Annotated in this window: 128 protein-coding genes, 1 tRNA gene, 1 pseudogene and 1 riboswitch (2 of these 131 only partly in view); of the genes and pseudogenes, 46 read left to right on the top strand and 84 right to left on the bottom strand. The window is 66.2% G+C overall.

The features are described from left to right. Positions 1–1,492 carry the 3' portion of a TonB-dependent receptor plug domain-containing protein gene (locus KME82_RS11775; protein ID WP_215498667.1) on the top strand. The gene continues 1,040 nt to the left of window position 1, outside the view, so the window shows 1,492 of its 2,532 coding nt (coding positions 1,041–2,532); the start codon falls outside the window, past its left edge; its stop codon occupies positions 1,490–1,492. A 31-nt stretch (positions 1,493–1,523) separates the two neighbouring features. Further along, entirely contained in the window at positions 1,524–2,771 is a 1,248-nt protein-coding gene (locus KME82_RS11770; RefSeq protein WP_252255712.1) for a cytochrome-c peroxidase, read from the top strand. 15 nt (positions 2,772–2,786) lie between these two features. Here KME82_RS11770 and KME82_RS11765 read toward each other — a convergent pair whose 3' ends face one another. From KME82_RS11765 to KME82_RS11730, 8 genes are all read right to left on the bottom strand, one after another. After that, positions 2,787–3,458 carry an epoxyqueuosine reductase QueH gene (locus tag KME82_RS11765; RefSeq protein ID WP_215498666.1) on the bottom strand — a complete coding sequence of 224 codons (672 nt, stop codon included), beginning with the start codon at positions 3,456–3,458 and terminating at the stop codon, positions 2,787–2,789. Beyond that, positions 3,455–4,345 carry a 3-hydroxyisobutyrate dehydrogenase gene (gene mmsB / locus KME82_RS11760; protein WP_215498665.1) on the bottom strand — a complete coding sequence of 297 codons (891 nt, stop codon included), beginning with the start codon at positions 4,343–4,345 and terminating at the stop codon, positions 3,455–3,457. Before mmsB ends, KME82_RS11765 begins: the two co-directional genes overlap by 4 nt. Next, positions 4,342–5,517 (bottom strand): enoyl-CoA hydratase/isomerase family protein, encoded by a 1,176-nt coding sequence (locus tag KME82_RS11755; RefSeq protein WP_252255710.1) that lies wholly within the window; start codon positions 5,515–5,517, stop codon positions 4,342–4,344. Before KME82_RS11755 ends, mmsB begins: the two co-directional genes overlap by 4 nt. Next, positions 5,514–6,308, bottom strand: coding sequence for an enoyl-CoA hydratase (locus KME82_RS11750; RefSeq protein ID WP_215498663.1), 795 nt, complete (start codon positions 6,306–6,308; stop codon positions 5,514–5,516). Before KME82_RS11750 ends, KME82_RS11755 begins: the two co-directional genes overlap by 4 nt. Continuing rightward, positions 6,305–7,483 (bottom strand): acyl-CoA dehydrogenase family protein, encoded by a 1,179-nt coding sequence (locus KME82_RS11745; protein WP_215499051.1) that lies wholly within the window; start codon positions 7,481–7,483, stop codon positions 6,305–6,307. The genes KME82_RS11750 and KME82_RS11745 overlap by 4 nt, the downstream gene beginning before the upstream one ends. Before the next feature lie 11 nt (positions 7,484–7,494). Beyond that, positions 7,495–9,009: a CoA-acylating methylmalonate-semialdehyde dehydrogenase gene (locus KME82_RS11740; RefSeq protein WP_215499050.1), complete on the bottom strand. Its 1,515-nt coding sequence runs from the start codon at positions 9,007–9,009 to the stop codon at positions 7,495–7,497. A gap of 144 nt (positions 9,010–9,153) precedes the next feature. Next, positions 9,154–9,373, bottom strand: a riboswitch (cobalamin riboswitch). A gap of 343 nt (positions 9,374–9,716) precedes the next feature. Beyond that, the gene (locus KME82_RS11735) at positions 9,717–10,745 is read right to left on the bottom strand and encodes a hypothetical protein (RefSeq protein WP_252255708.1); all 1,029 of its coding nucleotides are present in this window, start codon (positions 10,743–10,745) and stop codon (positions 9,717–9,719) included. A gap of 669 nt (positions 10,746–11,414) precedes the next feature. Continuing rightward, positions 11,415–11,879: a hypothetical protein gene (locus KME82_RS11730; protein WP_215498662.1), complete on the bottom strand. Its 465-nt coding sequence runs from the start codon at positions 11,877–11,879 to the stop codon at positions 11,415–11,417. Between the two features lie 233 nt (positions 11,880–12,112). Between KME82_RS11730 and KME82_RS11725 the strand changes: the two genes are divergently transcribed. After that, a complete protein-coding gene (locus KME82_RS11725) occupies positions 12,113–12,754 on the top strand; it encodes an antitoxin Xre/MbcA/ParS toxin-binding domain-containing protein (protein WP_215498661.1) in 642 nt (213 codons plus the stop codon). A 34-nt stretch (positions 12,755–12,788) separates the two neighbouring features. Then, positions 12,789–13,265 (top strand): RES family NAD+ phosphorylase, encoded by a 477-nt coding sequence (locus KME82_RS11720; RefSeq protein ID WP_215498660.1) that lies wholly within the window; start codon positions 12,789–12,791, stop codon positions 13,263–13,265. A gap of 698 nt (positions 13,266–13,963) precedes the next feature. Here KME82_RS11720 and KME82_RS11715 read toward each other — a convergent pair. The 4 genes from KME82_RS11715 to KME82_RS11700 all read right to left on the bottom strand — a co-directional run bounded on the left by KME82_RS11715 (position 13,964) and on the right by KME82_RS11700 (position 17,353). Further along, a complete protein-coding gene (locus KME82_RS11715) occupies positions 13,964–14,575 on the bottom strand; it encodes a DUF4166 domain-containing protein (RefSeq protein ID WP_215498659.1) in 612 nt (203 codons plus the stop codon). Between the two features lie 79 nt (positions 14,576–14,654). Beyond that, positions 14,655–16,160 carry a TIGR01777 family oxidoreductase gene (locus tag KME82_RS11710; protein WP_215498658.1) on the bottom strand — a complete coding sequence of 502 codons (1,506 nt, stop codon included), beginning with the start codon at positions 16,158–16,160 and terminating at the stop codon, positions 14,655–14,657. A gap of 12 nt (positions 16,161–16,172) precedes the next feature. Continuing rightward, positions 16,173–16,619 (bottom strand): thiol-disulfide oxidoreductase DCC family protein, encoded by a 447-nt coding sequence (locus KME82_RS11705; RefSeq protein WP_215498657.1) that lies wholly within the window; start codon positions 16,617–16,619, stop codon positions 16,173–16,175. Positions 16,620–16,684: 65 nt separating this feature from the next. Then, on the bottom strand, positions 16,685–17,353 hold the full coding sequence (locus KME82_RS11700) for a GbsR/MarR family transcriptional regulator (protein ID WP_215498656.1): 669 nt from the start codon (positions 17,351–17,353) through the stop codon (positions 16,685–16,687). A 364-nt stretch (positions 17,354–17,717) separates the two neighbouring features. Between KME82_RS11700 and lexA the strand changes: the two genes are divergently transcribed. From lexA to KME82_RS11680, 4 genes are read left to right on the top strand one after another with little or no spacing between them, the layout of a single operon-like run. After that, positions 17,718–18,341 (top strand): transcriptional repressor LexA, encoded by a 624-nt coding sequence (lexA, locus tag KME82_RS11695; RefSeq protein WP_215498655.1) that lies wholly within the window; start codon positions 17,718–17,720, stop codon positions 18,339–18,341. 4 nt (positions 18,342–18,345) lie between these two features. Further along, positions 18,346–19,215 carry a translesion DNA synthesis-associated protein ImuA gene (gene imuA / locus KME82_RS11690; protein WP_215498654.1) on the top strand — a complete coding sequence of 290 codons (870 nt, stop codon included), beginning with the start codon at positions 18,346–18,348 and terminating at the stop codon, positions 19,213–19,215. 10 nt (positions 19,216–19,225) lie between these two features. After that, the gene (locus KME82_RS11685; protein WP_215498653.1) at positions 19,226–20,674 is read left to right on the top strand and encodes a Y-family DNA polymerase; all 1,449 of its coding nucleotides are present in this window, start codon (positions 19,226–19,228) and stop codon (positions 20,672–20,674) included. Between the two features lie 17 nt (positions 20,675–20,691). Further along, a complete protein-coding gene (locus tag KME82_RS11680) occupies positions 20,692–23,808 on the top strand; it encodes an error-prone DNA polymerase (protein ID WP_286673218.1) in 3,117 nt (1,038 codons plus the stop codon). A gap of 54 nt (positions 23,809–23,862) precedes the next feature. Here the strand turns inward: KME82_RS11680 and KME82_RS27110 are convergent, their stop codons facing one another. The 17 genes and pseudogenes from KME82_RS27110 to KME82_RS11595 form a co-directional block, all read right to left on the bottom strand. Beyond that, on the bottom strand, positions 23,863–24,186 hold the full coding sequence (locus tag KME82_RS27110) for a DUF4189 domain-containing protein (RefSeq protein ID WP_430538839.1): 324 nt from the start codon (positions 24,184–24,186) through the stop codon (positions 23,863–23,865). A gap of 301 nt (positions 24,187–24,487) precedes the next feature. After that, complete coding sequence (locus KME82_RS11670; RefSeq protein WP_215498650.1) at positions 24,488–25,000, bottom strand: DUF4189 domain-containing protein; 513 nt, start codon at positions 24,998–25,000, stop codon at positions 24,488–24,490. Between the two features lie 206 nt (positions 25,001–25,206). Further along, entirely contained in the window at positions 25,207–25,710 is a 504-nt protein-coding gene (locus tag KME82_RS11665) for a DUF4189 domain-containing protein (protein ID WP_215498649.1), read from the bottom strand. Positions 25,711–25,912: 202 nt separating this feature from the next. Beyond that, a complete protein-coding gene (locus KME82_RS11660; protein WP_215498648.1) occupies positions 25,913–26,419 on the bottom strand; it encodes a DUF4189 domain-containing protein in 507 nt (168 codons plus the stop codon). Between the two features lie 24 nt (positions 26,420–26,443). After that, positions 26,444–27,679 carry a type IV secretion system protein gene (locus KME82_RS11655; protein WP_215498647.1) on the bottom strand — a complete coding sequence of 412 codons (1,236 nt, stop codon included), beginning with the start codon at positions 27,677–27,679 and terminating at the stop codon, positions 26,444–26,446. Between the two features lie 110 nt (positions 27,680–27,789). After that, complete coding sequence (locus tag KME82_RS11650) at positions 27,790–28,536, bottom strand: hypothetical protein (protein WP_215498646.1); 747 nt, start codon at positions 28,534–28,536, stop codon at positions 27,790–27,792. A 112-nt stretch (positions 28,537–28,648) separates the two neighbouring features. Next, a complete protein-coding gene (locus KME82_RS11645) occupies positions 28,649–29,419 on the bottom strand; it encodes a hypothetical protein (RefSeq protein WP_215498645.1) in 771 nt (256 codons plus the stop codon). Positions 29,420–29,716: 297 nt separating this feature from the next. Beyond that, positions 29,717–32,176, bottom strand: a complete 2,460-nt coding sequence (locus KME82_RS11640) for a VirB4 family type IV secretion/conjugal transfer ATPase (protein ID WP_215498644.1) — start codon at positions 32,174–32,176, stop codon at positions 29,717–29,719. Positions 32,177–32,328: 152 nt separating this feature from the next. Next, positions 32,329–32,640, bottom strand: a complete 312-nt coding sequence (locus tag KME82_RS11635; RefSeq protein ID WP_215498643.1) for a type IV secretion system protein VirB3 — start codon at positions 32,638–32,640, stop codon at positions 32,329–32,331. Further along, entirely contained in the window at positions 32,633–33,019 is a 387-nt protein-coding gene (locus KME82_RS11630; protein ID WP_215498642.1) for a TrbC/VirB2 family protein, read from the bottom strand. Before KME82_RS11630 ends, KME82_RS11635 begins: the two co-directional genes overlap by 8 nt. 287 nt (positions 33,020–33,306) lie before the next feature. Continuing rightward, positions 33,307–34,197, bottom strand: a complete 891-nt coding sequence (locus tag KME82_RS11625) for a lytic transglycosylase domain-containing protein (RefSeq protein ID WP_215498641.1) — start codon at positions 34,195–34,197, stop codon at positions 33,307–33,309. Positions 34,198–34,364: 167 nt separating this feature from the next. Continuing rightward, on the bottom strand, positions 34,365–35,402 hold the full coding sequence (virB11, locus tag KME82_RS11620; protein ID WP_036103029.1) for a P-type DNA transfer ATPase VirB11: 1,038 nt from the start codon (positions 35,400–35,402) through the stop codon (positions 34,365–34,367). Positions 35,403–35,429: 27 nt separating this feature from the next. Next, on the bottom strand, positions 35,430–36,671 hold the full coding sequence (locus KME82_RS11615; RefSeq protein WP_215498640.1) for a TrbI/VirB10 family protein: 1,242 nt from the start codon (positions 36,669–36,671) through the stop codon (positions 35,430–35,432). Then, complete coding sequence (locus KME82_RS11610) at positions 36,668–37,435, bottom strand: TrbG/VirB9 family P-type conjugative transfer protein (protein WP_056114994.1); 768 nt, start codon at positions 37,433–37,435, stop codon at positions 36,668–36,670. The genes KME82_RS11615 and KME82_RS11610 overlap by 4 nt, the downstream gene beginning before the upstream one ends. After that, a complete protein-coding gene (locus KME82_RS11605) occupies positions 37,432–38,466 on the bottom strand; it encodes a virB8 family protein (RefSeq protein WP_215498639.1) in 1,035 nt (344 codons plus the stop codon). Before KME82_RS11605 ends, KME82_RS11610 begins: the two co-directional genes overlap by 4 nt. Positions 38,467–38,747: 281 nt before the next feature. After that, positions 38,748–39,140 (bottom strand): annotated as a pseudogene (locus KME82_RS11600) (hypothetical protein); the annotation flags it as partial. A 384-nt stretch (positions 39,141–39,524) separates the two neighbouring features. Next, positions 39,525–40,673: a pyridoxal phosphate-dependent aminotransferase gene (locus KME82_RS11595; RefSeq protein ID WP_215498638.1), complete on the bottom strand. Its 1,149-nt coding sequence runs from the start codon at positions 40,671–40,673 to the stop codon at positions 39,525–39,527. Between the two features lie 195 nt (positions 40,674–40,868). On the opposite strand from KME82_RS11595, the gene KME82_RS11590 reads away from it, so the two are divergent. From KME82_RS11590 to KME82_RS11530, 13 genes are all read left to right on the top strand, one after another. Further along, the gene (locus KME82_RS11590) at positions 40,869–41,342 is read left to right on the top strand and encodes a DUF3293 domain-containing protein (RefSeq protein ID WP_215498637.1); all 474 of its coding nucleotides are present in this window, start codon (positions 40,869–40,871) and stop codon (positions 41,340–41,342) included. Between the two features lie 106 nt (positions 41,343–41,448). Next, complete coding sequence (gene ccmA, locus KME82_RS11585) at positions 41,449–42,111, top strand: heme ABC exporter ATP-binding protein CcmA (protein WP_215498636.1); 663 nt, start codon at positions 41,449–41,451, stop codon at positions 42,109–42,111. Continuing rightward, positions 42,108–42,824 carry a heme exporter protein CcmB gene (gene ccmB / locus KME82_RS11580; RefSeq protein ID WP_215498635.1) on the top strand — a complete coding sequence of 239 codons (717 nt, stop codon included), beginning with the start codon at positions 42,108–42,110 and terminating at the stop codon, positions 42,822–42,824. The genes ccmA and ccmB overlap by 4 nt, the downstream gene beginning before the upstream one ends. Before the next feature lie 146 nt (positions 42,825–42,970). After that, positions 42,971–43,735 (top strand): heme ABC transporter permease CcmC, encoded by a 765-nt coding sequence (gene ccmC, locus KME82_RS11575; RefSeq protein ID WP_215498634.1) that lies wholly within the window; start codon positions 42,971–42,973, stop codon positions 43,733–43,735. Then, positions 43,735–43,899 (top strand): heme exporter protein CcmD, encoded by a 165-nt coding sequence (ccmD, locus tag KME82_RS11570; RefSeq protein ID WP_056115014.1) that lies wholly within the window; start codon positions 43,735–43,737, stop codon positions 43,897–43,899. Before ccmC ends, ccmD begins: the two co-directional genes overlap by 1 nt. Next, the gene (ccmE, locus tag KME82_RS11565; protein WP_215498633.1) at positions 43,896–44,363 is read left to right on the top strand and encodes a cytochrome c maturation protein CcmE; all 468 of its coding nucleotides are present in this window, start codon (positions 43,896–43,898) and stop codon (positions 44,361–44,363) included. Before ccmD ends, ccmE begins: the two co-directional genes overlap by 4 nt. Before the next feature lie 297 nt (positions 44,364–44,660). Beyond that, positions 44,661–46,715, top strand: coding sequence for a heme lyase CcmF/NrfE family subunit (locus KME82_RS11560; protein ID WP_215498632.1), 2,055 nt, complete (start codon positions 44,661–44,663; stop codon positions 46,713–46,715). Next, positions 46,712–47,257 (top strand): DsbE family thiol:disulfide interchange protein, encoded by a 546-nt coding sequence (locus KME82_RS11555; RefSeq protein ID WP_215498631.1) that lies wholly within the window; start codon positions 46,712–46,714, stop codon positions 47,255–47,257. Before KME82_RS11560 ends, KME82_RS11555 begins: the two co-directional genes overlap by 4 nt. A gap of 239 nt (positions 47,258–47,496) precedes the next feature. Further along, entirely contained in the window at positions 47,497–47,934 is a 438-nt protein-coding gene (locus tag KME82_RS26575) for a cytochrome c-type biogenesis protein (protein ID WP_252255706.1), read from the top strand. Between the two features lie 26 nt (positions 47,935–47,960). Further along, positions 47,961–48,980, top strand: coding sequence for a tetratricopeptide repeat protein (locus KME82_RS11545; protein WP_215499048.1), 1,020 nt, complete (start codon positions 47,961–47,963; stop codon positions 48,978–48,980). Between the two features lie 189 nt (positions 48,981–49,169). Further along, positions 49,170–50,315 carry a homoserine O-acetyltransferase MetX gene (metX, locus tag KME82_RS11540; protein WP_215498629.1) on the top strand — a complete coding sequence of 382 codons (1,146 nt, stop codon included), beginning with the start codon at positions 49,170–49,172 and terminating at the stop codon, positions 50,313–50,315. A gap of 64 nt (positions 50,316–50,379) precedes the next feature. After that, positions 50,380–50,976 carry a cysteine dioxygenase family protein gene (locus KME82_RS11535; RefSeq protein ID WP_252255704.1) on the top strand — a complete coding sequence of 199 codons (597 nt, stop codon included), beginning with the start codon at positions 50,380–50,382 and terminating at the stop codon, positions 50,974–50,976. Between the two features lie 732 nt (positions 50,977–51,708). Next, positions 51,709–52,161: a DUF2214 family protein gene (locus KME82_RS11530; protein ID WP_215498628.1), complete on the top strand. Its 453-nt coding sequence runs from the start codon at positions 51,709–51,711 to the stop codon at positions 52,159–52,161. A 271-nt stretch (positions 52,162–52,432) separates the two neighbouring features. Here KME82_RS11530 and KME82_RS11525 read toward each other — a convergent pair whose 3' ends face one another. Both KME82_RS11525 and KME82_RS11520 read right to left on the bottom strand, forming a co-directional pair. Beyond that, positions 52,433–52,807 (bottom strand): hypothetical protein, encoded by a 375-nt coding sequence (locus KME82_RS11525; RefSeq protein ID WP_215498627.1) that lies wholly within the window; start codon positions 52,805–52,807, stop codon positions 52,433–52,435. Between the two features lie 7 nt (positions 52,808–52,814). After that, positions 52,815–53,084, bottom strand: a complete 270-nt coding sequence (locus KME82_RS11520; RefSeq protein WP_036103055.1) for a hypothetical protein — start codon at positions 53,082–53,084, stop codon at positions 52,815–52,817. Positions 53,085–53,144: 60 nt separating this feature from the next. On the opposite strand from KME82_RS11520, the gene KME82_RS11515 reads away from it, so the two are divergent. Then, positions 53,145–53,927 (top strand): class I SAM-dependent methyltransferase, encoded by a 783-nt coding sequence (locus tag KME82_RS11515; protein ID WP_215498626.1) that lies wholly within the window; start codon positions 53,145–53,147, stop codon positions 53,925–53,927. A 71-nt stretch (positions 53,928–53,998) separates the two neighbouring features. After that, positions 53,999–54,499 carry a hypothetical protein gene (locus KME82_RS11510; RefSeq protein WP_215498625.1) on the top strand — a complete coding sequence of 167 codons (501 nt, stop codon included), beginning with the start codon at positions 53,999–54,001 and terminating at the stop codon, positions 54,497–54,499. Positions 54,500–54,727: 228 nt separating this feature from the next. Here the strand turns inward: KME82_RS11510 and KME82_RS11505 are convergent, their stop codons facing one another. The 8 genes from KME82_RS11505 to KME82_RS11470 all read right to left on the bottom strand — a co-directional run bounded on the left by KME82_RS11505 (position 54,728) and on the right by KME82_RS11470 (position 59,129). After that, on the bottom strand, positions 54,728–55,072 hold the full coding sequence (locus KME82_RS11505) for a hypothetical protein (RefSeq protein ID WP_215498624.1): 345 nt from the start codon (positions 55,070–55,072) through the stop codon (positions 54,728–54,730). Positions 55,073–55,135: 63 nt separating this feature from the next. Further along, positions 55,136–56,296 carry a hypothetical protein gene (locus tag KME82_RS11500; RefSeq protein WP_215498623.1) on the bottom strand — a complete coding sequence of 387 codons (1,161 nt, stop codon included), beginning with the start codon at positions 56,294–56,296 and terminating at the stop codon, positions 55,136–55,138. Then, positions 56,293–56,937, bottom strand: a complete 645-nt coding sequence (locus KME82_RS11495) for a hypothetical protein (RefSeq protein ID WP_215498622.1) — start codon at positions 56,935–56,937, stop codon at positions 56,293–56,295. The genes KME82_RS11500 and KME82_RS11495 overlap by 4 nt, the downstream gene beginning before the upstream one ends. Before the next feature lies 1 nt (position 56,938). Beyond that, entirely contained in the window at positions 56,939–57,766 is an 828-nt protein-coding gene (locus KME82_RS11490; protein ID WP_215498621.1) for a hypothetical protein, read from the bottom strand. Between the two features lie 65 nt (positions 57,767–57,831). Continuing rightward, positions 57,832–58,002 carry a hypothetical protein gene (locus KME82_RS11485; RefSeq protein ID WP_215498620.1) on the bottom strand — a complete coding sequence of 57 codons (171 nt, stop codon included), beginning with the start codon at positions 58,000–58,002 and terminating at the stop codon, positions 57,832–57,834. Positions 58,003–58,075: 73 nt separating this feature from the next. Beyond that, positions 58,076–58,285, bottom strand: a complete 210-nt coding sequence (locus KME82_RS11480) for a toxin-antitoxin system HicB family antitoxin (RefSeq protein WP_215498619.1) — start codon at positions 58,283–58,285, stop codon at positions 58,076–58,078. Continuing rightward, positions 58,282–58,959, bottom strand: coding sequence for a KilA-N domain-containing protein (locus tag KME82_RS11475; protein ID WP_215498618.1), 678 nt, complete (start codon positions 58,957–58,959; stop codon positions 58,282–58,284). Before KME82_RS11475 ends, KME82_RS11480 begins: the two co-directional genes overlap by 4 nt. Then, positions 58,956–59,129 carry a hypothetical protein gene (locus KME82_RS11470; protein WP_215498617.1) on the bottom strand — a complete coding sequence of 58 codons (174 nt, stop codon included), beginning with the start codon at positions 59,127–59,129 and terminating at the stop codon, positions 58,956–58,958. Before KME82_RS11470 ends, KME82_RS11475 begins: the two co-directional genes overlap by 4 nt. Before the next feature lie 114 nt (positions 59,130–59,243). Between KME82_RS11470 and KME82_RS11465 the strand changes: the two genes are divergently transcribed. After that, positions 59,244–59,633, top strand: coding sequence for an Arc family DNA-binding protein (locus tag KME82_RS11465; protein ID WP_215498616.1), 390 nt, complete (start codon positions 59,244–59,246; stop codon positions 59,631–59,633). A gap of 156 nt (positions 59,634–59,789) precedes the next feature. On the opposite strand, the gene KME82_RS11460 is transcribed toward KME82_RS11465, so the two are convergent. The 30 genes from KME82_RS11460 to KME82_RS11315 form a co-directional block, all read right to left on the bottom strand. Next, complete coding sequence (locus KME82_RS11460) at positions 59,790–61,787, bottom strand: hypothetical protein (RefSeq protein ID WP_215498615.1); 1,998 nt, start codon at positions 61,785–61,787, stop codon at positions 59,790–59,792. Then, positions 61,787–63,475 (bottom strand): D-Ala-D-Ala carboxypeptidase family metallohydrolase, encoded by a 1,689-nt coding sequence (locus tag KME82_RS11455; RefSeq protein WP_215498614.1) that lies wholly within the window; start codon positions 63,473–63,475, stop codon positions 61,787–61,789. Before KME82_RS11455 ends, KME82_RS11460 begins: the two co-directional genes overlap by 1 nt. A 13-nt stretch (positions 63,476–63,488) precedes the next feature. Beyond that, positions 63,489–64,184 (bottom strand): hypothetical protein, encoded by a 696-nt coding sequence (locus tag KME82_RS11450; protein WP_215498613.1) that lies wholly within the window; start codon positions 64,182–64,184, stop codon positions 63,489–63,491. Position 64,185: 1 nt separating this feature from the next. Then, positions 64,186–64,632, bottom strand: a complete 447-nt coding sequence (locus KME82_RS11445; RefSeq protein WP_215498612.1) for a GNAT family N-acetyltransferase — start codon at positions 64,630–64,632, stop codon at positions 64,186–64,188. Next, a complete protein-coding gene (locus tag KME82_RS11440) occupies positions 64,632–65,180 on the bottom strand; it encodes a DUF6445 family protein (protein WP_215498611.1) in 549 nt (182 codons plus the stop codon). Before KME82_RS11440 ends, KME82_RS11445 begins: the two co-directional genes overlap by 1 nt. Further along, entirely contained in the window at positions 65,177–66,583 is a 1,407-nt protein-coding gene (locus tag KME82_RS11435) for a packaged DNA stabilization protein (protein ID WP_215498610.1), read from the bottom strand. Before KME82_RS11435 ends, KME82_RS11440 begins: the two co-directional genes overlap by 4 nt. Next, positions 66,580–66,993 (bottom strand): hypothetical protein, encoded by a 414-nt coding sequence (locus KME82_RS11430; protein WP_215498609.1) that lies wholly within the window; start codon positions 66,991–66,993, stop codon positions 66,580–66,582. Before KME82_RS11430 ends, KME82_RS11435 begins: the two co-directional genes overlap by 4 nt. After that, entirely contained in the window at positions 66,994–67,293 is a 300-nt protein-coding gene (locus KME82_RS11425; RefSeq protein ID WP_215498608.1) for a hypothetical protein, read from the bottom strand. It abuts the gene before it with no gap. 65 nt (positions 67,294–67,358) lie between these two features. Beyond that, complete coding sequence (locus KME82_RS11420) at positions 67,359–68,588, bottom strand: P22 phage major capsid protein family protein (protein ID WP_215498607.1); 1,230 nt, start codon at positions 68,586–68,588, stop codon at positions 67,359–67,361. A 12-nt stretch (positions 68,589–68,600) separates the two neighbouring features. Next, entirely contained in the window at positions 68,601–69,458 is an 858-nt protein-coding gene (locus tag KME82_RS11415) for a hypothetical protein (RefSeq protein ID WP_215498606.1), read from the bottom strand. Between the two features lie 8 nt (positions 69,459–69,466). Then, a complete protein-coding gene (locus KME82_RS11410) occupies positions 69,467–71,602 on the bottom strand; it encodes a portal protein (protein WP_215498605.1) in 2,136 nt (711 codons plus the stop codon). Then, a complete protein-coding gene (locus tag KME82_RS11405; RefSeq protein ID WP_252255702.1) occupies positions 71,599–73,008 on the bottom strand; it encodes a terminase large subunit domain-containing protein in 1,410 nt (469 codons plus the stop codon). The genes KME82_RS11410 and KME82_RS11405 overlap by 4 nt, the downstream gene beginning before the upstream one ends. Continuing rightward, on the bottom strand, positions 73,005–73,757 hold the full coding sequence (locus KME82_RS11400) for a hypothetical protein (protein ID WP_215498604.1): 753 nt from the start codon (positions 73,755–73,757) through the stop codon (positions 73,005–73,007). Before KME82_RS11400 ends, KME82_RS11405 begins: the two co-directional genes overlap by 4 nt. 56 nt (positions 73,758–73,813) lie before the next feature. Continuing rightward, entirely contained in the window at positions 73,814–74,254 is a 441-nt protein-coding gene (locus KME82_RS11395) for a hypothetical protein (protein WP_215498603.1), read from the bottom strand. Continuing rightward, the gene (locus KME82_RS11390; protein WP_215498602.1) at positions 74,254–74,421 is read right to left on the bottom strand and encodes a hypothetical protein; all 168 of its coding nucleotides are present in this window, start codon (positions 74,419–74,421) and stop codon (positions 74,254–74,256) included. The genes KME82_RS11395 and KME82_RS11390 overlap by 1 nt, the downstream gene beginning before the upstream one ends. Before the next feature lie 22 nt (positions 74,422–74,443). Next, complete coding sequence (locus KME82_RS11385) at positions 74,444–74,806, bottom strand: hypothetical protein (protein ID WP_215498601.1); 363 nt, start codon at positions 74,804–74,806, stop codon at positions 74,444–74,446. After that, positions 74,803–75,171 carry a hypothetical protein gene (locus KME82_RS11380; protein WP_215498600.1) on the bottom strand — a complete coding sequence of 123 codons (369 nt, stop codon included), beginning with the start codon at positions 75,169–75,171 and terminating at the stop codon, positions 74,803–74,805. The genes KME82_RS11385 and KME82_RS11380 overlap by 4 nt, the downstream gene beginning before the upstream one ends. Then, positions 75,168–75,587, bottom strand: a complete 420-nt coding sequence (locus KME82_RS11375; RefSeq protein WP_215498599.1) for a M15 family metallopeptidase — start codon at positions 75,585–75,587, stop codon at positions 75,168–75,170. Before KME82_RS11375 ends, KME82_RS11380 begins: the two co-directional genes overlap by 4 nt. A gap of 647 nt (positions 75,588–76,234) precedes the next feature. Then, on the bottom strand, positions 76,235–76,789 hold the full coding sequence (locus tag KME82_RS11370; RefSeq protein ID WP_215498598.1) for a hypothetical protein: 555 nt from the start codon (positions 76,787–76,789) through the stop codon (positions 76,235–76,237). Next, positions 76,786–77,007: a hypothetical protein gene (locus KME82_RS11365; protein WP_215498597.1), complete on the bottom strand. Its 222-nt coding sequence runs from the start codon at positions 77,005–77,007 to the stop codon at positions 76,786–76,788. The genes KME82_RS11370 and KME82_RS11365 overlap by 4 nt, the downstream gene beginning before the upstream one ends. Beyond that, a complete protein-coding gene (locus tag KME82_RS11360; protein ID WP_215498596.1) occupies positions 77,004–77,465 on the bottom strand; it encodes a RusA family crossover junction endodeoxyribonuclease in 462 nt (153 codons plus the stop codon). The genes KME82_RS11365 and KME82_RS11360 overlap by 4 nt, the downstream gene beginning before the upstream one ends. Next, positions 77,462–77,731: a hypothetical protein gene (locus tag KME82_RS11355; RefSeq protein ID WP_215498595.1), complete on the bottom strand. Its 270-nt coding sequence runs from the start codon at positions 77,729–77,731 to the stop codon at positions 77,462–77,464. Before KME82_RS11355 ends, KME82_RS11360 begins: the two co-directional genes overlap by 4 nt. After that, the gene (locus KME82_RS11350) at positions 77,728–78,024 is read right to left on the bottom strand and encodes a hypothetical protein (protein WP_215498594.1); all 297 of its coding nucleotides are present in this window, start codon (positions 78,022–78,024) and stop codon (positions 77,728–77,730) included. Before KME82_RS11350 ends, KME82_RS11355 begins: the two co-directional genes overlap by 4 nt. Beyond that, positions 78,021–78,218, bottom strand: coding sequence for a hypothetical protein (locus KME82_RS11345; protein ID WP_215498593.1), 198 nt, complete (start codon positions 78,216–78,218; stop codon positions 78,021–78,023). The genes KME82_RS11350 and KME82_RS11345 overlap by 4 nt, the downstream gene beginning before the upstream one ends. A gap of 8 nt (positions 78,219–78,226) precedes the next feature. Beyond that, a complete protein-coding gene (locus tag KME82_RS11340) occupies positions 78,227–78,835 on the bottom strand; it encodes a hypothetical protein (RefSeq protein ID WP_215498592.1) in 609 nt (202 codons plus the stop codon). A gap of 25 nt (positions 78,836–78,860) precedes the next feature. Beyond that, positions 78,861–79,886 (bottom strand): YdaU family protein, encoded by a 1,026-nt coding sequence (locus tag KME82_RS11335; RefSeq protein WP_215498591.1) that lies wholly within the window; start codon positions 79,884–79,886, stop codon positions 78,861–78,863. Then, positions 79,883–80,485 carry a hypothetical protein gene (locus KME82_RS11330; RefSeq protein ID WP_252255700.1) on the bottom strand — a complete coding sequence of 201 codons (603 nt, stop codon included), beginning with the start codon at positions 80,483–80,485 and terminating at the stop codon, positions 79,883–79,885. The genes KME82_RS11335 and KME82_RS11330 overlap by 4 nt, the downstream gene beginning before the upstream one ends. After that, positions 80,482–80,661, bottom strand: coding sequence for a hypothetical protein (locus tag KME82_RS11325; protein WP_215498590.1), 180 nt, complete (start codon positions 80,659–80,661; stop codon positions 80,482–80,484). Before KME82_RS11325 ends, KME82_RS11330 begins: the two co-directional genes overlap by 4 nt. Next, positions 80,661–80,999: a hypothetical protein gene (locus KME82_RS11320; protein ID WP_215498589.1), complete on the bottom strand. Its 339-nt coding sequence runs from the start codon at positions 80,997–80,999 to the stop codon at positions 80,661–80,663. Before KME82_RS11320 ends, KME82_RS11325 begins: the two co-directional genes overlap by 1 nt. After that, on the bottom strand, positions 80,999–81,400 hold the full coding sequence (locus KME82_RS11315) for a hypothetical protein (protein ID WP_215498588.1): 402 nt from the start codon (positions 81,398–81,400) through the stop codon (positions 80,999–81,001). The genes KME82_RS11320 and KME82_RS11315 overlap by 1 nt, the downstream gene beginning before the upstream one ends. Before the next feature lie 70 nt (positions 81,401–81,470). On the opposite strand from KME82_RS11315, the gene KME82_RS11310 reads away from it, so the two are divergent. Then, on the top strand, positions 81,471–81,665 hold the full coding sequence (locus KME82_RS11310) for a hypothetical protein (protein ID WP_215498587.1): 195 nt from the start codon (positions 81,471–81,473) through the stop codon (positions 81,663–81,665). A 16-nt stretch (positions 81,666–81,681) separates the two neighbouring features. On the opposite strand, the gene KME82_RS11305 is transcribed toward KME82_RS11310, so the two are convergent. After that, positions 81,682–81,960: a helix-turn-helix domain-containing protein gene (locus tag KME82_RS11305; RefSeq protein WP_215498586.1), complete on the bottom strand. Its 279-nt coding sequence runs from the start codon at positions 81,958–81,960 to the stop codon at positions 81,682–81,684. Positions 81,961–82,077: 117 nt separating this feature from the next. On the opposite strand from KME82_RS11305, the gene KME82_RS11300 reads away from it, so the two are divergent. From KME82_RS11300 to KME82_RS11215, 18 genes are all read left to right on the top strand, one after another. Beyond that, positions 82,078–82,575 carry a hypothetical protein gene (locus tag KME82_RS11300; protein WP_215498585.1) on the top strand — a complete coding sequence of 166 codons (498 nt, stop codon included), beginning with the start codon at positions 82,078–82,080 and terminating at the stop codon, positions 82,573–82,575. Beyond that, positions 82,544–82,891, top strand: coding sequence for a hypothetical protein (locus KME82_RS11295; RefSeq protein ID WP_215498584.1), 348 nt, complete (start codon positions 82,544–82,546; stop codon positions 82,889–82,891). The genes KME82_RS11300 and KME82_RS11295 overlap by 32 nt, the downstream gene beginning before the upstream one ends. 187 nt (positions 82,892–83,078) lie before the next feature. Further along, complete coding sequence (locus KME82_RS11290; protein ID WP_215498583.1) at positions 83,079–83,474, top strand: hypothetical protein; 396 nt, start codon at positions 83,079–83,081, stop codon at positions 83,472–83,474. Further along, positions 83,471–83,668, top strand: a complete 198-nt coding sequence (locus tag KME82_RS11285; RefSeq protein ID WP_215498582.1) for a hypothetical protein — start codon at positions 83,471–83,473, stop codon at positions 83,666–83,668. Before KME82_RS11290 ends, KME82_RS11285 begins: the two co-directional genes overlap by 4 nt. Beyond that, the gene (locus KME82_RS11280; RefSeq protein WP_215498581.1) at positions 83,665–84,483 is read left to right on the top strand and encodes a hypothetical protein; all 819 of its coding nucleotides are present in this window, start codon (positions 83,665–83,667) and stop codon (positions 84,481–84,483) included. The genes KME82_RS11285 and KME82_RS11280 overlap by 4 nt, the downstream gene beginning before the upstream one ends. Beyond that, positions 84,480–84,704 (top strand): hypothetical protein, encoded by a 225-nt coding sequence (locus tag KME82_RS11275; protein ID WP_215498580.1) that lies wholly within the window; start codon positions 84,480–84,482, stop codon positions 84,702–84,704. Before KME82_RS11280 ends, KME82_RS11275 begins: the two co-directional genes overlap by 4 nt. Next, entirely contained in the window at positions 84,691–84,924 is a 234-nt protein-coding gene (locus KME82_RS11270) for a hypothetical protein (RefSeq protein ID WP_215498579.1), read from the top strand. Before KME82_RS11275 ends, KME82_RS11270 begins: the two co-directional genes overlap by 14 nt. Beyond that, positions 84,914–86,269 carry a DUF7666 domain-containing protein gene (locus tag KME82_RS11265; protein ID WP_215498578.1) on the top strand — a complete coding sequence of 452 codons (1,356 nt, stop codon included), beginning with the start codon at positions 84,914–84,916 and terminating at the stop codon, positions 86,267–86,269. The genes KME82_RS11270 and KME82_RS11265 overlap by 11 nt, the downstream gene beginning before the upstream one ends. Before the next feature lie 4 nt (positions 86,270–86,273). Beyond that, positions 86,274–87,218, top strand: a complete 945-nt coding sequence (locus KME82_RS11260) for a PD-(D/E)XK nuclease-like domain-containing protein (RefSeq protein WP_215498577.1) — start codon at positions 86,274–86,276, stop codon at positions 87,216–87,218. Between the two features lie 3 nt (positions 87,219–87,221). After that, positions 87,222–88,262 (top strand): hypothetical protein, encoded by a 1,041-nt coding sequence (locus KME82_RS11255; protein WP_215498576.1) that lies wholly within the window; start codon positions 87,222–87,224, stop codon positions 88,260–88,262. 30 nt (positions 88,263–88,292) lie between these two features. After that, positions 88,293–88,889, top strand: coding sequence for a hypothetical protein (locus tag KME82_RS11250; protein WP_215498575.1), 597 nt, complete (start codon positions 88,293–88,295; stop codon positions 88,887–88,889). A 103-nt stretch (positions 88,890–88,992) separates the two neighbouring features. After that, entirely contained in the window at positions 88,993–89,370 is a 378-nt protein-coding gene (locus KME82_RS11245) for a Gp49 family protein (RefSeq protein WP_215498574.1), read from the top strand. A 62-nt stretch (positions 89,371–89,432) separates the two neighbouring features. Beyond that, entirely contained in the window at positions 89,433–90,050 is a 618-nt protein-coding gene (locus KME82_RS11240) for a 3'-5' exonuclease (RefSeq protein WP_215498573.1), read from the top strand. Between the two features lie 157 nt (positions 90,051–90,207). Continuing rightward, entirely contained in the window at positions 90,208–90,918 is a 711-nt protein-coding gene (locus tag KME82_RS11235) for a hypothetical protein (RefSeq protein ID WP_215498572.1), read from the top strand. Further along, positions 90,915–91,571 (top strand): hypothetical protein, encoded by a 657-nt coding sequence (locus tag KME82_RS11230; protein ID WP_215498571.1) that lies wholly within the window; start codon positions 90,915–90,917, stop codon positions 91,569–91,571. The genes KME82_RS11235 and KME82_RS11230 overlap by 4 nt, the downstream gene beginning before the upstream one ends. Continuing rightward, positions 91,564–91,767: a hypothetical protein gene (locus KME82_RS11225; protein ID WP_215498570.1), complete on the top strand. Its 204-nt coding sequence runs from the start codon at positions 91,564–91,566 to the stop codon at positions 91,765–91,767. Before KME82_RS11230 ends, KME82_RS11225 begins: the two co-directional genes overlap by 8 nt. After that, positions 91,760–92,029 carry a hypothetical protein gene (locus tag KME82_RS11220; protein WP_215498569.1) on the top strand — a complete coding sequence of 90 codons (270 nt, stop codon included), beginning with the start codon at positions 91,760–91,762 and terminating at the stop codon, positions 92,027–92,029. Before KME82_RS11225 ends, KME82_RS11220 begins: the two co-directional genes overlap by 8 nt. Continuing rightward, the gene (locus KME82_RS11215; protein ID WP_215498568.1) at positions 92,026–92,274 is read left to right on the top strand and encodes a hypothetical protein; all 249 of its coding nucleotides are present in this window, start codon (positions 92,026–92,028) and stop codon (positions 92,272–92,274) included. The genes KME82_RS11220 and KME82_RS11215 overlap by 4 nt, the downstream gene beginning before the upstream one ends. On the opposite strand, the gene KME82_RS11210 is transcribed toward KME82_RS11215, so the two are convergent. From KME82_RS11210 to KME82_RS11195, 4 genes are all read right to left on the bottom strand, one after another. Next, on the bottom strand, positions 92,258–93,229 hold the full coding sequence (locus tag KME82_RS11210) for a tyrosine-type recombinase/integrase (RefSeq protein WP_215498567.1): 972 nt from the start codon (positions 93,227–93,229) through the stop codon (positions 92,258–92,260). The two genes, KME82_RS11215 and KME82_RS11210, sit on opposite strands and share 17 nt — an antisense overlap. Positions 93,230–93,381: 152 nt before the next feature. Beyond that, a tRNA-Leu gene (locus KME82_RS11205) sits at positions 93,382–93,468 on the bottom strand. Between the two features lie 53 nt (positions 93,469–93,521). After that, entirely contained in the window at positions 93,522–93,698 is a 177-nt protein-coding gene (locus KME82_RS11200; protein ID WP_215498566.1) for a hypothetical protein, read from the bottom strand. A gap of 44 nt (positions 93,699–93,742) precedes the next feature. Beyond that, a complete protein-coding gene (locus KME82_RS11195) occupies positions 93,743–94,090 on the bottom strand; it encodes a hypothetical protein (RefSeq protein ID WP_215498565.1) in 348 nt (115 codons plus the stop codon). A 208-nt stretch (positions 94,091–94,298) separates the two neighbouring features. Between KME82_RS11195 and KME82_RS11190 the strand changes: the two genes are divergently transcribed. Next, the gene (locus KME82_RS11190; RefSeq protein WP_215498564.1) at positions 94,299–95,117 is read left to right on the top strand and encodes an NRDE family protein; all 819 of its coding nucleotides are present in this window, start codon (positions 94,299–94,301) and stop codon (positions 95,115–95,117) included. Positions 95,118–95,172: 55 nt separating this feature from the next. Here KME82_RS11190 and KME82_RS11185 read toward each other — a convergent pair whose 3' ends face one another. From KME82_RS11185 to KME82_RS11145, 9 genes are all read right to left on the bottom strand, one after another. Next, a complete protein-coding gene (locus tag KME82_RS11185; RefSeq protein WP_215498563.1) occupies positions 95,173–95,700 on the bottom strand; it encodes a hypothetical protein in 528 nt (175 codons plus the stop codon). 954 nt (positions 95,701–96,654) lie between these two features. Further along, positions 96,655–97,059 carry a hypothetical protein gene (locus tag KME82_RS11180; protein ID WP_198339021.1) on the bottom strand — a complete coding sequence of 135 codons (405 nt, stop codon included), beginning with the start codon at positions 97,057–97,059 and terminating at the stop codon, positions 96,655–96,657. Positions 97,060–97,098: 39 nt separating this feature from the next. After that, positions 97,099–97,302 carry a PspC domain-containing protein gene (locus KME82_RS11175; RefSeq protein WP_215498562.1) on the bottom strand — a complete coding sequence of 68 codons (204 nt, stop codon included), beginning with the start codon at positions 97,300–97,302 and terminating at the stop codon, positions 97,099–97,101. A 49-nt stretch (positions 97,303–97,351) separates the two neighbouring features. Further along, positions 97,352–97,768: a DUF5329 domain-containing protein gene (locus KME82_RS11170; RefSeq protein WP_215498561.1), complete on the bottom strand. Its 417-nt coding sequence runs from the start codon at positions 97,766–97,768 to the stop codon at positions 97,352–97,354. 325 nt (positions 97,769–98,093) lie between these two features. Then, a complete protein-coding gene (locus KME82_RS11165) occupies positions 98,094–98,831 on the bottom strand; it encodes an SGNH/GDSL hydrolase family protein (RefSeq protein ID WP_345777983.1) in 738 nt (245 codons plus the stop codon). 285 nt (positions 98,832–99,116) lie between these two features. After that, entirely contained in the window at positions 99,117–100,187 is a 1,071-nt protein-coding gene (locus KME82_RS11160) for a class III poly(R)-hydroxyalkanoic acid synthase subunit PhaC (RefSeq protein ID WP_215498560.1), read from the bottom strand. A gap of 1 nt (position 100,188) precedes the next feature. Continuing rightward, a complete protein-coding gene (phaE, locus tag KME82_RS11155) occupies positions 100,189–101,424 on the bottom strand; it encodes a class III poly(R)-hydroxyalkanoic acid synthase subunit PhaE (RefSeq protein ID WP_215498559.1) in 1,236 nt (411 codons plus the stop codon). A 462-nt stretch (positions 101,425–101,886) separates the two neighbouring features. Next, on the bottom strand, positions 101,887–102,501 hold the full coding sequence (pssA, locus tag KME82_RS11150) for a CDP-diacylglycerol--serine O-phosphatidyltransferase (RefSeq protein ID WP_046656469.1): 615 nt from the start codon (positions 102,499–102,501) through the stop codon (positions 101,887–101,889). 326 nt (positions 102,502–102,827) lie between these two features. After that, complete coding sequence (locus KME82_RS11145) at positions 102,828–104,783, bottom strand: D-(-)-3-hydroxybutyrate oligomer hydrolase (RefSeq protein WP_215498558.1); 1,956 nt, start codon at positions 104,781–104,783, stop codon at positions 102,828–102,830. An 84-nt stretch (positions 104,784–104,867) separates the two neighbouring features. On the opposite strand from KME82_RS11145, the gene KME82_RS11140 reads away from it, so the two are divergent. After that, positions 104,868–105,230 (top strand): hypothetical protein, encoded by a 363-nt coding sequence (locus KME82_RS11140; RefSeq protein ID WP_215498557.1) that lies wholly within the window; start codon positions 104,868–104,870, stop codon positions 105,228–105,230. A 66-nt stretch (positions 105,231–105,296) separates the two neighbouring features. Continuing rightward, the gene (locus KME82_RS11135; protein ID WP_036103065.1) at positions 105,297–105,962 is read left to right on the top strand and encodes a response regulator transcription factor; all 666 of its coding nucleotides are present in this window, start codon (positions 105,297–105,299) and stop codon (positions 105,960–105,962) included. A gap of 399 nt (positions 105,963–106,361) precedes the next feature. Here KME82_RS11135 and KME82_RS11130 read toward each other — a convergent pair whose 3' ends face one another. Then, positions 106,362–107,366, bottom strand: the final stretch of a protein-coding gene (locus KME82_RS11130; RefSeq protein WP_215498556.1) for a hybrid sensor histidine kinase/response regulator. Its footprint extends 2,346 nt past the window's final position; 1,005 of the gene's 3,351 nt are visible here — the last part of the coding sequence; its start codon lies beyond the right edge, outside the window — the gene reads right to left on this strand; the stop codon is at positions 106,362–106,364.

Here is a 107,366-nt window from a genome sequence, read left to right as displayed (position 1 = left end):
CTATAGCCAGCTCGACAGCTCGCGCCGCAGCGAGGTCGATTACTGGAAATCCTGGGCGCGTTCCAGCCAGATGGACTGGGGTGTGACCACGCTCAGCGCCGAAGGCAGCTGGGGCAATATCGACCAGAGCGATCGCAGCATCGGCTACAAGCTGAGCCTGGAACGCGAGGCGCTGCGCTGGGGCCGCAGCGAGCACCGTGTGCAATACGGCCTGGAATACCGCGACCGCAAGGCCGAGTACCACCGCCTCAACGATCACTACAGCTGGCTGGACCCGGTCGCGACCAACACCTGCACCGATCGCCTCGGCGCGGTCGATACCAATGGCTGCTCGCTGTCGCCGGTGCTGGCGACCGGCAACGGCGTGGTCAAGGGACGCGGCCAATACTTCAGCCGCCGCGCCATCTATCGCGAAGGCTACTTCGGCGCGAGCAACCGCGAATGGAGCGTGTTCGCCCAGGACGACGTACGCCTGGGCCGCTGGAGCTTGCGTCCGGGCGTGCGCGTGGACGGCGACAGCCTGATGGGCAAGACCACGGTCGCGCCGCGACTGGCGATGTCCTGGGATGCGTTCGGCGATCGCGACACCTTGTTCACCGCCGGCCTCAACCGCTACTACGGCCGCAGTTTCTTCAGCTACAAACTGCGCGAAGGCCGCGAGAGCCTGCAACTGGAGCAACGCCGCACCAGCAATCTGATCTGGACCGACGTGCGTCAGTACCCGACCAATTACCGCTTCGATCAGCTGCGCATTCCCTACAGCGACGAGGTCTCCGCGGGCGTCAACCAGCGTTGGGCCGGGCTGGATCTCAACCTGAAGTACGTGCGCCGCGAGAACCGCGACGAAGTGCTGCGCGAATCGATCCCGAGCCTGGACACCAGCGGCCAGTACGCGACCCGCATCAGCCGCTACACCAATCGCGGCCAAAGCCGCAGCCAGACCTATACGCTCAGCGTCGGCCCGTCGACGCCGCTGCGCTGGGCCGGCAGCGTCACCAATGCGCAACTCGCGTTCGACTACACCGACGTGCGCCGCAACTACAACGACTACGAGACCGCCTACAGCGACGCCTTCGACGACACCGTGCGCTACGACGGCAAGATCATGCGGCGCTGGGACATCCCGGCGCGCGAGTTCAACCGGCCGTGGACCGCGCGCCTGGCCACGCAGACCCGATTGCCCGCAGCCGGCCTGTTGTGGAGCAACTTCCTGCGTTATCGCGGCGGTTATCGCGGGCTGCGCCAGAGCGGCAACGAAATCTATCAGGGCGAATCGATCGCGGTGATCGAGGAAATCGCGTACCCGAAAAGCTGGACCTGGGACACCAGCGTGGAATGGAGCCTGGACCTGCCGCATCGGCAGGAAACCTATGCGCGCATCGAAGTGCAGAACCTGACCAACCGCGCCAACCTGATCAGCAGCGCCAGCGCGACGGCCACTTATTACGAACCCGGCCGCTCGTACTGGCTGGAACTTGGGTATCGGTTCTGAGCATGATCGCGATCGCACACGGAAATCGGCCGTGCGCGCGTTGATGCGCTCGCTGCTTTCGCCAAGCGCGGATTCGCCGCCCTCGCCGGCGACGCGGCCGCGTCTGCGTTTCGCCGCCTTGGCCGCGCCGTGGCTGCTTGGCGCGGGCGTCATCAGCGCGGTGTCGTGGGCGACAGCGAGTTCGGCGCAGGACGTCGACGCCATGCGCGGCGCGCAATCGCCCAGCCTGGCCCAATGCCGCGAACGCATCGCGGTCAGCGGCGCGCAGATCGATCGCGACTGCCTGCGCCGCGTCTACAACCTGCCGATCGAACAATGGCCGCGGCCGCAGCTCGAACCCGGCGCGCTGTGGTCGGAATTCGCACCGCTGCCGAAAGCCGCGCCGTATCCGGCCGACAATCCGCCCAGCGCGGAAAAACTCGCGCTCGGGCGACGGCTGTTCGAAGATCCGCGCTTGTCGGGTTCCGGCCAGATCGCCTGCGCGAGCTGCCACGATCGCGAGCTGGGCTGGGGCGACGGCCGCAGCGTGCCGTTCGGCCACGATCGCCGCAGCGGCCGCCGCAACGCGATCTCGATCGCGATGAGCGGCCTGTCGCAGCCGCTGTTCTGGGACGGCCGCGCGCAGACCCTGGAAGCTCAGGCGCTGCATCCGATCATCGATCCGCGCGAAATGGCGGCCAAACCGTCGCTGGTGTTGAAGCGATTGCGCCGCGACGCCGATTACCCGAAGGCGTTCGCCGCCGCGTTCGGCTCATCGCGCATCGACATGGATCAGGTGAGCAAGGCGCTGGCCACGTTTCAACGCAGCCTGCTGCCGCGCGCCAATCGCTTCGACCGGTTCCTGGAAGGTCGCCGCGACCTGCTCGACGATCGCCAGCTGTGGGGCCTGCATCTGTTCCGCACCCGCGCCGGCTGCATGAACTGCCACAGCGGCGCGAGCCTGAGCGATCAGTCGTTCCACAACCTCGGCCTGCATTTCTACGGCCGCAAACTGCAGGACCTGGGGCGTTACGAGGTCACCGGCCTGGCCAGCGATACCGGCAAGTTCAAGACGCCGTCGCTGCGCAACGTGGCCAGGACCGGGCCGTGGATGCACAACGGCCGCTTCGCCAATCTGCGCGGGGTGATGAATCTTTACAACGCCGGCATGCCCAGGCCGCAGCCGACCGCGGCGCAAGTCGGCGATCCGCTGTTTCCGCAACCCGATCCGCTGCTCAAGCCGCTGGACCTGCATCGCGCTGAGCTCGATGCGATCGTGGCGTACCTGGAAACGCTGTAGCGCGCGGCGAACCGGTTACTTGGCCTCGGGTTCGTGGCCGCCGTCTTCGCCGTAGAACATGACCCCGAGCTTGATCCGCTCGCGGCCCTGCGCCTTGCGATGGCGGTTGGTGTCGCGCAGCGAGTACACGCAGCCGCAGTATTCCTGCTGGTAGAACTGCTCGCGCTTGCTAATCTCGATCATGCGCTGGCTGCCGCCGTCCTTGCGCCAGTTGTAGTCCCAGTAGCTCAACTGCGGATACGGCGCGACCGCGCGGCGGCCGGAGTCGTTGATCTGCTGCATGTTCTTCCAGCGCGAAATGCCCAGCGAGGTGGTCATCACCGGGAATCCGTGCTCGTGCGCGTACAGCGCGCTGCGTTCGAAGCGCATGTCGAAGCACATGGTGCAGCGGATGCCGCGCTCGGGTTCGTTCTCCATGCCCTTGGCGCGGGCAAACCAGTTGTCGGTGTCGTAGTCGGCATCGACGAAGGGCACGCCGTGTTTCTGCGCGAAGCGGATGTTTTCCTCCTTGCGCAGTTCGTACTCCTTCACCGGGTGGATGTTCGGGTTGTAGAAGAACACCGTGTAGTCGATCTGCGACTCGACGAAAGCCTCCATCAACTCGCCCGAACACGGCGCGCAGCACGAGTGCAGCAGCAGTTTGCCGCCCTCGCCCGGCAAGGTCAGGCGCTTGCGCTCGCCGCTCATGCGTCCGGCGCCACCAGCTTGACCACGCTGGAGAAATCCAGGCCGCCGTGGCCAGCGCGGCTGTTCATCGCGTACAGATTGCGCGCCAGTTCGCCCAGCGGAATCGATGCGCCGACGCCCATCGCGGCTTCGGCGGCCAAGCCGAGATCCTTGAGCATGAGGTCGTTGCCGAAACCGCCGCTGTAGCCGCGCGATGCCGGGGAATTTTCGAGCACTCCCGGCCACGGGTTGCACACCTCGGTCGCCCAACTGCGGCTGGTGCTGACCGCCATCATCTGCGACAGCACTTTCGCATCCAGGCCATGCGCGACGCCGAGCGCGAGCGCTTCGCCGGTCACCGCCATGATCACGCCCAACGCCATGTTGTTGCACAGCTTGGCGACTTGCCCGGCGCCGCTCGCGCCGACGTGGAAAATGTTCTTGCCCATCGCCTGCAGGATCGGCCGCGCGCGTTCCAGCGCATCGACGTCGCCGCCGACGATGAAGGTCAACGTACCGGCCGCCGCGCCCGCGGTGCCGCCGGAAACCGGCGCGTCGATCATCGCCACGCCCCGCTCCGCCGCGGCGGCCGCGACTTTCTGCGCCGACGCCGGCGCGATGGTGCTGCAATCGATGACCAGGGCGCCCGGTTCGATCGCCGCGAGAATGCCGGTGTCGCCGAGATACAGCCCTTCGACATGCCGGCTCGCCGGCAGCATCGAGATCACGATCTGCGCGCCGGCCACTGCGGCCGTCGCGCTGGCGGCCGCATGCGCGCCCGCGGCCACCGCACTGCCGACCGCGGCGACGCTCAGGTCGAACACCTGCACTTCGAAGCCGGCCTTGAGCAGGTTCGCGGCCATCGGGCCGCCCATGTTGCCAAGACCGATGAAAGCGATACGGGTCATGCCGGGTTCTCCACACTGCGCTCGAGGTCGGCCAGCGGATGCGCATCCCGTGGCCACGGCGCGACGAAGAACGGCGCGGCCCAGGCCGGCGAAGCGTCGGCCATCGTGGCCGGGTTCCACTTCGGATTGCGGTCCTTGTCGATCAACAAGGCGCGGATGCCTTCAGCGAAGTCGCCATGCGCGGCGCAATGCAGCGACACCAGGTATTCGAGCCGGAACGTGTCGGCCAACGACAGCGTCGCCGCGCGCTGTTGCAGTTCGTAACCCAGTCGCGCCGAGCCCGGCGCGCCCGCGACGAAGGTCTTGCGCGCGGTCTGCAGCCACGGATCGTCGTGATCGATCGCTTCGATGCGCGCGATGATGGTGTCCAGATCGTCGGCATCGCAAAGCTGTGCGATCAAGTCAGCGTGCTGTTGCAGTGGCCCGGCCGGTGCGGGCTGCGCTTGCGCCCGCAGCAGCTCGGTCAGCAGCTCACGGTCTCGATCGCCGTTGCCGCTCCACTGCGTCGCGGCCAAGGCCGTGAACACAGCGTCGTACCGCTCCTGCGGCACGAAGTGATCGGCCAGTCCCGCAAAAATCGCGTCGCCCGCATTCAGAGGCGCGCCGGTCAAGGCCAGGAACAGGCCGCTGCGTGCGGGCGCGCGCTGCAACAACCAACTGCCGCCGACATCCGGGTACAGGCCGACGGTGATTTCCGGAAATGCCAATCGCGAACGCTCGCTGACCACGCGATGACTGGCGCCGGCCATGAGACCGATGCCGCCGCCCATGACGATGCCGTGGCCCCAGCACAGCACCGGCTTGGGATAGGTGTGGATGCGATAGTCGAGGCGGTATTCGGTTGCGAAGAACGCGGTGGCCTGCCGGTTGTCGCGGATATCGCCGGAGCCGGCGGCCTGGTACTCGCGCATGCCGCGATACAGGCCGTGCAGATCGCCGCCGGCGCAGAACGCTTTCTCGCCCGCGCCCTGCAGCACCACCAGCGCGATCGCATCGTCGCGCGCCCACGCCGCCAGTTGCGCATCGAGCAGTTGCGCCATTTCCAGCGATAGACCGTTAAGCGTGGCCGGCGCGTTGAGCGTGGCGATGCCGATCCGTTTGCCGCTGACTGCACCGCGTTGTTCGAACAATACCGGCGCCTGCGCCGCTATTTCCAGGACCGAGGCGTTCATGCGTTCTTCCATTGCGGCGCGCGCTTTTCCAGGAACGCGGCCACGCCTTCGACCTGGTCGGAGCTGTCGAACAAGTCGACGAACGCCTCGCGCTCGCTGACCAGCGCGGTCGCATGCGATTGCGAACGCGTGGCCTGCACCAGCGTCTTGCACGCGGCCACGCTGGTCGGGCTCTGCTTCTCGGCGGCCTTGGCCCAGGCCAGCGCGCGCGCTTTCGATTCGCCCTTGCCGACCACCTCCTCGACCAGGCCGATGCGCAGCGCGGTCGTGGCATCGACGCGCTCGCCGAGCAGCATCATCCGCTTGGCCCAGCCTTCGCCGACCAGGCGCGCCAGGTTCTGGGTGCCTCCCGCGCACGGCAGCAGGCCGACGGTCGCTTCCGGCAAGGCCAGTTGCGCCTGTTCCTCGACGATGCGCAGATCGCAGGCCAGCGCGCACTCCAGGCCGCCGCCCATCGCGTAACCGTTGATCGCGGCGATCGACACGCCGCGGAACGCGCTGAGGGTTTCGAAGGCTTCGCCGAAGCGGCGCGCCGCGTCGCGCGCCAGGGCCTTGTCGCCGCTGGCGAACTGCTTGAGATCGGCGCCGGCGGAAAAGAACTTCTCGCCTTCGCCGGTGATCACCAGCGCGTATACGTCGCGCTGCGCGTCCAGATCGCGGACCAAGTCGCGCAGGGCGGCGAGGCTGTCGCGGGTCCAGGTGTTGGCCGGCGGGTTGCTCAGGGTCACGATGGCGGTGTGGCCGTCGATCTCCAGCGTCAACCCGGTGTAGGACTTCTCGGCAAGACTCATCGCAATTCCTCGTCGGTGTTGAGCAGATGGCGCGCGATGATCACGCGCATGATTTCGTTTGTGCCTTCCAAAATCTGGTGGACCCGGCAGTCGCGCAGCAGGCGTTCGATCGGGTATTCGCGGATGTAGCCGTAACCGCCGTGGATCTGCAGCGATTCGTTGCAGATCGCGAAGCCCGCATCGGTGGCGAAACGCTTGGCCATCGCGCACCACACGGTCGCGTCGTGACTGCCCGCGTCGACCTTGCGCGCGGCGGTATGCACCATCTGGCGCGAGGCGATCAGCTGCGTGGCCATGTCGGCGAGCTTGAACTGCAATGCCTGGAACTCGGCGAGTTTCTTGCCGAACTGGCGACGCTCGCCCATGTAGCGCCGCGCCGCGTCGAGCGCGCCCTGGGCCGCGCCGAGCGAACAACTGGCGATGTTCAAGCGCCCGCCGTCCAGGCTCTTCATCGCGATCTTGAAGCCGTCGCCTTCGCGGCCGAGCAGATTGCGCGCCGGCACCCGCACGTCGACGAAGCTGATGCCGCGGGTGGGCTGGCTGTTCCAGCCCATCTTCTCTTCCTTGCGCCCGTAGGTGATGCCGGCGCTGTCGGCGGCGACCGCGAACGCGCTGATGCCGCGCGCGCCCTCGCCGCCGGTGCGCGCCATCACCACCAGCACGTCGGTCGATCCGGCGCCGGAAATGAAGGCCTTCGCGCCGTTGAGCACGTAGTGATCGCCATCGCGCACCGCGCGCGTCTTCAGCGATGCCGCGTCCGACCCGGCGCCCGGCTCGGTCAGGCAATACGACGCCAGCCGTTGCCCGCTGGCCAGCGATGCGCCCCATTCGCCGCGCACCGCGTCGTTGGCGTGCGCGGTGAGCATCCACGTCGCCATGTTGTGGATGCTGATGAAGGCCGCCGTCGACGGATCGACCGCGGCCAGTTCCTCGAACACGATCGCCGCGTCCAGCCGGGTCAGGCCCGAGCCGCCGGCGGCTTCGTCCACGTACAGGCCGCAGAACCCCAGTTCGCCGGCCAGCGCGATCGCTTCGCGCGGGAACACGCACTGCGCATCCCAATGCGCGGCGTGCGGCGCCAGTTGCGCGAGCGCGAAATCGCGCGCCGCGTCGCGATAGGCGGCCTGTTCTTCGCTCAGTCCGGTCGGCGCGGCCGCGGTGGCCTGCCAGTGCATGACCGCGGCCATCACTTGAGACTGATCGTGGTGTTGACGCCGTGGCCCTGGGTCTCGTCGTCGAACCAGCGCGCGGTGACGGTCTTGGTCTGGGTGTAGAACATCACCGCCTGCTTGCCGTACGCGCCCAGATCGCCGAGCTTGGACGCGCGCGAACCGGTGAACGAGAACAGCGGTACCGGCACCGGGATAGGCAGGTTGATGCCGACCTGGCCGATGTCGATCTCTTCCTGGAACTTGCGCGCCGCCGCGCCGGACTGGGTGAAGATCGCGGTGCCGTTGCCGTTGGGATTGGCGTTGACCAGCGCGATCGCGTCGTCGAGCGTGTCGGCTTCGAGGATCACCAGTACCGGGCCGAAGATTTCCTCGTCGTAGATGCGCATGCCCGGCTTGACTCCGGAGAACACGGTCGGGCCGATGAAATTGCCTTGTTCGTACCCGGGCACCGACGGCTTGCGTCCGTCGAGTTCCAGGCGCGCGCCCTGCTCCACGCCCGAGGCGATCAAGGCTTCGACGCGCTCGCGCGCGGCGCAGGAAATCACCGGGCCGACATCGGTGCCCGGCTCGGTGCCGGCGTTGACTTTCAGCGTTTTGGCCTTCGCGACCAGATCGCCAATCCAGTGCCGCGCCTCGCCCACCATCACCGCGGTCGATGCGGCCATGCAGCGCTGCCCGGCCGCGCCGAACGCGGCGCCGGCCATGGCGTTGAGGGTCTGTTCCTTGTTCGCGTCGGCCAGCACGACGGCGTGGTTCTTCGCGCCCATCATGCACTGCACGCGCTTGCCGGCCAGCGAAGACCGTTGATAGACGTGGGTGCCGACCTTGGTCGAACCGACGAACGACACCGCACGGATGTCGGCGTGATCGCAGATCGCGTTGACCACGTCCTCGCCGCCGTGGACGACGTTGAGCACGCCCTTCGGAATGCCGGCCTGCAGCGCCAGTTCGACCAGGCGCATGGTCACCAGCGGGTCCTGTTCGGACGGCTTGAGCACGAAGGTGTTGCCGGTGGCGATCGCCATCGGGAACATCCACAGCGGGATCATCGCCGGGAAATTGAACGGGGTGATGCCGGCGCACACGCCGAGCGGCTGCAGCAAGGTGTAGGTGTCGACGCCGCCGGCGACGTTGTTGGCCAGTTCGCCCAGTTGCAGGTTGCCGATCGCGGCGGCGTGCTCGACCACTTCCAGGCCACGGAACACATCGCCTTCGGCGTCGGGCAGGGTCTTGCCTTGTTCGGCGGTCAGGATCGCGGCGAGCTCGCTCATGTGCTCGCGGATCAACTGCTGGTATTTGAGGAAGATGCGCGCGCGCGTGCCGATCGCGGTCTTGCGCCAGCTCTTGAACGCCTGCGCGGCCGCGGCGACCGCGGCGTCGACTTCCTCGCGCGTGGCCATCGGCACGCGCGCCAGCACGACCTGAGTGGCCGGGTTGACGACGTCGCGCCATTGGGTGGTGGTGGATTCGACGAATTCGCCGTCGATCAGAAGCTTGACCGTCGCGACCTCGGTCGCAACGCGATGCATTTCGTTCATGCTCGTTCTCCGTAACGCACACCCGCGGATAAGCGGATGTCGCGGAGACGCAAGACAAGGCGAGGCAACGGCGAACGCAGGCCGACTGCATCAGCTCGTCCGGTTGCCCGCCGCAACATCCGAGGAGGACATCGCATGCGATGCCCGCCACGGGCCGGTCTCCGGGCTTGCGAGCGATGCCATCGCATCACCCCGACACCTTCCCGCGCGAACGCAGTGGTGAAACGTCGGGTTTTCTCGCATACCGTTGCGGGGGCAGCGCCGGCCTTGGACGATCCCGTCCGCACCGGCTTCCCGTTTCACCCTGCGCGCCGGTATGGCTTGGCGGCAGGACACCTGTGGCGTGCGCAGTGTAGTGCGGGGGTACGGTGTGGACAAGCTGCGGGGGCGTATGTGGGGGGTGAGGTGCGTTGGCGTGCTGTGCGGTAAATGGGGTTGTCACAAGGACGAGCCGATGTGACCTCGGCGCCATTTTCAGGACGTCATTCCCGCGAAGGCGAGCTTCTCCTTACTTCAGCGAAGCCGAATATCCAGAGACTTCAGCGTCATCCTTCCAGAACGTCATTCCCGCGAAGGCGGGAATCCAGAGAGCTCAAACGTTCTCGCACGAAAGGCGCTGGATTCCCGCGTTCGCGGGAATGACGCTCTTGAAAGATCGTTAGTGTGGTTGTGTAGATACGACTTCGAAAAAGCACGCCCTACTTCGCGCAATCCGAAAGTTTCTTGTCCGCATACCAAACCGCGCGACGCGCCTGGTCGTACGCCATGTCGGCCGTGCGCGGCAGCAGTTGTTCGATCTGGATCGGATCGCCGCCGCGCGCCGCGGCGTACTCGGCGCGTTGCAGGTCGGCCAAGTGAGTCAGCACCGGCGCCACCAAGGTCTTCAAGCGTTGCCGGTCGCAACCCGCGGCGCGCGCTTCCAGTTCGCCGACCCACTTGCGCACGCGCCGGCTGGCTTCGCCCTGCAAGCCGGGCGCTTTCTCGAACGCGATCGGCGCGGCCTTATACGCATCGCCGGTGGCTTCGCTGCCCAGGTCGGAAGGCCGCTCGTGCAAGGCGGGATTGAAACGGATCGGCGGCGGCGGCCGCGCGCGGACTTCCTGCACCTGTTTGCGATGCGGCAGTTTGGCGATCACTCGTTTCAGGCCGGTCTTGAGTTTCTTGGTCGCCACCTCGCTCAAAGTGCCGTCGCTCTCCCACTCGCCGCCGAACACGGTGCCTTCTTCCGGTGCGATCGGATTGCGGCGTTCGAAGATCGCCTGCGCCTGTTTCGCGCCGCGATCGTTCGCGCCACCGGGTGGATCGGTGTCGGGCTTGCGCATCGGGTCCACGGCGACACCCGCGGGCAATACGATCTGTCCGTCGGCGGCGTACAGCCGATTGCTGGCGGGCGGCGTCGTTGGAGTCGGCGGCGGACGGATCGACAAATCGGGTAGCCGCTCGCTGCGAGGCGGCGCGGGATTCGGCGAGGTCGCGGCGCCAGAAGCGCTGCGTTGGGTTGGCGGCGTTGACTGCGTCGGCGGCACGAGCGTGGGTTGTTGCGGCGACGGCGACGGTTGCGTATCGGCGACAAGACGCTCGATATAGATCACATCGAGTTCCGACGCAGTGGGCGTCAGCTCGGGCATCCGGAACAGCAGCCAGCCGCTGAGCAGGCAAAACGCGAGGGCGATCAGCACGGCGGCGACATGGACGAAGAAGTCCTGCGGAAGCGCTGCCTTCTTCATTCGTCCTTCGCCGTGGGCGGGTGTGATGGATGCGTCATTGCGAACGCGGGTACGCGTAACCGGCCTCGATGCGAAGCGCATCGCGGACCAGCGGGTTTTCTATCGGTGGATGCTCCGCACACACGCTGCGACTCGCACAACCGCACGCCGAGGCGGCGATCGCTGTGCGCACAGCGTCATCGATCGCATCCGTTCATTCAGGCGTCCGGCATGACCTTCGACGGTTTGCAACATCGATGCCGCGCGACTGACCGGCCGCGATCGTCGGTGCCGCCTTCATCGATCAGCGAACATGACGATACAGAGCAAGGCGCCCGGCAGAGAATAAAAATTCCGTTGGCAGGCGATCGATTCGCATGTGCCGTGTGGCATCCATTCACTATTCGTCGACGGCGGACGAACGTCTGCCGGCGCGATCGTCGTGAAGGTCCGTCGTGAGCGGCGCGCAATGCCGACGACGAGCCGGACTGAATCCACGCAGGCGGATCACGCAGGCGGGCCATGCTGGAAAGCCGCGATACGCCGGCTCGGCGGCCTTCGGCGGCATTGCGCCGGCCGTTCCTATCGACGCGGGCAGTTGTCGCATGCGCGCGATCGGCGAATCGCAGATCGATCCGACATCGTCTCCTGGCGCCGTCGCCCGATACGCGCGGCGCCCCGTCTGCCGCCTTACTTGCGCCGGAACGCCGGCACCAGCGCGCCTTCGGCCAGCTTGCCGTTGGCCTTCCACACCACCGTCTGCGACGGAAACTCGCCGCTGCGCACCTGCGCGGTGACCTTGCCCGCCAGCAATTTGCCCACGCCGCCGGCCGAGGGATTCCAGGCGAAAACACCTTCGCGGCCGTACCAGACCACCGGGGTGGTGCTGTCCAGGCGGCGGTCGGGGCACAGGGCGATTTTGCGTTCTTCCAGCGCCTTGAGCGACGCGGCCGGCACCGCGGTGACGCCGGGGCGGGTGCGCTCGGCGGAATGGTCGGGGCAGACTTCGGCCGATCGCGCGATCGCAGCGTCGTACACCTGGCGATCCTTCTGGGCATGGGCCGCCGGGGCGATGGCGAGCATCAGGCCCAGGCTCGACAGGCCCAGGCTCGACCGGCTCAGGCTCGATCCGAACATCTGCGGTTTACGACTCATGAGGACTCCTTGCATTAGGCGTATTCGGTGCCGCTGATCAACGCGGGACGTGGGACGGGGGCGCAGCATAACAACCAAAAATGGTGATTAGCGTGTCGGCGACGGTGCCGGACCCGGTAGATACGGATCGCAACGGGCCATGGATCCATTGTGGCCGGGCGCCATCGCAGCGACCGCGACCAAACGGTACATTTCTGCGCTATGATCCGTCCAGATCAAGACAGGACCGTGCCATGAGCAAAGCCGCCAAGACGCCCGCCCCGGCCAAGGCCGCCGGCCGGACCACCGCCAAGCCGTCCGCCCCCGGCAAGGGCTCCGCGTGCGAAAGCCGGCTGGACGTGCGCGAGGCGCGCGCCTATGCGCCATCGTCCAAGCGCGGCCGTGGGCCGTCGGTGAAGGACGCGCCGCCGCTCGATTTATACGCGGCGCCGGCCACGCTGGACGGCTACATCGCCTATCTGCGCACCGCGACGCCGTTGCAGCGGGTCGCGGCCGAACGCGAAGGCGTGCCGGCGCAGGTGGTCAAGCACATGGCCACGAGCATGGAGGTCCCGGCCGTGCGCATGTTCAACATCCTCGGCGTCGCCAAGGCCACCGCCGAGAGCAAGGCCGCGCAGCAGGCGCGGATCGCCGGCGCCAGCGGCCAGGCTGCGCTGGGGGTGTTGTGCCTGCTCGCGATCGTCAAGGACATCGTCAAGGAAAGCACCGACGCCGCCGTCCACGATTTCGATTCGGCCAAGTGGCTGGGCCGCTGGATCGAGCAACCGCAGGCGGCGCTGGGCGGTCAGCGCCCGGCCGACCTGCTCGACACGCCGACCGGTTACAGCGTGGTCGCGCGCCTGCTGGGTTCGCTGCAAAGCGGCGCCTATCAATGAGCGGCCACACCGCCGCAAGGACGAGGCCGCAGCGATGAAACTTTGGCGAATCGCCGGCGAAACCCGCGCCTACCGCGCCGACGACCTGAGCGGCGCGGGCGCGGCCAAGTACCCGGGGCGCTGGAACGACGACGGCCAGCGCGTGCTCTACACCGCCACCTCGTTGGCGTTGGCGGCGCTTGAAACCGCGGCTTATGTCGATGCGCACGGCCTGCCGTTGAACCGGCACGTGGTGTCGATCGAAGTACCGGCGGCGGTGTGGAAGGCGCGCATCCAGTTCACCCCGCAGGATCTGCCCGGCGGCTGGGACGCGGTGCCCGCAGGCATGGCCAGCGTCCGCATCGGTTCGCAATGGCTGACCAGCCTGGCCTCGGCGATCGCGCTGGTTCCGTCGGTGATCGTGCCGGAGGAATACAACGCGCTGATCAATCCCGAGCATCGCGATGCGAAGAAGCTGCGGGCGGTGACGGGGAGGAAGTTTCAGTACAACGTGGTGTTTCGGGCGCCGTGATTGGGGTCGGATTGGGCTGGAATAAGCCACCTGATTTCAAAAGTCTCCCGAAGCAGTTCCACTCACCCAATCGCACCGCCCCCACCTACCGTCATTCCCGCGAAGGAGGGAATCCAGGGCCTTTCGTGCGAGAACGCTTGAAGTCTTGGGGCACAAAGTCGCTGGATTCCCGCATTCGCGGGAATGACGCCATGAGAAGTCGTCACGAATGCAGATTTCGAACGATGCATTTTCCGGAGCTCGGCTGCCCACAGTGCTCCGCGCACTCACCTACCGTCATTCCCGCGAAGGCGGGAATCCAGGGCCTTTCGTGCGAGAACGCTTGAAGTCGCTGGATTCCCGCGTACGCGGGAATGACGTTCTGGTGGGATGACGCTGAAGGCTCCACTCATTCGGCTTCGCCGAAGCAGAACGCAGCCGCTTTCAAGCGAATAGCGATCCTGAAAATCACGCGTTTGAAGCTGCGCAAGACATGAAACCTTTCCCATGCCCGTCCCATGCCCGATCCTCCCTGGCCGGCCATCCATGGCCCCATCGTCATCCCTGACTCACCGCCTTCCCTGACCCACTACCATCCCTTGATGCCCTCCTGGCCAAGCGCTTCCTTCAGCATCCTTGCAGCAACCCTTCCCTACCGCCTCCCTGCATCAACCGCTCCATAACCATCAGCGCACCCGCACACCACCGCCTCATCCGCATCAATCCCGCTTCACCTGCATCCGCTCGAAACTCCCATCCTGGTGAAACAACGGCCCCAGCCACGGATGCACGACATCGATGCTGACCTCGAAATGCTCGGCATCCAGATCGCGATGCACCAGCACGAAACGGCCCGGCCAGCACGGCTTCGGCAGCGGCAGGCGCAGGCCGCGCCAGTGCAGGAAATAACCGTTGTCGACGAACACCAGCCGGTTCGGCAGCACTTCCAGCCGCACCCGCATGCCCAGGCCGCCGCCGAAGTGTTCCAGCAGTTCGCCGCCCTCGCCCAGGGTCATGCGCGAACGGAAACTGAAAACCTCATCGACGAAGTGATAGGTGCGGGTCTTGATCCAGCCCATACCGCGACGCAAAGGCTGCACGTCGAAACGGAACGGCACGTTGTCGGCGTTGTGATGCGGCAGCACCCGCGCATAACGGATCAGACGCGCGAACACGCTGCCCAACCAGGTGCAGCGCACCTGATGCATGTTGCCGACGTACTCGGCCTGGGCCTCGCCGGCGCCCAGCGCGAAGCGCGCCTGGATATGCGGATGCAGCAGGTTCCAGCGTTCGCCGAGCGCGGCGCGCAGCAGCGCGGACAGATCATGCACGGCCGGGTCACAACGCGATTTGTCGCGAGAACCGGCAACGGTGTCGACCGCGGCGCCGTCATTACGATCGGCGGACAGATCAATTGGATGCAACAGTTCCATGTTGGTCCCTTGGGTGTCCATCACCCGAATAAGAAGAACGCAAAGTGGGGGTACGACCGGCGCGCAGCGCGCTGGCGAGGTCGGCATGCGCGAAGCGATAGCGTTGATCGAGCAGTCGTCGCGGTTCGACCACCGGTCCGTCGAGCAGCATCGTCGCCATCTCGCCCAGGGCCAGGCGCATCGGCCAGGCCGGCATGCGCAACCACACGGGGCGATGCTGGCTATGCGCGAGTGCGCGGGTGAATTCGCCCTGGGTGCAGCCGGTCGGCGCGACCAGGTTGTAAGGCCCGCGCAAGCCGACGTGTTCGACCGCCTGTTCGACGAAGCCCAGCACGTCGTCCAGATGGACCCAGGCGAACCATTGTTTACCCGTGCCCAGGGTCGCGCTGGCGCCAAGCGATGCGGCCAGCGACAGCATCGGCAACACCCCGCCGCTGCGATGCAGGACCAGGCCCAGGCGCATCGTCACCAGGCGCACGCCTTGCTCCGACACCGGGGCCGCGGCCCGCTCCCAGGCGCTGCACAGTTCGCTGGGGAAATCGCCGCGCACCGGCGGCGGGTCGCGCAGTTCCGGACCGCTGCGCGCATGCGCGCCGTACAGGCCGATCGCACTGGCCTGCAGCCACAGCGCCGGCTTGTTGCGCGAGCGCTCGCACCAGGCGCGCAGCGCATGGGTCGTGTCGATGCGGCTGGCGCGCAGCGCGCGCTTGCGCGCCGGCGACCAGCGCGGCCCGACCACCGGCGCGCCGGCGAGGTTGACCACCACGTCGATCGCGTCGTCGTCGCGCAACTGCGCGGTGTCGGCGATGCAGCGCGCGCGTCCGCCGAACTGCAGGGCGGCGCGGCGCGGATCGCGGCTCAGGATCGTCACCCGATGCCCGCCGGCCAGCAGCCCTTCGACCAGCGCACTGCCGATGAAACCGGTGCCGCCGCTGATCAGGAAACCGGTCTGCGCATGCTCGGCCAGCAGCGCGCGCGGCGCCGGTTCGGCGGCATTGGCGCGCGCGGCCAGGCCATCGCGCAGCGCCGACAGGCCGATGCCGAACGCGGCCGCGGTCAGCGCCCACGACTGCCAACCGTAGGAATGCGCCAGCAATGCGCTCGGCGCGCTCCAGTCGTCCATCGTCGCCAGCGCATACACCGCGAACATCGCGCCGCCGTTGACCGCGAGGATGGTGTGCAGCACGCGCTCGGTGCTGGGCAGCAGGCGGGTGGCGTCTTCGACCACGAAGTCCCACAAGGTGATGCCGACCTCGATCAGCACCAGCGCCCACACCGCCGCCAGCCACCATCCCTGCGGCTGGACCCAGGCGAACACCAGGAACAAGAACCCGTAGACGAAGCCGCGCGCCGAATGCAGTTTCAGCTCCAGCGCGGCGCTGCGGCGGTTGGCGAGTTTTTCCATCAACTCGTGATGGGCGATGGTGTCGATCGCGCCCAACACGATCTGCAACAGCAATAAGGCGATGAACAAGCGTTCCATGACGCGCCTCGCTCAATAGTGGGTCGGGCAGTGGCCGTCGTCGCAGCGCGGGCCGGGCTCGTGGCCGGCTTCGCGGAAACCGAGCCAGCGCGACACGCGGTGGCGGTTCGGCGCGATCCAGCGGTAGGCGCGCGCGGCCATGCGCCCGGCGCCGGGCACGCGCAGCGGCCAGGTCAGCCAGCCCAGGCCGACCGCCCGGTAGGCCTCGGCGATGCCGGGCACGCCGATGCGCCATTCGCCTTCGGCGGTGCGCACATGCAGGGCGTTGCGCATCGCCTCGAGCGGGAAACCCCACTGCGCCGCATCGAAGTCCGGCGCGGCGATGTCGACCAATTGCAGGCGGCCGTGGCCGTCGCGCGCCTTGAGCCGGTGCATCTCGGTGCGGCACAAGGGGCAGTCGCGGTCGTACAGGGCGATGACGGGGGCGACGGTTGGTTGGGAGATCAGGTTGTTCTTCATGATCGGCCTCTACTGTTATTTCGGTAATTACAGAAATTGATAGGCAAAAAAACGCCGGCGCGCCCCTAGGTCGGGCGATCGCCGGGCGTATCGGTCTGGGTGTCGTGGTGCGCGTCGGTCGCGGCCTCGAGGTCGTCCTCGAACAGCACGCCATGGCCCGCGGCCTGCGGCGCCGGCAGCGGCTTGACCGGGCCGCGCACGTACTGCTGGATGCGCGCGCCCATCTTCAGCAGCTTGATCAGGGTCTTGGGATCGAGCCGGTTCATTTCGTCGATCCAGCTGGTGCCGGTCTCCATGAACTCCAGCACCTCGCGCATGCGCACCAGGGTGCGCTGGTCGCGCGGATCGTTCTGGTCGGGCGCCACTTCGGCGTTGGCGCCGTCGAGCACGGCGGTGCGCAGCATGCTCAAGGTCGGCTCGATCTCGCGACGGCGACGCTCCTGCACCACCGCGCGGAAGATGTCCCACACGTCCTTGTAGGTTTCGAAATGATCGCGGCGGTCGCCGAGCACGTGGGTGACCCGGGCCAGGTTCCAGCTCTGCAGCTCCTTGAGGCTGGTGCTGACGTTGGAACGGGCCAGGTTGAGGGTCTCGCAGATCTCGTCGGCGGTGATCGCCCGCTCGCTGAGGAACAGCAGCGCATGGATCTGGGCGACGGTGCGGTTGACGCCCCAACGGCTGCCCATCTCGCCCCAGTGGAGGATGAAACGTTCTTGGAGCGGGCTGAGCGACATGGACTTCTCTTATTTCTGTTTAGACAGAAATTAAAGAAGTAACCGGAACGAGTCAACACCTCACAGCCCCGTTCGTCGGAAACGCCTCCACAGCGGCCCCCTGTAGGAGCGGCGCAAGCCGCGACCACGCCACCATGCTCGCCGGCGTCCGCAGCGGAACAGGCACATCCTCATGATCCATAACGGTTTTTTGAACATTGCAGATGCCGCACAAGCGCACGCGGACGCCCCTGTCCGATCTCATCCCGCGAGACCCCAGCCACGCAATCTCCACCGAACCCATACCGTGCCCCCTCGGCCCACCATCCGTCGGCTGCACCCGGCAAGTCTTACCGGCACATCTTTTTATTACTAATATTAGTACATGAGCCTGACCGACCTCCGCCGCGCCCTCCTGACCTACCTGCGCGAACGCATCGCCGCCGACGGCATGCCGCCGTCGCAGCAGGAGATCGCGGCCCACTTCGGTTTCCGCCAGAACCGCTCGGCCGGCTACCACCTGCAGGCCTTGCAGGCGCAGGGGCTGATCGAACTGCTGCCGGGCCGGGCGCGCGGCATCCGGCTGATCGAGCCCGGGCCAACCCGCTCCGCCGCCCGCGACGACGCGCGCCTGGACCTGCCGATCCTCGGCCGGGTCGCCGCCGGCCCGCCGATCGGCGCCGATGCCGAAGCCGAAACCCATGTGCTGATCGATCGCCTGCTGTTTTCGCCGCGCCCGGACTACCTGCTGCGGGTCAAAGGCGATTCGATGCGCGAGGACGGCATTCTCGACGGCGACCTGGTCGCCGTGCATCGCACCCGCGACGCGCGCAACGGCCAGACCGTGGTCGCGCGCATCGCCGACGAAATCACCATCAAGCGCCTGCGCATCGATGCCGACGGCATCGCCCTGCTGCCGCGCAATCCCGATTACGCGCCGATCCTGATCGCGGCCGACGCCGACTTCGCGATCGAAGGCATCTACTGCGGCCTGGTGCGCCGGGGCTGATCGAATGGGCAAGCTCATCGCCCTCGACAGCCTGATCAGTTCGCGCCGGGTCTGGCGCGGGCAATCGCCGAACCTCGCGCCGTCGGCGCAACCGACCGGACACGCCGCGCTCGATGCCGCATTGCCGATCGGCGGCTGGCCCGAGGCCGCGTTGACCGAACTGCTGCTGCCCAGCGCCGGCGTCGGCGAACTCGAACTGCTATGGCCGACCCTGGCGCGTTTATCGCAGGCGCAAGACGGCGGCATGATCGTCTTGGTAGACCCGCCGTACCTGCCTTATCCAGCCGCATGGCGCGACGCCGGCGTCGCCCTGCCGCGGCTGCAGATCATCCGCGCGCGCCATCGCGACGCGTTGTGGGCGGCCGAACAATGCCTGCGTTCGGGCGCCTGCGCTGCGGTGCTGTGCTGGCCGCAGCGCGCCGACGATCGCGTGCTGCGTCGTTTGCAGGTCGCCGCCGAAACCGGCCAATGCCTCGGCTTCGCCCTGCGCGACATGGCCGCCGCGCGCAATCCGTCGCCGGCCGCGTTGCGCATCGCGATCGACAGCGCGCCGCGGCAACTGCGCGTGCTCAAGTGCCGCGGCGGCAATGTTCCGAGCAAGCCCATCGCGTTCGCGCATGCGAGCCATGCGCCTGCATCGGCGATCGAACCGATACGAAACGAGCCGGCACGAAGCGAAGCGATACGCATCGAAGCCACGCCGGTCGAACGCGGCGGCGTCATCGCACCGCTGCGCAACAGCCGCCCGCGTGCCGCAGCCGTGACGTCGGCCGGATTGCGAATCGAGCACAACGCCGCGAATCAAGCCCCCGGCGAGCCCACGCCGCCAGCGCCGCGTCCCGCGCCCGCGCTGACCCTGCTGCACCCGCGCTGAGCCCGACCTCATGCGCTGGGCCTGCCTGCTGCTGCCGCAATTGGCGATGGATGTGGTCCTTCGCAATCACCCGCATCCCGAGCGCGCCTTGGTGCTGGTCGACGGGCCGCATGCGCGGCGCCGCCTGTACGCGGTCAACGAGGCCGCGCGCGCGCTGGGGCTCAAGCCGAACATGCCGTTGATCGCGGCGCAGGCGATCGTCGACGGTTTCCAGACCGTCGAGCACGATCCCGCCGCGGTCGAACACGCGCGCGGCCTGCTCGCCGCCTGGGCCTACGGCTACAGCTCGCAGGTCAGCACCCAGTTCGCGCATGCGCTGGTGTTCGAGATCGGCCGCAGCCGCAGCCTGTTCGGCGCTTGGCCGGAACTGCGCCAGCGCCTGGCCGCGGAACTGCACGAACTCGGCTTCCGCCATCGCATGGCCGCCGCGCCGAATCCGCAGGCCGCGCGCGCGCTGACCAATATCCGCGACGGCCTGTGTTTCGACGACGACAGACTGATTCCGGCGCTGGCGAAAATGCCGCTGGAGCGCTGCGGCTTCGATGCCGACACGGTGCAGGCGCTGCAACGCATGGGCTTGCGCCGGCTCGGCTCGGTGCAGGCATTGCCGCGCGCGCCGCTGGCGCGACGGTTCGGCCAGCACGTGCTGACCCATCTGGACGCGCTGCACGGCGCGGCGACGCCGCTGCTAACCTATTTCCAGCCGCCCGACGCCTTCGATGCGCGCATCGAACTCGGCCACGAAGTCGAATCCAGCCAGGCGCTGCTGTTCCCGCTGCGCCGGCTCACCGCCGACCTCGCCGCGTACCTGTCCGGCCGCGACGGCGGGGTCGAACGCTTCACCCTGATCCTCGAACACGAACGCCATCCGCATCGTCCGCAATTGCCGCACAGCGAAGTCGCGGTCGGCCTGCTCGCGCCCGAGCGCGATGCGGCGATGCTGTTCGAACTCGCGCGCGGGCGCCTGCAACAGGCGCGGATTCCCGCGCCGGTGGTCGGCCTGCGCCTGCTCGCCGAGCAACTGCCGCCGTTCGTGCCGGCCAGCCGCGACCTGTTCGATCCACGCCCGCAGCAGGCGCTGCCGTGGGCGCAATTGCGCGAGCGTCTGCGCGCGCGGCTCGGCGACGACGGCGTGCAGGGCCTGGCCGTGCATCCCGATCATCGCCCCGAACGCGCCTGGCGCAAGGTGTCGGGCGACGCGCCGACGCGTTCGAACAAACCCGTTTCGGCGCCGACGAATACGGCCCGCCCAGGCTGGCTGCTGATCGAGCCCGAACCGCTGCGCGAACCGCTCGCGCGCATTCTCGCCGGCCCCGAGCGCATCGAATCGGGCTGGTGGGACCAGGACGACGTGCGCCGCGACTACTACCTGGTCGAAACCGTCAAAGGCCAACGCGCCTGGGCCTATCGCGATGCCGGCGGCGACGGCGCGCTGACCTTGCACGGCTGGTTCGCATGAACATCGCGCGGCCGATGATCTCATCCACCCTGCCCGACTACGCCGAGCTGCATTGCCTGTCGGCCTTCAGTTTCCAGCGCGGCGCTTCGCTGGCCGACGAACTATTCGATCGCGCTCAGGCCCTGGGCTATCACTCGCTGGCGATCACCGACGAATGCTCGCTAGCCGGGATCGTGCGCGCCTGGCAGGCTTCGAAACGAACGGGGTTGAAGTTGATCGTCGGCAGCGAGTTTCGAGTCGAGAACGGACCGAAGCTGGTGCTCTTGGTCACCGGCTCGGACGCCTACACCGACCTGTGCCGTCTGATCACGATCGCCCGCCGACGCGCGAAGAAAGGCGAATACTGCTGCCTGATCGAAGATGTGCAGGCGCATTGCGCGAACCTGCTGGCGCTGTGGGTGCCCGACGGCGGCAGCGACGACGATCGGCATGCGCGGTGGTTGCGTACTCACTTCGCCGATCGCGCCTGGCTCGCGGTCGAACTGCATCGCGGCCACGACGACGCGCGCCTGGCCGCGCTGACGCAACTGGCCGCGCGTCACGACCTGCCCACGGTCGCCGCCGGCGACGTGCATATGCACGAACGCGCGCGCCGCCCGCTGCAGGACGTATTGACCGCGGTCCGCCACCACACCACCGTCGCCGAAGCCGGCGATCGTCTGTTTCCCAACGGCGAGCGGCATCTGCGCATCCGTAAGGCGCTCAAGGCGATCTATCCCGCAGCGATGCTCGCGCAGACCGTGCGCATCGCCGAGCGCTGCATCGGTTTCGATCTCAAGCGCGGCATCGATTACCGCTATCCGAACGAACTGGTGCCGGCCGGCGAAACCGCGAAAAGCTGGCTGCCCAAACTGGTCGCGATCGGCGCGGCCAGACGCTGGCCCACCGGCGTTCCAGCCGAGTCCAGCCAGCAGATCGAACACGAGTTGGGGATCATCGGAAAATTGAACTACGAGTCGTACTTCCTGACCGTTCACGACATCGTCGAGTACGCGCGATCGGAGAAGATCCTGTGCCAGGGCCGTGGCTCGGCCGCGAACTCGGTCGTGTGCTATGCGCTGGGCATCACCGAGATCGATCCGACCCGCATGGGCATGCTGTTCGAACGCTTCATGTCGGTCGAGCGCAACGAGCCGCCCGACATCGACGTGGATTTCGAACACGAACGGCGCGAAGAAGTCTTGCAATACGTCTTCACCCGCTACGGCCGCGAGCGCGCGGCGCTGACCGCGGTGGCGATCAGCTACCGCGGCCGCAGCGCGATCCGCAACGTCGCCGCGGCCTTGGGGATGCCGCAGGACCAGATCAGCGAACTCGCGCGCACCCTGGACCGCTGGAGCGAGGGCGTACCGCTGCCCGAACAGTTGCGCGAACGCGGCCTCGATCCGGAATCGCCGTTGCTGCGCAATGTGCTCGCGCTGACCGCGATCCTGGTCGAGAACGCGTTCCCGCGGCATCTGTCGCAGCATCCGGGCGGCTTCGTGATCTCCGAGCGGCCGCTGCACACCCTGGTGCCGGTCGAGAACGCGGCGATGGACGATCGCACCATCGTGCAGTGGGACAAGGACGATCTCGACGCGATGGGCCTGCTCAAGGTCGATTGCCTGGCGCTGGGCATGCTGACCGCGGTGCGCAAGACTCTCGCCTCGCTGGAAACCCAGGGCATTCGCGGCCTGGACATGCCGACGATCATGCAACACGACGACGATGAGAAGGTCTACGACATGATCTGCGAGGCCGACACCGTCGGCGTGTTCCAGATCGAATCGCGCGCGCAGATGTCGATGTTGCCGCGTTTGAGGCCGAGGAATTTCTACGACCTGGTGATCGAGATCGCGATCGTGCGGCCCGGGCCGATTCAGGGCGACATGGTCAATCCGTACCTGCGTCGCCGCAAAAAGTTGGAGCCGGTCGAATATCCATCGGAAGCATTGGAAAAAGTGCTGTCGCGGACGCTCGGCGTGCCTTTGTTCCAGGAACAGGTCATGCAGATCGCCATCGTCGCGGCCGACTACACGCCCGGCGAAGCCGATCAGTTGCGTCGCTGCATGGCGGCCTGGAAGCGACATGGCGGCCTGGAGCCGCATCGCGAAAAACTGTTGAAGGGAATGATAAAGAACCACTACACCGAAGACTTCGCCCATCGCATCTTCGAACAGATCAAGGGCTTCGGCAGCTACGGCTTCCCCGAATCGCACGCGGCCAGCTTCGCCCTGATCGCCTACGTCAGCTGCTGGCTCAAGTACTACCACCCGGCCGCCTTCGCCTGCGGCATCATCAACTCGATGCCGATGGGCTTCTACACCCACGGCCAGATCCTGCAGGACGCGCGCCGCAACGGCGTGACCGTGCTGCCGGTCGACGTGCGTTACAGCGACTGGGACTGCACCCTGGAAAGCATTCCGGGCGGCAGCGGCAACAAGCATCCGCACGCGATCCGCATGGGCCTGCGCCTGATCGGCGGCTTCGACGAAGCCTCGGCCGATCGCATCAGCGACGCGCGCGCGCGCGCGCCATGGCGCGACTTCGAAGACCTGTGCCTGCGCGCGGCGATCGACCCGCGCGTGCGCGCCTTGCTCGCCGACGCAGGTGCCCTGCGCGCCCTCGCCGGCCATCGTCATCGCGCGCGCTGGGCAGTGGCCGGCATCGACACGCAACTGCCGCTGTTCGCCGGTATCGCCCGCGACGAAGCCAAGGTGGCGCTGCCGCTACCGACCGCCGGCGAAGACGTGCAGGCCGATTACGCCCTGCTCGGCACCACCCTGGGCCGGCATCCGCTGTCGTTGTTGCGCAGCGCCCTGCATGCGCGGCAGTGCCGACGCTCCTCGCAACTGCACAAGACCGCGCACGGCAGCCGGGTGCGTTTCGCCGGCCTGGTGACCGTGCGCCAGCAACCCGAAACCTCCAGCGGCGTGACCTTCCTGAGCCTGGAAGACGAAGACGGCATGGTCAACGCCGTGGTCTGGCGCGACCTCGCCCAACGCCAGCGCCGGGTCCTGGTCGAATCGCGCCTGATGGCGATCGACGGCCGCCTCGAACGCGTCGACGGCGTCCAGCACATCATCGCCTCGCGCATGGAAGACCTGACCGCGCTGCTGGGCAGTCTGAGTACGCAGTCGCGGGATTTTCATTGAAGCGGCTTCGCGCTTCGGATCGCGCCTCTAGCCTCGCCTACCGAAGGCTACAGATTACTGAACCCGTTCCGGATAGCTGCAACCCGTGTGATACATATCGCAACTCGCATCCGATCCATTGCACTTTTCCAAAGCCATCGCAGACGCCACTTGGCTGTTCACAGCGCTCACAATCGCCGGCCTGGCATCGCCCCACGCGACCGCGACACATTGGTCATAGTAGGAATGGGCAATCACACAGTTTTGCCCACCTCTTGCTCGGCAATCGGCGATCGCAGCCGCCTCGGCTTTCCGCTTGCTGCTTAGGCCATCTGCCCTCCCAAGCTTACTTCCGCCAGCGCTGGTGACATCCAAGGCGAGCGCTCCCCAGCGGGTCATCCAGCGAGGCTCCGCAGCTTGCGACGTGTTGCCGCTGTTTCCATTGATGCCGTAGCCAGGCATCGGAATACAAATCTGCGCTGGAGCCGCGCCTCCGGGATACAGACCATCCGGGCAGCCTTGCTCGGCTTGCACGGCTGCTGAGAAAAAGAACAAGAAAGCGAAGATACTTCTTGACTTCACGGCTATGGGCCTCTGTTCTCGAGAGCAAAACTATAACCCGGCTCTGTATACGCAAAAAACGCGGCTTTTGGCCGCGTTTTTTTGAAAACTTCTTATCCATGTCTCATCGCATGTGGCGTCAATTACCAACAAGTACGGGCTCTGTACAAGCGGAGTAAGCGATCTTGCACTGCGCACCGCTCTTTGCGGCGCAAGCCGGCAACGCCACAGCAGATGCTTCTTCAATTGAAGCCGCCGACTGAGGGAACGCGGACGCCCCTGCCACGGATGGCCATACGACGACCACACACTGATTCTTATAGGCAAGGTTCAACTTGCAATCCTTGCCGCCATACCCCGCGCAACGAGCCAGCGCTTCGCGCTTGGCTTTGCTTTCAGACGGCTGCCCGGTGATCGCGCCGATTTCGCCAGTCGACGACAAGGCGACGGCACCCCATGTCAGCTTCCACCCAGATTCCGGAGCAGCAGCGGCAGGAACGTTTCCACCAATGCCGTAGCCAGGCATTGGTATACATATCTGTCCTGGAGCGGCGCCACCGGGATAGAGTCCATCCGGGCAGCCTTGTTCGGCCTGTGCGATTCCGACGAAGAGCAGGACAAGCAGAAGTAGGCAGCTGCGTTTCAAGATCATATTTTCGATCTTTTATTTCGGATCAGTTTACCCGCGTTCTTTCGGCGAATTAGCTTACTGGCTTCGACCTGCGATCGTTCACGAGCTATTTTCATATTTTATATGCAGGAACAGCACTTAATTACAGCGACCAATTGCGTAGCAATTGCCCATAAAAAAAGCCGTGACTGCAAAGGTCACGGCTTTTTTTGTATTGATTTTTAGCATTACTGAACGCGTTCGGGATAGCTGCAACCGGTGTAGTAGATACCGCAGTTGGCGTCCGATTCGCCGCACTTCGCAATCGCAAACTCAGAGGCCGCCTTGCTGTTCTCGGCACTCACGCTATACGGCCTGGACCGTCCCCAAGCAACCGCAATGCATTGATCGTGATATGCCTGAACCAACGCGCAGTTATTGCCACCTTTCGCCCGGCAATCGGAGAGCGCTGCCTTCTCCGCCTTGCGCTTGCTGCTCAACGATTCCGACTGCCCGAGAATGCCGCCGCCGGTACTGCCGTCGTCGGTGGCGATAGCGCCCCAACGTGTCACCCATTTCGGCTCGGCCGCTTGAGTGCCGCCACTTGATCCATTGATGCCATAACCCGGCATCGGCACGCAGATCTGTCCAGGACCGGCCCCGCCCGGATAAAGCCCATCCGGGCAGCCTTGCTCAGCCTGCACGGCTGCAGAGAAAAGCAAAGCCAATACACACAGATACCTCAGTTCCATGGCTTTTTCTCTCCTATATCGTTATTGGGGTTCAACCTTGTCCGGATTGGCAGTCTTAACCACCTCGGCACTCGCCGTGGTGCCTCCAGTACCGTCAACACCTCCGAGGCTGCGCACCTGTCCGGCAATCTTGCTAATGCTAACGCCCAAACAAAAGCCGCGGCACCAGGCCGCGGCTCAAGTTGAATCGTCGCAACTACGCTTATTGAACCAGTTCGGGATAGCTGCAACCGGTGTAATAAACTCCGCAATTCGTCGTCGACGAACTGCAATTGTCCATCGCCAGTTGCGAAGCTCTTTCGCTGTTTACCGCGCTCGCGGATGACACCAACGTGTCACCCCAAACTACCGCGACGCACTGGTCGCGATACGAGCGCTCCAAGGTACATTTGTGCCCCCCCCTGGAGCGGCAGTCGGCAAGCGCCGCTTTTTCGGCCTTGCCCTTGCTGCTGAGCGACTCCGCCCTTCCCAACTTGCTGCCGCCGTTGCTGCCATCGTCGATGGCGATGGCGCCCCAGCGCGTGGCCCAGTTGGGCTCTGGCGCCGCCTGAGCGCCCGAGCTGCCGCCAGAAACCCCGTAACCGGGCATCGGCACACACAACTGTCCCGGACCGGCACCACCTGGATAAAGACCATCGGGGCAACCTTGTTCGGCGTAGGCAGCTCCTGAGAACATCAGAGCTATTACGGCTATGCACCTGAACTTCATGGTTTACCCCTCCTTGTCTACATCTTATTGAGGTCCCGGTGGATTCTTACCGGAATTCTTGACTTGATCAGCGTTGGCTACATTTACATTGTTGCCAACCACTTGACCCGCATTATGCTGAACTTGATTCGAAGTCTTGGTTACATCCGAGTGCGCCATGGTCGAGCTACCCGACGTCGTGCGATTCATCTGCATGTCAGCCGGCCGTGAATCGTTGGAACGATTTCCCGCACTCTCGGCGCGGTTCGCGTTGTCACCGCCACTCATCCAACGATTCACCGCATTACCACCCTGGGTCGGCGGCGCGCCGGCTTGGCCGCCACCGCTACCGAAGGCACTGAACGGGCTGAACTGACCCATGATGCCGTTGAAGAACATGCCCGCCATCGGCGGCGCGGTCACGATCAGCGCGCTCAACACCAAGCCCAGACCACCTTGTTGCATGGCCATGCTAGTGAGGCTTTCCTGACTACCGCCTGTCAGCCAGCCCGCTGTCCAGAACGCCAGCCCAACGGCGATGATCATGTCCATCGCTAGTGTGACCATGACCGACAAAAACGCCATCGAGGCCATGGTCGCTAGACCATAGAAGAGCCATTTGGTGAATAGCTGTTTGGTCTGGTCGAACAGCAGACACAATATGAAGAAGGGTCCCAGCCCCAGGATCAGGGCCATGGCGATCTTGTTGATCAGCAAGGCGGTGGCCGCCATGATCGCCGGCAGGCCGAGGCCCACGCCGGTGAACTGCAGCGCGCGTTCCTTGTCCTGGTTGGTGATCAGGTCGTCGCCGGTGTCGACCGAGTCGATCACCTCCACGGCCACCTGCATGATCGCCAGCGCCTTGTCGATATCGGCGTAGCTGCCTTCATCGTCCTTGCCGGTCATCAACTCGCGCACGACGCGATTGGTGCCGTCGGTCAAGGTGCGATAGCTGGAACCCACGCTGGCCGCCATGCCCGCCGCGATGCCCACGATCAGCACCGCGCGCAGCGAGTTGACCACCAGGCCCATCATCGGCTCGCGCGACTGCCCGGTCACGATCCGGAAACCGTGGTACATGATCCACAGCGTCACCACCGTGGCGGAAATGAAACCGATGAACGAGGCCACCCGCTTGAGCAGGTTGCCCGCGAACTCGGCGATTTCATCGTCGAGGAAGTCGTTGATCTCCGAGAAGAAGACCATGTTCGGCAGGCCCGCTGCTTTGAAATGCAGCAAGTCCAACAACGATCCCGCCGTCCCCAGTGCACTGATATCCATAAGCCATCCGTATGCTTGGGCCGGACTTGCATTGCCGGCCCCACGATTTCCGATCCCCGCCCCCAACCGACCGTCCGACCCCGTCGGACGATCGATTCACATCGACCGCATCACCGTTCGCGCGAACGCGCGGCCTGCAACGCCAGCTTCAGGGCGCCGCCCTGAATCGCCGTGTCGAGGATCGAGGGGCTGTTCTTGTTCTTCAACGCCATGTTGGCGCTGCGAACCATGTTCTCGTTCAAGCTGCGCAGCATGGAGGTATATGCATCGAGCATGTACTTGCCGTTCTGCACGTCGTTGGCCATCTGCGCCTGCAACGCCGCGATGTAGTTGGTGTTGGTCTGCAGCTTGCCCTGGTCCTTGTCGGCCGTCAGCTTGGCGCGGTCCTTGTAGGCCTCTTCAAGCTCCTTGTCGCGCTTGGAGACGTCCTTGAGCATCTTCACCATCGCATTGTAGCGACGGTTCTCGGTCTGCACGATCGCGATGCAGTACTTGTGCTGGTCCTTCGCGACCGGATTGTTCTTTTCCTTGCCGCAGGCCTTGTCGACGCCTTCATTGATATCCCGCTCGGGGAACTGCGAAGCGATGTCCTCACGGTAACCAGCCGCCCCCTGGAACTTCAGCTGGCCCAGCGCCATCTGCTCGTAGGCCTTGACCTGTTCCTGCAACTGCTTGACCTGCTCTTCGTACTGCTTCACCTGCTGAGCGTACTTCAGGCCGAGCTGGATGTTGTTGGCGATCTGGGTGAATTCGGAGGCGAATACCGCCTGCGCGGGGCGCGGCGTCAGCGCGGCGACGCCGGCGACGACGACGGCCAGCACCATCGGCAGCATCTTGGAGGAATGATTGACGTTCATTGCGGTCAGCTCCTGAACCAGGCCAAGGATCGTGTTTTGGGCGATCCCGGGCAATTGTTCCAACGGGCAGGTTGCGGTGATCCGATCCCTGCCGATTCGATTGAGATCCTTCTTACCGCTCGCGAATCCGCGCGCCCTGCAGTGCGATCTTCAGCGTTGCGCCCTGGATCGCGGTATCGAGAATCGAGGGCTTGTTCTTGCTCTTCAGCGCGGTATTGGCCGCGCGCACCATGTTCTCGTTCAACGAGGTCAGCAGCGCGGTATACGCATCGATGGTGTACTGGCCGTTCTGCAGATCGTTCTGCATCTGCGCCTGGACCTGTGCGATGTAGTTGCTGTTGGTCTGCAGCTTGCCCTGATCGGTGTCGCCCGACAGGGTGCCGCGATCGCTGTAGGCCTTTTCAAGCTGCTTGTCGCGCATCTCGACGTCCTTGAGCATCTTCACCATCGCGTTGTAGCGACGGTTTTCGGTCTGGACGATGGCGACGCAGTAGCCGTACTGCTGCTGGCCGACCGGGTTGTTCTTGGCGCCGGTGCCGCAGGCCTCGACTTTACCTTCGTCGATGCCGCGCTCCGGGAACTGCTCGGCGATATTGACCCGGAAGCCCTTGTTGCCCTCGAACTTCAGGTTGCCCAGCCCCATCTGCTGGTATTGCCGAACCTGTTGCTCGTACTGCTGGACCTGCTGGCGCAGTTGATCCAACTGTTTGGCGTACTGAGTGGTCAGCTGACCGAAGTTCAGATATTGAGTGACCTCGGTGGCGCACCAGAAGCACACGAACGCCTGCGCCGGGCGCGGCGTCATCATGCTGCCGAAGCCGACCAGCACCAGGGCCATCGACATGAACATCGGCTTGATTCGAACGAACTTGGTCAGGCTCATCGGCGTTTCCTCTCCTTGATACGTCCGCAGCCCAGGCAGGCACAGGACGTCATGCGTTCACTTTCCATTGAAACCCGAAAGTGTGACTAAAGCCACCCTATTCAGGCATTCGACGCGTATTTCCGTTGCTACTCCGGCCAGATCCCGTACCGGACGGCCGTCGGCCGCCGGTTCCTGCCAGGCCCAAAACGGGCATTCTCGCAAAGGACGTCAATTACATTCTTTTCCAGTGGAACAAATACTCAAGGAATGTGCTCGGCCAAGCCAGTGGGCAGGCGACGGGCGGCACATTCCAGGTTATGCGTGGGCGCGCTCGCGGGGGTCGGACGAGGCCTGCTTACCCTTGCCCGAGCCCTTGCGGTTGTCGTAGAAGTCCTGCAGCCAGGCGTCCGGGGTCAGTTCGTCCACCGGGATCCCGGTCCTGAGGGCTGCCTTCTCGACCACCTGATGCATGATGTCGATGTTGTCGGTCGAGGCCGAGATCACCGCCAGCGCGTCGTCCATGCCGCGCAGGTTGAGCTGGCACACCGTCGCCGCATGGCCCTGCTTGACCAGGAAGCAGCGCGAACGTTCGTCCAGGCTCTTGACCACCTGGAACTCGGCATCGGTGAGCTTGAGGCCCTCGATGTAGTCCTCGCGGTTGGCATTCGGGTTCGGCAACAGGATCAAGGTCGCGGTCTGCTCGATCAGCGAGGCCGAAATGTCGCTGGCCAGCGCGTCCTCCGGGCTCTGGGTCGCGAAGATGCCCAGGCCGTTCTGCTTACGGATGGTCTTCTGCTTGTTCTTGGCGAATTCCTTGAGCGCGCCGCCGCCGTCGAGGATCTTCCAGAATTCGTCCATGACGTAGATCAGCGGGCGGCCGTCGATCAGCTCTTCCAGGCGGTGCAGCAGGTAGTTGATCACCGGCACGCGCACTTCGGGGTTGTCGATCACATCGGTGTAGTCGAAGCCGATGATGTTGGCCTTGTCGAGCTTGATCGTGTCGACCGGATTGTCGAACACCCAGCCCAGCGAATTGCCGGCGGTCCACTTGCGCAGGCGCGCGTACAGACCGTCGTCGCCCATGTTGGGCAGGCTCTTCTGCAGGTTGGTCATGCTGCGCAGGTGCATCGGCGTGTCGAGCATGTTCTCGACCGCGCGGAAGATGTCCTCCTCCTCACGCGCCGAGTAGGTGCCCTTCGCGGCCAGCACCTTGATCAAGTCGGACAGGAACTGGACATTGGTTTCGTTGCGCTCGCACTGGAACGGGTTGAAGCCGGTCGGCTGGCCGTTGTCGAGCGCGAGGTAGTTGCCGCCGCAGGCGCGCACGAAAATCTCGGCGCCGCGGTCCTTGTCGAAGAAGAAGATCGTCGGCGTCGGCTTGAGCTTCTGCACCTGGCTGAGCAGGAAGTTGATCAGCGCGGTCTTACCGGTACCGGACTTGCCGATCACCATCGTGTTGGCGATCGCCTTCTCGCCGAGCGAGTTCTCGGCCGGATGGGTGGCGTGGAAATTGAAGTAGTACGGCTGGCCGTTGGTGGTCTGCAGCGTGGTGACGCTATCGCCCCACGGATTGTTTTCCTTCTTGCCGGTCGCGAAATTGTGCAGCGGCGACAGGCCCAGGAAATTCAGCGAGCTGACGTTGGCCAGGCGGGTGCGGTATTTCCAGTTGCCCGGGAACTGCGAATAGAACGACGCGGTGACGGCCAGGTCTTCCTTGGCCGAGACGAAACCGGCGTTGGACAGTTCGGCGCGCGCCTGCGCGACCTGCGCGGCGAGCTTTTCCTGGCTGTCGGCATAGATCGCGAAGGTGTAGTGGTACTCGCCGAGCACGAAGTTGCCCGAGGCGAGCTGATCCATCGCGTAGTCGAGTTCGGAGATCTGGCTGACCGCCTTGTCGCCCGAGGAAATCATCATGCCCTTGGTGCGGTCGAGCACCTTGAGCGCGTCCTGGCGGCCGATCGGACTGAACGAATGCGTGATCACGTATTCGAAGTCGAGGTACTTCAGGCCGTTGAGGATGCCCGGATAGGTCGAATCCGGGTATTCCTTGATATTGAGGATGGCGCCGAAATGATTGGCATTGGTCGGCGTGTTGACCACGAAGTCGCCGCTCTTGGCGGCGAACATCAGCCGGCTGACCGGCAGGTAGTTGTAGACCGGCGCGCTGAGCACCGGCACCGGCTCATCGATGCGATTGAGCAGGTAGCCGAAGAATTCCAGCGCTTCGGAGAAGACGATGCCGTTCTTGGCTTCGTACATGCCCAGGCGGTACGGCGCGTAGTCCTTGAGCACGGCTTCGACGTTGCCGGCCAGCTCGAGGATCTTCGCCACGCACTGGTCCTGCTCTTCCTGCAGGCGGCCGATGTCGGTGGACTTCTCGGAGAAACGCTTACCCGACACGATCGGGCGGTACATCATCGTCAGATACAGCTCGTTCTGCATGAGCTTTTGCGAGGACAGCGCGGCGAAATAGCCGTCGGACAGGTCCTGGTTGAATCGCTCGTTGAACTTGCTGTCGGTGCGGATCCGGCGCCGGCGGCGCACGTCGTGGACCCAGAACGCGACGTTGGTGAAATCGGGCGCGCGCAGGGTCTGCAGCATCCGATTGAAGGTGTTGTGGCGATGCTCCAATTCCCACTCTTCACGACCGACGAAGGGCAGACCGCCCAGGTGCCAGACCATCATGTAATCGCCGCCCGTGGTCTTGATCACGGTGGGGGAGACATGCGTGGACAGCGGGATGAATTCGCTGATCGGAGTATCGGGTGTGAGCATGATGGGTACTGCGTATCCCGTGGTTTTGGAAGGACGTCGCCGGCCCTGGGCCCGCAACGCGATCGAGCATCCGACGGCGCCCGGTCAGGGACGCCGCGGACGGCCAAGAACCGCAGGCGCCATGCGGTACACCGCGATGGCGCCTGCGTACATCATCGAGACTTCTTGTCGCCTGGATTGCGATAGTGGTTCGGCGAGAACACCCACATGGTGCCGTGGTGAACGATGTTCCTCATCCGCATGCGGAACTGCATGCGCAGCCCCAGCAGGCGGAAGATCATCTCGTCGCGCCGCGTCATCTGCCGCATGACGAAAATCACTACCGGCAACATCAGGATGAACCACATATTGAAGTAGAACGTCGAAAGCAAACATGCCCCGGCCGCGAACGTGAAGGGCACGTACGGCACTCCCAGGAACATGGGAGGCCGTGTGCAGCCGCGGAACATCGCATTCTTATGCATACAGGTTCTGGAAGGTGCTCACCAGGATCGCCATGCCGCCCGCGCCGCCGCCGGCGCCGACGTCGTTCGGGATGACCATCTTGGCCAGCTGAGCGGCCGCGCCGATCAGGAAGCCGCCGAGCAGGACCGGCATCACGTCGGAGATGCGCTTGTGCGCGAACGCGATCTGGTAGCCGGCGAAGATCACCGCGATGGTCACGATCGCGATCGAGGCGATGTTGAGCAGGCTGTTGAGGTTGTCGAAGAAGCCCTTGACGGTGGTCTTGGCGCCGTCGACGGTCTGGGCGAAGGCCAGTTCCGGCGCCGCCAGCGCGCCGACGAACAAAGCCGCCATTGCGAAGGCCGAGAGGAAGTTCTTGATCTGGATATTGTTGTTCATTGAAGAGGTCCTTTCTATTCGCTAGTGGACAAAATGGTCGAGGTGCTGCGGTGTGTTTCGGATGGTTCGTCGGTGGAGGGGAAACTGGTCGATCGAAAACGGGTGAATCAAAAACGTATTGATCAAAGCGGCTTGATCAAAAAAACCAATTGATCAAGAACGCGCTGATCGAATCGGGTGCGGCAAAAACAGTTGAAGCAAATTGGGCGAATCGAAACCAGGTGGATCAAGGTCGGATCAAATTCGAGCAAAATCGGGTCGAACAAGACGCAACGGCGGGCCGGCGGTCAGAAAACGAAGGCCTGATCGCCCTGCCCCTGCGCTGCCACGGCCGCCGCCGGAGCGACGGGCGCGGACTGCTGCGGGAGCGCCGCCGAAGCATTCATCGGCATGACTCTAACGGGCTGCGAGCTCTGAGCCTGAGACGCCGGCCCGGGGCCGCCCATCCCCGCCATCCCCATCGGCATCGGCATCGGACCGGGCATCATCGGCGCGGCCGCGAGCGGCTGGGCTGCGGGCATCGTTGTAGCGGGTAACGTCATCTGGGGCATCGCCGCGGCCATCGGCTGGGAGGCGCTTACCGACGCCAGGCGCTGCGGACCCGACTGACGGCCCGGCGCGTAGGTGGCCGGACCGACCGGGTTGGCCGGGCTGACCGACGCCAGCGCCGAAGGCGCCTTTGTATCCTTGCGAGATGACTTGCCGATTACCGCGATGGCCTGAGCATCGGAATATGGCGTCGCTCCCCTGTTGATCGACGCGTAAATCTTTTGCACATAACCGTGGCGGAAACCCGTGACGAAGTTCCCAGAGTAGTAACAGCTGAAGGATTTACCCCAATCTCCGCTGGAGCGGCCGTAGCATTCGGCCAGAATTTTTGAGCCCGCCTGTAGATTTGGGCAGACTTCGAATGCCTTTTCGTAACTGTCCAGCCCGTACTTGCCGAGGTTGTAACGATTGACCTGGGCGACGCCGAGGGAAAAGTTGTAGCCGCGGCGCTCGAGCATGCGCACGGTGGAGACGGCTTCGGCGAGATTCTGCGGCTGGCGCACCAGGCGACCGCCCACGACGCCAATCGCAAACGGATTGAACGAGGACTCCACGCGCACGACGTGGTGCATGACTTCATTTGGAACTGCCAAGCCCGGGCAGTTCATCAACTCTATTCCGGGCAACATTCCGTGATCCCCCCTACCAACCGTTGCGCCGATCCCCCTGGAAACATCCGCAGAAAGAAGGGGTTGCAATCAGCCGGATCGACGCAGCAATGATTCATCTAGCAGCAAGCAATGTCAATGGCCGTGCACACTTACATCACACTTCACAGCGTTTCAGGCACCTGAACTCATTCACTGTGTGACCGCTCAGGATTGAAATCGATGCCGGTGATGTAGCGCCGACCCGCATGCGCCTTGATATGCACCAGGATATCGATGGTCATCATCAGCAAGCGCTTGATGACCCCGAACTCCAGCCCCGACCCCTCGTTCGACGCCTTCACCATCAACGCCAGCTGATCCCACGTCTGCGCGGTACTGCCGGCGTGGCAACTGGTGATCGATCCTGGGTGGCCCGAGGCGCAGTTACGAATGAAGTAGAACGATTCGTCGCCGCGCAACTCGGCCAGGATGATCCGGTCGGGCTTCATGCGAAGACAGGCTTCCATGCAGCTCTTGGCCGTGATGTTGCTGGTACTTTGTCCGCCTTTCGAGTAGAGCAAGTGCACGACATTGGGCTGCGTGATGAACAACTCGCGCGCGTCCTCGATCGTCACCAGCCGCTCTTCTTCCGGAATGTGGTTGACCAGCGACTTCATGAAGGTGGTCTTGCCGCTGCCGGTGGCGCCGGACACGACCACGTTCTTCTTGTACTGGACCGCCTTCTTGAAGAATTCGGCGTAATTGCGCTGCGCGCGCAGCTCCAGCAGCTCGCGGTCGTGTTCGCTCAGGACATGGGTCTGCTCCAGGATCTCGTTGAAGAACCCGTCTTCCTGGTACTGCTGCAAGGTCTTGCTGTGCTTGGACGGCAGGCGGATCGTGATCGAGACCTTGCCCGGGTCGCAGGCAGGCGGAATCACGAACTGCGCGCGCTGTCCGGTCGGAAAGGTCAGCGAGACCACCGGGTCGGCATCGGTGATGCGCTGCCCGGTGTTGCTCTCGTTGACGACCGCGGTACAGAACTGCCGGGCCCGTTCGAACGTCAGGCTCGGCACTTCCAGGCGGTTCCAGCCGGAGCGAGTCTCCAAATAGAGCTCGCCCGGCCGGTTGATGCAGATTTCCGTGACATCCGGGGAGCTCATGTACTCCAGGATGCCCAACACCTGGTACTGGTACTCCAGGAACGCGTTGGAAACTTGCGCGATCGGTGAATTATCGGCGTCCATCTCAAGCTACCGCTGCTGCAATCGACATCACCTCAGGACCGACGAGAAGTCGACATCCTTGGCGACATAGATGTTCACGACGGTGCCCTGGTTGATGGTCACGGTCGGCGGACGGTTGATGCTCTTGTCCAACGCCTGGTTGGCCAGACGCTCCATCGCTTCGGCAGTGTTGCTCTCGTACGGCGTCTGCACCAGGTTGCCGCTGTTGGTCACCGTGCTCGATTCGGGGCCGTTCTTGGCCGCGGCGTACTTGAACGCGTCGCTGATCAGGCTGATCAGCAGCGCCGAGGCGATGCGGCTGCCCCAGTGCGCGTTGTAGTCGCCCGGATGACCGGCGCCGCCGAGGTTGTCGATACCCGGGCTGGCCATGTTGACGTCGATGCCGTTCGGGGTGGTGATGCGATCCCAGATCACCGACACGCGCGGACCGTTGATGTTGTCGCTCTGGTAGCGGCCCGAGACCTTCGAACCCTTCGGCAGCAGCAGGCGGCGGCCGTTGATCGAATAGGTCGGCTCGGTCACGACGCACGAGGTGAAGCCCGGCAGGTCGGTGACGATGCGGGTTTCCATGACGCAACGGATGTACGTGCCACGCACCAGCAAGGTGTCGGGGTTGTAGATCGGCTGCGCGCTGGTGGCCTTTTCCTGCTCCTGCTGCGGACGCGCCGGGCCCTGGCCGTTGGCGGCCATCATGGCCTGGGCGTAGGCTTCGGGCGACATCACGCCGGGCGGCAGACTGCCGCCACCGCCACCACCGCCACCGCCGTCGCCACCACCGCCCTCGCCCGAGATGCGGCGTTCGAGCAGGCTCGGACCGCGCTTGACCGGTTCCATCTGCTCCGGCGGCGGCATCGGCATCGGCGGCGGCGCCTGATCGACCACCGGCAACGGCGGCATGCCGGCCAGCGGATCGACCGGCAACGGCGGCGGATCGGCCACGGTCTTGGGCAGGTCGGGAATATTGACCACTTCCTCTTCGACCTTCGGCTTCTTGTCGTCGCCGGAGGTCGCCGCGTTGAACATCCACAGCGCGGCCACGATCAACAGCAGCACGATGCCGCCGAGGAACAGCAACGCCTTGCGGTTGAGCCGCTGCACGTCGGAGGACTTCAGCGTGGGCGCGTTGGCATCCAGATCCGGCGCCGGGCCGGTGGCCTGCTGGCCGTAATAAGGATTCGCGCCGGCGTAGCCGTAGCTGCTGTTTTCCGGCTGAGTGCCGCCGGACTCTTCCGGATTACCCGGCTGATTGGGAGGTAGGTTCTGGCTCATTTCTGCTTCTTCCTGCGCAGACCGACGACGTTGTTGCCGTGACGGATGATCAAGTAGGGATAGGTGCCATGAACCACGAGCGTGTTGCCTTCCACCGTGGTGTTGACCACGAAGTCTTCGCTGCCTTCACGTTCGCGGCCGAACACGGCCGGAAAGTTGCCGGTCGGCAGGTCCTTCACGCCGTTGATCTTGATGTAGGTGAACTGACCGTCGTCGTAGACGTTGGTCGGCACCAGCCACGACTGCTTCTTGCGGCTCGAGAACTGGTAATCGAAGTTGTAGACACGGCCCTTGTCGAGGGTGGTGTTCAACTCGGGAACCGGCTCGGCCTTGGTTTCCTTCGCGCCGGAGAACTCGGTGCCGTTGGGATACACGAACTTGATCTTGTACTGCACGCCGGCCTGCTTGGCCTGCTCGAGCACCCGCCAGTCGGTCGCCACGACCTTCAACTCCAGGATGTAGGAGTGGGTGGTCGTGCGGATCATCATGTTGGTGTCGACGTCGACGTTCTTCGGCTTGATGTAGAAGACGTTGTCGCGACGGCTCATGTCCCAGCCGGAGCTGAAACCGGTGCTGTAGTCGAGGATGTTCTCGCTCGGGCTCAGTTCGATCTGAGTGGTGATGCCGAGGCCCGTGCGCACCGGATAGATGCGGTTGGCTTCGTATTCGTACTCTTGGATCACCTGGGCCGAGGCAGGTAGTGCGAGGCCGGAAACCGCCAGGAACAACAGGGCGGCCAGGCGATGTTTACGCAGGCAGTTCATCGGTTGCTGACTCCATTCGCATTGCCAGTCGGTGCAGGTGCCGCAGCCGGCTGTTGCGGCTGCTGGGCGGGGTTGGTGGGAAGCGGCGCACCCGGCGCCGGCGCGGTACCCGGCGGATACGCCGCGGGCGCGCCAGCCGGAGGCGCCGTGCCGGGCGGATACGCGGCCGGCGGCGGCGCGGTACCCGGCGGATAAGCGGCCGGATTGGCGGCGTCGGGCGAGACCGCGCCGGGCTGCTGCGGATAGGCCGCGGCAGGCGCAGGCGTCTGCGTGGGCGTCGCGTTGGGCGGCAAGGCCGGCGCCGCGGCGTAGTCGTTGTCGACGCGATAGCCGCTGACCTGGAAGCCGAGCGGATTGAGGACGCGGTTGACCTCGTCCATCTTCAGGTTCGACTTGTAGGTGAACTCGATCGTGGCGATCTTGCTGTCCAGCGGCGTGTTGTCGCCGTTGTCCTTGTTGTACAGGCTGCGCTGGAAGCGCACCGTCGCCACCTTGGGACCGGGGCCGGTGTTCATCGCATCGGCGGCGAGCTGGATGCTCAACAGCTTGACCCGGATGGTCTTGGTCTTGCCGTAGATGGTGATCGGATTGGTCGGGTTGGTCGAACCGAACAACTGCTGGTAGGCGGTGGCGACCTGGGCGTTGCCCATCGCGAACACCGTCGCCCAGTCGCGCTCACCGATCTGCGAGTAGTCGTACGACTCACGCGCCATGATGAAGTGCGAGATGTTGCTCTTGTTGAGCGCTTCGCTGGTGGAGACGCTGGGATTGGCGAAGTCGTCGCGCAGGCGCGCGACCGTCGCGGTACCGGTGTAGGCATCGGCCATGACCAGGTACGGCACCTTCTCCTTGAGCGGCAGGAAGTAGAAATAACCGCCGGCCAGGATCAGCGACATGATCAACGAACCGAACGCGACGAGCCAGGCGCGCTTCTCGCTGCGCTTGGCTAAGTCGGCGACGGTGACCTCGTAGTTCACCGCCTTGGAGACGGCGCTCTCGACCGCCGGAGTTACGGGCTTTTTTCCGAACATCTATGCTGCATCCATAACGATGGAATCGTTGCCGGCGACGCGGCATGCCTGCGCATGCCGGGACTCGTCGCCTGTGCGGGCCGGCTTGCGCCGTTCGAAGATCAACGCGACGGACCGGAGGCTTGCGCCAGGGTCGCGGCCGGCAGCGCGCCCGGATCGGCGGTGCTGGCCGACGGCGAGTGCGATTGGGCCGGATCGCTCTTGGGCGCGTGCGCGGACTTGGATGCGGCGTCGACCGCGGGCGTATCGTTCGCCGTCGACGGCGGCGCCGACACGGCCGAACGCACCACGATCTGCTCGCCTTCGCGCGCGATCACCACGCCGTGTCCGGCGTAGGCCGAATTGAGCTGCGAAATCGCGTCCGGCAGGCTGGTGGTGTGGATCTGCGACACCGCCTGATGCAGGGTGAAATCCGAATAGTGCTGGTAATCCAGCTTCATGTTCGAATCCTGGGTCCAGCGCGTCAGCATCGCCTTCAAGGTGCCGTCCATCGGCGAGGGATAGAAGACATAGGACTGATGAAGCGGAATTTCGTTGGGCGCTTCGGAATACCGGTTGACCGGCTTCCAGCGGCCGCCGAAGTCCGGCGCGGGCCTTGTGGCGCACCCGGCCAGCGCGACGGCCAGCAGGATCGCGATCCACAAACGAGGGCTGGTTGCAGTTAGTTGTCTCACGCGTTCCCCGGCTAAGTAATGTACTGACGCACGATAGGACCCGAAGCGGTCGTCGGCTGCGACTGGCTGCGCCAGCACGCTGCGACGGACCTCGTCGCGGTCATTGTTGGAAATGAGGTGACCGGACAGACATCGGTCGAAATGAGACGCCGGACACCTTTGCGAAACAGACGCGCAAAGCGTCATCCCTTTTAGCGCCGGGTCGCGACCTTTTTGCCATGCCGGAAATGCGGCACGCGCTGATCGTTCTGTCCATGAACTCCCCCTACAGCCACGGTTAAACCGTTGAACGAGCGTCTGACGACACTCGTAGACGAAGATTAGACCGAAGTCAAAGCATTCGGCAAGTAGTTGTGCAAAAAAAGTGCAAAATCGAGTTGCGGGTTACAGCCGTAACAAACGCTCGATCGCCGCGTCCAAGGTCGCTTCGTTCTTGGCGAAACACAGTCGCGCCAGACGTTGCCCCACCGGCGGCGACTCGTAGAACGGCGACAGCGGGATCGCGGCGACGCCCTTGTCTACTGTGAGCCAGCGACAGAACGCGGCATCGTCGAGATCGCTGACGCCGGAGTAGTCGACCAGCTGGAAATAGCCGCCCGGCACCGGCAGCGGCTTGAGCGCGGTGGTCAATAATTGATCAACGAAGCGATCGCGCTTGGCCTGGTAGAAGGCGCCCAGCCCCTCGTAATGCTCCGGCTCGGCCTCGATCATCTCGGCGAACGCCCATTGGGCCGGGGCGAAACTGCAAAAGCTATTGTACTGATGGACTTTGCGCAGCTCGGCCGACAAGGCCGCAGGTGCGATGCAGTACCCGATTTTCCAGCCGGTGCAGTGGTAGGTCTTGCCGAAACTGGACACCACGAAGGCACGCTCGCGCAGGTGCGGATAGCGCAGCACCGATTCGTGGCGGCGGCCGTCGAACACGATGTGCTCGTAGACCTCGTCCGACAGCAGCCAGATGCCGGTGTCGGCGAGCAGCTCGCCCAGGCGGGCGATGTCGTCGGCGTCGAACATCGCGCCGGACGGGTTGTGCGGCGAGTTGATCATCAGCAGGCGGGTGTTCGGCGTGACCGCCGCGCGCACCCGATCCCAGTCGACGGCGAAGGTCCGCGGGTCCAGCGGCACATGCACCGCGCGGCCGCCGGCCAGGTCGATCGCCGGCTCGTAGCTGTCGTAGCACGGGTCGAGCACGATCACTTCCTCGCCCGGCCGCACCACCGCCTGGACCGCGTCGAAGATCGCCTCGCTGGCGCCGGAGACCACGGTGACCTCGGCATCGGCGTCGGGCCGGTAGCCGTAGCAGCGCTCGGTCTTGGCCGCGATGGCCTGGCGCAGCGCCGGGATGCCGGTCATCGGTGCGTACTGGTTCTTGCCTTCGCGCATGGCGCGGCCGAGCGCATCGACCAAACGCGCGGGCACGTCGAAATCCGGAAAGCCCTGACCGAGGTTGACCGCCTGGTGTTCGGCGGCGAGCTGCGACATCACGGTGAAGATGGTGGTGCCGACTTTGGGCAGCTTGGTGGTCAGGGTCATGGGGCCTGGTACGTGATCGCGATCGGATCGGGGAGTGTACGAAATCCACGTTGCAGGTCGTTAGACGGCGGCGGCCCGCGACAATGACGCGGCGACATATCTATATGACGGTCGCAAGACAGCGCATGCGATCGACGGCGCGCCCGCCCGTCGGCCGGATTTGCGCTGCCCGCGCGGCCCCGCGACACTGCGTGCATGCGCGAACTGCAGGTGCTCGATGCCGCCGAACTGGCGATCGCCTACGCCGCTGCCGACTATGCGGTGGCGCTGGACGGCGATGCCCTGCCCTTGCGCGTGGGCCGGCCGGCGGTCGACCTGGAGGCGTACTGGCCCGCCAGCCGTTACCTGTTCCTGACCGCGTGGAACCCCGCGTCCGAACCGCACTCCGACAGCGCCAACCGCGCCGCCGACGAACGCCTGGTCTCGCGGCTGGACGCGGTCGGCGTGCAGCGTCATGCCGCCTGGGCCGAGGACGCCGCCGGACAGTGGCGCGAACCGGGCTGGCTGCTGGCCGATCTCGACGATGCCGTGGCCAACGCGCTCGCGCGCGAGTTCGGCCAGGCCGGCGTGCTGGCCTGGCGACGCGGCGAACCGGTGCGGCTGCGCATGCTGCTCGGTCGTCCGGACCATGCCGAGCCGGCCGCGCACACCGACTGGATCGGGACCTGACCGAGTCAGGCGGCGAACAGGCAATACGCAGCGAGAGTGCGGAGCGGCCCGCGCAGTCGCATAGACTGCCCGCTTCGCGGCCCGACCCGCCGCCCGCCTGCGACCGATGACCCCACTCGAACGTACCGCTCCACCCCTGCTCGAAGCCCGCGGCCTGCGCTTCGCGCGCAACGACGAACCCGTGTTCGGCCCGCTCGACTTCGCCGTCGACGCCGGCGAAGCCTTGCTCGTGCAAGGCGACAACGGCGCCGGCAAGACCACGCTGTTGCGCGTGCTGGCCGGCCTGCTGCGCGCCGACGACGGCCGGATCGACATCGACGGGCAACCCTCGGACGCCTCGCGCCGCGCGCGCGCGATCGCCTACCTCGGTCACCTGCCGGGCCTGAAGGCGGACCTGAGCGCGCTGGAGAATCTGAACTTCCTGTGCGGCCTGCAGGGCCGCCGGCGCAGCCAGTTGCCCGAGAACGCGTTGGCCATCGTCGGCCTGGCCGGTTACGACGACGCACTCGCGCGCCAGTTGTCGGCCGGACAGAAGAAGCGCCTGTCGCTGGCGCGGCTGTGGATGTCGCCGGCGCCGCTGTGGCTGCTCGACGAGCCGTACGCGAACCTCGACCTGGAAGGGATCGAACTGGTCAACCGCATGGTCCAGGCGCATCTGCGCGAAGGCGGCGCCGCGCTGGTGACGACCCACGGCGCCTACGCCGCGCCGCCGGTGCGCACGCGCATGCTGGTGCTGCGACGCGCGGCCGCCATGGAGGCCAACGCATGAGCGTGCGGCAACGCAATCCCAGCGCCGGCGCGGCGACGCCCGGCTTGATCGGTTCGGCGCGCGCGCTGCTCGCGCGCGATCTGCGCCTGCTGTGGCGACGCCGCGGCGATGCGCTGCAACCGGCGCTGTTCGCGCTGCTGGTGGTGGTGCTGTTCGCGCTGGCCCTGGGCGGCGAGAAGCAGGCGCTGTCGAAGGTCGCCGCCGCGGTGCTGTGGCTGGCCTCGCTGCTGGCCGGGCTGCTCGCGCTCGACACCTTGTTCCGCGGCGACGCCGAGGACGGCTCGCTGGAGCAATGGATGCTGGCGCCGGTGCCGCTGGGCTGGCTGGTCGCGGTGCGCACCTTCACCCACTGGGCCACCACCGCCCTGCCCCTGCTGATCGCCACCCCGTTCCTGGCCGAACTGCTGTACCTGCCGCGCGACCAACTGCCGGTGCTGCTGGCCTCGCTCGCGCTGGGCACGCCTTTGCTGAGTCTGCTCGGTGCGGTGGTCGCCGCGCTGACGGTCGGGATGCGGCGCTCTGGTATCCTTGTGGCCTTGCTGGCACTGCCGTTATACGTTCCGGTGCTGGTCTTCGGCGCGGGCAGCGTGGCCCGCTCGGCCCAGGGACTGGACCCGGTAGGCGCGTTGCTGTTGCTGGCCGCCGGACTGGTGGTGGCGCTGCTGCTGGCGCCGCTGGCCGCCGCCGCCGCGATCCGCATCGCGCTGACCTGACCGCGCCGCGCGTTGCACAGAACCAGGCAGTACCCGAAGCAGGACCCAGTAGCAGACCGAACCCGCGCGCGACAGCCCGGCTGCCGCGCTCAACCGTCCAGGCCGCCCGGCGACCCAGACCTCGAGACCTTCGAACGAACCACTGAATGAATCCACTCGTCCGCTGGTTCCACCAACTCGGTTCGCCGCCCAGCTTCGACCGCTTCGCCGCGCGTTGGGCGCCGTGGGCCTATGGCCTGGGCGCGCTGGTGATGGCCTGGGGCCTGTACGGTGCGCTGTTCCAGGTGCCGGCCGATTACCAGCAGAAGGACAGCTTCCGCATTCTGTACATCCATGTGCCCAGCGCCTGGATGAGCCTGGCGGTGTTCGGGCTGATGGCGTTGTACGCGGCGATCGCGCTGATCTGGCGGATCAAGCTGTGCGAAATCCTGGCCATGGCCTGCGCGCCGATCGGCGCGGGCTTCACCGTGATCACCCTGGCGACCGGTTCGATCTGGGGCAAGCCGATGTGGGGCACCTGGTGGGACTGGGACCCGCGCCTGACCACCGAATTGATCCTGCTGTTCCTCTATCTGGGCGTGATCGGCCTGTACCAGGCGATCGACGACCGTCGCGCCGCCGCGCGCGCCGCCGGCCTGCTGGCGATCGTCGGCGTCGCCCTGCTGCCGGTGATCCGCTATTCGGTGGTGTGGTGGAACTCGCTGCACCAGGGCCAGACCATCAGCCTGTTCGGCAAGTCGAGCATGGACCCGAGCATGCTGGCGCCGCTGATCTGGATGATCGTCGGCACCAAGCTGTGGTTCGTCGGCGCGCTGCTGGTGCGCGCGCGCGCCGACAACCTGCGCCGCGAACAGGGCAAGGCCTGGGTCGCGCAACTGGCCGGCGTGGCGAACCCGCAGGAGCGGCGCTGATGGAATACCGCAATTACCTCATCGCTGCCTATGCAGTGTTCTTCATCGTGCTGGGCTGGGATTTCTTCGCCAGCCAGTGGCAGGTCCGCCGCGAATTGCGCCAGGCGCGCAAGCGCGCGGCGCGCGACGCGGCACGCAGCACCCCCAGTGAGTTGAGCCGATGAATCCCACCCGTCGCCGTCGCCTGTTGTGGGTACTGGGCCTGGTCGCCGCCGCCGGTGTCGCCACCGCGCTGGTCGCCACCGCGTTGCAGCGCAATGTTGCGTATCTGTACACGCCCAGCGAGATCCTGCGCGGCGATGCCAGCGAACGCGCGCGCTTCCGGCTCGGCGGAATGGTCGCGGAAGGTTCGTTCAAGCGCGCATCGGGATCGATGGACGCGCATTTCAGCGTCACCGACGGCGATGCGCTGATGCCGGTGGTCTATACCGGCATCCTGCCCGACCTGTTTCGCGAGAAGCAGGCGGTGGTCGCGACCGGACGCATGCAGGGCGGTACGTTCGTCGCCGAGGAAATCCTGGCCAAGCACGACGAAACCTATATGCCCAAGGAAGTGGCCGACAAGATGGGCCAGGCGCACAAGAAGCATGATGTCGCGGCGCCGGGTGGCGTGGAGCCCACGCGTTGAGGTATTTCGCGCGTGGAGCAAAAGCGAATCCCCCCTGCCCCCCTTTTGCAAAGGGGGGAACAGCACGGGTCGGTGCGGGTTTCGCGCTTGAGCCGGATTACCGCATAGCAGTCCGATCACAGGTTTCTACATCGAAGCCCGCTTGTCTTCCCCCTTTGCAAAAGGGGGACCGAGGGGGATTTGCTGTTGCTGTTGCTGTTGCTGTTGCTGTTGCTGTTGCTGTTGCTGTTGCTGTTGTTCTTGCCGTCATCGCGGACAACTCAACCCACGCCATGACCCACCCCAAGGCGATCGCCCATGCTGCCTGAACTCGGCCAGATCGCCCTGATCCTCGCCCTGCTGATCTCGGTCCTGCAGACCGTGCTGCCGTTGTTCGGCGCGCACCGCGGCATCGAATCGTGGATGGCGATCGCGCGGCCGGCCGCGTATTCGCAGTTGCTGCTGGTCGGCTTCGCGTTCGTGCTGCTGACGCATGCCTTCGTCAACCAGGATTTCTCGCTGCGCTACGTCGCCGAGAACAGCAACACCCTGCTGCCGGTGCTGTACCGCTATTCGGCGGTGTGGGGCGCGCACGAAGGTTCGCTGCTGATGTGGGCGCTGGTGCTGGCGCTGTGGACCGGCGCGGTGGCCTGGTTCTCCAAGGCATTGCCGTCACAAGTGATCGCGCGCGTGCTCGGGGTGATGGGCGTGATCAGCGTCGGCTTCCTGGCGTTCCTGATCTTCACCAGCAACCCGTTCGCGCGCCTGCTGCCGGCGGTGGCCGAAGGCCGCGATCTCAATCCGCTGCTGCAGGACCCGGGCCTGATCATCCATCCGCCGATGCTGTACATCGGCTACGTCGGTTTCAGCGTGCCGTTCGCGTTCGCGATCGCCGCGCTGCTCGACGGCAAGGTCGACGCGCGCTGGCTGCGCTGGACCCGGCCGTGGACCAACGTCGCCTGGGCGTTCCTGACCCTCGGCATCGCCCTGGGCTCGTGGTGGGCGTATTACGAACTGGGCTGGGGCGGCTGGTGGTTCTGGGACCCGGTCGAGAACGCCAGCTTCATGCCGTGGCTGGCCGGCGCGGCGCTGATTCATTCGCAGGCGGTCACGGAAAAACGCGGCAGCTTCCGCGGCTGGACCTTGTTGCTCGCGATCGCCGCGTTCTCGCTGTCGCTGCTGGGCACCTTCCTGGTCCGTTCGGGCGTGTTGACCAGCGTGCATGCCTTCGCCGCCGATCCCTCGCGCGGCCTGTTCGTGCTGATCTTCCTCGGCATCGTGATCGGCGGTTCGCTGCTGCTGTACGCGCTGCGCGCGCCGTCGGGCGAGGAGAACGCCGGCAAGCCGTTCGAACTGATGTCGCGCGAGACCCTGCTGCTCGGCAACAACCTGCTGCTGACGACCGCGTGCGCGATGGTTTTGCTGGGCACCTTGTATCCCTTGCTCGCCGACGCGCTGGACCTGGGCAAGATATCGGTCGGCCCGCCCTACTTCGCGCTGATGTTCGTGCTGCTGATGACGCCGCTGGTGTTGTTGCTGCCGTTCGGTCCGCTGTTCCGCTGGCAGCGCGAACAGGTCTCGCGCCCGCTGGCGATGCTGATCCCGTGGGCCGGGCTCGCGCTCGGCGCCGCCATCGCCGCGTATTTCCTGGCGCCGCAGAGTCCGCTCAAGGTCGCCGCGGGTGTCGGCGGCGCGGTCTGGGTCGCGGCCGGCACGCTGCGCTTCGTGTGGACACGCGTGCGCGGCAAGGGCAATGCCTTCACCGCGGAAATGCTCGGCATGACCCTGGCCCATCTGGGCGTGGCGGTGTTCCTGATCGGCGCCTTGCTGGTCGAGGGCCTGAGCGTGCAGCGCGAAGTCGCGCTCGCGCCGGGCAAGAGCCTGGACCTGGGCCGTTATTCGTTCCGCTTCGACAGCGTCAAGCACAGCGTCGGGCCGAATTACGAAGCCGACTACGGCACGGTGACCGTGTTCGACGGCGGCGAACTGCTGACCGTGATGCATCCGGAAAAACGCGCCTACGCCAGCGGCGGCCAGGTTCTGACCGAAGCCGCGCTCGCTCCGGGCATCACCCGCGATCTGTACGTCGCGCTCGGCGAACCGCTCGGTGGCGGCGCGTGGGCGGTGCGTGTCCACATCAAGCCGTTCGTGCGCTGGGTCTGGCTCGGCGCGCTGCTGATGATGCTGGGCGGCTTGGTGGCGGCGACCGATCGGCGATTCCGGCCGAAGCTCGCGGCCGAGCCCAAACGCACCGACCCCGATCCGTTCGACATCGCGCTGGCCGACGGGCCGGAAGCGTTCGCCACTGAAAAGCGGTACCGCGGCAATGACGATGCCGTCTTTGCCGGCAAACCCGATGGAGACGACGCATGAACAACAGTCGCTGGCTGCCGCTGGCTGTGTTTGCCGCACTCGCGGTGCTGCTCGCCGCCGGCGTGTGGCTCAGCCGCAACCCCGATCGCGAAAAACTACCGTCGCCGCTGATCGGCAAGCCCGCGCCCGCGTTCTCGCTGCCGGTGCTGCACGAAGCCGGCCGCCTGCTGACCTCGCAGGAATTGCGCGGCGCGCCGTACCTGCTCAACGTCTGGGGCAGTTGGTGCCCGGCCTGCCGCGATGAGCACCCGGTGCTGACCCGATTCGCCGAAACCAAGCGCTTGCGCGTGATCGGGTTCAACTGGAAGGACGAACACGCCGACGCGCTGCGTTGGCTGGAACAGTACGGCAATCCGTATGTGGTGGTGGTCGCCGACTACGACGGTAAAGCGGCGATCGACTGGGGCATTTATGGCGCGCCGGAAACCTTTCTGGTCGACGGTCGCGGCATCGTGCGCTGGAAGTTCGTGGGGCCGCTCACCGACAAGGTGATCGCGAACGAATTGCTGCCGGAATTGAGCAAGATCGAGAAGGCGCGATGAGGCTTGCGGGTAAAAGCGAATCCCCCCTGCCCCCCTTTTGCAAAGGGGGGAACAGCGCGGGTTTCGATAAGCAACATCGCGCTGGCGTTAAGCAATACCGCGCTGGCGTTGCAGTGGCCGGACTTACGCAGGCACAACTCGCTTCGCCGCAACCCGAGGGGTTCCCCCCTTTGAAAAAGGGGGGCCAGGGGGGATTTGCTTTTGCTTCCCAGCCACTGCGTACCTTCATCACCGCCACCTTGCTGAGCCTGTCGCTGGCCCTGACCTTCGCCCAACCCGCCCAAGCCCAACCCGCCAACGACCCCGCCCCGCTGAGCTTCACCGACACCGGCGAAGAACGCCGCTTCCACGCCCTGGTCGCCGAACTGCGCTGCGTGATGTGCCAGAACCAGTCGCTGGCCGATTCCAACGCCCAGATCGCCCACGACCTGCGCCGCGAAGTGCTCGCGCTGATGCGCCAGGGCAAGAGCGACGGCGAGATCAAGGATTTCCTGGTCGCGCGCTACGGCGAATTCGTGCTCTATCGGCCGCAGGTCGAATCCAAGACCTGGCTGCTGTGGTTCGGCCCGGCGCTGCTGTTGTTGGCCGGAGGTTTCGCGGTCGCGCGTATCGTGCATGCACGCTCGGCGACGACACGACCGGCCGACACGCGCATTGACGAGGAACAAGAGTGGTGATGGCGGTGACGATGGGATCGGCCCCGATGGGCGTGTTCGTGGCATGCGGCGCGGCACTGGTCGTGTTCGTGCTGGGCTACGCGTTGCATCCGCTGTGGCGGACGCGACCGGCGCTCGGCGCCGGCCTGGGCGTGGCGCTCGCGGCGGCCGCCGTCGCGCTGTATTTCGCGATCGGCACACCGGCCGGACTGCAGCCCGAGCAACGCAAGGCGCCGCAGACGCTGGACGAAGCGGTGACCCAACTCGAAGCCGAACTCGAGCGCGATCCGAACCAGATCGAAGGCTGGCGCCTGCTCGCCAGCGCCTACACCGCGCAGGGACTGGGCATGAAGGCGCGCGATGCGTATGCGCGCGCGGTCACGCTGGCGCCGGACAACCCCGACCTGCTCGCCGAAGCAGCCGAAGCGCGCGCCCTGGCCACCCGCGAACGCCGCTTCGACGCCGAAGCGGTGGCGATGCTCAAGCACGCGCTGGAACAGCAGCCCATGCACCAGCGCGCGCGCTGGTTCCTCGGCATCGCCCAGCGCCAGGCCGAGCAACCGGCCGAAGCGGCCAAGACCTGGGAACCGCTGCTGGCCGTAGTCGATCCGGCCACCGCCGCGAGTCTGCTCGACCAGATCAACGGCGCGCGCCAGGAAGCCGGCATGCCGCCGATGCAGGCACCCGCGCCGGCCGCTGCCAACAGCGCAGCCGCCAGCGGCCCCGGCCTCAAGATCCGGGTCGAACTGTCGCCGCAGTTGGCGGCGAAATTGCCCGCCAATGCCAGCGTGTTCGTGATCGCGCGCCAGCTCGGCGGCCCGCCGATGCCGGTCGCGGTGGAAAAGCATCCGGCCGCGAAGTTCCCGCTCGAGGTCACCCTCGACGACGGCGACAGCCCGATGCCGACCATGAAGCTGTCGCAGCTCGAACAGGTGCAGGTGCTCGCCCGCGTATCGGCCTCTGGCAACGCCATCCCGCAATCCGGCGACCTGACCTCGCAGCCGGTGACGGTGCGCGTGGATGCCAAGGGCGCGACCGTCGTCGTGATCGATCGCGCGGTCGACTGACCCCACGATCGACTTCACGCCCGGCCGCCGGACCGCCGTCGCCGAGCATGTGCCGATAACGCAATTGCAGTTCCGGTCGCGGCCGCCGGTCAGGGCGATGGTTTAGGCTCTGCATCGCGACCGCCGCCCTCGCGCGGCCGTCGCCTCCGAATTTTTTCAGCGCAAGCACCCCGGCCACACGAGCAAGGCATGACCGAATTCATCCCGCCCGGCACCCGCCACATCGACCTGCCCTCGCCGTTCCCGATGAAACGCGGCGGCGCCCTGCACGGCGCGCGCATCGCCTATGAAACCTGGGGCGAACTCAACGCCAAGCGCGACAACGCCATCCTGATCGTCACCGGCCTGTCGCCCGACGCGCACGCCGCGGCCAACGCCGGCAATCCCGAGCCGGGCTGGTGGGAGGCCATGCTCGGCCCCGGCAAGCCGATCGACAGCGACCACTGGTTCGTGATCTGCGTGAACTCGCTGGGCAGTTGCAAGGGCTCGACCGGCCCGGCCTCGATCAACGCCGACACGGGCGAGCTGTACCGCCTGGAGTTTCCCGAACTGTCGATCGAAGACGGCGCCGACGCCGCCGCGCACGTCGTGCATGCGCTCGGCATCGAGCGACTGGCCTGCGTGATCGGCAACTCGATGGGCGGCATGACCGCGCTCGCCCTGCTGATCCGTCACCCGGGTCTTGCGCGCAACCACATCAACATCTCCGGCGCGGCGCGCGCGCTGCCGTTCTCGATCGCGATCCGCTCGCTGCAACGCGAAGCGATCCGCCTGGACCCGCAGTGGAACCAGGGCGGCTACGACGAAACCAACTACCCCGAATCGGGCATGCGCATGGCGCGCAAGCTCGGCGTGATTACCTACCGCTCGGCCCTGGAGTGGGACGGACGCTTCGGCCGCGTGCGGCTGGACTCCGACCGCGCCGACGAGGAGCCCTTCGGCCTGGAATTCGAGGTCGAAAGCTACCTGGAAGGCCACGCCCGCCGGTTCGTGCGCCGCTTCGACCCGAACTGCTACCTGTACCTGAGCCGCTCGATGGACTGGTTCGACCTGGGCGACTACTGCGGCGGCAGCGACGGCCTGGACAACGAGGAACAGGTGCGCCGCGGCCTGGCCGCGATCCGGGTGGAAAAGGCGCTGGCCATCGGCGTCCACACCGACATCCTGTTTCCGTTGCAGCAACAGCAGGAAATCGCCGACGGCCTGCGCGCCGGCGGCGCCGACGCCCGCTTCGTGCCGCTGGAGTCGCCGCAGGGCCACGACGCGTTCCTGGTCGACATCGCCCGCTTCGGCCCGGCCGTGGCCGGATTCCTGGACGAACTGCGAACCAGCTGAATCGGCACCGCTCCCGGGCGGTCCGAAGCTGCCAAGGCACGGGCAGGGGCGTAGAATCCACGCCATGAACGCCACCGACACCCTGCCCGACCTCGACTTCCCCGGCCACGACAAGCTGGTCGCCGCGATCGACGCCGCGGTCAGCGCCGGCGACGAACACGCCGTCACCGCGGCCCTGCGCAACACCCTGTGCAAGATGATCCGCGACCGCGACGTCAACCTGCCCGACTGCGTGTTCGACCCGATCCAGGACCACTACGCGCGCCGCGAGCTCTACCGCAGCCCCGAACTGGGCTACAGCGTGGTCGCGATGACCTGGGGCCCCGGCCAGGGCACGCCGATGCACGATCACAGCGGCTTGTGGTGCGTGGAAGGCGTCTGGGACGGCGAGCTGGAAATCACCCAGTTCGAATTGCTCGAACGCGAAGGCGAGAACTTCCGCTTCCGCGCCGCCGGTGGCATGCACGCCGGCCCCGGCAGCGCCGGCAGCCTGATTCCGCCGCACGAGTACCACACCATCCGCAACGCCAGCAACGACTCGGTCGCGGTGTCGCTGCACATCTACAAGGCGCCGATGGAATGCTGCTCGATGTTCGAGCCGCGCGACGGCGAGTGGTTCCAGCGCGTCGACAAGACCCTGAAGACCGACGAAGCCGCCTGATCGGCGCGCAACGCCGCGCGGCTGTCGACCGCTTCACTGCGACGAATGCACCCTGTAGGAGCGGCGTAAGCCGCGACCGCGCCACACAGATGCGTCGCAAGCGCGATGCCGCGATCGCGGCTCACGCCGCTCCTACGGTCGGATTGCATCACTTACGACAACAACGCGTCGCAACTCGCGTTCGCCATCCAACCCAACCCCCTCGTCGTCACGCGCGCCCCCTGTAGGAGCGGCGCGAGCCGCGACCGCGCCACACAGATGCGTCGCAAGCGAGGTGTCGCGGTCGCGGCTCACGCCGCTCTTACGGTCGGATTGCATCACTTGCGACAACAACGCGTCGCAATCGGGTTCGCCGTCCAACCCAACCCCCCTCGCCGTCACGCGCGCACCCTGTGGGAGCGGCGCAAGCCGCGACCGCGCCAAACAGATGCGTCGCAAGCCCGAGGTCGCGGTCGCGGCTCGCGCCGCTCCTACAGGGGGATCGCATGGCTTACGACAGCGGCGTGCCGTAACCCGCCGCGCCCGTCTCCAACCGATGGGCGCTGGTGGTCGCCCGCAACGCGGATTGGCCGTCGCAGCCCATCGCAGGACATTACAAACGCCACTGGTAAACGCCCCGCGCCGGCGCGATCTTCGCCGGCGGCAACGCCGTGATTCAGCGTTGCGCGAGCCGCCCAGGCGCCGCGGTCGTCCGCGCGCCGCAATCTCCCAGCCATCGCACGGAGCCCGACCATGCTGACCGACCTGCTGCTCGCCGCGTTCCACCACCTGCTGGTGTTCGCCCTGATTTCGATGCTGGTCGCCGAATCGGTGCTGTTGCGCGGGCCGATCGATGCCGCCGTGCTCAAGCGCCTGGCCGGACTGGATGCCGGTTACGGCCTGAGCGCGATGCTGCTGTTGGCGGTCGGCATCGCGCGCCTGTTCCATGGCGTCAAGGGCGTCGATTTCTATCAGCACAACCCCTGGTTTCATGCCAAGTTCGGCGCGTTCGTGGCGATCGCGCTGTTGTCGATCCTGCCGACCGTGCGCTTGCTGCGCTGGCGCAAGGCGCTCAAGCGCGATCCGGACTTCCTGCCGCCGGCGCCGCAGGTGCGGGTCCTGCGCGTGCTGATCCGTTTCGAACTGATCCTGATCGCGGTGATCCTGGTCTGCGCCGCGGCGATGGCGCGGTACGGCGGATTCTGATCGCGCCAGGTCTGATCGCGCCCAGGCTGGATTGAGCCTGCGCCGATCAAGCCGATCGCGATCGAATCGATTGTGATCGGGCGGCGTTGATCAGACGGATTCGATCAGTTCGACCTGACTCAGCCCGACTTGAACGAACGCACACCGATCGGCGCGATCTTCGAATCGCGCCACGCCCGCAAGCGCACTCGCTCCAACCCGCAGCGCCGCACGCCGCCAAACACCTCGATTTGGCTCACACGCGAACGCGCGAGCGAAACCACGATGGCTTTCAGCCTTCCTTGCCCCAGCGCACGCGCGAACGATCGCCGCGCCCGGCTTTCGCTGCGGGCTGCATGACTTCCGGATCGGTATTGTCGCCGATCGCGCGCAAGCGGATCGGCGCGAACTGGCCGTCGCCGAGCAGATCCAGGCTGGCGCGCGGATTGCGCAACAAGGCGTCGCGCTGCAGGAACAACTCGCGGCCGATTTCCGGCGGCCGGCTTTCGCTGCACAGACGGATGTCCAGGCGCAGCACGCTGGTGCCCGAAGTGCGCCACGGATGGCCGGGAACCAGACGGCTGACGATCGCGCTATCGAGCCGGATGGTGACCGTGCTCTTGTCGATCGCTTCGCACTTGCCCACCGCGATGTCGAACGTATTCATAAGGGCCTCAATGGGAAACCGCGGTGAGAACGCTGTGCAGGCGCGCGTTCTCCAACAGACTGCGCAAACGCGCTTCGATCACGCGGATATTGGCGAGCCTGGGCGAGGCGCGCAGCGAATACACGGCGGTGCGTTTGCCCAGCAACAGGCGTTGACTGCGCAATACCGTGACATTGGTGGTGCCCGATGCCTCCATCCAGATCAGACGCAACGGAGCAGGTCCGATGGTTTGTCCGTTGGACAAGGTGAACTGGAACCACTCGACATGATTGTCCATCGTTGCTCCGACACGTAGACCCGCGAGTATGCGCCCCACCTCCCGGCGCGGGGGTGAAGAATGAAAATCAGCGATATTCCTCGCTATTACGAGATAATCGGCGTATGGTCGGGAAGCGATCCCGGCGATTCGCGATTTACAGGCGCTTTAGCGCCGCCTGCCTCAAAGACGTTCGTTTCCACGTCATCCAGAGGTTTCTTGCGATATCAAACCCGCGTCATCGATCTGCGGGTCGGTGAACATGATTATCGCATTCGCGCGCTGAAGGATCTGCAGCAGTTTCACGATCCCGACCAGGCCGCCGAACGATTGGGTATTTCCTCGGCGACGTGGAGCCTGTTCGGGCAACTGTGGCCGACCGGTTTGCAACTCGCCCAGGAAATCGCCGTGCGCGACATCGCCGGCAAACGCATTCTCGAAATCGGCTGCGGACTGGCGCTGTCGAGCCTGATCGCGCACAAGCGCGAAGCCGACGTCACCGCCAGCGACCGGCATCCGCTCGCCGAAGATTTCCTGTCGCAAAATTCGGCCTTGAACGGTTTGAGCGGCGTGCCCTACAACCATCTGGAATGGGATGCGCGGCGCGACCGTGCGCTGGGCGGTTTCGACCTGATCATCGGCAGCGACGTGTTGTACGAACGCGGCCATATCGCGTTGCTGGCGAACGTAATCAAACTGTATGCGCACGCGCATGCTGAGGTGTTGATCGCCGACCCCGGCCGCGGCAATTGCGGCGCGATGAATACCGCGATGCAAGCCGATGGATTCACCTCCAGCGAACGGCGTTTCAGCATCGAAGATCGCCCGGTGCTGAGCGGGCGGATGATGCGGTTTCAGCGCTGAGTCCGGGCCGGCGTCCGACAATGCAGCTTGGCACTCATCGCGCCCGGCGATAATGTCGGCGATACGACGCCATGAACACCGCCGCGCCCCACAACCTCGCGATCGAAACCCGCATGCTCGACTTCGATACACGCCTGTGGATCGCCATCGACGCGCTCAAGCCTCGCGCACCGGACATCGCCTGCGACGCCCGCGCACTGGATCTTCTCCACGAGAACGGTAGCGACCCTCGCGTACTGGAACTCGGCATTGCGTTGCTCGACGCCGACTGGCACAAGAGCCACGATGAAATCGGCCTGTGCGTGCAATGGCTGCGCGCCGCGGAATTGGTCGATGCGCTCTACCGCGCCTCGCTCAAGACTTATGCCTACGAGTACGACGGCGGCAACGCGATCCGCAGACGCTTCACCTGGGCGCTGGCGGACGTCGGCAACCAGGCGGCGTTCGACGCGCGGGTCCGATTGCGCGGCGCCACCGACCGACAGATCGCGTTGTTCGCATTCAAGCGGCTGCGCGGTTGGCTCAGGGAGCCACCGCGCAAGCGGTTCGCGTATTCGCCACGCCTGGATTGAGGCGCGGCGGGATGCGCCGGCTGCCATCGCGGCATCCGACCAAACGCCGGAAAACAAAAAGGCCCAGCCGCGAGGCTGAGCCTTTCTTCTTTTCCGGGAAGCCCGCCGGCCGTTGGATCGTTGGCCGGGCGGTTGGGTTGTTCTCGGATTTACGTGGTGCCGGAGGTGGGAACCTCAAAGCCTTATGCACCAATGCTTTCGGGAAATCCTGGGGAATTTTTGGGCTGGTCACCGGCCGTGCTTGAACCGGTCGAGCATGTGATTCGGGGCCACTGGCCGATGCCGCCGCCGCGGTGCTTCGGCGACGATCCGGTCAGCGTACTTGGTCACCCACCCCGCCATCCACCGGACCGCCTCGGCCTCGTTGCGCATGTTCACCCAGCGGCCGACGCCGAAATGCCGCCGGTAGACCCCAGTGCAGACCTCCCAGCCTTCCGCCCTCTGGCGCGGCAGCGCGACAGACACCCACACCTCGCGCTCAAGCACGATGATGTGGGCGTCCTTGAAGTCGGTGTGGGCCGAGTTGGCCCATTCGAAGTGCCGCGGTAGGGGCGTGTGCAGTCGGGGGTCCATGCGCGGCATGGTAGGCCCGGCGTTCTCATGGGCTGCGACCGGCTGTCGGGGCCGCTGAATCGTTTACGGGACGAGCATACCCACCTGGGTCGCACCGCCGGCAGTCGCCGCCGCGGCGTGCGCCATCATCCCCGGAGCGAACCACAGGCGGCAGAAACCTGCGGTGCCGGCCGCTTCGACCGCCGGCCGACTGAACCCGAAATCGTCGAGGAAGTACGGCGACCCGGGGTCGGTGCTGGGGTCCGGGCCAAGCCAGGCACCATCGGCCAGCAGCCACCATTCCTTGGCGGTCGGGTCGACGAGCAAACCCCATCGCCCCGTGGTCGTGCCGCGGCCACCCTCGCCGGCGAACGTGGCGATCGTCACCCCTTCGCTGACCGCGATCAGATCCGCGCCGCTCACGCGCAGCGCGATGGAGTACGGGTCGCTGCCCAGGTCCGAGCCGAAGCCGAAATCGCCGGTGGCGAAGCCGAACGAGCCGCGGGTGAGCGAGCTGCTGAACTCGACATAGGTCCGCCCCGAGGTCGGGAAGTAGTGAAGCGTCGCCGCCTGCTGCGGCGTGCCGGTGTTGTTCTCGAATCCGCCGATGTCGCCGACCGCGATGAACTGGTTGATGAGGAAGTCGGCGGCCAGGCCGGAGTAGTACGGGCTCGCCTCGGACGAAGCAACGTCGCCGGCGACGAGCACGTCGAACCCGAAGCGAGTAGCGGTCATGTTGGCGTTCGCGCCATCCGTCACCGGCAGCGCCTGGCATCGAATGGTCATGCCATCGATCTTGAGCGCGCCGGCGCCGAGCTGGACGAAGGTCACGGGCTTGCCGTTGGTCAGCGCCTGCGATTCGAAGTAGATCGAATCGGCATAGTCGAACAGCACCGCGCCGAACTCGCCGCGGACGGGGATCGACGTGGTTCCGGCCGCGGCCTGAGCAGGCACGACCGGGGCCTGCAGCAACTGGTACTCGCCGCCGCCGATCTTCCGCAGCGCGAGCGAGCCGTCGCCGTACCGCAGCAGGATCGACGACGTCGGATCGGGGCCCGGCAGATTGTCGACGTAAATGTCGATCGTGCTGCCGCCAGCGGGATCGGCCCATCCTGCGTTGTAATCGGTGCCGTCGATCTTGGTCCAGACTTGGCCGGCCGTGCCCCCCACGAACGATGCGCGAAAGATGCGCTGATCGCGCATATCGGTGCCGGCTTCGATCAATGCTTCACTCAGGTTTGTCATGGGGCATCCCGTGCGTCGATGTAGAGCTGCAGGTAATCCGGCCCCGTGTCCTCAAGTGCGGCCACGGCCCGGGCGTCGGTGAAGTAGAGGTTGGTGACGCCTTCGTCGAGGTCGTCGGTGGTCGCGGCGCTGGTGCCGGCGACGCGGCCGAAGTCGTCGCGCGAGACCTTGAGCAGCGCGCCGCCGCCGGCATCGGCCAGTTCGGCGAGCGCGATCTCGGTTACGCCCACGCCGTCGACGGTGAGCGCGATTCCCTCGCCTGCTGCCAGCGCATCAGCCACGGCCTGATACCCGCGCAGGCCATCGGCGCCGGTGCCGTAGTAGTGCGTCGGGAGGGGTTCGAACTCGTCGTTGACCAGCGTCAGCGCCACGACCCCGCCGGCCAGCGTGCCGTTGGCGTCGATGGAGTAACTCGCGCTGACCTGGGTGCTGGTCGGTAGGAACGACCCTACGGCGATTGGGGGCAGCTTCTCTAGTGTCCCGTCGGGTGAGCCGAGCTTGACCAGCAACGCCCGGAAGAACGCGCGCACGTCGTCGAGCGATACCAGGTCAGCGATACGGCCGAGCACCCGATACCACGCGAACGTGGGCGTGCCGTTGGGCTGGACCAGGCGCTCGCTGGACTTCGGAACACCGGCCATGTCAGGCGACCGTCTTGAAGCCGAACGCGATGAAATCGAACGGAACGGCCGAGGTGATCTTCGCAGCGTTCTGGCCGAAGGTCGTGGACATCGCCACGTCATAGCCGGTGGTGCTGGTATTGATCACCGCACAACTCGGCACGTCACCCTGTGAGGTGGCCGCCGCAGTCTTCGGGATGATGAACACGCGCGGCGGCTCATCGAACGCGAAGCTACTCGGAAATACGAAGCTGCCCGCTGCCTGGATCTGGTTGCTGGCCGTCATCGAGTCGGAGCCGAACATCACCATGAACTTCTTCGTGACCGCGCTGGTGCCGGCGCGGAACGTCCCGGCGGCACCGTTGCCGGTGAGCACGATGTCAGGCGTCACCACCGGCGGGGTCACGATCTCCTTCCATAGGAGCAGCGTGCCGTCATTCGACAGCACTTTGTTCGTCTGGCCCGACGGATCGGGCACGAACAAGCCGAGAAGCCATTGCAGGATTGAGCCGTCGTTGCTCAGGACCGCGCCGTTTTCCAGCGGCGTCGGGATCGCCAAGCCGCCACCCGTGGTCGGCTGAATGTCGTCAAGCTCCTTGATCAGCGTCCCGTCGGCGTCGTATTGCCGCGCGCGGTAGGCACCGTCGCCCCAGCAGTCCACAGACAGCCGGCCGGCGGCATCCAGCACGATCGACGCCCCGTTGCTGACGCTCAGGCCCGGATTGGCGTAAACCGCCTTCGGCGTCGTCGTCCCGGCCTCAAAGAAATCGAACCGGCCACCCGCCGCCGGCCCGGTGCTGTTCTGGTTCAAGAAGGTCTGGAACGGGTCCAGCACACGGAAAGCTGCCATTTCGGGGGCTCCAGAAAGCAGAAACCCCGCTTTCGCGGGGTCTCGGGGTGATCGTGGTGGTTGGGTCAGGCGCTACAGCGGCGCTCAACGGGGAAGCGGATTACGTTGCCGCGCGCCGCGACGACTGGGGTTTCCCGAATGGCTCTGGCGATCAGCGCTGCCAGCGCCAGCAGACGGCGGTCAGTCCGTTCATCCGCGTCGTTGACTTCGGCTCGCAGGGGAATAACATCGCTCATTGAATTGTCTCCGCAGATGATTCGACTTGAGAGCCCTGACGCCGCAAACGTCGGGGCTCTCGCTTTTTGGGGGTCATGGCTGCTTCGCCACGAACGCCTGCAACGACTCGATCAGGCGCTCGGCCGTGGACTTGTCGAGCGGCGATACGCCAAACGTGGATCCCAGGCGCGCTACGATTTCGGCATTCATCGATTTCGAAGTACGAGCAGCCTCATCCGTCAGATGGGCGTGCAGCGCGTCTGGAAGTCGCAGGGTGATCCTGGTGTAGCCGTCCCCGCTCATGCTGCGGCCTTCGGCAGACGTTTCTGCCTCGGCTTGATCGGCAACGCCCTGGCATCCGGCACTTGCTCGCGGTGACCGGCCAAAACGGCCTTGCGCTCGCTGTAGGCCATGCGCGCGCCGAGCATCACGGCGTTCTCGATCTCGGTGGCGGCCAGCCGATCCAGCTCAGACTCGGTGAGTCGTTCCCGGTCGAGGCCGGCGAACTCGCCGCCAATCGCCCAGTTCGTCAGCTTCGACTCGTTCTGGTAGTGGTGGGCCTGCGTCTCTTTGCCCTCCATTGCGCGGACCATCTGGAGCGTCTTCGCCATGACCTTGTGGCTGCTCGTCGCTTCATGCCGCGCGCGCTTCCAGTCTCCCTGCCCCCGGATGATCTTGTCGATCTTGTCGTCGCACCAGATGGCGAAATCCACGCTCAGCCAGCGAGCGAACGGCACAGCCAGCTTTGGGTGCATCCAAGTGCCGCCGTTGTGGCCTCGGCTGGCTCGGATCAAATCACGCTGATTGGCGTGATTTAGGAAGCGGGCCAGGCTGGCGATGTACCCCTGGGTTTCCCGATTGTCCAGCCAGTCCTGGAGCCGCTTTCCGAAAATGGCGGCTGCAGCAGTAGCGTTGAACCAGCCGTCGTCGCGGAACTCCATGTCGTTGCCTTGGAAATCGAGGTGGACGATGTTCATGCCGGCACCGCCTTCAGCCCGAAGGCTTCTTTCAGCTTGTCGTTCAGCACCCAGTGCAGGCTTCGATCCAGCCGATCGGCCTCCTCTTGGGCGCGCTTTCGAACTTCGGGGTCCATACGCAGCGGGTAGGTCGTCGCCTGACGCACCGGCTGCTCCTGCTTGCCGCTCATAAATCCTCCTATCCATCGACCGCATGTCGATGTGGACTCTATTTAGCGCCAATATTCCGTGGGCGTCAAGTGGACTCTTTGCCGGGACTCTTTCTGCCGCCCACAATTCGCGCCATGAACGACCGGCACCAAATCAAGCCCTACCCCCTCCGAATGCAGGAGGAACTCCGTGAGCGGCTGGACGCTGCCGCCGGAGCAAATGGCCGATCACTTCACGCGGAGATCCTCGCGCGCCTAGAGTCGTCGTTGAGCAAAGAAAGTTCCGACGACCTGCTCACGACATTCCTGCGCGACCAGGTCATCGAAGAGTTTGAGCAGAAACAGAACGACGCGCTGAAGAAGATCAACACTTCGACGGTCGAGGGAATGGTGCAGTGGCTGAAGGCCATGGACGCCTACACAGCAGAAATTGAGCGACTGAACTCGATGGTTGAAGAAGCCGCGGCGATCTATCGCAAGTACGACGGCAACCCGCCGATCAAGCGCAAGAAGAAAACCACCTGAGAGACCGGCATGGAAGAATGGCTGAAAAATCCATGGTTCTTCGGCTTGGCGGTGAAGCCGATCCTGGCAGTCATCGTCATCGTCGTCTTCTTCGGAACGGCGAAATTGGTTGCTTGGCTGCTCTGGCGTTTCCTACCTGCTGGACGGGTCAAACGCTTACTGCTGCATCGAATTGGCAGCGACCGCCCCAGCAGCGTTGCCGACACGGCCAAGCGCGAGTTGAAGGACACGCCGGTCCTCGGCCGGGACCGCGGCAAGGATTGATCGTGCCTGCGCCGGGTTCATCATCACTTCGGCCAGCTTGGCTTCCAGACGTTGCTGGCCCGCATCACGAAGATATTGCGCCGCCGCCCCGAACACGGGAATGCGCTCTGCTGCGCGACTGACCAGTCCACGTGAAAGCCTGTCATCGCCCATCAACCGTTCCGCGGTCTGCGAGTTGCCGCCGCTGCCGGCCGTGGCCGCAAAGCTGCGTCGCTGCAGGTCGTCCTGAATTGCGTTGATGGTCGCCATATCTTCGGGCTCCAGATAGCGGCTGGCCTCGGCCTTGTTGAAGCCTGTGGCTTTAGCAGCGACGCGATCCATATTGCTCGTTGCTTTTGAGAACTGCGCCGGGGTGAGCACCTTGCTGCCCGACACTGCATCGGGAACGGCGCCGCCGCGCTCCATCAACTCGCGACCAATTTGCATGCGTCCGATTGGGATCGACCCCTTGCGGAAGGCATCCAGGTACTGCGCGAACTCGGGCGACGCCGAAGCGAGCGCTTCGTCCAGCGACTCTTTCACCTTCAGCAGCTCACGCGAGCCTGCAAGCGCAGCGGCCGACTCACCGCCGTACTTTCCAGACAACATGTCGTCGATGGTCTTGCGCACGTTGTAGAGGACGGACAGGCGATTCTCCGCGACCTTCTCCGCACCCTTTTCTGCGCCAGGCGCGGTTCGCTGTAGCAGCGAGCCGATTCGCGATAGCCCGTCCTGCACCGCCGGCCGCCCTTCCGACTTCTCGGCCAGATCACGCAGGGCGTTCGCGACCGGCTTGGTGTCCACATTCTCGACTTCAAGCGCCCGCTCCAGCAGCGGCTTGGCACTGTCTCCGCGCTGACGCTTGGCGGCGGCGATCGCGGCATCGTCGCCCGCGAAGGCTGCGAGCGCATTGACGCGCGCATTGTTGTTGGCGCGGTCCAGGTCGCCCCACGAGCCACCCTTGCCCCGCAACAGGCGCTCAAGCCGCGCGACGCCGGGATCGAGCACTTCCTCGGCGAGGGTTCGTTGCACGCGACTGATGGCAGAGGGTGCGGCTTGCATGAGGCGCTCGGGCAATTCGGCCTCCGCTCGCAGCACCTGAGCGACACGCTCAGCGAGGGCATTTTGAGTCGGACGGCCGAGCATAGTGAGCAGCGCATTCTTGGTGCCCCGAGCCGTAGCACCGATGGCCCGGCCCAGCGCAGCACCGCCAGCACCAGCAACGCCGCCGAGCAGCGCGTTTGCGCCACGACTGTCCCCGGTCGCAACGGGCGTAAGCGCGCCAAGTGCTGCGCCCTGAAGCGCGGAGCCGCGGAGCGTGGCGGGCAACAAAGCCCTGCTACCGAGAGCCGCTAATGCATTGACGGCGCCACCACCCACGGTGCCGATTCCCCTCAACGTGCCCGCTGGCATCAGCAGCTGACTGATAAACCCGAGTCCTCCGCCGATCTTGCCCGCTCCCGTGTCCTTCAACGCCTCGTCGTACTTCTTGCGCTGGTCGATCTCGCTCTGAACCTTTTTTTCGTAACCGCTGGTGGCGTTCGTGAGTCCCTGCACGATTTCCTTTGCGAACTGGGGCGCAGGAAGGCCCGCGCCCTGAATCGCCTGGACACCACGTGTGTAGTCTGCAGCACCCTGACTAGCAAGCTGCCGAACTGCGTCCTTCGTGTCGACGTAGCTGGCACCAAAGCCTGCCGCGGCGTTGTCGAGAAAGGACTCGCCGTCTGTGGCCTTGACGTTGGGGTTGATCCCTGCGGCTTTGTAGCGCTCAGCCAACGATGGCGCCACGCGCACACTGACGTCGCTGAAGTCGGCTTCCGGCGCCGCCGACTGGTACTGCGTCCAAGGCCCGGACGCGGTCGGATCAGCGGCTGCGGACGGCTGCTGGTAGCGCTCCCACGGCCCTGCCATCAGAGGCGCTCCCAAGCGTTCGGATCAGCGGGATTGCCCCCGCGGAAGCGGTAGCCGTCTTGAACGGTGCCTGCGCGCGGCGCGGCCGGCGCCCGCGGAGCCGAGGGGCTTTGAGCGCCTGCGGCGTTCTGCGCAGCGTACTTCTCGTTGAGCTGCCGGATCGTTTGCAGAGCCGCCATGCGAACTTCGCGCGGCGAGCTCGGATTGGCGAGGTCACCAGCCATCTGCTCGTACATCTTAACGTCGGCGTTCGACTGCGGCCCTTCCATGCGCGGCATCTTCGACGTGAGTTGCCCCGCGATCGCTCGCAGCTGCGCGATCGCCTTGGCGCCTTCCGTGCCCGTGCCGCCCGCGCCGGCGATCGTATCGACCAGCGCGCCGGCCGAACTTCCGGTCGACTTCGGGATCAACTTTTCGGCCTCGCTGAGCAGAGTCAGCACCTGATTGGCATCGCGCGCGCGCGTACCCTGCTGGGCGCTGACCTCGGCCTGCGTCTTCGCCTGAGCCTGGGCCGCGGTCGTCGCCGCCTCGCGCCGCGTCACCTTCTCGGTCATCGCGTCGTAGTTGGCGAGATCGGCCTGATTCTTGGCCGCCTGCTTGGCGAACTCGATCTCGGCTGGGGTCTGGCTCACGCCGAGGCTGCCGCGACCAGCCGGTGCGCGTGCTCCCGGCGGAAGCTCCAGATGCACATGGTCGCCCTCGTCGATCGCTTCGAACCCTTGCTGGCGCGCAGCCTCGATGAAAGCCGCCCGCTGGGCCGCGGGCACGGCGAAATCGGCCGCCGTGCCGCGCAGGTGCTGACTGTTCGCGACGCCCCCCACCTCGCGGTTGTGCTGCGGCGTGCGGGTCGTGCTGGTGATCTGCGTGCCCGGGAACGAGTTACTGAGCGAGGCGAATGCTGTGTTGAGGTCCGCCGGCATCGTGATCGGCGAGCCGAGATTCGACGCGGACGAGCCGCCTGCCGGTGCGCCACCGGGATTCAACGACGCGCCACCCCCCAGCGGCGTGAATTCGCCGGTGGTCTCGTCGTAGACCTCCATCGTGCCGGTCCGAGGGTTCTGCCGGGCCCACCGCGTGCGGCCGTCGGCGCCCGTGATCTCCTTGAAGCCGAAGCCACCGGTTGCGGCGCGACCACGCATGCCGAGCGCGACCTGCGCGGCCTGCTGATACTCGGGCGTCCCCGGCGTGTACCCGGCGGCTCGCGCGGTCATGTCCAGTTCGCGGAAGCCGGACGGGCTTGCCTGCGCGCCCATCGAAGCCTGCACCAGCGCCTGCGCGGTTTGGTCGATCACCGACGCGGTCTCAGGCGTGTACGCGGGCGGCGCATCGGTCATGCCGAAGCGACGCATGGACGGGACCATCTGCTGATATAGGCCGGCGCGCATCTGAGCCGGGGCGTTGACCAGCGTGCGCGCCATGTTGAACAGCGTCTTGTTACGCCGTTCTTCCTCGCTGGCGGCATGCTGGCCGAAGGCTTGGCCGTACTCCAAGCCGGCGCCGGCCTTGACGCCTTCCATCTGGGCGAGCAGCGCGTTGCGATTCTCGTCCGGCGCGGTAAATGCCTGCTCGGACAGCGCGGAGAGCTGATTCTGCCGCTGCTCGCCCTGCCGCTGCAGGCGCTGGCGCGTGCCGAATTCCCAGCCCTGCTGCATCGCGCCCGGGATGTCGGGGAGTAGAAGTTGAGCCATGTTCGCTGCTCCCTTAGCCGTATCGGTACTTGGGGACCTGGACGGACGTGCTAGGCATGCTGATCTGCTGCCGCGTCACGGGTCCGATCTGGTTATTGCTGTAGGCGGACTGGCGGTTCGCCAGGTACTGACTGGCCGTGCCGGCCAAGCCCTGGAGCGCATTGCCGTAGATGTTCGCCTTGTTGGTCGCAGCATCCGAAGCGGCTTGGCCCTGGACGCCGTAGAGGCTCCCCATGGCGTTCGCGTTCTGCTGTCCCAATTGGCCGGCGCCAACCGCGGCGTTCTGCCCCATCTGGGCCAGGCCCATCAGGCTATTGCGGTAGCTGCCGAGCTGCTGAGCCGCCAGACCCTGGCCGAAGCGCAGCAGATCAGCGTCGGCGCCCCCGCTGCGCAAGCCGCCGCGCGCCGCCGCCGCGCGCATGAGCGCATTCGTACCCTGCTCCTGCGCGGCCTTGTAATCGGGCGCGTTGTAGAAGTCCGTGTAGTCGCCGTCGTTCACGGCCTGCAGACGCGCAAGCGAATTGCTGCCGGCGCCGAGGTAGGGGCTGATGTTCTGCTGAAACTGCTCGCGCGCATCGCGCTGCTCGTTGAGGCCGGCCTGCGCCGAATTCGACGCCGCGCGCGACGCATCCTTGGCGCCCTTGTTTGCCATCGCGGCGGCACCCAGCGTTGCAACGCCGCCGATCACTGCTGCGGTTACGACGCCCATGTCAGATCACCTTCGTGTAGGACGTTTCGGAGACCGCATAGCCGGCGCGCTCGTAGAGTACGGCCGCCTGCGGCGGGGAACTGGGCAACAACACCATCTGGATCGGAAGAACTCCGAATTCAGCCGCGGCAGGCTCGATCGCAGCGAGCAACGCCTTGCCTACGCCGTGTCCCTGCGCGGTGGGCGACGTCCACCACATGACCTCGTAGGCCCCGGTGTACGCGCGATTGAACATGAATGGCGCCACCACGAGACCGGCCATGCCGACCAGGGCGCCGCCGTCGTCGGCTACCAGCAAGATGCCGCTCTCCTGCATCGTGCGCGCGATCGCGGCGACAGATTCCGGGCAGAACGGGATGTGCGCCGAGTAGTGCGTCGACGGATAGAACTCACGCCCCATCTCGACAATCGCGGGAATGTCGGCCTCGGTGGCCTTTCGAATGTCCATCAGGTGCCTCGGAGATTGAAGAATGCGACCGCGATCAATCGACCGTCCTGGGGACCGGTGCCGAACGCAGCAAAGGGAAAGCGGCTGTGGAACAGCGCGCTTTCGTAGATGACGGCACGGTTGAACTTGAGCTCGGCGAGTTCTCGCTGCGACCAGGCTTCGGGGCGGTCCCAGTCACCGCATACGGCATGCCAGAGCGGCACGTCACCGGGTTCGATGCGGTGCTCGCCGGTCGCTTTGTGCGTCCAGAAGGCCGTGCCGCCCTCGCCGTCGCACAGGTACAGCACCAGCGCGTGCGTGCCGAATCCGATGTCGGAGTGAATCGCCGCGTTTGGCATCTCGCCGGCGAAGTTGAGCCGGAAGCCACTGAGCAGCATCTCGACCGGGCCCACCGCGGCCTCCAGCGCCGGCACGAGCCCCGGAACTTCGGTGACGCAGACCCGGCGGTACACCTCGCCATCGGGCGCAAGCACGTCCTGATAGGGGGCACCTAGCGCCAGTGCGCGAGCACCGGCGCCATCGGGCAAGAAGTCGTCAATGACGATCACGAGCGCGCCCCTGCGGCCTTCCACGAGGCGGCGATCAGATCGCGCTTCGCCGGGCTGCTCACCGAAACCTTCCAGACACGTTCGCGCGTCATGCCAAGTCGGCGCAATTCAACCGAGCGGCGGAACTCGCCGGCCTTGCCGATCGACACGATCGCCGGATTGCTCCAGTTGTGACCGCCGTCGTCGCTGTAGCTGATGCTGCAAAAGTGATCGGAGACGCCGACATCGACGCGGCCCACGTCGAACACCAGCAGGACTCCGTCGACCACCACGGGATTTCCGTCCGCATGGGTGACCGCGGTGACGCGCTCCGATACCAGCGGCGCACCGTCCTCGGTCATTTCGTCCCAGTCGAGTTGGTAGAGCTTCCCGTTAGAGAAATCGCCCCCGTACCACTGCCGACGCCACTTCGTGAGTGTATTGAGGCGCCAGCGCTTGAGACCATTCGACTGCCGGCGCGACCATTCCTGGGACAGCACGTCGAATTGCCAGGTGTGCCCATCGGGGAAGGTGAGAACGAACAGCTTGTGACCGCGGTCTTCGAAGGTCTGTGCAAACGCGTTCGACCAGTTCAGGCCCGCGATGGCCTGCTCGATTGCCGCAGTGCTGATCCGCTGCGGCGAGTTACCCACCAAGCGGTACACGTTGCCGTCGCTGCCCAGCCAATAGACGGAGTTGTCGAGCCGCGCGCGGGCGTGGGCCGATGCGCAGCCGACGTCCATGGTGACGCCGCGCACGCGCTGGAACGTGCCGGTGTCGGCGCCGGTGTTCTCAAAGAACTCTCCCGTGCGCTCGCCGAAGACCAACACCAGGTCGCCGACGACGATTGCGGTGACGATCTTGTCCGGCTGCGATTCGGCGTCTTGCCGGTCCAGCGTGCTGTACTGCGTCGCCTGGGTCAGGTCGCTGATGAACCAGAACCGCCCGAACGGGTCGACCCCGATGATGTAGCCGTCCATGAAGTCGGCGATGGGCGAGCCCGGGAACGCTTCGTCGGTGATCTGAGTCAGCGCACCAGCCACCGTGTTCCACACGTAGCCGGCTTGCCCGTTCACGATGACGATCTGATTGCCGTTCTCGATCTGGTTGTGCGCGAACGAGACGCGACCAACGCCGGGGATCGTGCCAATCGAGGCCGTGCTGCCATTGGTGTTGACGCGGTACAGCGTCCGCCCGGCAACCACCAGGAACAGCCCCTCTGCATCGTGCGCGCCGCGCACGGGCTTGTTCTGAGTTGTCGCGAACTGACGGAAGCCCGGTGCGCTGCGCAGCAGCCAATCGGACCGGCCACCGGGGCGCTCGGCCTGCAACGGCAGATAGTTCACCGTGTCCTGACACGAGAACGGCCGGGTGTCATCGGCATAGGCCCCGCCGACGATCTGAACGGGCTGCCACTGGCTCATCGGCGCGGCCACCCGGCAAGCGAATCGCAATAGCCGTCCGCTTCGCCCGCCGGAAGCATCGCCCCATGCCGCAAGGACGACACGCGCAGCGCGTCCCGCTGCAACGCCACGAGGTACTTTTCGGCGCCGTCCCTGACGTCGGGGTCAAGATCCACGCCGAAGCCCGGCCGGAGCACCACGGCCAGGCTGTAGCCGACGCCGAGTTCGGCCTCGGGCGGAAGCGGAAGCGTTTGCGTGACGTCGGTGACGTCGTTCCAGCCAAGGGCAAGCGTGTCCGCCTCCCATCGCCGCATCATCAGGTTGAGCATGCGCATGCCGTCGCGCGCGTCCTCGGCGCTCAGCGGTTGCCGCGGGTCCTGCACACGCAGATGACGCAGTGCGTCGCGGATGATGTCGGCGACGGTGCTCATTTAGGCGCCCTTCGCCTTGCCGCCGGCGTCCTTGCCCGGCTTGGCGTCGCTGGCTTCGGCTTCGACCGCCTTGCGCTGCTCGTTGGCCTCCTTCTCGGCCGCGCGCTTCTCGTCCTCGGCTTGCTTGAGCGCGGCAGCGATGCGCTCGGCTTCCTCGCGCGCGGCCTTGGCCGGATCTTCGCCGGCATCGAAATAGCCGTTCTCCCGCGCTTGGCGCTCGTCGGCCTCGGTCGTCGCGATGATGTTCGCCGCTTCGATGTCGCCACCGAGATACAGCATCTTGGGATATTCCAGGAACATGACGTCCTCCAAAAGAAACGGGGCACCCGAAGGCGCCCCGAATAGGTCACTGACGAAGTGGCCGGTTACTGCGCGATGCGCGCCGCGTGGATACCGCGCACGGCAGCGAAGCCGTACCAAGCATCGATACGGGTCGCACTCGACAGGTTCGAGAAGTCGCCACCGGTCTGCACCGTGAAGCGAATCCCGTTGTCATCGAACTGGTAGCCCTCCGAACCCGCGACCACCGGCGGCGCGGTGAACGCCGCGGTGAACGCATCGCGCTGGAACAGCAGGTTGTTGATGTACGACAGGCCCGCGGCGCCGACGAAGGTCAGGGCCGCCGAGTTGGCCGGCGACGCGTTGACCGTCTTGTTGGGCATCGCCGGCGTGATCGCCGGGTAGATCGGGATGCTCACGGTCGTGCCGGCCGAGGTCACATCGGCGGTCACCACGAACTGCTGCAGGTCCGGGTAGATGTCGCCGGTGAGCGGGTGGGTCTGATAGACGCCCGCGATGGTGAAGATCTGACCCTTCTTGAACGTGTCCGCCGCCGCGAGCCCGCCCACCAGCAGCGACGTACCGGTTTGGCTGGCGCCCGACACCGTCACGCCCGTGACCTTGTTGCCGTTGGTCAGGGTCGGCAGGTTGACGCACTCGTGCCAGTCGGCCTGATTCGCGCGGCCGATGTAGGACTCGCGGTACATCTTCGAGATGTCCGCCTGCGGGTTGAACAGTTGCTTGCTGGAGTCGATCAGCTCCGCATTGACGTCGGTGGAGATGAGCTGATCGCGCGGCGACGCCGGCGCCAACGCCTTTTGCAGCTTGCCGCGGGCCTGGGTGAAGATCTTCATGGTGCTCGGCACCGTGCCGGGCGTGCCGACCAGGTTCGGCGTGGCCAGGACGGCACGACGGATCAGATCGGCCTCGATCGTCGCGCACAGGCTGGACATCTGCGGCTTCATGACGCGCTCGCGGTAGTCCTTGCGACGCGGGTCGGTGGCGTCGAGCTTGAACACAGCCTCGTCGGCGGTGACGTTGACCGCGGTGTGCTTCTGCGTGTCGATCGACAGGTCGACCTGCTTTTCCTGCCAGTCGGCGACCGCGCCGCCGCCGGCCAGCACCACGCCGTCATACACCGGGCCGATGCCCGGAATCATGACCTTGACCGAGTTGCCGATCTTGAAGCCGTTGGGCGCCTTTGCGAATTCCTTCTCGCGGGCGCGGTTGATGCCCATCAGGAACGGGCAGGATTCCTCGATGATCGCCGCGACCTCGGCCGCGAAGATCTGCTGGGTGCTGAAAGTGTTAGCCATTTCGTTCTCCGATTACTTGCCCCGCGCCGCGCGGATCGCCGCGACACGCTCCGAATCGGTCAGGTCGGCTTCCGACTTCTTGACCGGTACGGATGCATGCACGGACGGCGGCGGCGGCGGTGCGTTGGTGGTTTGCTTGGGTTTTGGCGGCCTCGGCGCGGCGCCCTTGGCGGCGAGCTGAGCCTCGATGTGGCCGATCGCGAGCACCTGCTGCAGAGGCGCCAGCGCGGCGATGCGCGTGGCCTCCGCCGGGTTCTGACCCAGGTGGTAGGCGATCTGCGGGCCGATGTCCGACTGCGCGAGCGCGCCGGCCATCTGTGGGGTGACTTGCAGGTCGGGGTTCATCACGACGTCTTCGTAATCCGGCGTCGCCTCGGCGAAAGCCGCCTGGGCAGCCGCGAACCTGGCCTGAACTTGCTGTGCCGTTTCCAGCGCTTTGCCCTGCTGTTCCTTCGTGACCTCCTGCGTTCGCCGCCACTCGTAGACGGCGTCTTCGTAGGCGGCTTCGTCGAAGTCGAACTGATCGCGCGTCGGGCGCGGGCCGGCAGTCGTCGGCTGCTGCTGGGGCGGACTCTGCGGCGACTGCTGGCCCATGGCCTGCTGTCGCCAGTAATCACGCTCCTGCGCTGCCTGGTCTGCGGCACGGCGGGCCGCGTTGACGTCGCTCCAGCGCGGGCGCTTGGGATTGCGCGCGCCTTGCTGCTGGGCTTCGTCGTTGGTGTTGTCGTTCTCGGGTTGCTCGGCCTGCCCGTTTTCGGTCGCTGCGGTATCGATCGACTGCTGCTGATCGGTACTCGCCGCGTCCGGCACAGGCTTGCCCGCCTCCGTCGCCTGGGTGGCGACAGCCTCGGTTGCGTTCTCGGTGCTCATTTCGTCCTCTACTGATTGAGCCCGGGCGAACCCGGGTAGGGGTCGAACGCCGGGCCGTCTGCTGCTTGCGGCCAATCAGGCGTGTCGAGGTTTTGTTCGCCCATAAAAAAGCCCCCTTGCGGGGGCTCGTCGAACATCGGGCCGCTTGGATCGCCCTGGTCGGGCGGCGGCATGTCTTCGGGGCTGCCTGGCGGTAGCCCGGCGCTTGGCTGCTGCATCTGCAACTGCTGTAGCAGTTGCGGGAGCTGTGCGAGCAGCATCTGCGTCTCGACCTGCGTCTGCTCCGCGTCGGCGTTGGATTTGCGCGCCTGCGCGTCCTTGTACTTGGCGTCTGCAACGTCCTTCGGATTCGGCGGTGGCGGGGCTTCCGGCTCGTCCTTCGGGTCCGGCTTCATCAGGCCGTTCTGCACCAGTAGCTGTTTCAAGCCGGCGAGAACCGGCTCGATACCCGGCATGTCCTGATTGAGCAGTGCTCCGTACAGCGCCAGCAGCGCGGCCGGGCCGCCACCGTTCGCCAATTGCATGAGCGCGTCGGCCGCTTCCTGACGCATCGTCGTGTAGCTCGGGCCGGCTTGGCAGACCACGTCATATTTCGCCTGAGACAGGTCGTTGATCGTGACCCACTGCTGCGACTCGTCGTCGAAGACCTGCTGGTTGATCGTGACGTAGCTCTCGGTGTCGTCCGGCCCGAGGATGCGCACCATGCGCTCGGTGTCGATGATCTTCGGTAGCACATCCACGAGGATTTCGCCGACGAATCGGATGCCGCGCGACAGGTTGTCGGAGTAGTCGAAGTTGGCGACATCACCCTCGCGCTGCAACGCCACGATGGCGCGGCCGCTCTGCTGACCCTTGCGGACACCCATCGACGGGTCGTGCTGGCCGGTGACGGCCTTGATGTCGTCGCTGTCGATCTGCGCCAGTTGCAGCATGGCCGACGGGAAGGCCGGCGGCTGTTCGCGCATCGGACGCCCGCCCGGTGCCTTCGGGTCGAAGTTGTAGGGGAGCGCCGGCGCGTTCGCTTCGCTCATCTTCTCCCACACAGCCTCGTAACCCTGCACCATCGCCGCGGTGTAGAGCAGCGGCGACTTGGGTTGCTCGGCGACAATTTCGATCATCGACGTGCGATTGAAGTTGTACTGGCGCTGGGCATCCTTCGAAGGCCGGATCATGCCGCTCCAGTGCTCCTTGCCGTCGATATTCACCAGGTCGCCCCAGACCGGCACGAGCGGTATCCACTTTCCCGGCCACGGCGTCGGGCCTTCCAACACCTCGTTGCCCGAGACGATCGATACCTTCACCGCCCAGGCGTCGACGACGCGCTCACTTTTCTTGGTGATCGGCTCCGACATGGTGCCGTCGGGCAGCTGCTGCGGCTGCGCCAGCTCGTCGGCGATCTTGTCGTACTTGTCGCCGTCGATCACGCGACCGTCGGAGAGCTGCACGACGCGCTTCTTGACCGGGTCGCGCTCCCAATACTCGCAGATGCGGATATCGTCCTGGCCCCACCAATCGGGACCGCCATACACCTCGCAGCCCTGGAAACTCACGGGCTGCGCGTCGGGCCAGCGCTCCTTGAATTCCTTGCGCGAGATGCGATCGGGCACGAAGGCGAACCGACCATCGCGCTTGTCAGTCTCCTTGGCGCTCGGGTCGAAGTGGATGCCGAAGGGGTTGCGGACCTCTCGGATGCGGGCGTCGAGTTCGAACGTGTCGTCGTCCGCGTACTCGGTCGTAACGCGAATCACGCCGAAGCCGGCGTTGGTGGCGAAGAATCCAGCGGTATCGTAAGCCTGATCCGCGTGACTCGCGGCCTCGATGCTGCGAATCAGTCCTTGCATGATCTTGCCGGCCTCGGCCGTGCCCTGCTTCGTCGCCTTGACCTTGATCTGCGGGCGATTCTGGCGCAGGTCATTGGTGATCTGCTTGGAGTGCTGGCGGACCTTGTTGAACTCGTAGCAAGGGCGGCCGGCGCGCTGGCGCACGGCGCGCTGGCGGGGGTCCCACTGCTCGCCTGGGATGAAGCCGAAGCGCAGATCATCCACAGCGGCCGTGCGCAGTGTCGAATCGAAGCTCACGGACTGCGAGAAACGCTCCCGCATGGCCATCATCGCGTCGGTCGATTTGTCGTTGTCGTTGCTCATCGGCTGAACTCAGATTTGAAATTCAGGGCGCGAGCGGTCTGATTTAGCGCGGCGAAGCGCAGCATCATGATCGCGTAGCGAGTCGCGCTGAGAAGATCGTCGTTGAGCTTCACGATTCGGCCCTTGTCGCGGTGATAGAGACGGAACTCGTCGAACCAGTCGGCGAGGTGCGCAAAAACTTTCAATCGACCGGTTTGCATGCGATCGAGCATGTCGATCACACCCGCCTCGACGCCGTTCCCGCCGTCTTCGAAGGTCGCGCGCTCATCGAGCATGTTCAGTTGCTGGTCGCGGTACTGCTTGGCGAGCTCCTCGCCGCTGCCCTTGTCGTGCTGCAGGCCGTCGTGCGGCCATGCCCACGGCAGCCATGAACCCCAAGGGCGAAGTGCGGCCGCATGAGTGACCGGCGTCGCCTCGCGCTCTCGGTAGGTGTTCGTGACGTAAATGCAGTCCGAATCGCGATCCCAGGCGATTTTCACGGCGCCGAACGGATGATCCCAACCGAAGTCGAGACCACCGATCTGCGGCCAGTGCGCCGGGATCGCGAACGAGTCGACCTTGATGCTCTCGTCGCTGACTGGAAAGATGCGGCCCGATCCGAGAGACGGCGTACCCATCGTGCGCGCCTCGCGTTCGTGCGCGGGGTAGCTGGCGATGATCTTCGCCTTCTGCTCCGCGCTGTAGTGGTCTACGTCGTGGATGGTCATGTTGACCATGCCGACGTCAGGGTATTGATCGCGCTCGCGCCAGAAGCGCGAAGCGATCGCCGTCATGCCTTTCAGCAGCGTGCAAGTGACCAGGATCGGCCCGAACGTGACGTTCGTTCGGGTGAGCCCTTCCAGGTAGATGTCTTCGGGCGGTTCCTCGTCGAACCAAATGCCGTCGACGGTGTCCGCCTGCCACTTGCCGCGCCCCTGATCGTAGGACTTGAGGCTGATGCGGCTTACTTCGCCGCTCGCGTGCCTGATCTTGGCCGTGTCGATCAGGTCATTGACGTGCCGCGACCACGAAATCGAAATGATCGCGTCCTGCGGGATCATCCCTGTGCCGGCGTTCTTGCGGGCATCGTCGCCGAACAGCAGGCGCTGCACACCGCGGCGCGTCAGCTCGCCCGACTCGGAGCCGGCCAGCCACGAATTGCCGCGGTTGAACCGCAAGCCTTCCCAGTTGTCCGGATACCGGCCTGTGAGGTGAATCGCCACCTCGCCCGATGCCGCGAGCGTTTTGCCGAGCTGGTTGCCGGCGCTGAGCATGCGCTCGCGCTTCTCGCAGCCCAGCGCGTGCCATAGCGCCTGTTTCGCGTATGGGACGTAGTCCCGCAACCGATTCGTGCGCTTACGCCTGTCCCGCTCCTCCAGCAGCGCGACAAGCTCGCGCTTTTGCACCATCGACAGCGTGGCGTTCACGCATCGACCACGATCACCGCGGGGCCAGCCGCCAGTTGCGCGTCACCGAAGTACGGACCGTCGACGACTTCGATCTCGAACAGCTGGACGTAGATCTCGCCGTTGTCGAGGGTTGCCTCGCAGCGAATAGGCGAAATTCCGCGATTGCGCGCCTGAATCATCACGCGCACATCGCGGCCCTCGATCGACCCCGCCGACATGGTGACCGAGTAGGTCCGGTCCAAGCGCCACTCAGCGCGCGTGATCGTGCGCCCCAGCGGGATCGCGCCATTGAAGGCGGCGATCAGGCAGCGCTTTTCGTTCGGAGCCAAGCGCGATCGGTGGATGCGCGTCCGGTCGTAGGCCGAAGCGTAAGCGCGGGTGACGCGGCCGAGTTCCTGGCAGGTTTCAGCCGGCGGCGCGACGTCCTCGATCTCGACCAACATCTGCCACGACTCGTTGCGCGAGGTCTCGCTGCCGGTGCCGGGGAAGTAATCGATCTTGCGGCCCGTGCCGGTGACCGGATTCGGGATGAACTCGTCGGCGGTCTCCCCGGCGTCGCCGTTGACCACGTCGGCGGTGCTGGAGTCGGCCCGCGTGAACCGGAAGCTGCTGGGGCCTTCGCCGAAGCCCTGGCCGATGCTGGTGTACGGCAGCGGCGTGATGCGGACGCTGTAGTCGACGCTACCGTCACCCAGGACCAACGACCAATCCGGGTCGAACGCCACACCGTCGACGGTCGTCTGCACCGTGCTGCCGATGATCGCCACGTCGGTCGAGCCGTCCAGCACGAAGGAAACGCCGCTATCGGCAAGCGGTAGCCAGGTCATGCGAACTCCCCGCCGGATTCTTCGGCCATGAGCTTGCGCAAGCGTTCCTCGATCTGCTCATCGCTCAGCGAGCTGATGCCACCGGAGTGCTCCAGCTGCACCCTGTCGCCGTAGCGGCGCGAGTCCCACTTTGCCAGCAGCTTGAGATCGGTTTCGATAATCAGCTTGTCGCGCTGCACATCACCGGACGAATCGCCGCCGTCCTTCGACTTCTTGCCCCGCGCGGTCGCCCTCACTCGGTTGGCGATCGCATCGAAACCTTCGGATCGCGCTGAAAGAAATGCGGTGTCGAATTCAGGATGCGCTGCCCGCCAATCGCTGATGGTGCGGACGGCCGGCATGCCCTTGTCACGGCAGATGTCGGCCAAGGTCTCGCCAGTTCCAAGGCGCGCGGCAATCTTGTCGGCGAGCGCCTTGGTGTAGGTCGACGGCTTCATCAGCGCACCTGGCCCGCCTGCTGCAGCTTGCGCAGGCACCGGCGCTCGGTGCGCCAGGCGATGCGGTCGCTGGTGGCGATGCCGAGCACGCGATTACCCCAGGCGCGCAGGTTCGCGATGTAGGCGTCGGTCACCGTCTTCGGCGCGGTCGGCTCGTTTGGGTACACGCCGGCAGGCTCCTCGATGCAGTCAGTCACGCGCGGCGGCGTTGGCGGCGTCGATAGCCGGCTGAAGGCTTGGCAGCCCGACAGGCATGCGGCAATCACCATGCAGCACCACAGTGCGTATCGCGGTTTCGCGGTCATTGGTCTCGATCTCGCTTGCCGCGGCGTCCTCGCGACCCTCTTGCTTGGTTTCGGCTGCAATGTCCGTTGCCTGCCGTTCGGCGCCGGCGGCGCGCTTTTGCTCATTGGCGATAGCGATCCGCGCGGCCGACTCCATCTCGGCGCGGCAGCGCTGGCTTGCTCCTGCGAGGCGCCATGCCAGGAACCCGTTGCCGACGGCTGAGAGCGCCAGCGCGATCAGCAGGTAGCCGGTCAGAGTCAGCCTCATGTGGTTTTGCCCGGGTTGAATGGCGGCGGCGTCAGGCCGGCATCGCGCATCAGCCCTTCCAGGTTCCAGATGTGCTCGACCAGCTTGCGCGAATGGCTGCGTTCCTCGGCCAGCTCAGCGCGGACCGAGCGCATATCGGCCTCGAGCGTCGTCACCCGCTCCTTGAGCAGGTTGTAGACGGTCTGCTGAGCGTCGGCGACGGTAGCTGAAGCGTTCGACTCGGCCACGTCCGCGCGTGTCTGCGCCTCGGTGGTCTTCTTGCGCTGCCAAGCGGCCCAAATACCGCCGGCGAGGACGCCGACCGAGCCGATCGCGGTGCCGACCGCAGCCCAGTCGATGGCCGCGACGGTCTGGGCGGCGCTCATGCCGGATACCTGTCGGCCGGCAGTTCGAAGTGCGGCCGGTCCGGCGTCTTCGTCCACTTGCCGCCCCAGGTGATCGGCACCTTCAGCTCGGCGGCCGCGGTGAGCATCGCCTCGGCGATCCGCGGCCATAGACCGCGCTTACCGTTGTCGTCCCAGTCGATGCCGCCGTCGCGCCAGGGCGCCAGGTCCACGGCGAACCCGCCGACGTGGCGGCTGTTGAGCGTCCAGGTCACCTTCGGGCCGGGCTTGGTTCGGCCCTGCGCGTACAGCGCGGCCTGCTCGGCCGGCGTCCGGTTGCCCTGCGTCACGATGAAGTCGACCGTGGTCAACTCGATCGCGCGCTCGACGACGCGGCGCAAGTCGGGATGCACGCCGGCGAGCCGCTCGCGGCTTTTGGCAGAGAGCTGGAAGGGCATCGTGGGCTCCAGAAACGCGAAAGCCCCGCGATCGCTCGCAGGGCTTGGGATGGGTGCCGGTCTTTCCCGGCTTGTCAGTCGCTCCGTTCTCAGCCGTCCCCGATCAAAGGGATGGGCGGAGCGAATTCGAAACTACTCTGTCGCTGGTAGAGGCATCGTTGGGATCGGCTCAGCACCGTCTCGCCAACCAATTTCGCGCTTTGATGGGAGCGGCGGAGAAACAATCTCTCCGGTTCGATAGTCGACTAGCGCCACCTCACTCTGCCCCGTCCAGCACCACGCGGTGGTAGTGGATTTCTCGGTGTAAGCGCGGAATACAGGCAATCCCAGAATGTTGGCGCACTTCAGGAGCTTCTTGGGTCCTAAGCCATGGACACTCATCGAGCCGCCATATCGAGCGAAAGGTCGCAGCGTTGACGTCGAAGGGTGCGAGGGGTGTCAGCGATGGTCATGGGGTCGTCGACTGTTGTGAAGCCCCGGGAGTGGGCGGCGGGCGCCTCACTTGTGGCATCCCCCGGTTCTCATGCTGGTTACGGGTCCAGCGCCACGATGCCGGTGGCTGATTTCCTAGGGTCATCGCGCTCTTTGCTGGCCGCGAGGACAATTCTTGACGATGCGCGCTTTTTACGCCCGAGTGACGTCACTCGTCAAGGGGCGAGCCTGGCGAGCATCCAGGTTCGGGCGGTGCGCAGCTCGTCGCGGTAGCGCTTGAGGCCGGTGGCGATGTTGACGTTGGCGGTGACGACGTCGGTCTTTTCGAGCTGGGTCAGGCCCCGGACTTGGTACTGGACGCGCAGGCACTCGGCCGGCAGCGGGTCGTGCCGGCGCAGGGCCAGCCAGGCGTCTTGCACGCGTTCGAGTTCGGCAGTGAACAGCGGTGAGTACCGCGGCGCCTCAGTGTGGCGATGCCGAGTCTCCCGGGCCGGCACCGGATCGCAGGCCCATGACGGGGTGAGTGATATCGCGCCATCGGCGCCGGCCGCGGCGAAGGCGTGCATCAGGGCGCGGCGGTCGAAACCCGCGCGGTCCAGGCTGGACAGGCGCCGGGTCGCAACCTCGCGCGTCCCTGGCGCGAACTGCATGCCGCGCGCCGTTGGGCTGTCGCCGGTCGGGCTGCGATCCTCGTCCCACTCTGCGCCGCGCCGCTCACCGTAAGCGCGGCCCCAGGCGTGCAGGAGTTCGTCGAGGTCTTCGGGGGTCAAGGTGCCCTCCGCTTCGCGGTCAGGTCGGCTTCGATCCTGGCGAGCGCGTCGGCGCCGGCTCGGGCGTAGGCCGCTCGTGCCCGCTTCTCCTGCTGGCTCTGCTGTGCGGCACTCTCCGCGCACATCGCGGCCATCGCGAGGGCCTCCAGCGGACGTAGCACCGCACGCACAAACGCCCAGCAAAGGACGAATCCGATGAACAGGGCTAACAGCGTCATGCTGCTACCTCCCCGAACAGCACCGGCGCGACCAGCGAGCGCTGCAGCGGCTCGATCGTGACCTCGACGCGACCGTCGCCGTCGGGCTCACAGCGAATCAGCTCGATCCGGCGCAGCTGCCTATCGTCGACCCAGGCGATTCCGTTGAGCGCGTCGCTCAGCACCTTCTCGGCGTTGCCCAGGTCGATGCAGCGGACGTCGTCATCCCAGCAGTCGGGATTCTTGCGCGCGCGCTTCGCCCAGTCCTGCGGCCGCTGCGGGTAGAGGCGCAGGACTAGGGCAACGCGGCCGTCGAGCGGGGTACGAAGGCCGGCCATACGAGCGATGTTCGCCACGTCGGCGCGGAACTGCTTCGCTTCCTTGGTCACGTAAGTGATCGCGCGGCCGCGGATGGTCGTCGTCGCCCAGTACCGGTTCGCGCTGATCGGGTACGGCAGAACGAGGGTGATGGCGCTCATCGCTGCGGCTCCAGCACGACCACCGGCGCGGGACGCATACAAACCCAATCCCCGCCGCGGAGCTGATACGGCATCGCACCGGCCGCAAAGCACGTTGCGGTGAATTGTTTTCCTCGCCGGTAATCATTGATGCCCGACCACGCCGCGAGCGCCATAACGCCAACCGCCACAGCCACGGTCAGGAATGGGAAAGAAGACGCGACGATATTCGCCAGCGAGCACAGGACAGCTCCGGCGATCTGCTTGGCGCGGTGGAATCGAGTCATGGGCGGTTGCTCCGGTTGGTGCCGCACGCGCGCATGCGCGATGCCGGCGGATTGGTGGCTGTGCGGGTCCGCACAGGGGCGTCAAACAGGTGGTCGACGTCGGCGTGCGGGAACACGCATTCGGGAATCGGGCCGTAGAAGGCGCTGACGGCCTCGCGGCGAGCGCCGAGGCGCCAGCCGGTGCCGCTGGAGTGCCAGCGCAGGAAGCGCGGCAGGTCGCCTGCGACGGTGCTGGTCATGACCGCGTACAGGCCGGCGGTGGTCGGCGTCTCGGGCGCAAAGTGCCAGCTCATCGCCACTGCCTTTCGAGCGGTCGCGCGCGCGGCGCCGGCGGCGGCATGCGCTCGTGCGAATAGGCCCGGTGTGCGTGGCTGATCATCGACCAGGCCGTCGCACTGGACACGCCGGCATAAGCGGCAATCTCCTGCGCGTTGCAGCCCGCCTTGAGCAGTTCGAACACGTCGCGATCGCTCAGGTCCGGGCGCAAGTCGACGTTCATGGAGCCCCCGCAGGCTCATCCGGCAGCGGTGCCGGCTCGTTGGTACGGTTGGCGAGCTCGGCGGCGATGCGCCGGTTCTCCTCGGCCTGGCGTTCCTTCTCCGCGGCTTCGGCGCGCTCCTCGGCGGTCGGCTCGAGGATCCGGCGGATTTCGGCGAGCCGGGCCTCGGCCACGCCGGGCGTGTACTTCGGCGCCGGCGGCGGCTTGAGGTCGAGCGCGGCGATCGGCGCCGGCGGTAGCGGCTCGCCCTTCATGACCGTTTCGCGCACGAGGTTGTAGGCGCGGGTGATCAGCTGCTCGACGCGATCCTCGGATGCGTGGCGCAGCGTGTAGCCGTCGACGTGCTGGTACACGACGCGGGTGAACTGCGACGCGGTGTCGGGCTTGCGCACTTCGAGCAGCACGCGATCAAGGGACGGCACGCCGAAGCACAACGATCGAAACCGCGGCGCGTTGGGCGGGAACTCGCGACCCTCAGCGACGCAGGCGCGCAGGCCGTCGGCCAGCTGCGCCGGGGTCAGCCCAGCGAGTGCCGCGCCCCAGGTCTCGGCGGCGCTGCCGCTGGCCGCGGTGCCGTACTGGCTGGCCCAGGTGTTGCCGTACATGCCGAGCATCCGTTCCCACAGCGCGCTAAGTCGGGATGCGGACTGCGGTGCCGTCGATGGCGTCGTCGGGCGCGGGTTCGGGTCGTCCGCCGGCGCGACGCTCGTGATCTGCGCGGTGCTGGTCGGCAAGGCTCGGACGAATTCGGTTGCCGCTTCGGCTGCGGTTTTCATGGCGGGTAGCTCCGGTGATGGGTTGCGCGGCCTCGGCCAGCATTCGGCGGGCGGCGCGGATGACGTAGGTGGCGGGCTTGCCGACGAAGCCGGGAGAGCGCGCGAGGGCGACCAAATCCTCGACCGTGCCGCCCTCGGCGACGTAGGCGATCAGGTCGGGATTCATGGCCGTACACGGCACGCCGGCCTTGCTCAGCGCGATCGCGAAGGCGGCGACGGGATTGGGCGTGGGCTTGAGCGGCGCGGCGTGGCTTTCGAACTGGCCGAGGCGTTCGGCAGGCGGATCGACCCACACGGCCGGCGCAGCCGACGGGGTGTGGTTATTCCCCCCTGGGGTATTACTGGGGTCTGGCGTGTGGCGTGTGGTAGCCGTGTTCACAGCCCCGTTGTCACGTGACGTGTCACGCCCTGTCACGCCATCTGTCACGCCTGAGTCACGCGTGACATGGGCCGCATGCAGCGCCTTCAACTCGGCCATCGTAATGAGGCCGTCCGGGACGATGCCCAGGTCGCGCAGGTCAGCGAACAACGCGGTGCGCCTGGCGCGCGTGCGCCGCTGCCGCTCGGTCTCATTGCTGCGCTTGTCCTGCGCGCCCTCGATGCGGTCCTGAGCCTTCTCGATCTCCTCGTCGGCGCGGCCGTTGTGGCGCAGGCCATCGGCGCCGACCGGGAAGTACTTGTCGGCGATCTTCCGCACCGCGGCCTTGTCGGCGCTCGACGTCGCGCCGGCGATGGTGAACAGCTCGGCGTGCGCGGCCGGCAGCGGCTCCTCCTCGGCGTAGTACGCAATCAGCAGCCGCAGGAACGCGCCGTGGTCGGTCAGCGACAACCGGGTCGTGTCGCGTAGGTAGTCGCCACCGTAGAACTCGAAATAGTTCATGCGGCGCGATCTCCTCCGATTTTGGCAGCGTCAAGCGCGCAGCGTCGCGCCAGTTCGACCAGCCACTCGGCGAAAGCCGCCGGCGTTGCCTCGAACTCACGCTTAGAAATGCTCGGCCGTGCTGTCGCGCGATCGCGCTTGCTCCACAGACCCACCGTGCATGGCGCTGGGCCAATCTTCATCGGCAGTGGCGGGATTTCGCCCGGCTCGCAACCCACGATGTAGAGCCGGGTCGCCTTGGCTGCGCGGTGACCCCACCAGTGTTGGCGGACATAGAGGGTCCATCCGCCGTGCTCGTCGCGCGCTTGCTGTTCCGGCAGACCTGCAACACGCCACAGCACCGAGAACTGCGGGTGCTCCAGCACGCCACCCCAGCGACGGACCTGCTCGATCGCGAAAAGCGCCAGGTCCCGTTCGCCCTCGGCGGGCTTCGCGCAGTGCCGCAGGCTGGCCCACGCTCGGCACGGCGGATGAGCGACGACGGGCATACCGCCAACGAACGTCCGCGCATCGCGGTCGAGGTCGAACACGTCGCAGCCTGGCAGCGACTTGTAGACGCTGTCCGACCGAGCAAACAGAACGGCGACGGTGCTGGTCACTCGGCCAGCTCCAACGCACGGGCGAGCGCGCGGGCGTCGGCCTCGCGCTGCAGCTGGCGATCCTGCTCGTTGCGCCGGCGCCGGTTGGCTTCGATCTCGAGGCGCGCGAGTGCGGCGCGGGTCTGCTCGGCGGGCGTGAGGACGAATTCGAACTCGGGAAGGGTTTCGCGGCGCATCACGGCGACTCCGAGAACAGGGGCTGCAGGCCAGCGGCGGCGGCGCGAGTGCGCTGCCGGGTCGTGGCGTGATGGCCCTTGTCGTAGTTGAGGTGGCAGCGCTGGCACCACGCGCGCAGGTTGTCCGGCGCGTTGTGCTCGGGCGTGTGGTCGAGGTGGCCGATCGTCAGTACGACGCGGCTTCCTGTGATCGGGTGCTGTTGTCCGTTCGCGGCGCGACAGTCCGGATAATCCGGGCTCCCCTCGCAGCAGTTGCCGGCGCGATCGAGGATCGCCGGACGAATCTCGGTCTTCCAGTTCGCGGGATAGCGCGCGCGGTTTTCCGGTCGGATCGGCATTAGACGTTCCCCCTGATTGCTTCGGCGAGCACGCGCTTATCGCGCTCCAGCTCGGCGATGCGTTTTTCGGCGAGGCGCAAGGCGCGCTCGGTCTCGGTCTCGCGCTTGCGGACGCTGTTGAGATCCCAGCCGCGGCGGTGCATCAGCCACAGCAGCGGCGCGTCGTTGCCGCATGCGTCCATGAAGGCTTCGAGCTGGTCAGGCTTGATGCCTTCCTGCCCGGACTTGATTCGCGACCAGCGGGCCTTGTCCATGCCGGCGATCGCGCTCGATTGCTTGTCCAACGAGTAGCCGGCCAGCTCCGCGCAATGCTCGATCGCGGACGCCCACGACAGCTTTCGGGCGACCTCAGAAGGGTTCACCGGGACCTGCAAAAGGGTGGGCTGCTCAAGACGGCTCATGCGTGTTGTGTTCGGTTGAGAGGGTTCGCCGAGGCGAAATAAAGGCCCGGTCCCGAAGGAACGAGCCGACGTGAAATCAGCTGGAAAGAAGGACGCCGCGAACGTCGTCGAACTCGTTCGCATGGCCGGCAACGCGTTCGCCGTCACCCATCACGAGGACGGCACCGAGATTCGAAGGCTTCCCCCGCCCCGCCCTGCCCCAGAGCCCGGCCAGGTCGCGAAGGTCGTGGTGTTCCCGTGGGCGACCGTGCGCCGGGGGCGTTGAGGTGGGCCGGGCCATGTCAGGCGGCCTCGCCGGCGTGGGCGTCTTCAGCCTCGGCGGGCCGATCCCAAGGGAACGAGGGCAAGGTGAGCCGACGGTCGACGCGACCCAAGGTCGCGTATTCGATCCGGCACGCCAGCTCGGCGCTGGCTGGCTTATGCCCGAGCGCGACCACGTAGAGAAAGCCGGGGGACACATTGCAGAAGGTGGCGATGCGGACCAACTCGGTGCCGTCGCGGGAAGTGCGGCCGTCGACCTCGGTGAGATGGGCTTTCAGATCGCAGGTGTCGGGGGCCATGTTGGGCGCCGGGCAGTGGAGGACACGGCGACATTATCGAAACGGGAATGTTCCCGCAATGGTTACGTTCCCGATCTGGTCATTCCGCCGACGAACGGAGGCCAGAACAATTCCCATATGGATAACAAAGCCGTCCGAAAGCGGAACATCGAACTCCTCGTCGCTCAGTCTGGGGGGCCTACTGAGTTCGCGCGCACCATCGGCCGCGAACAGGTGCAGGTCAGTCAATGGCTGGGTGGGAAAAACATCGGGGACAGGCTCGCCCGTGACATTGAGGCCAAGCTCGGAAAGGACTCCGGCTGGCTTGACTCCCCACAATGGGCCAGCGCCAGTTCCGATTCAGGGAACTCGACCGCGACGGAGGTCACGCCGTCGCAGCCTGAGCGACTGGATGACGAAAAACTCGCGGCGTCGATCGAATGGCTGCAGGGCTTGTTCAACACCTGGCGGCGGGATTTCGATCCGGTAAAGCACGCGCGACTGATCGCTGCGGTTTATGCCGAATTGACCACGCCAGCGAAGCCCAACCTTGTTCGGCTCAGTCTGGCGATAGCCGAGGAACTGGACCAGGAGAGTGAGCAAAATGACCGACAAAGCAAGGCTCGACGCGCTTAGCACCATGGTTGCGGACAGGCTCCGCGAACTGCCCGCGCGCCCTAAGTTCCGCATCGTGACTCCCGCGGATTTCGATGTCGGTGCAAGTAAATCGCTCACCGCCATCGATCGCGCATGGCACCTGGACCGGATCGCCGACTTGAAGCGCATGTATTCGCTCGACTGGCTTGTACGCCAAGAGACGCGCAGAGCCGGGTCCGTGGTTGGCCTTGACGATGACAGCCTCCGAGCCCTACTTGACCTTATGGAAACAGCCAGAGAGTGCATCCGCGACGACGTCCCGTTTGAGGATCGAGGACTGATCCACAGGGCGTAATTGGCGGCCGGACAGCGCATACCGCGACATCAAGCACGGTTCGAAGCCCGCTCATGGCGGGCTTTTTTGTGGGTAACGACTACCGCTCGTCGGACAAATGCCCGAATTGGTAATGTTCCTATTGCGGGAACATTCCCGTTTCGATAACGTCTCTCCATCGGCCAACCCGGCCAGATGGGGCGAGACCATGGCAACCCAGCAACAGGCCCAGCGCCAGCAGAGCGCATCGCGCGGCTACAGCCGCGCCGGGATCAGCTATCGCCAGTGCGCGGACTGTGCCGGCGCCGGCGCGCAGCTGCTCGAACACCCGAGCCGTGACCCGCAGCTCGAAGAATCGCTGACCTGCTGCCTTTGCGGTGGCTACGGCTTCGTCCGCGTCAACGCTACCGACCCGCTGGAGAACCTGCAGGCAGAGCGCGCGGTCTATCTGCGCCGCCTGCGCGCGCCGGCTGATCCGATCGCGGAGGCTCTGCGCCTTCCGCCCATTCGGCATACCTACGACCGAGCCCGCGCCTGCGCGATGGCTCCGTCGCGCCTTCCCACCGACTACGCGCCGGTGTCGGCGCGGGAGCTTTCAGCATGAGCACTTCCGTTTTCATCAACGGCGAATACCGCGCCGTCGGCACGCGGCTGGTCGACGACACCGAGCCGACGATCTGGATCGAGACGCCGGGCTCGCGCGTGTCGCTGACGCTGACCTTGCCGCAGCTGGACCAGCACATCGCGGTCGCCCAGGCGGCGCGCGCGCTGCTGGTGGCGCAGGCGGTGCTGTCGTGACCGCCCACACCTTCGAGGCCGGCGCCACCGTCTACCTGCTGAGCGGCCGCGCATGCGAATACATCGCCGCCGCCGGCAGTCAGCACGTCGTCGCGCCGATCTATGACACCGAGTACGGGCAGGAGACGCGCGATCACAAGCTAGTCGACCGCGTGTATCGCGACGCGCCGACCGAGAAGCTCGCCGATGAAGTCGCTGCGCTCGAAACCCAGCGCAGAGAGTTGCGGGTTGAAATCCATCGTCAAGAAACGACCCTGCGTCAATTCTCGCGCGACGCGGAAGCTCGCAAGGCGCGAGTTACCGCGCATGAAAGCTTGCAACGTCTCGATGACTACATCGCCGGCAAAATCACGCACTTCGTGGTGGAGAGTTACGACCCTCCCTATCGCATTGAGACTTTCCAGCAGGCAATACAAGACCGGGAGGCGAACCGAAGTGACCGCGCCCTTCGTCTTTTGAGCCTGTTCGGGCGCTCGAATGGCGATCTGACGTGGAACATAAACCGGTGGTCTGACGGCAGCGGCTGTTGGACCGAGTGCGTCCCTTGCACTTCGTATGAAGATGCAGAGGCAGTGCTCCGGGCGCGCATTGCGAAAGACATGCGAGAAAAGTGGGCCAAAGAGCAGGCGCGGCCCTGGGTCATGGAAAAGATCGTCGATTGCGCGAAGTCGTTCGACGTACCGGTTCCGGATGAGATCGCGAAGGCGATCGGCGCGCACAAGTTGAAGGCGGCGCAAGACTGGGCCGCGAAAAAGCGCGATGAGTTGGAGCAGGCCGAGGCGACGCTGGCGGCAGCGATTCGCGCACTGTCATGACTGCCCAGATCGAACCGAACCCCCGTCAGGGCCGCGAGCTGTCGCTGCCGATGACCTGGGCCGACTACCTCGCCATGACCGTCTGCTACGCCGCTGTGGGCGTGCTCGGTTGGGCCGTCCTTACAAAGGCACCGTTGCCGGCCGTGATCGCCGTCGTAGTGGCCGCGATCGCCTGGATCGTCGGCGCCATTCTGGAGGGTTGCCGCCGTGCAGACCCGTAACCCGCACCTCGTGCGCGCGCTGTCGCGCTCGATGATCGAACGCGGCCGCCGCGGCGCGCTTCCTGCCGCCGCGATCACCGCCCCTATCGCAACCGATGCCGCGCCCAGCGACCCCGACAAGGGATTGCTCCCTCAGCGCGATGCGTACTTCCGCCAATCCGCAGCGACCGTCGCCGGTCGTGTCGCGCCCTTCTGCAAGGACGAAACCCATGAGCACTGAAACCGAGAGCAAGACCGCTGCGCCGACCGCGGAAGCCGAGACCGTCGTGTCCTACAAGGGCTTCGACAAGGACCTCGCCTGTAACCCCGACGGCGGCACCCGCGTGCAGTACGAGGTCGGCAAGACCTACACGCACACCGGCATCGTCAAGGCGTGCGAAGGCGGCTTCCACGCCTGCGAGTACCCGCTCGACGTGTTCCGCTATTACCCGCCGGCCGGCAGTCGCTTCGCGCTGGTCGAACAGTCCGGCGAGTTGAGCCGCGAGAGCAACAAGGTCGCGAGCCGGTCCATCACGGTCAAGGTCGAACTCGGTTTGCCTGGCCTCATCAAGGCCGCGATCGAATACACGTTCAAGCGCGCGTTGCCGATCGATCCCGCTTCGCCGGCGAGCGCCACCGGCTACCAGGGCGCGGCGAGCGCCACCGGCGACCAGGGCGCGGCGAGCGCCACCGGCTACCAGGGCGCGGCGAGCGCCACCGGCTACCAGGGCGCGGCGAGCGCCACCGGCACCCGGGGCGCGGCGAGCGCCACCGGCGACCAGGGCGCGGCGAGCGCCACCGGCGACCAGGGCGCGGCGAGCGCCACCGGCACCCGGGGCGCGGCGAGCGCCACCGGCTACCAGGGCGCGGCGAGCGCCACCGGCTACCAGGGCGCGGCGAGCGCCACCGGCACCCGGGGCGCGGCGAGCGCCACCGGCTACCAGGGCGCGGCGAGCGCCACCGGCACCCGGGGCGCGGCGAGCGCCACCGGCTACCAGGGCGCGGCGAGCGCCACCGGCACCCGGGGCGCGGCGAGCGCCACCGGCGACCAGGGCGCGGCGAGCGCCACCGGCACCCGGGGCGCGGCGAGCGCCACCGACGACCAGGGCGCGGCGAGCGCCACCGGCTACCAGGGCGCGGCGAGCGCCACCGGCACCCGGGGCGCGGCGAGCGCCACCGGCGACCAGGGCGCGGCGAGCGCCACCGGCACCCGGGGCGCGGCGAGCGCCACCGGCACCCGGGGCGCGGCGAGCGCCACCGGCTACCAGGGCGCGGCGAGCGCCACCGGCGACCAGGGCGCGGCGAGCGCCACCGGCACCCGGGGCGCGGCGAGCGCCACCGGCTACCAGGGCGCGGCGAGCGCCACCGGCACCCGGGGCGCGGCGAGCGCCACCGGCTACCAGGGCGCGGCGAGCGCCACCGGATACGAAGGCCGCGCGTCGGGCGCTGAGGGCTGCGCGCTGTTCCTCGTCGAGCGGGACGACGACTACAAGATCATCGCCGTGTGGGCAGGCATCGCCGGCCGCGAGGGCATCAAGCCCGGCGTGTTCTACATGCTGCGCGACGGCAAGCCGGTGGAGGTCTGACCCGATGGCGGCGCAACTGCAATCGGTGCTAGGCGACGCGCTCGGCCTGGAAATCGGCGTCATCAAGGCCGGTGTGCCCGCCGAGGTCTACCACGAGCGCCGACTCGACGTCGCCAGCAATGGCGGCTTGAGCGTCATCGACGAGGGCACGCCGAAGCACTTCCACTGGTGGGTGCATCACCCCGAAGCCGACAAGGATTCGCCGCCGCTGGTGTTCGGTCGCGCGCTGCATTGCGCGACGCTGGAACCCGAAGTGTTCCGCGACACGTACATCGTGTTGCCGGAAGACGCACCGCGCGATCTGCGCTACCTGCGCAACGCCGCGAAGCCCAGCGATGCCACGAAGGCGGCGATCGACTGGTGGGACACGTGGGAAGCGCGCTCGCTCGGCAAGACCATGCTCGCCGCGGACGCGTTCGCTCAGGCCGAGGCGATGGCCGCCAGTCTGCGCGCGCTGGAATTGGAGTTCCCCGAGATCGGCGTCGAGATCACCGTCGGCGAGCTGCTAGCCGAGTGTCAGACCGAAGTAACGCTGTGCTGGGTCGACGAGCGCACCGGCGTGATCTGCAAGGCGCGCGCCGATCTGTGGGCGCCTGACCTGGGCCTCGCGATGGACCTCAAGTCCTGCGAAAGCGCATGTCGTGAGCCGTTCTCGCGCGCCGTGCATCGGCACCGCTACCACGTCCAGCACGCGCACTACTGCGAGGGCTTCCGCGCCTGCGGGCAACCCGTCCGCAGCTTCGTGTTCCTGCCCGTCGAGAAGAACGAGCCGCACGTCTCCGCGGCCTGGCACATCGATGCCCCGTCCGAAGAACTGGGCTACGAGATCCGCAATCGCTCGCTCGACAAGCTCGCCGCCTGCCTCAAGTCCGGCCGCTGGCCCGGCCCGACCACCGGGATCGGCTCGCTGACCCTGCCCGCCTACGCCTTCTACAACGCCCAGGAATAAACCATGAGCGCACGCCGCCAACCCGAACCCGAACTGATGGACCGCGAAGACCCTTCGGCCGCGACCGACACGTCATCGCTGATTGCCATCAACCGCGCAGAGATCGACGGACAGATCGCAACCGCGCGCGCATTCCCGCGCAGCGTCGCCGGCTTCATCAAAGAAGCCCGCCAGCTCGTGAGCCTGGACGAGGACACCGCCGAGGCTTGCATCTACTCGTTGCCGCGCGGCAAGGACGATCGCGGGGAAAAGAAGTTCATCACCGGACCCAGCGTGCGTTTTGCCGAAATCATCATGCATTGCTTCGGCAACAACCGGACCGGCGGCAGGATCGTCGCCGAGGAGCGCGAGTTCATCGTCGCGCAGGGTGTGTTCCACGACCTCGAAAAGAACGTGCAGGTAACGAAAGAGGTCCGCCGGCGCATCACCGACAAATACAACAAGCGTTACAACGCCGACATGATCGGCGTCACCGGTAATGCGGCCATCTCGCTTGCGTTGCGGAATGCGATCGTTGCCGGCATCCCAAAGGCGATCTGGCTTCCGATCTACGAGGCCGCCCGCATGGTCGCCGTCGGCGACGTGACGACCCTTAGCGCGCGCCGCGATGTGGCCGTCGCTTTCTTCGCCAAGGTGGGTGTGTCGCCGGAACAGGTCTTTGCGCGACTGGGTGTCGCTGGCATGGAAGACATCGGGCTGGAACAGCTCGAAGCGCTAACCGGGTTCAAGACCGCGATCCGCGGCGGCCATATCACGCCGGAAGCGGCATTCGCGCCCGAACCCGAAAGCGCCGTGCCGGCGGCGACCAGCAAGTCGGCCGTCGCCGACATGGCCGCCACGCTGAGCAAGCGCAACGCCGGCAAGCAAGCACCGAAGGACGACGGCCCGACCGCGCAATCCGTCCACGACGGCATCGTCGCCGCGCAGTCTCTCGAAGCACTCGACGAGGCCGCCGACCTGATCCGCTCCCTTCCCGAACCCGAGCGCCCGCCGCTGAAAGCTCTCTACGAGAGCCGCCGCGATTCGTTCGATCTCCCGCAGTAACCGCCAACGCCCGACTCAGGAGCAATCCTCATGTTCCAGCCCGAAAACCAGCCGTTTACCTGCACCAACTACAACGCCACGACCGAGAAGCGCGGCAAGAACGATCACGTCCCGGCCGGCGACATCAAGATCAAGATGATCGTGTCGAGCCTCGTTCTCGATGCGTTCGGCGCCGACTACCGGCCGTTCCTCTACAGCAAGGCCAACGCGCGGCCGGTGACGCGGGACAAGGACGAGCCGGAACAGCCGGACCTGATGCCGCAACCGGAAGACGGGCTGACCGCGCTCGCGCATCCCATGCTCGAACCGCTGCGTCTCCGAGACAAGTTCCCCGGATACCACATGGCGATCGACACCGATCTCGGCCTGTCCGACTCGCTGGAGTTCGACGAGGTGACCTTGTCGGCCTTCGTCTTCAAGGCCCTCGACGGCGGCTCGCTGGAACTCACGTTCAACGCGCGCGTGTTCCCGACGCCGGAAATGTCCGGTCAGCTGCATTTCCTCAGCCGCGAGGAAGGTCGCATTTCGCTGCGCCCGCCGGCGCCGGCGCCGCAGCAGGTCGATATCGAGGACTCGCAGGGCGACACCCTCGACCAGCAGGACGCCGCCGACCGCGCGGCCGCCTGACCCCTACGGTGCGCCGGCGGCGTAGAGCGCCGCCCCTCTCCCCCCGCGGCGTTCCGCCGCCGGCGCACCACCTTTCACCCACAGCCCGAGGAGGGCATTCGCAATGACCGACCAACAGATCGAAGACGACATCCAGGCCAAGGGACTGACCGCGCCGCGCGTGACGCCCGACGACGTCCAAGCCGCCATCGTCGGCGCCGTTTGCTTCACCGCGGCCGAAGGCGTCAAAGGACACTGGATCGAGAACGGCATCAAGGCCGGCGCTCCCGGTGATAAGCCCGATGGTCCGCTGAATCTGCTGACCTTCTGCGTGCTGACGCTCAGCAACGGTTTCACCGTCACCGGTGAAAGCGCGTGCGCCAGCCCCGAGAACTTCGACGCCGAGATCGGCCGGAAGATCGCGCGCCAGAACGCCGAGGCGAAGGTCTGGCCGCTTCTCGGTTTCCGCCTGCGCGATTCCCTGCACGCCGCTGCGGCCTAACGCTTCCCAGCATTACGACTGGCCGCCGTAAGCGGCCATCCGCGAGACGCCCCGGAGGGCACATGGACAACAGGAATTTGCTTTTCTACGACACCGAGACCACGGGGTTTCCGCTGTATAGCGAGCGCAGTTCGGACCCGCGCCAGCCGCACATGGCGCAGCTCGGTTTCAAGATCGTCGACTCGTTCACTCGCCTCGCGCTGGACGCGGTCAACGTCATCATCAAGCCGGACGGCTGGACGATCCCCGATGAGGCGGCCGCGGTCCACGGCATCACGACCGAGCGCGCGCTCGACGAAGGTATCCCGGAGCGCAAGGCGCTGGGCATGCTGATCGACGCATGGGCCGCGGTCGACCGCCGGGTCGGCCACAACGAGCAGTTCGACGCGCGCATCATCCGCATCGCCCTGTTCCGCTTCGACGAGGCGAGGGTCGCCGACCACTGGAAAGACGGCCTCGCCGAATGCACTGCGGAGCTGTCGGCCCCGATCGTCAACCTGCCGCCTACCGCCAAGATGCTCCGCGCCGGCTTCAACAAGCCCAAGACGCCGAAGCTCTCGGAAGCCTACGAGTTCTTCACCGGCCGCAAGCTCGACGGAGCGCACGACGCGATGGTCGACGTCAACGGCTGCGAGGCCGTGTATTGGGCGATCAAGGATCGCCAGCAGGCCGCCGCGTGAGCCGGCTACGCACCGAAACCACGACCACCCGCGAGCGCGCCCAGGAGCGCGCCGCGCGGAAGCCGTCGCCCTGGCGGGATCACCCCCACTGCGACACACCCAAAGCGCGCGCCTCGCATGCACGGCTGCGCACCAACCCCTACCGGAAGCCCAGCAAATGAACGCGACCGAACAGAGCCCCACCCATGCAATGCTCGTGCGTGGCGCCGACGGAATTCATCTGCGCCCAGCCTGCACGACCCGCGCCTGCGCCGAGCGCTCGATCACCTTCGCCGAGGGCGGTCACGTCGTCGGCGTAACTGAGCTGTACCCGGAGCCGATTCCCGGCATGCAGTTCTGGGAACGGATGCAGCGCGGGAACGTGCCGATGACCGCAGCAGACCTGGCCACCCCGCCGGCCCGCGACGCGCGCGACGACGAAATCAGCATGCTGCGCGACGCCCTCGACCACATCGCGCGGTCGGCGCATCAGAGCCGGTCGCAGACCGTGCGCATCCGCTGGATCGAAGCGCGCGCGAACGGCGCCCTCGAAGGCAAGCCTTACGTGCGCGGCCAGTTCCGCGAGCCCAAGAACGGCATCGCCGAGTTCGAACGGATGCAGTCCGAGATCCTGCGCATGAAGGCCGCGCAGCCCGTCGCCAGGGTTCCGCTGGGGATGGTCATGGTGCCCAGGGAACCCACCGAGGCGATGCTCAACGCGCCCAACACGATCATTCAGACCTACGGTGCGCGACTGATCTGGCAGCGCATGGTCGCCGCCGCGCCGGCAATCGAAGCCGACGACGTGCCCGATCCCGCTACCAACTGGGCCGACGCCGATGCGGCCGACTACCCGGGCGCGGTGGTCGAGCAGGAGCAGCGCGCATGAGCGCCGCGAACTTGGAGACGATTCACAAGTTCTTGCTCGGCGAGGGCGAGCTCAAAGGGTCGTGGTTTGGAGAACCGCGCCTGCATGCGCAGGCCAACTGGTGGCGCCCTCTGCTCCGCGAAGCGATGGCGACCGCCCCGCAGGCCGCGCCGGCCGGCATGGTGCTGGTGCCGAGGGAGCATAACTACGACGAGGACTGCAACTGCGAGCAAGTCGGTTATGCGAAGGGGTGGAATGCGGCCCTTGCCGCCGCGCCCGCTGCGCAGGTGGCGGCGTCGGTGCTCGTAAATCCGCACACAGGCGAGCCGCGCGACTATCGCGACGTGGACAGCGACCCCGAGGGCTTGTTGTGCGTGAAGCCCGGCACGCCCCTGCTTGCCGCTACGCCTGCGGCCGCGGTCGACGAGGGATTGGCGAGCAAGGTCTACGACGTGCTCTGTGGCCGAAACCCGCCTCAACGCCGTCACGGCTACCCGGATTGGAAGGATCTCAGCGCCGATTGTCGCGAGGAATACGTCGAGACCGCTGCCGCGCTAGCGGTGGTGTTTCGGCCGGCGCAGGATGACGTGGTTGGCTGCTGGTACGGCGAGACGCCGCGCGAAGCCATTGACGCAGCCCGCGTCGTTCAACCCGAGGGCCTGACCGATGGTTGAGCGCATCGACCCCGAGCGAATCTTCGGATTCGACAGCGAGGCAGACCGCAATCGGTTTGTCGAGCAGGACTATCTGATCCGAAGCGGTATGTGTCCGAATGGGCACGGGCTTCTCGCGGAAACGGACTACGGCCAGCGCTGCGAACAATGCGGGTTCTTTACGAACACGCGCGCGGAGGGACGCCGCGATGCGTGATCGCGCCCACCTCGAACACCGCCGCGAGCCGGCGAAGGGTCGGCGCTTCGCCTGGGCGCGGTTGCCGGACCCGAACGGCTTCGGTGTGGCCTGGCGTCTGTTCCGGCGCTCCGAGACCACCCGCCGTCTCGTCGCCCACCACGTGCTCGTGTCTGTCGAGGACAGCCGCCAGCAGATCGCGGCCGAGTTGCGCCGCGCGCGCTGGACGCTGCGCAACGACGTCGACGCGATCGACTTGCTCAACCTGGGATTGGAACCATGACCGAAGCATCTATTGCTGCTCTGACCGCGCTGGTTGCCGGCGACTGCTGGCTGTGCGCCGACGCCTGCGCGGTCTACCTGGGGCTGCTCACGAAGGGCGAGCCCAATCGCCGCGGTTTCCTCGAACGCGTCGCCAACCGTTCCAGCTTCCCGACGCCGCTCATCATCGGCAACGAGAAGAAGTGGAAGAAGTCTGAGGTGGCGCTTTGGGCCGAGGACGAGCGGAAGATCAACCGAGCTGCTTAGCCAGCTCGGACGCCGGTTCGTTGTAGTAGATCATCAGGCTCTTGAGATCGCGGTGTCCGATCACCCGCGCGAGCTGCAGAACGTCCAGCTTCTTCGACAGTCGCCAGATTGCTTCCGACCGGCTGTCGTGGAAGTGGACATCCCGATGCGGTGTCTTGTCACGCGCCTTCCGATACAACGCATCCCGGTCGCGGTCGCTAAGCGCGAATACCGGGCCGAAACCCAACGGCAACGCTCGCAGGATCTCGACCGCTCGTTTTGACAGGGGCACGTCTCGCGCGTCGCCGTTCTTCGTCTTCGGCAGATGCACGAACTGCTGCTGCAGGTGGATGTTCGGCCAGGTCAGGGACAGCATCTCCCCCGATCGCATCCCCGTCTCGATCGCCAGCAGGAAAGCCAGGCCGATGCGGTTGGTCATGGTCTCGGCGCGCAGCTCGTCCCATACGCCCATCTGCTTAGCCAGCGCCTCGATCTCTTTTTCCGAAACACGCCGCGCGCGCCCCTTCGGCTGCACAGGCCACCGGACATCCGTCATCGGGTTGACCCTGATCCACTTCCAGTCGCGGCGCGCGACTTCGAGCACCGCGCGCATCAGGTTCATTTCTCGCGCGGCGCTGCCCGGCTTTACCTTCTGCAGCCGCGCGTCGCGCCATTCGGCGAAGTCGTTGCCGGCGAGCGCCGCCAGCCGACGCTTTGCGATCGGCGTCTTCTGCATCGCTTTGAGCCTGATCACTTCCCAGTGAGCGCCGGCGCGCTTCGGTGCTTCTTCCTTAGCGTAGCGCTTCATGGCGTCGCCGAACGTCCGATCCGGCAGCTTCGTGCCGCGCAACTCAGCCTCGCGCTCAAGCGCCCACTGCGCCGCTTCCTTGCGCGTGCTGCAGGTTTCCGACGCGCGCACCCCGTCTACGTAGACCTGGACTCGCCACTTGGAACCGCTCGGTCGGATGCTTGCCATGGCCGCATCGTATGGGGAAATTTTGGGGAGTGGGAATGCGCGACCCCGGGCAAACCGTGGTGATCGCGGAAAAAGAAAACGCCCGGAACCCTTGCGGGGCGGGCGTTTCGTATTCAATCCGGGCAGAGTCGCAGGGACCGAGATTTATGCTTTGGTGCCGGAGGTGGGACTCGAACCCACACGCTTTTAAGGGCGGCGGATTTTGAGTCCGCTGCGTCTACCGATTCCGCCACTCCGGCAGCGGGTGCGCAGTATACCTATCGAAACGGCCGGAGTCTGCATGCCGAAAACATCAATGCCGCTCGCCTGCCCCGTCGCCCTCGCCACCGGTCGGCGAACCGGCCCGGTAGCCCGCCTCGGCGCGCTCGGGCGCGGCCTCCTCCCAGGCGCCACGCTGCGCCGGCGCGGACCGCACCGCGGCCGGCGGAGCGGCGACGATGCAACGGATGGCGGCGGCGGTGGCGAGCATAGGATCGGGGTCCTTGGTTTGCCGGCTTGATCGGGGGAGCCGTATCAGTGGTCGGGTCGAGGGTCCGGTTGAGGCCGGCGGCAACCCAGGCAGTGGCGGGTTCGGTCGCAGCGGCCACGACGGCCGCTCGACGGCCGCGACAGCAGGCCGCCACAAGGGCATTGCGGCTCCAAGCCGCGTTCCCAGCGCCACAGGCGCCACAGCGAATACGTCGCCATGGCCAGGCCGGCGCCCGCGCCGCCCAGCCGCAGCCCGTGCGCGATCGGCGCGAACCCGGCGGCGGCGGGCGTATCGCCCATCTGCAACAACACCGTGCCGGCGATCGGGCCGCTCACGGCCACGATCAACGCCGGCGCGAACAACTGCAGCAACATCCTGGCACCACGATTCATCGAACACGTCTCCCCTTCTGCGCCGGCTAGCAGAACGTGGAGCGATCTCATCTGTTGAGACGGTGGCCAGAATATGACCAGCCCGCCAGGCCCGCACCTGCCATTCGTCGTGGCGGGTGTGCGACGCCTGCCGGTTGCGCGCGGGCGGCGGGTGTGGACCGCCTGCCGGCTCCACATGGACGTGACCTCGCGCGACTAGAATGCCGGCATGTGCCTGATCGCCCTCGCCTGGCAACACCATCCGCGCTATCGCCTGGCCTTGATCGCCAATCGCGACGAAGCCCACCCGCGCCCCACCGCCGCGGCCGGCGTCGATCCCGACGATCCGCATGTCTTCGGCGGCCGCGATCTGCTGCAAGGCGGCAGTTGGTTGCAGGTTTCCACCCAAGGTCGACTGGCCGCGGTTACCAACGTGCGCGCCGGCCTGCATCCGGAAACCGCGCCGCGATCGCGCGGTGCGCTGGTGCGCGAATTCGTGCGCGGCGCGATGAGCGCGGCCGATTATCTGCAAAGCCTGCGCGCCGACGCGCCGCAGTTCGGCCGCTTCAATCTGCTGCTGTGGGACGGCGATGCGCTGATGTTCGGCAGCAACCATCCGCAGTTCCGCATGCACGCAGTGACACGCGGCGTGCATGCCATGTCCAACGGCGACTTCGATGCGCCCTGGCCCAAGAGCGGACTGGCGACGCGGGCGTTGTCGGCCTGGCTGGAATCGCCGGCCTCGCAGCAACCCAGTTCGGGCCAACCCCCGCACACCGGCGAGGCGGGCCTGGCGATGCTGCTCGCGGCGATGGCCGACACCACCGTGGCGCCCGACGAGGCGCTGCCCGATACCGGCGTGGGCCTGGAGCTCGAACGCATGCTGTCGCCGCCGTTCGTGCTCGGCGAGCGCTACGGCACGCGCTGCAGCAGCATCGTGCTGATCGGCCGGGACGAGATCGCGTTCGTCGAACGCCGCTACGGGCCCGGCGGCGTACCGGCCGGGGAAACCGCGGTGTCGTTGCCGCTGCGCCCGCGGATCGTGTGATCCGCGGGCTGTCTGCAAGGCCAATCCCGATCCAGGTCGAGAACGCCGGCTGCCGTCAGTAGCAGCCGTGAGAGATCGGCGGCCCGAAGTCCGGGATGATGTGGTGGAACTTGTAGTAGTAGAAGCCGCCGCGGCGGCTCGAATCGCCCAGGCATCGGATCAGGAACACCTGCGCCCGGCGCGACGGCGTGGTGAACGGACGGACCAGGTCCGCGCCCAGGTAGATGTCGGTGTCGGCCAACGCCGGACGCGTGCCGACGCCGGTGTCGAAAAGGTCGATCAAGGTGTCGAGCCGGGTGGAACCGTCCAGCGTGCTGTTGCAGCGCGCGCGTACGTCCTGAGTGGCCGCACACAGGTAGTACGGCGCGACCATGGCCGGGCCCCAACCGGTGGGTTTGTCGTAGACCTTGCGCCCGTTGAGAAACACTTCGGTGACCAAGCCACTGCTGTTGTTGGCGTTCCACCAGGCCACGAGCGCTTGTTCGTTGGCGAACGGCCCGGCGGGAATGACGAACTCGGCGTGAGCGGGTTGCAACGCGGCCAGTCCGAGCAGGCCTGCCAGTGCGAGGGTGATCGCTTTCATAAGACTCCTTGTCGATGTGAATAGGCTTTCGCGTGACTGCACGGCGCGGGCCTGGGCGGCCTGCGGGGACAGCAGACGAGTTAGGTTGCGAACTGACGGATACGACCAAGGCGACGCGACGCGCATGCCGATTGCCGCAACGCCGCGTCGGTCAGCCATCACCGCGCATTCGATCCAACGGGTGCGTCGCCGCATACAGTCGAATCGAACCGGCAATGATCGATACCCGCACACATCCCTGCGCGTCAGCTCCGTGCACGGGCGGCGCAAGCGTTTCGACCCACCGGATACGGATACCGCCGCGCAACTCGGCGCGACGCGCGATGTCCGATCCGGCGGGGATTAACGAATCCGGCATCGCGCGTCCAGCGCCATACCAGGACTCGCGATACCAGCGCGGATCGGCTCACACGTATTGCGTGGATGCGCCTATTTGTGACGGTGTTTGCATTCGCTTGATGGCGTTGCATCGGCGGCCGCTCGCCGAGATGTAGTCGGCCGCCAAGACGTTGAGGATGTCGATGCAAGACGCGCGTCACTGCACGCTGCACCGGGCGACAGGCCTCGACACATACGCGCTTCGATCAAGCCGCGACGACCGCGCCGCGCATATCGCGACGCGCCAAGCGCGTCTCACGCAGGCTCGCAAGCGCCACGGACAAAGCAGCAGACAGAAACGAGAACGCATGGCATGGCCGGATTCACATGCCCGCACGGTGGCCGCGATTGCACGCAGCAAATTGCCCGTCAAAAATGAGAAGGCCCAGTCCTCGAGAGGTTTCTCGGGTGGCCGGGCCTTCCGTGTCGGAGCGATTGCATCGGGCTTGCGTCCGTTGGTTTTTCTCCGACGCGTGCAGGATATCGCCGCCGTCGTTAGCGGCCGATCAAGATTTCGTGTAGCCGCCGTCGATCAAAATAAATCCGCGCGACGCAGGCAAGTGCCCTCGACTGCATTTACTTCGACCACGGCCACCAGCCGCGTCCGGTCTGCGCATAACGATCGGCGGCGCGCTCGAAGCGGTTGCGCACGCTGATTCCGCCGCACAGCAGATACAACGGCAGGAACAGCGGCCCCAGCACCATGTACTGGTAGACATGGGCGCGTTCGTGATCGGCGAGCTTGATCGGCGGCTCGGTGCGATGGCCGGCGTCGTGGGCGTAGGTGTAACAGGGCGAATCCAGATCCTCGCCGGTGTGCAGCACGACATTGCCCAGGGTGATCGCGCCGCCCGGGCCCCACGGCCAGTGCTGGAACACCAGCGCCAGATCGTCGCGGCGCAGACGCGGCCGCGCGCCGAACGGGATGGCGAACACGCCGGCGATCAACCCCAGCGCCGTCACCGGCGAGGTCCAGAGCATGCCGAGCACGGCGCCGGCGATTCGCAGCAACGCGCCCAGTCAGCAGCCCTCTTCGGGCATGAACAGCCACAGGATCAGATACAGCAGGGCGACCGGCAGTACGAAGGTGGCCAGGGCCAGCACCACGAAGGCGCCGCGCACGATCACCGGATTCCAGCGCAGGCGCAGGGCGAGGCCGCCGGCCACGCCGGCGATCATGCGGTCGTGCCGGGAGCGGCAGAACCGGGGCGTGGCGTTGTTCATTCCTCGCCGTCTCCGAAGCTCACTGCAGGTCCGCGATCAGTCTAGCGCGTCACGGTGATGGCGTCGTCGCCGGCCGGGCGGCGCGCAGCTGAACCAGTTTGGCTTTCAGCCAGGCCGCCGAGGCGACCGGCGCGGCGTTGCCGCAGCGCACCCGGTACGGCTTGCCGCTGAAGCTGCTTTCGCTGCCGGCGCGTTCGATGAACAGCTCGGCGGTATCGGCCAGATCGCGCTTGCGCAGATAGGCCAGTTTCTTGCGCAGGTGCGCCTGCGCCTCGCCCGAGTCGTACCAACTGCCGTTGCGTTCGAACTGGCAACCCGAACTGCCGAGCGCCTGGATCAACTGCTCGGTTTCGCGCACGGCCTGGGCCGACGGCGCGGCCTGGGCGGCGATGGACGCGGCGCCGAGCACGGCCGCGGCGAATATGGCGAGACTGCGGGGACGAAAGGCGGCGACGCGTTGATTCATGGGGCGGTTCTCGCTGGCCGACTGTGTACCCCGCGGGGACGGGGGACGGGGAACGGCAATGGTCGATGGTCGATGGTCGATGGTCGATGGCGCGGAGCATGGCAGCGGCCATGTCCGCGAGATGTCGAAGCACGGTATGCCTCGGATGGCGTCGTCTGTGGCCGAATTGTTTGTGGTGAGGTGCGTGGCGATCTGAGCGGAAAGCGTCGGGCCTGAAGGCCCTCCCACAAAAGAAGGCCCCCCACAAAAGCCGGAAGGCCCTCCCATAAAAGCCTGGAGGCTCTCACACAAGAGAAAGACTCGGTGCTTGCGCCGCGGCGGTTGGTCAGTGCTTGGCCAGCCAGGGGCCGACCACCTTGATCCAGATCGCGTAGCCGGTGCGATTCATGTGCAGGCGGTCGGCCAGGAACAACGCCTCGCGCGGCTCACCGCTCGCATCGAGCATCGGCGTGAACACGTCGAGGTAGTCCACGCCCTGCACGGTCTTGATGTAGTCGCCGATCAGCGCATTGGCCTGGACGACCTGCGGCAGTATCGCCCTGCGCGAGGGACTGGGCTTGATCGACACGAAGCCGATGCGCGCCTTCGGCGTACCGGCCTGCACGCGCTGAACGAACGCGGCGAAATCGTCGCGCACCTGCTGCGGGCTGCGGCCTTCGTTGAGGTCGTTTTCGCCGGCGTAGAACACCACCGCGCGCGGCTGGTACGCGTTGACGATGCGATCGGCGTAATACACCGAGTCGTAGACGCGCGAGCTGCCGTAACCGCGATTGATCGACACCACGCCGGGGAAGTCTTCGGCCAGGGTGGTCCAGTAGCGGATCGAGGAACTGCCGACGAACACCACCGCGCCGGGCATGCGACGAACGCGCGCATCCTCGGCTTCCCACGCCTGCACGGTCGGTTCCCATTCGCGCGAGTCGCGAGGCGCGGCGCCTTCGGGTGCCGCTGCGGCCGGGGTGGTGGTGGCGGAATCGGTGGCTGCCGCCGCGGTCTGGCGACCCGGCGTGGCCGCGCAGGCGGTCAGCGCGAGAATCAGCAACAAGCTCAGGATTCTATGCATGCGGGTGTTCCGAAGTCGGTCTGAGTCAAGACTAACCCGGGCGACGTAAGTGGATCGTCATCGCCGAATCGCAATCGCGACCGACCACTCGCCGCAGCGAACCAAAACCCCTCTCCCGCTTGCGGGAGAGGGGTTGGGGTGAGGGTCTGCGGCAGCCGATCGAATAACCTCCGCTTCGCGCCCGCCCTCATCCGGTCCTTCGGACCACCTTCTCCCGCCAGCGGGAGAAGGGATAAGCGGACGCGGTGAACGTACTGAGATCCTCGCTTGCGCGAGACGCAGAACTCAACGCGACCGCTGCGCCAGCCAGTCGTGAATCGCGCTGGGCACTTCGCGCTGGGCGCGGCCGGACACGTAGATGCCGATGTGGCCGCCCTTGAACGACAGTTCGCTGTAGTCGGCGGTGCCGACCAGATCGGCCAGCGCCTTCGATGCGGCCGGCGGCACCAGGTGATCCTGCTCGGCGTAGATGTTCAGCACCGGCATGTCGACATAGCCCAGGTCGACCGCGCGGCCGCCGATGTCGATGCCGCCGTTGACGAAACCGTTGCCCTGGTAGAACTGCTTGATGAACTGGCGGAACGCCTCGCCCGCCTGATCCGGCGAATCGAAGATCCACTTCTCCATGCGCAGGAAATCCTCGAGCGCGCGCTTGTCGTCGAGAATGTCGATCAGGCCGACGTACTTCTGCACGAACAGCCGCCACGGCTTCAAGGTCAGGTAGCACCAGTTCATGACATCAGCCGGGACGTTGCCCAGGGTGTCGACGAACTGGTCGATGTCGAGCCCGCGCGTCCAGTTCGACAGCATGTTGTCGCCGGTGTGGAAATCCACCGGCGTGACCATGGTGATCAAGTTGCGCACCTTGGCCGGATTCAAGGCCGAATAGCACAGCGAGAACGCGCCGCCCTGGCAGATGCCGAGCAGGTTGATGGCATCCAGTCGGTATTCGCGGCGCAGATGATCGACCGCGCCGCCGAGGAAACGCTGGATGTAATCCTCCAGTTCGAGATAGCGATCGGAACGGTCCGGATAGCCCCAATCGAGGATGTACACGTCCTCGCCGCGCTCGAGCAGACCGCGCACGATCGACTTGTCCGCCTGCAGGTCGACCATGTACGGGCGATTGACCAGCGCGTAGGCGATCAGCAGCGGCACTTTCGCGGTCGGTGCCTTGTCGCCGCGGAAGCGGTACAGCACGACCTTGCCGTCGCGCCACACTTCTTCGCGATCGGTCGCGCCGTACTGGATGTCGCCCACATCGCGCAGGGTGTCCAGGCCCGCGCGCAGCTTGTTCTGCGCGGCCATCGCCTCGTTGGCCAGCGATTCGGCGCTGAAATTGATCGGTGCGGTCATCTCAGCGCGCTCCCTTCTTGGCGGTTTGCGCGGCCTTGGCCGGCCTCGGCGCGCTCGCCGCGCGCGGCGTGGCCGGCGGCTGCGGACGCGCGATCGCGGTTTTCTTCGCCGCCTTGACGGGCGCGGGTTTGGGCTGCTTCAGCGCCGGCTTGGTCGCCGCGGCCGGAGCTGGACGCGAGGGCTTGCCCGCGGCCTTCTTCGCTGCGGGCTGAGACGCTGCCGGCTTCGCCGCGGGTGTCGCCGCGGGTTTGGGCGCAGGTTTGGCCGCGACCGGGCGAGATTCGCGCGGCGCCGGCTCGCGCGCCTGCTGCACTTCATCGCGCAGGCGGCGCAGTTCGCGTTCGAGCTGAACGATCTTGCGATGCGCGGCGTCGATCTCGGTGCGGGTCGGCATGCCGAAACTGCCGCTGGCCTGTTCGATTTCCTTCTGCACGCCGGCGCGCAGGCGCATCTGCGAATTGACCAGCGCGGCGTAAGCGTCGCGGAAACGCGGCGACAGCGCGATATCGGCATAGGCTTCTTCGGCCGCGTCGATCCACAGATCGAACAACGCGCGCGCGCTGCCGATCTGGCGGCCGGGTTCGCTGCGCTCGGCCAGTTTGTCTTCGAAGCGCGAGAACGCGTCCTGGCCGGCTTCGGCCATCAGCGCGTTATAGGCCTGGCTCTGCTTCTGGTAATCGGACTGCGCCTGCAACAACTGCTGCACGCGCTCTTGATGCTCGCGCGAGAAACCGAACGCGGGCAGACCGAGCAAGGACTGCCCCTGGCTCTGCAAGCGTTCCAGGAACGGCCCCATCTGCTCGGCCCAGCGGCCGAAATCCTGCTGCCCCGGCCCGCGCATCGCGCTCAACACATCGGCGAATGGATTGGCGCCCTGCCCGCCCAGCGCCTGCTTCCAGGCACCGGCGATGTCGCCGGCCGAGGCGTCGCTGCCGGCGAACTGCGAGGCCAGTTTCTGGATTTCGCCGAACCAGCCGCGCGCCTGGCTGTTGAAACGGTCCAGGGTGTCGTCGACCTGCGGCTGCCCGCCCTTGGCCAATTGCGACCACCAGCTCACCGCCTCGTTCCAGCCCGGCATCGACGGCTGCTGCGCCGATTGCGGCGCCGCGCCGCGCATCATCTCGCCCCATGCGCCCCAGTACTGTCGCGCGAGTTTTTCGAAACCGGGCTGATTCATGTCGGCGCCTGCGCCGAAGAAATCGCCGGGATTGTTCGAACCGAAACCGAAATTCGCCATCACCGCCTCCGTGGTTTGCGCCGATCATAGCAATGGCGTGTTGCCGGGCGCGTGGATGCGCGCGGGCAGTTCGTGAATACGGTCGTGGGCTTGCGGGAAATATGTGCCGCGTCGGGCGCGTTTGCTTCTGTTTGAAGGCGAAGGCGGATCGTCACGGCCTGCCTTGCAATGGGGAATGCATTCGACGCGACTTATCACGAGGCGACGAACCTTCGAGCCGAAGCGGCGCGGCTTTTGCCCGCCTTAGAAGAAGGGGGCGGCGTGTGCGCAGTACGCGCGGGGGATTTGAGGATTTGCTTTTGCTCGCGGCTAAAAGCAAATCCCCCTAGCCCCCCCCCTTTTGCAAAGGGGCGGAACGCATTCGTGCGGCTCGCAGGGGAACGCATTCGTGCGACTCGCAGCGATGCCATGAAATCGCGCCACGACAAAGACGCGAACGATGCGTCAAACGCCCAGCGACACTCAGGGCTTGGGAATATGCAGTGTCTTGCTGATCATCAACGATCCCGACAACGCGAACATCAGCACCAGCGGATGAAACAGCCACGGGCCGAGCCGATACCCGCCGAACCACAGATCCGCGCCGATCGCGCCCTGCCAGGCCGCGACCGCGAGCACGATCACCAGCAGCAGGCTGGTCGGAATCGGCGTGCCTTCGAAATACTTGACCTTGCCTTCCTCGCCCGACATCGCCTCGGCGGTGACGTTGTAGCGCGCCAGACGGCTGACGCCGCAACCGACGAAGTAACTCAGGATCACCCAGTCCCAGCCGCCCTGCAGGCCGCAGGCGTAGGCCAGCGCGGCCGGCGCGACGCCGAACGAGATCACGTCGGCCAGCGAATCGAGTTCGCGGCCCAGGGTCGAGGACGACTTGCGCCAGCGCGCGACCCGGCCGTCGAGCGCATCGAAGATGAAGGCCAGCGGGATCAACGCCATGCCGATCATCAGGTCGCGCACCCCGCCTTCCTGCAGGAAACGCATCGCGGCGAAGATCGCGCCGGTGCCGCAGAAGGCGTTGGCGAGGGTGAACCAATCCGCGAGGTGGAATTCGCGAAGCATCGAAAAATGGCGCGGCATGCGGCTCGGCTCCAGGGCGAACGGCGCGTTCGCCGTTCAGGGTGTGCGCCCAGCCTGCCAAAGCCGGTGTGCAGGCCGCAAGAGGCCGAAGTCGCAATCGGGCCACGCGCGCCGGGCAAATCCAGGCTGCGCCAAGGTTTTCGGCGATTCGCCCGGCACGGCGCGGTGGCGAGGATCAAGCCGTCATCGATCGGAACACGGCTGCGGCCGCGCCCTATGTCGGCGCGGCTGTCAGTTTCAGCGCGTTGATTCCCGATCGTCGGCGCCGCGAAGTCGAACGCGGCGATTCGACCGCGCACTCCATCCAACAACCCAACGCGATCGGATTACTTCGGCACCGCCAGATTCTCGATCGTCAATGCCTTGCCGGCACGCGGCGAGTTCGCCACCACCGCATCCGCCGGCAGCGGCGTGCCTCGATCGAGATGCGCCTCGACCCGATCGAGCGCGGCATACACGTACGGCAACAGCGGCAGATAGCGCGCGCCCATCGCCGGCAAGCCGAGGAAGGCGTCGAAATGCTGGACGTTGCGAACTTCCCAATAGCGCACTTGCGCGCCGGCCTTGCGCGCCATCGCGACATACGGCGCGCTGCTGAACGCCGGTGGGATCAAGCCGTCGTCGAGCCCATGCACGACCACGATCGGCAGGTCCTTGCGCGGCGCGGCGGCGCGGGTGTGCTCGATGCCGGCGCGCACGCGTTCGTGCGCGCGCTTGAGCGCGGCGCCGTATTCGGGATACGCCGCTTCGCCGCCGAGGATCTCGCCGCTCCACAACTCGCGCAGCGCCGCCAGCGGCGCCAGGCGCTCGCCGCCGGCCGGGCCGAACAACTGCACGCCCGCGCCCGGCGGAATGCCGCTGGCGTCGGACCACCACGCGGCGCGTTCGCTCTCGCTCGCGGCGCGTTCGGCGGCCGGCGCGGTGGCGCTGGCCGGGGTCGCGGCGGCATAGGCGTAACGCACCCAGGGCTGATCCGGATCTTTCGTCCGCGCCTGCCCGGCCGGTGCATAGCGGCCATAGGCGGAGGCATACGTCGCCGCCACCGCGCGCCACAGGTCGAAATTCACCGACAGCGCGCCGGCGCGCAGCGCATCGTCGCTCCAGCCGTTGGCGTGCATGCGTTCGTAGGCGGCGTGCGCGCGAACTTCGGTGCTCGCCTGCCTGGCCGCATCGCCGAGCAGGCCGAGGCCGGCGACGTAGCTGCAGAACGATTCGGCGCTGTCGCCGGTGATCGGCGACACCGGCGCGGCCGCCAGCGGCTTGTGCAGCAGCGCGCACGGCATCAGCAAGGCCGCTTCGGTGGTGTAGTCGTACAACGGCCGCGCGCCGGCGACGTAGACGTTCGGCTCGCCGGCGACCACCGCGTCGAGCCACGGCGTGTCGTTCAATTCGGCCGCGCGCAACACCGCGCCGCCGCCGTTGGAGATGCCGACCGCGATCACCCGCGTGTTCGCGTCGGTGAACGGCGCCTGTTCGGGAAACGCCTTGTCCAACGACGCCAACGCGAATTGCGCGGCCTGGCGTACATGCCGGCCCCAGTCGGCCTCGGGATTGTCCTGCGAATGCGCATGCTTGAACGCGATGCCTTTGCCGCCTTCGCGCTGGCTGGCCTTCGGCGTAAACGCGAGCCCGCCTTCCGAGGCCGGACCGACCGTACCGTCGGCGCGCACGCCCATGCCGGCATCGAGATCGAAGTAATCGGTGCCCGCGCCCTTGTCGGTGTAGGCGACCGCGCATCCCTTGGGCAGGCCCCAGGCGCCGGCGACCGCGATCGAGCCGTAGATGCCGCGCGATCCCGAGGAGGCGCTAACCACCACGCAGCGTTTTTTCGTATCGAATGCATCGGGCACCTGCACCAGCACGCGATGCGGCTGGCTGGCGCCGGCCACGGTCGCGAACGCGCTGTACTCGCGGCCGGGAACCGCCGCGGTGCTGCCGTACAACTCGCCATAGCCGCCGCCCGGCGCGAGATCGGCGATGCCGCGCCAGTTCGCCCACAGCGCGCGGCGGCGCAATTCCGCCGGCGTGGGATGCGCCGCGTCGGCGAACGCCGGCGGCACCATCGCGCGCAGGCCGTCGAGGCCGAGTCCGGCGGTCAGCAGATCGTCGTGTTCGCCGCGGTGCTCGGTCTGGCGTTGACTGCTGAACATCGGGGTGGCGTCCTTGGCGTTTTTTGCAGCGGCGGTGCGCGATTTGGCCGCAACCGCAGCCTGCGTGGCCAGAGAAGTCATCAAGATCAGGGCGGCGCTGGCCGCGGCGGTGCGTAGGATAGAGGCGCTCATCCGGGCAGCCTAGCAACTCGGCGCGCCGGCCTCATCGTACTTTGGTACAGCGTTTGTCGACGCTTTGCCTATCCTCGCCTCGACATGACCGACCATCTGCCTAAACCCGATACCCGCGCGTTCCTGGTGGGCGAATGCGATCCGTGGCCGACACGCGCGGACATGGTCCACCTGCTGTACCTGGCCGGACTCGACATCGAACAAGGCCATTACACCATTCACGTCCGCGACTGCGAATGCCTCAGCTTCGAAGTGTATGGCGAAGACCTGGACGACCCTGAAATCGAAGGCTCCGCCTCTACCTACGAGCGGCTTGTGAGCGACGCGCGCTTGCTGTCGGCGGCGCTGACCGGGTCCGGCGTACGCCATTGGCTGCAGCTTTATCAGGAGCAGGACCAACCCTTGGCCTTGCTGCATCACGATTGGCCGGACGGGGGCATTTACTGACGCATGCGGTTTGGACACCGCCGGAACCGAGGCTCGTCCGCCGCTATCGCCTGCTAGGCTAAGCCGATGCCGACCCTGCTGATCGCCGACGACCATCCGCTGTTCCGCGCCGCGCTGCGCCAGGCCGCCGCCGACGCGGTGCCCGATACCGTGGTGCGCGAGGCCGGCACGCTCGACGATGCGCTGGCCGCGCTGGAAGCCGAACCCGGCATCGACCTGGTCCTGCTGGACCTGCACATGCCCGGCAACCACGGCCTGGCCGGACTCGCCGCGATCCGCGCCCAGTACCCGGGCACCGCGGTCGCGGTGGTGTCGGCCAACGACGATCCGCGGGTGGTGCGGCGCGCGCTCGATCACGGCGCGGCCGGTTATCTGCCCAAGAGCTCGGGCCTGGACGAACTGCGCGACGCGATCCGCGCGGTGCTGGCCTGCGAGCAATGGCTGCCGGCGGCGTTGCGCGCGGCGGTCGCGCGCACCCAGAGCGACCGCGGCGACGCCGACCTGGCCTCGCGCCTGGCCAGCCTGTCGCCGCAGCAGTTCCGGGTGCTCAGCCTGGTCGCGCAAGGCCTGCTCAACAAGCAGATCGCCGATCGCCTGGACGTGCAGGAACGCACGGTCAAGGCGCATCTGTCGGCGATCTTCGACCGGCTCGGCGTGCGCAACCGCACCCAGGCCGGGGTGGTGCTGCGCGAACTGGAACTATCGGACCCAGCGCGGCGGATCGAGGACTGACCGCGGCCGCGCCCGGCCGACCAGCCTGCGGTCCTGCGATACGACCCAGTCCCCGTAAAGCCCCTCTCCCGCTCGCGGGAGAGGGGTTGGGGTGAGGGAAGCCGCCGCCTCGCCCGCAACCCCCGCCGCAGCTCCATCCAGGCCGAGGTTGTCCACACAGCCTGTGGACAAACCTGCGGACAGAATGCGGCGCGACCCCGAAATGCGCTGCTGCACAAGCATTGCAAGAGGGTTGGCGAAAAAATGACCACGGCAATCGACTGACTTTCCCAACATGATGAACGACCGGGCGATGCCGCCTCCGGCGCAGCCCGGGTGCATCAACGCGCGATCGCGGCCGGACCGGACACCCGCCGTCACCGTCTCGCGCCCGAGTCGACCGACGCAGGCCGGCCCGCGCTAGCGTTCCACCCCACCCGCCGCCAGCAACCGATCCAGCACCGACTTCAGCGCCAGCGGCTTGACCGGCTTGGTCAACAACGACAACCCCACCGCATGCACCGCCTGGCGCACGCCGGCGCCGCCGTCGGCGCTCAGCAGCAAGGTCGGCCGCGCGCCGAATTCCTCGCTCAGGCGCTGCGCCAAGGCCAGTCCGGTGTCGTCGTCGTCGAGATGGAAATCGAACAGCCACAGACCGGCGGCGCGTTCGCGCATCGCCCGGCGCGCACCTTCGCCGTCGGCCGCGGTGACCACCTCGCAGCCCCAGCGCCGCAGCACTTCGGACAACGCCGACAAGGCTTGCGGATCGTTGTCGACCGCGAGCACCTGCATGCCGCGCAGACCGAACGCGAGCGCGCTCGGCGCGGCGCCGTGCGCGGCCGAGGTCGCATGCATCGGCGTCGGCGTTCGCGGCAATCGCACCGCGAACGCGGTGCCATGGCCGAGACGGCTGTGCAGGGTCAGCGGCGCATGCAACAGGTCGGCGATGCGGTCGGCGATCGACAGCCCCAGCCCGAGGCCCTGCCCCGGCGCGTTGTCGCCGCGGCGGAACTCTTCGAACATCACCCGCTGCAGTGCCGGTTCGATGCCCGGGCCGCTGTCATGCACCTCGATCGACAGCGCGCCCTCGCGCCTGCGCACGCCGAGCAGCACCCGGCCGCTGGCGGTGTAGCGCACCGCGTTGGCGAGGAAGTTCTGCAACACCCGACGCAGCAGCTGCGGGTCGCTGCAAGTCCACGCACGCGAAGCGACATAGCGAAAACGCAGGCCACGCGCGGCGGCGATCGCGCCGAACTCCGAGGCCAGCGGCTCCAGCACTTCGGCCAGCGGAAACTCGCGCGGCTGCGGCACCAGGCCGCCGGCCTGCAGGCGCGACATGTCCAGCAGGCCGTTGAGCAGATCGCCGGTGGATTCCAGCGCGCCGGCGATCTGGGTCGCGGTCTCGCGCTGGGTCGGCTGGTCGAG

Source organism: Lysobacter capsici (genome assembly GCF_018732085.1).
Classification (GTDB): domain Bacteria; phylum Pseudomonadota; class Gammaproteobacteria; order Xanthomonadales; family Xanthomonadaceae; genus Lysobacter; species Lysobacter capsici_A.
This window is presented reverse-complemented; position numbering and strand designations above follow the sequence as displayed.

What these genes read in the sequence shown, in the direction of transcription:
- KME82_RS11705 (WP_215498657.1), bottom strand. Translation starts at nt 16,619, where the DNA reads ATGAAGAACAACCTGATCTCCCAACCAACCGTCGCCCCCGTCATCGCC.
- KME82_RS11510 (WP_215498625.1), top strand. Translation starts at nt 53,999, where the DNA reads ATGAACACCGCCGCGCCCCACAACCTCGCGATCGAAACCCGCATGCTC.
- KME82_RS11160 (WP_215498560.1), bottom strand. Translation starts at nt 100,187, where the DNA reads ATGACCGCACCGATCAATTTCAGCGCCGAATCGCTGGCCAACGAGGCG.
- KME82_RS11665 (WP_215498649.1), bottom strand. Translation starts at nt 25,710, where the DNA reads ATGGAACTGAGGTATCTGTGTGTATTGGCTTTGCTTTTCTCTGCAGCC.
- KME82_RS11350 (WP_215498594.1), bottom strand. Translation starts at nt 78,024, where the DNA reads ATGAGCTGGCACTTTGCGCCCGAGACGCCGACCACCGCCGGCCTGTAC.
- KME82_RS11285 (WP_215498582.1), top strand. Translation starts at nt 83,471, where the DNA reads ATGAGCACTTCCGTTTTCATCAACGGCGAATACCGCGCCGTCGGCACG.
- KME82_RS11560 (WP_215498632.1), top strand. Translation starts at nt 44,661, where the DNA reads ATGCTGCCTGAACTCGGCCAGATCGCCCTGATCCTCGCCCTGCTGATC.
- KME82_RS11480 (WP_215498619.1), bottom strand. Translation starts at nt 58,285, where the DNA reads ATGAGCGGGGACGGCTACACCAGGATCACCCTGCGACTTCCAGACGCG.
- KME82_RS11275 (WP_215498580.1), top strand. Translation starts at nt 84,480, where the DNA reads ATGACTGCCCAGATCGAACCGAACCCCCGTCAGGGCCGCGAGCTGTCG.
- lexA (WP_215498655.1), top strand. Translation starts at nt 17,718, where the DNA reads ATGAGCCTGACCGACCTCCGCCGCGCCCTCCTGACCTACCTGCGCGAA.
- KME82_RS11720 (WP_215498660.1), top strand. Translation starts at nt 12,789, where the DNA reads ATGAAACTTTGGCGAATCGCCGGCGAAACCCGCGCCTACCGCGCCGAC.
- KME82_RS11180 (WP_198339021.1), bottom strand. Translation starts at nt 97,059, where the DNA reads ATGCTCTGGACCTCGCCGGTGACGGCGCTGGGGTTGATCGCCGGCGTG.
- pssA (WP_046656469.1), bottom strand. Translation starts at nt 102,501, where the DNA reads ATGCCGCGCCATTTTTCGATGCTTCGCGAATTCCACCTCGCGGATTGG.
- KME82_RS11610 (WP_056114994.1), bottom strand. Translation starts at nt 37,435, where the DNA reads ATGAACTGCCTGCGTAAACATCGCCTGGCCGCCCTGTTGTTCCTGGCG.
- KME82_RS11460 (WP_215498615.1), bottom strand. Translation starts at nt 61,787, where the DNA reads ATGGCAGGGCCGTGGGAGCGCTACCAGCAGCCGTCCGCAGCCGCTGAT.
- KME82_RS11305 (WP_215498586.1), bottom strand. Translation starts at nt 81,960, where the DNA reads ATGGCCCCCGACACCTGCGATCTGAAAGCCCATCTCACCGAGGTCGAC.
- KME82_RS11415 (WP_215498606.1), bottom strand. Translation starts at nt 69,458, where the DNA reads ATGAGCACCGAGAACGCAACCGAGGCTGTCGCCACCCAGGCGACGGAG.
- KME82_RS11355 (WP_215498595.1), bottom strand. Translation starts at nt 77,731, where the DNA reads ATGACTCGATTCCACCGCGCCAAGCAGATCGCCGGAGCTGTCCTGTGC.
- KME82_RS11380 (WP_215498600.1), bottom strand. Translation starts at nt 75,171, where the DNA reads ATGAGCGCCGCCCAGACCGTCGCGGCCATCGACTGGGCTGCGGTCGGC.
- KME82_RS11425 (WP_215498608.1), bottom strand. Translation starts at nt 67,293, where the DNA reads ATGTTCCTGGAATATCCCAAGATGCTGTATCTCGGTGGCGACATCGAA.
- KME82_RS11455 (WP_215498614.1), bottom strand. Translation starts at nt 63,475, where the DNA reads ATGGCTCAACTTCTACTCCCCGACATCCCGGGCGCGATGCAGCAGGGC.
- KME82_RS11170 (WP_215498561.1), bottom strand. Translation starts at nt 97,768, where the DNA reads ATGAATCAACGCGTCGCCGCCTTTCGTCCCCGCAGTCTCGCCATATTC.
- KME82_RS11185 (WP_215498563.1), bottom strand. Translation starts at nt 95,700, where the DNA reads ATGAAAGCGATCACCCTCGCACTGGCAGGCCTGCTCGGACTGGCCGCG.
- KME82_RS11145 (WP_215498558.1), bottom strand. Translation starts at nt 104,783, where the DNA reads ATGAGCGCCTCTATCCTACGCACCGCCGCGGCCAGCGCCGCCCTGATC.
- KME82_RS11220 (WP_215498569.1), top strand. Translation starts at nt 91,760, where the DNA reads ATGCGTGATCGCGCCCACCTCGAACACCGCCGCGAGCCGGCGAAGGGT.
- KME82_RS11335 (WP_215498591.1), bottom strand. Translation starts at nt 79,886, where the DNA reads ATGAACTATTTCGAGTTCTACGGTGGCGACTACCTACGCGACACGACC.
- KME82_RS11645 (WP_215498645.1), bottom strand. Translation starts at nt 29,419, where the DNA reads ATGAGCCTGACCAAGTTCGTTCGAATCAAGCCGATGTTCATGTCGATG.
- KME82_RS11175 (WP_215498562.1), bottom strand. Translation starts at nt 97,302, where the DNA reads ATGAACAACGCCACGCCCCGGTTCTGCCGCTCCCGGCACGACCGCATG.
- imuA (WP_215498654.1), top strand. Translation starts at nt 18,346, where the DNA reads ATGGGCAAGCTCATCGCCCTCGACAGCCTGATCAGTTCGCGCCGGGTC.
- KME82_RS11445 (WP_215498612.1), bottom strand. Translation starts at nt 64,632, where the DNA reads ATGGACATTCGAAAGGCCACCGAGGCCGACATTCCCGCGATTGTCGAG.
- KME82_RS11245 (WP_215498574.1), top strand. Translation starts at nt 88,993, where the DNA reads ATGACCGACCAACAGATCGAAGACGACATCCAGGCCAAGGGACTGACC.
- KME82_RS11595 (WP_215498638.1), bottom strand. Translation starts at nt 40,673, where the DNA reads ATGACCCTGACCACCAAGCTGCCCAAAGTCGGCACCACCATCTTCACC.
- KME82_RS11590 (WP_215498637.1), top strand. Translation starts at nt 40,869, where the DNA reads ATGCGCGAACTGCAGGTGCTCGATGCCGCCGAACTGGCGATCGCCTAC.
- KME82_RS11700 (WP_215498656.1), bottom strand. Translation starts at nt 17,353, where the DNA reads ATGTCGCTCAGCCCGCTCCAAGAACGTTTCATCCTCCACTGGGGCGAG.
- KME82_RS11515 (WP_215498626.1), top strand. Translation starts at nt 53,145, where the DNA reads ATGAAAATCAGCGATATTCCTCGCTATTACGAGATAATCGGCGTATGG.
- KME82_RS11210 (WP_215498567.1), bottom strand. Translation starts at nt 93,229, where the DNA reads ATGGCAAGCATCCGACCGAGCGGTTCCAAGTGGCGAGTCCAGGTCTAC.
- KME82_RS11250 (WP_215498575.1), top strand. Translation starts at nt 88,293, where the DNA reads ATGTTCCAGCCCGAAAACCAGCCGTTTACCTGCACCAACTACAACGCC.
- KME82_RS11495 (WP_215498622.1), bottom strand. Translation starts at nt 56,937, where the DNA reads ATGGCCGGTGTTCCGAAGTCCAGCGAGCGCCTGGTCCAGCCCAACGGC.
- KME82_RS11485 (WP_215498620.1), bottom strand. Translation starts at nt 58,002, where the DNA reads ATGAGCGATGTTATTCCCCTGCGAGCCGAAGTCAACGACGCGGATGAA.
- KME82_RS11215 (WP_215498568.1), top strand. Translation starts at nt 92,026, where the DNA reads ATGACCGAAGCATCTATTGCTGCTCTGACCGCGCTGGTTGCCGGCGAC.
- KME82_RS11500 (WP_215498623.1), bottom strand. Translation starts at nt 56,296, where the DNA reads ATGACAAACCTGAGTGAAGCATTGATCGAAGCCGGCACCGATATGCGC.
- KME82_RS11630 (WP_215498642.1), bottom strand. Translation starts at nt 33,019, where the DNA reads ATGAACAACAATATCCAGATCAAGAACTTCCTCTCGGCCTTCGCAATG.
- KME82_RS11340 (WP_215498592.1), bottom strand. Translation starts at nt 78,835, where the DNA reads ATGTACGGCAACACCTGGGCCAGCCAGTACGGCACCGCGGCCAGCGGC.
- KME82_RS11640 (WP_215498644.1), bottom strand. Translation starts at nt 32,176, where the DNA reads ATGCTCACACCCGATACTCCGATCAGCGAATTCATCCCGCTGTCCACG.
- KME82_RS11240 (WP_215498573.1), top strand. Translation starts at nt 89,433, where the DNA reads ATGGACAACAGGAATTTGCTTTTCTACGACACCGAGACCACGGGGTTT.
- KME82_RS11435 (WP_215498610.1), bottom strand. Translation starts at nt 66,583, where the DNA reads ATGAGCCAGTGGCAGCCCGTTCAGATCGTCGGCGGGGCCTATGCCGAT.
- ccmE (WP_215498633.1), top strand. Translation starts at nt 43,896, where the DNA reads ATGAATCCCACCCGTCGCCGTCGCCTGTTGTGGGTACTGGGCCTGGTC.
- KME82_RS27110 (WP_430538839.1), bottom strand. Translation starts at nt 24,186, where the DNA reads ATGACCCGCTGGGGAGCGCTCGCCTTGGATGTCACCAGCGCTGGCGGA.
- KME82_RS11765 (WP_215498666.1), bottom strand. Translation starts at nt 3,458, where the DNA reads ATGAGCGGCGAGCGCAAGCGCCTGACCTTGCCGGGCGAGGGCGGCAAA.
- KME82_RS11670 (WP_215498650.1), bottom strand. Translation starts at nt 25,000, where the DNA reads ATGATCTTGAAACGCAGCTGCCTACTTCTGCTTGTCCTGCTCTTCGTC.
- KME82_RS11385 (WP_215498601.1), bottom strand. Translation starts at nt 74,806, where the DNA reads ATGAGGCTGACTCTGACCGGCTACCTGCTGATCGCGCTGGCGCTCTCA.
- KME82_RS11745 (WP_215499051.1), bottom strand. Translation starts at nt 7,483, where the DNA reads ATGCACTGGCAGGCCACCGCGGCCGCGCCGACCGGACTGAGCGAAGAA.
- KME82_RS11490 (WP_215498621.1), bottom strand. Translation starts at nt 57,766, where the DNA reads ATGGCAGCTTTCCGTGTGCTGGACCCGTTCCAGACCTTCTTGAACCAG.
- KME82_RS11290 (WP_215498583.1), top strand. Translation starts at nt 83,079, where the DNA reads ATGGCAACCCAGCAACAGGCCCAGCGCCAGCAGAGCGCATCGCGCGGC.
- KME82_RS11235 (WP_215498572.1), top strand. Translation starts at nt 90,208, where the DNA reads ATGAACGCGACCGAACAGAGCCCCACCCATGCAATGCTCGTGCGTGGC.
- KME82_RS11165 (WP_345777983.1), bottom strand. Translation starts at nt 98,831, where the DNA reads ATGCATAGAATCCTGAGCTTGTTGCTGATTCTCGCGCTGACCGCCTGC.
- KME82_RS11430 (WP_215498609.1), bottom strand. Translation starts at nt 66,993, where the DNA reads ATGAGCACCGTCGCCGACATCATCCGCGACGCACTGCGTCATCTGCGT.
- ccmA (WP_215498636.1), top strand. Translation starts at nt 41,449, where the DNA reads ATGACCCCACTCGAACGTACCGCTCCACCCCTGCTCGAAGCCCGCGGC.
- virB11 (WP_036103029.1), bottom strand. Translation starts at nt 35,402, where the DNA reads ATGGACGCCGATAATTCACCGATCGCGCAAGTTTCCAACGCGTTCCTG.
- KME82_RS11195 (WP_215498565.1), bottom strand. Translation starts at nt 94,090, where the DNA reads ATGAATCGTGGTGCCAGGATGTTGCTGCAGTTGTTCGCGCCGGCGTTG.
- KME82_RS11615 (WP_215498640.1), bottom strand. Translation starts at nt 36,671, where the DNA reads ATGAGCCAGAACCTACCTCCCAATCAGCCGGGTAATCCGGAAGAGTCC.
- KME82_RS11420 (WP_215498607.1), bottom strand. Translation starts at nt 68,588, where the DNA reads ATGGCTAACACTTTCAGCACCCAGCAGATCTTCGCGGCCGAGGTCGCG.
- ccmC (WP_215498634.1), top strand. Translation starts at nt 42,971, where the DNA reads ATGAATCCACTCGTCCGCTGGTTCCACCAACTCGGTTCGCCGCCCAGC.
- KME82_RS11365 (WP_215498597.1), bottom strand. Translation starts at nt 77,007, where the DNA reads ATGACGCTGTTAGCCCTGTTCATCGGATTCGTCCTTTGCTGGGCGTTT.
- KME82_RS11655 (WP_215498647.1), bottom strand. Translation starts at nt 27,679, where the DNA reads ATGGATATCAGTGCACTGGGGACGGCGGGATCGTTGTTGGACTTGCTG.
- KME82_RS11225 (WP_215498570.1), top strand. Translation starts at nt 91,564, where the DNA reads ATGGTTGAGCGCATCGACCCCGAGCGAATCTTCGGATTCGACAGCGAG.
- KME82_RS11650 (WP_215498646.1), bottom strand. Translation starts at nt 28,536, where the DNA reads ATGAACGTCAATCATTCCTCCAAGATGCTGCCGATGGTGCTGGCCGTC.
- KME82_RS11315 (WP_215498588.1), bottom strand. Translation starts at nt 81,400, where the DNA reads ATGAGCCGTCTTGAGCAGCCCACCCTTTTGCAGGTCCCGGTGAACCCT.
- KME82_RS11410 (WP_215498605.1), bottom strand. Translation starts at nt 71,602, where the DNA reads ATGAGCAACGACAACGACAAATCGACCGACGCGATGATGGCCATGCGG.
- KME82_RS11135 (WP_036103065.1), top strand. Translation starts at nt 105,297, where the DNA reads ATGCCGACCCTGCTGATCGCCGACGACCATCCGCTGTTCCGCGCCGCG.
- KME82_RS11730 (WP_215498662.1), bottom strand. Translation starts at nt 11,879, where the DNA reads ATGAGTCGTAAACCGCAGATGTTCGGATCGAGCCTGAGCCGGTCGAGC.
- KME82_RS11140 (WP_215498557.1), top strand. Translation starts at nt 104,868, where the DNA reads ATGACCGACCATCTGCCTAAACCCGATACCCGCGCGTTCCTGGTGGGC.
- KME82_RS11200 (WP_215498566.1), bottom strand. Translation starts at nt 93,698, where the DNA reads ATGCTCGCCACCGCCGCCGCCATCCGTTGCATCGTCGCCGCTCCGCCG.
- KME82_RS11530 (WP_215498628.1), top strand. Translation starts at nt 51,709, where the DNA reads ATGCTGACCGACCTGCTGCTCGCCGCGTTCCACCACCTGCTGGTGTTC.
- KME82_RS11260 (WP_215498577.1), top strand. Translation starts at nt 86,274, where the DNA reads ATGGCGGCGCAACTGCAATCGGTGCTAGGCGACGCGCTCGGCCTGGAA.
- KME82_RS11755 (WP_252255710.1), bottom strand. Translation starts at nt 5,517, where the DNA reads ATGAACGCCTCGGTCCTGGAAATAGCGGCGCAGGCGCCGGTATTGTTC.
- metX (WP_215498629.1), top strand. Translation starts at nt 49,170, where the DNA reads ATGACCGAATTCATCCCGCCCGGCACCCGCCACATCGACCTGCCCTCG.
- KME82_RS11375 (WP_215498599.1), bottom strand. Translation starts at nt 75,587, where the DNA reads ATGCCCTTCCAGCTCTCTGCCAAAAGCCGCGAGCGGCTCGCCGGCGTG.
- mmsB (WP_215498665.1), bottom strand. Translation starts at nt 4,345, where the DNA reads ATGACCCGTATCGCTTTCATCGGTCTTGGCAACATGGGCGGCCCGATG.
- KME82_RS11685 (WP_215498653.1), top strand. Translation starts at nt 19,226, where the DNA reads ATGCGCTGGGCCTGCCTGCTGCTGCCGCAATTGGCGATGGATGTGGTC.
- KME82_RS11450 (WP_215498613.1), bottom strand. Translation starts at nt 64,184, where the DNA reads ATGGGCGTCGTAACCGCAGCAGTGATCGGCGGCGTTGCAACGCTGGGT.
- KME82_RS11470 (WP_215498617.1), bottom strand. Translation starts at nt 59,129, where the DNA reads ATGAGCGGCAAGCAGGAGCAGCCGGTGCGTCAGGCGACGACCTACCCG.
- KME82_RS11660 (WP_215498648.1), bottom strand. Translation starts at nt 26,419, where the DNA reads ATGAAGTTCAGGTGCATAGCCGTAATAGCTCTGATGTTCTCAGGAGCT.
- KME82_RS11265 (WP_215498578.1), top strand. Translation starts at nt 84,914, where the DNA reads ATGAGCACTGAAACCGAGAGCAAGACCGCTGCGCCGACCGCGGAAGCC.
- KME82_RS11230 (WP_215498571.1), top strand. Translation starts at nt 90,915, where the DNA reads ATGAGCGCCGCGAACTTGGAGACGATTCACAAGTTCTTGCTCGGCGAG.
- KME82_RS11555 (WP_215498631.1), top strand. Translation starts at nt 46,712, where the DNA reads ATGAACAACAGTCGCTGGCTGCCGCTGGCTGTGTTTGCCGCACTCGCG.
- KME82_RS11190 (WP_215498564.1), top strand. Translation starts at nt 94,299, where the DNA reads ATGTGCCTGATCGCCCTCGCCTGGCAACACCATCCGCGCTATCGCCTG.
- KME82_RS11325 (WP_215498590.1), bottom strand. Translation starts at nt 80,661, where the DNA reads ATGCGCCGCGAAACCCTTCCCGAGTTCGAATTCGTCCTCACGCCCGCC.
- ccmD (WP_056115014.1), top strand. Translation starts at nt 43,735, where the DNA reads ATGGAATACCGCAATTACCTCATCGCTGCCTATGCAGTGTTCTTCATC.
- KME82_RS11605 (WP_215498639.1), bottom strand. Translation starts at nt 38,466, where the DNA reads ATGTTCGGAAAAAAGCCCGTAACTCCGGCGGTCGAGAGCGCCGTCTCC.
- ccmB (WP_215498635.1), top strand. Translation starts at nt 42,108, where the DNA reads ATGAGCGTGCGGCAACGCAATCCCAGCGCCGGCGCGGCGACGCCCGGC.
- KME82_RS11735 (WP_252255708.1), bottom strand. Translation starts at nt 10,745, where the DNA reads ATGAAGAAGGCAGCGCTTCCGCAGGACTTCTTCGTCCATGTCGCCGCC.
- phaE (WP_215498559.1), bottom strand. Translation starts at nt 101,424, where the DNA reads ATGGCGAATTTCGGTTTCGGTTCGAACAATCCCGGCGATTTCTTCGGC.
- KME82_RS11255 (WP_215498576.1), top strand. Translation starts at nt 87,222, where the DNA reads ATGAGCGCACGCCGCCAACCCGAACCCGAACTGATGGACCGCGAAGAC.
- KME82_RS11750 (WP_215498663.1), bottom strand. Translation starts at nt 6,308, where the DNA reads ATGAGTCTTGCCGAGAAGTCCTACACCGGGTTGACGCTGGAGATCGAC.
- KME82_RS11505 (WP_215498624.1), bottom strand. Translation starts at nt 55,072, where the DNA reads ATGGACCCCCGACTGCACACGCCCCTACCGCGGCACTTCGAATGGGCC.
- KME82_RS11710 (WP_215498658.1), bottom strand. Translation starts at nt 16,160, where the DNA reads ATGGAACGCTTGTTCATCGCCTTATTGCTGTTGCAGATCGTGTTGGGC.
- KME82_RS11465 (WP_215498616.1), top strand. Translation starts at nt 59,244, where the DNA reads ATGAACGACCGGCACCAAATCAAGCCCTACCCCCTCCGAATGCAGGAG.
- KME82_RS11525 (WP_215498627.1), bottom strand. Translation starts at nt 52,807, where the DNA reads ATGAATACGTTCGACATCGCGGTGGGCAAGTGCGAAGCGATCGACAAG.
- KME82_RS11635 (WP_215498643.1), bottom strand. Translation starts at nt 32,640, where the DNA reads ATGCATAAGAATGCGATGTTCCGCGGCTGCACACGGCCTCCCATGTTC.
- KME82_RS11475 (WP_215498618.1), bottom strand. Translation starts at nt 58,959, where the DNA reads ATGAACATCGTCCACCTCGATTTCCAAGGCAACGACATGGAGTTCCGC.
- KME82_RS11740 (WP_215499050.1), bottom strand. Translation starts at nt 9,009, where the DNA reads ATGCATCGCGTTGCGACCGAGGTCGCGACGGTCAAGCTTCTGATCGAC.
- KME82_RS11520 (WP_036103055.1), bottom strand. Translation starts at nt 53,084, where the DNA reads ATGGACAATCATGTCGAGTGGTTCCAGTTCACCTTGTCCAACGGACAA.
- KME82_RS11395 (WP_215498603.1), bottom strand. Translation starts at nt 74,254, where the DNA reads ATGAAGCCGTCGACCTACACCAAGGCGCTCGCCGACAAGATTGCCGCG.
- KME82_RS11300 (WP_215498585.1), top strand. Translation starts at nt 82,078, where the DNA reads ATGGATAACAAAGCCGTCCGAAAGCGGAACATCGAACTCCTCGTCGCT.
- KME82_RS11545 (WP_215499048.1), top strand. Translation starts at nt 47,961, where the DNA reads ATGGGCGTGTTCGTGGCATGCGGCGCGGCACTGGTCGTGTTCGTGCTG.
- KME82_RS11725 (WP_215498661.1), top strand. Translation starts at nt 12,113, where the DNA reads ATGAGCAAAGCCGCCAAGACGCCCGCCCCGGCCAAGGCCGCCGGCCGG.
- KME82_RS11535 (WP_252255704.1), top strand. Translation starts at nt 50,380, where the DNA reads ATGAACGCCACCGACACCCTGCCCGACCTCGACTTCCCCGGCCACGAC.
- KME82_RS11625 (WP_215498641.1), bottom strand. Translation starts at nt 34,197, where the DNA reads ATGTTGCCCGGAATAGAGTTGATGAACTGCCCGGGCTTGGCAGTTCCA.
- KME82_RS11360 (WP_215498596.1), bottom strand. Translation starts at nt 77,465, where the DNA reads ATGAGCGCCATCACCCTCGTTCTGCCGTACCCGATCAGCGCGAACCGG.
- KME82_RS11295 (WP_215498584.1), top strand. Translation starts at nt 82,544, where the DNA reads ATGACCGACAAAGCAAGGCTCGACGCGCTTAGCACCATGGTTGCGGAC.
- KME82_RS11320 (WP_215498589.1), bottom strand. Translation starts at nt 80,999, where the DNA reads ATGCCGATCCGACCGGAAAACCGCGCGCGCTATCCCGCGAACTGGAAG.